Genomic DNA, 115,343 nt, shown 5'->3' with positions numbered 1-115,343 from the left:
AAGCGGAGGAGGTCCTGTGACCCAGTCCAACACCCCCTCCGCCCTGCTGGAAGCACGGGATCTCGAGATTGCCTTTGGCGGCGTCAAAGCCGCCGACGGGGTCAGCCTGACCGTGAACGAGGGCGAATTCGTCGCAATCATCGGCCCCAATGGCTCGGGCAAGACAACGTTCCTGAACATCTGCACCGGCTATCTGAAGCCGACCCGTGGCACAGTGCGGCTGGCGGGGCGCGACATTGCCCGCCTGCAACCGCGCGCCATTGCCCGGCAGGGCATTGCCCGGGCGTTCCAGATCCCGCAGCTGTTCACCGACCATACGTTGATCGACAACCTGATGCTGTCCATTGCTGCGCGGCGTGGGATCTGGCAGGCGCTGACGCCGCTTGACCGCCCGGCCTACCGCGACGAAGCGATGGACCTGCTGCAGCTGCTTGGGCTGGAAAAGCACGCCCATACGCTGACTGGCACGCTTCCCGAAGGGCAACGCAAACTGGCCGACATCACGCTGGCCTTTGCGCTCAATCCCAAGCTTCTGGTGCTGGACGAGCCGACCTCGGGCGTGTCGTCCATCGAGCGGTTCGAGATCATGGAAACCCTGATGCACGCTGCGCGCCAACGTGGGTTGTCGGCGCTTTTTGTTGAGCATGATATGGATATCGTTGAGAAATACGCCGACCGCGTGGTGGTCTGGAGTTCCGGCACCATCATGGCCGAGGGAAGCCCGGCCGAGGTTCTCAAAGACCCGCGGGTTCTGGAAAGCGTGGTGGGGGTGGCGTGATGCTGAGTGTCAAAAACCTGAAAGTCGAGATCGCCGGCATCGAGGTGTTGCGCAACGTTTCGTTCACACTGGAGGCAGGCAAGGCGACGGTCCTGATCGGGCGCAACGGCGCGGGCAAGACCACAACCCTGCGCGCGATCATGGGGCTGTTGCCCAGCAAGGGCGGCTCGGTGCAGATCGACGGGTCCGAACTGATGACGCAGCCCGCCTATGCCCGCGCCGGTCTGGGCATCGGCTACGCGCCCGAGGATCGTCGTTTGATCAGCGATTTCTCGGTCGAGGAGAACATCCTCGTCCCCGCTCTGGCGCTGAAAATGCCCATGGCCGAACGCCGCCGCAAGCTGGACGAGATCTTCACGCTCCTGCCCCAGTTGACCACCCTGCGCAGTCGCCCCGGCGGCGGTGTTTCGGGCGGGCAGGGCAAGATCGTGGCTCTGGGGCGCGCGCTGATGGTGGCCGAGAAAGTGCTCTTGCTCGACGAACCGTTTCAGGGCCTCGCCCCGGCGCTGGCGCTGGAATACGCCCGCACACTGGCGACGCTGCACGACAAAAAGCGCGATATCGCGATCCTTGTGACCGAATCCAGCCCGAACCTGCTCAAGGCCATCGCTGAGCAGACGCTGCATATCGAGCGCGGCGCGTTGCACGACGTCGTGGTCTGACGGTGCGCGGTGGCCAAGGCTTTCGGGAACCGATCCGACACAAGCGGTGAAGGACTGCTCGCTCTGGCAGTCCTTGCCCTCTCTCGCGCCCGGTCGGCTTTCGTACCGCCGACCGGGCGGATAGGAAAGGGCGAGGGGCCCTTTCCGCCGGATTGCCAGTGCCGCCACACGCCTGGGCGGTTGATCGTTATTGGGCGCAGGCGCCGTCACCGATCAGCGAGTACACGACTTCGACGCGCGCGGCCAAACTCGCTTCACCCGCCTGGATGGGGACTGACCCTGCCGAATCGGCCTGCATGCGCATCATCGGGCTGGGATCACTGACACCAGAAGGCAGGTCGCGAACCGTGATGACAGCACCCAACGAGAGACCAGACGACTCGGCCAGCACCTCGGCCTTGCGCCGCGCATCGGCTACGGCTGCGCGAAGGGCGTCGTCCATAGCGTCCGCGGCGTTCTCAAGAGTAAAGGAGATGCCGTTGATCTCGTTGGCACCGGCGGCCACGATGGTGTCGAGAACCTCGCCCACGCGGGTCAGGTCCGACATGCGGACGCTGACCATATTTCTGGCCTGATACCCGGTGACGGTGGGCGGCTGGCCCTCGTTATAGGCCATTTGCGGGGACAGGGTCACACCCGAGGTCTGCAGGTTCTCGCTGGCAATCCCGGCAGCATTAAGGGCCTCAATCACCGCCGTCTGCTGTTGCGCGTTCAGGCGCATTGCTTCCGCTGCGCTGTCGGCTTGGGTGGTCACGCCGACCTGCACCGTCGCCAGATCCGGGGCAGTGCGCGACTGTCCTTCGCCCACGACACTGAGCCGCGAAGGACCGGCAGTGCCACATGATTGCAGGTCGGGCATTGGCTGCGCCGTAGCCGAGGCCGCCATCAGAGTTGCCAGAGCCGTGGAGAAGGCAAGGTGACGTCCGCCAAGTCGTTGAAAGTTCAGTCGCATGGGTAAGCCCTTCTGATCGTACGTAGATACCGATAGTGATGCTCTCTCACGATGCGCATTCCAAGGCACCGCGCGGTCAACGGCGATCACATTCACAGCAGCGCCAGATCGCGGCAGGGATCACGCGCTCTAGTTGTGAGCAAGGGAGGATACGACCTTGCCCACTCAGCACAACAGCGACCCCCGCTTGCACAGCATCGCTAAGTAGCTGGACCAGTGCGCTAGCGGGCGGGGGATGGTTTGCTCATCCCTCTCCTCTGGCCGCAGGGATTCAGGGTGCGAAACCTTCTCAGGCTGCGTTGCGCCACAACGCGAAAACACAGTGAAACCTCTTCGCAGAGGGGCGGAGTTTTCGCTTCCTGCAAAGGCTGATCGCGCGCTTTGACGGCTGCTCGATGCGCCGCCGCACCATAGACTCTGTGCAAACCAGGGGGGCTTATGATGGATGAGGAATTGACGACGCTGCTGAGCAGACATGCCGGGTTCGGAAACAAGCACGCCGGTAGCGCAGGGGACATGGCAACAGCGGGTTGGATCAGCTCGGAACTGGCGGCAGCCGGGTTTCAGGTTACCCAACAGCCCGTGACCATCCCCGTGAACCGGGTCGAGCATTTGTCGCTGACTGGCGGCAATTTTACGCTCTATGCGCAACCCAACATGATCCCGGGAATGGTAACGGCGCCGCTTGTTGTGATCCATGCCGCGGTGCAGGCGTCGCAGGCAAGCGGGGCAATCGCCGTTCTGGTTCTTCCTTATGCGCGTCATTCGACACTCTGGCTGCCGCCTGTGGCACCGCTGATCGAGTCGGTGATGACAGCCGGCGCAAAGGCGTTGATCGTGCTGGCGACCGGCCCGTCGGGGGATATTCTGGGTCTCAACACATATGCTGACCGGGCCTATGTGCCGGTGCCCTTGGTCATGGGCAAACCCGACGAGTTGCCGCAGTACCTTGCGATGGCCGGGCGCACGGTGACGCTGACCCTGCAGGGCGGTGTTGATCAGATGACGTCGCCCAACCTTATTGCGCAGCGCCATGCGGGCCCGCGCTGGATTGCGGTGTCTACGCCGCGCACGGGGTTTTTCAGCTGCCTTACCGAACGCGGTTCGGGTACGGCGGCCTTCATTGCGATGGCGCGGCGGTTGCCTGCCTTGTACCCCGACCATTCCCTATTTCTGATCAACACCACGGGTCATGAACTGGCTTTCTCAGGGACACATGAAGCCCTGAAGCTTGCGCCGCCCCCAAGGCAGACCGATGTCTGGGTTCATATCGGCGCCACGCTTGCCGCGAACGACAAGCAGGAAGTCCGGAACGGCCGGATGACCGGCAGCGCAGACCCCAATCGGGTCGTGATGGCGACACCGGCGATGATGCCGTCATGTGCGATTGCGTTCCGCGGGTTGTCAGGCCTTGACGATACCCGCGACATCGTCAGGGGCGCTGGTGAACTCTCGGCGATCGCCGATCTGGGATACACGCATGCATTTGCCGTGTTGGGCCAGTCGCGGTGGTTTCACACCCCGCAGGACACGCTGGACAAACTTGATCCGGCGCTACTGGCCCCGGTCGTCGATGCGCATCTGGCAGCCCTTGATGCAGGCGTACGCGCTCACCACAGGTGAGCGCGCAGGAAGCGGACGTTGAGAACTTCGGCGTAAAGGCCATACAGCACGCAGAAAACACCCAGCGAATACAGCGCCACGCCCCACAGCGGACGGACCCGGCCGACGACCAGCAGATAGATCAGCACGAACGCGGTCATCGCAACCATCTGACCGACCCACCACGCGCCCAATACCATCGCCAGCAAGAGCCCGAAGAACACCACCGTTTTCATCGGCGCTTCGATCAGCGGACCTTGTGCGGCCCTGAGGCCGCGGCGGAAATCCGTCGTGATGGTGAACAGGAAAATGGCAATCCCCGAGATGGTGATGATCATCGGCATGGTTCTGGCGAACAACGTCCAGTCCAGTGCTTCGGACAAGGCCCAGCCAAAGATCGCCAGCATCGCCAAGCCAAAGCCGACCGACAGCCACGCATTCCTGACCGCGCCTTCTTGCGCCGGGTTGTCGCCAAGAGCCTTGGCGGTACGCAAGGCGCTCCATGCTGAATAACCGAGGAAAAGCACCACGCAGGCGATCAGGATCAGAGTTTGCGGTCGCGTCATGAAGTCGGCCAGCGCGTAGGATTGCAACGCGAGGATCGCCGATTGCTCCATGATCTTGCCCAGAACGAAGCCAAGCACCAGCGGCGGACGGGGCCATCCCGCCTCACCCATCAGCCAGCCCAAAACCCCGAAGGCGAGCAGAAGATACCAGCTGGACAGATCGGCGGCGAAAAGCCATGCGCCCATGAACAGGAACATCAGCACCGCCGGTACGATGTAGTGACCGGAAATGAAGGCCGCCCGCGCGAACTGCCGTCCCCAGATCATCAGCAGACCGGCTGCCAAGACATTGGCGATGACGATCGTCCATATCATGCTGATTGTCAGATCCAAATGCTCGGTCAGCATCATCCGACCCGGGGTCAGCCCGTGGATCAGCATAGCGCCCAGCAGGATCGCCATTGCACCCGTTCCGGGGATGCCCAACGTGAGGGTCGGGATCAGCGCGGCGCCGATCACGGCATTATTGGTGGATTCCGGTGCAATCACCCCGCGAATGTCACCTTTGCCAAACTGAGACTTGTCCTTGGCCGACTGAACGGCATGGCCATAGGCGATCCAGTCGGCCACTGCGTTGCCGATCCCAGGCAGCATGCCCAGATAGGTTCCCAGCATCGCGCAGCGAAATGCCAGCCAGCGGTGATGAAAGGCGTCGCGGATCCCGTCTATCAGCCGTCCGCCCTCTGCCTGCTCACGCGGCACCGCCGAGATCGAGGAATCGCGCAGTGACAGCCGCAGCATTTCGGCGACGCCGAACAGGCCCAGAACGACCGGCACCAGCGGCAGCCCGTCCATCAGCGAGATCTCACCGAACCAGTAGCGCGGGGCAGGGCTGGAGACCGGGAATCCGACCTGTGACATGAGCAGCCCGATCGCCGCAGCGCCCATCCCCTTGGCCAGCGACGGCCCCGAGACCGAGCCGACCATCAACAGACCCAGCAAGGCCAGAAGAAAGAAATCGGGCGTCCCCAGAAGCATGATCAGCGGCATGGCGATAGGCAGGAACAGCAAAAGCATGAGCGCACCGAACACACCGCCAAAAGCGGAAACCGTGTAAGCCGCGCCAAGGGCGCGCTCGGCCTGCCCCTTCTTCGCCAAAGGATAGCCGTCCAGGACCGTCGCTTGCGATCCTGCGGTGCCCGGTGTGCCCAGCAACACCGATGACAGTGTATCGGCGGTGGTAATCGGTGCAAACATGCCCAGCATGAGCGCAAAAGCGGGTGCCGGTTCCATGCTGAAAGTGAAGGGCAAGACCAGCACAAGGCCTGTGACGCCGCCAAGGCCGGGCACGGCACCCAGCCAGATGCCAATCAGAACGCCGGCAACAAGATAGAGCGGCGTCGGCCACTGAGCAATCAGAGCGAACCCTGCAAGGATGCTGTCGATCAAGATGAACTTCCTCTTATGATGGTTCGGGGGCCAATGCCCGCCGAACCGTCGTCCCTTCAGCGGGAATGCCGCTCGATATAGGACCGCATCGTGTCGAGGATGTCAGGAGTCACATTCTGCACGTCTGCGATGATCTCGATAGCGGTTTCACGGGATACGACCTCAGGCGACGTCCCCAGCACGCGGGCCGCGCCTTCTGTAAAGGCCGGGTCCGTGACCATCTGCGCATAAGCGTCGGCAAAGACGTCCTGCATGTCTTGAGCAGCGCCCGGTGGCAGCGCAAAGAGCCAGGCCAGTCCGTCTGCGGTGCGGGTCAGATAGCGGATCACGTCATAGGACGGCCCGTCGGGCGAGGCACCGGTCTGCTCGGTGACAAAGGCATGGAACGTGGGGATGCCGTCCAGCGCAGGCGTCGCTTCCTCGCCGCCTTCAGTCGGGAGGCCCCAGTAGAACAGCGGAATGCTTTCGCCCGTTTCGACCAGTTCGGGAACCACAGTGGTGAGGTAGTTCGAAATCGTCCCCGATCGCAGATCCACCTCGCCCCGCCGCAATGCAGCAAGGACGTCGGCGCCGCCGGTGTGACCACCGACATACGTGTTCCCGATCCCGAGAATATCGAGAGCCGCTGCAGTGCGGATATCGGTAGAGGTATTGGGTGCGATGCCCCCGGCCCGGACAGCGGACAGGGCCATGAAGGCCTCGGGCGTCGTGACTTCGGTGCCGTCAATTTCGGTGCGCACATGCGTCACCCATTGCGTTGCCAGCCCGCCAAGAATGCCCATCTCGTGATAGGGAACCTGCAGCGCCGGGTCGTCGAGTACCCGTGTCGATCCGCCCCAGGCCAGCCACCCCAGCGTCAGCCCGTCCGGCTCGCTGTTGTAGACGTGCTGAATTCCCCTGAGCAGCGCGCCGCCCGGCATCGGAACGGCGATGACTTCTGGCGTGCCGGGCAGATAACGACCCAGATTTTGCGCCACCAGTTGCGCGGTCAGGGCCACAGCCCCGCCTGGTCCGGTGTTGTAGACGATCTCAATGGTTTCGCCGCTGAAATCCACCTGAGCCGACGCCGGCAGCGTGCCAAGGCCCAGCGTCAAGGTGGGCATAAAGGCCGCGACGCGAATGAATTCTCGTGCGTTCATCATCGTTCCTCCCTTGTGACGACACTACGGCGGCCCCTCTCCCCAGGGGAAACCGTTGCTCGTGATCGTCAGATCCAAGCGCGAAATCCGATGTGAAGGAAGCTGGCAAGTCACGAACTTGCCTGTCGTGAAAAACGAAAGGCGGTCAGAGCTGAGCGCCAGAGGTATCTGGCGCTGTGGCCGCAACGAATGCGTCAAGCAGCAGGCGAACCGCTGCGTTGCGCAGCCGTCGTTCTGGTACCATCGCTTTCAGTTGCAGATCGGGCACGCGCCATCCCGGAAGGATCTCGACCAGACTGCCCTGTTCGATGCCTTCGCGCGCCAGTGTTTCGCTCATCACCGCAACGCCAAGACCCTTGATTGCAGCGCGTTGCAGGATCCGGCTGTCAGACGATGTGAAAACCGCGTTCACCTCGACCGTCAACTCGCCTGACGGGCCTGCGAAGGTCCAGATATTGCCCGCAGCGCGGTAGACCAGCGCGTCCAGCCGGGAGAGATCGCGCGGATGTTCGGGCTTGGGGTGGGTTTCGAGATAGCCCGGCGCCGCCACCGCACAGCGCCGAAGCGGGCAAAGCATGACATCATGCACATGCGGGTAGGTTGCCGGAAGCGCGCCCAGAGCGATGTCATAGCCCTCTTCAACCGGGTTCACCGAACGATCGATGATGTCCAGATCAATGCGGACACCGGGGTGCGCGGTTTGGAAATCGCACAGAATCTCGGTAAACAGCGGCAGGATCGGGGCCGTCGGGCATTTGACCCGAATATGCTCGAACAGCAGGCCCTTTTGCGGTCCGGCATGAACCATCGCTTCGATTTCAGACAGCAACTCGGCAAATTTCTGCTGGCAGCTTCGCCCGACCGGGGTCAGCTCCAGACCCCGGGTCGAGCGCACGAACAACGGCGCGCGGCACATGTGTTCTAGCTGGGAAACCCGTTTCGACACCACGGAGGGTACAGTGCCGATCTCGCGAGCGGCGGCCGAGAAGCTGCCCAGCCGACCGACCGCCAGAAAGGTGCGCACGTTTACGATGAAATCCATAGCGTCAAGACGTGACGCCGACGGCTGGTCCTGTCAACTGGCTGCCGGTGCAAGTGGGGACGCTTCGCTCGGGTCGCGTACCAGCGCGCCCTGCGCGCGAAGTGTCGCCTGAAGCTCAGCGATATCAACGTCGCGCGGCTGCACGCCCCTGTTCGCGGCCACCCCGGCTGCGGCTCCTGCCGCCTGTCCTGTCAGCCAGCATTGCGGGATTTCGCGCATGAAACCGTGGCTGTTGGCATCGCACGACACGTGCCGCCCCGCTGCCAGCAACCCGTCCAGCCGGGCAGGGACCAGAGCCCGATACGGAACGGAGATTACCGGAAACTTTGGTGACACCGACGGGGAAACGCCAACTTCGTCGGCATGAATCATGCCCGTGCCCCATTGCGACCGCTCGATCCGTCCGACGCCGCCGAGCCTGCGGGTGTGGCGCACCCCCAGTTGCGGGGCGCTGAGCAGCATGTAGGCATCTTTGAAACCGGGCGCATGCTGGCGGAAGAACTCGCAATGCTTCTGCATGAAGCGGTGCGAGCGAATTTCCACCTCGGTCATCTCGTCGACGTTCAACGCGCTGAGCCCCGATTGGCGCGGGCCCAGGAAAAGGGCGATGTCCTGCCGCCACGAAACATAGGGCGCTTGAAAGAAGCCAAGCGTCTCACGGCCCAGTTGGTTGAACTCCGAGAATCCGGCCTCGTCTTTCAGGCGGAAATCGAGCCATGTATCCATATCGACGCCACCCAGCATAAAGCCTGTGTTCATCGAGTGGTGGACGTCGCCTTCTTCGATATCCGAGTCGAACTCGGCACCTGCGCGCGAAAAGATATCACCGTCGCCGGTGCAATCCACGACCACGCGTGCCATCAGGGCCTGGCGTCCCTCTTTGGATTCGAAGATCACGCCCTGCACCGCGCCATCCTCGACAACCGGGACCGCTGCCCATGAGTGATAGACGATCCGCACACCCGCCTCGATCAGCAATTCCTGCGAGGTCAGCTTCAGGCGCTCAGGATCGATGGTTGGCGCCCAGGTGACAATGCCGTGGAAGGCCGACGTTCTCAGCCGCCAGTATTTCGCCAGATCCGGGTCTTGTGCGCCCCAGAGGTTGCGTCCGGGTCCGGCCTTGCCCTCGGCTGGCAGGCGGTCCAGCACTTCCTCGGCAAAGCCGCGGATCACCAGATTGCCCGACCAGTCGGTCATCCGGTCGATCCAGATAACCACGCCCCCGGTCGACAGCCCCCCAAGGTGATTGTAGCGCTCCATCACCACCACGTCCGCGCCAGTCCGCGCCGCGGCCAGCGCCGCCGCTGTTCCCGCCGGGCCGCCCCCGACCACCAAGACATCGCAGCGATGATAGACCGGCACGTCGCGGGCAAGTTCGCTGACATGACCCGAGCCATTCCGCGGCGGGAAGACCATGCGCCCGGTTTCGAAGATATCCGACGACAGGAACCTGTCTTTGCTCTGGCGGATTTCGCGAACTTTCGGCGTGTCGTCGGTCATTGGGCAGTCCCCTCCTGTGCGGACCCGCGTCGGCGGGTCGTCTCGCCTGACCCTAAGATGACCGACCCCGGGCCCGGAAGCCGTGCAAGCGGCAAGGCAGCTTTTCCAATTCGCGGCAGGTAAATCGCAGCGACGCTTTCGCAAAAGGCGAAAGAGGCTTTTCCGAACCTGCGTCTTCCTTTCCTTGGGCGAACATCGGAACGTGACGGCAGGGAGCGGCCGATGGGCCGAAACAAAGGGAGAAAACCATGCTGAATGCTGATCGTCGCCGCATTCTACTGGCCGGGGCTTGTGCGCTGGCGCTAACCCCGGTTTTGCCGGGTACAGCAATGGCCGAAGCAGATTTCGCCGGTGAGACTGTGCGTATCGTCTATAACGCCGGTCCCGGTGGCGCGACGGGGCTGTTTGCCCAGATCCTTGCGCAGCATATCGGACGCCATCTCCCCGGCCAACCCGAGGTGATCGCCGAACCGATGCCAGGCGGTGCGTTGCTGCGCGGCATCCAGCATGTCTATCATTCCGAGCCCGATGGTTTGACTCTGGGCTGGCTGGCCTGGGGCGGTGCCACGCGCGTGCTGGACCCCGAGGCCCTGCGCGTGCCGTTCGGCGAGTTCGGACTTGCCGGTGGTCTGGGGAATACGTGGGTCGTTCACGCCGCGACCGAACTGGGGATCGAGAACGCAGCGGATTTCGCCGGGCTTGAGAGCGTGCGCTATGGCGGCTTCACGCCAGGTGCCAGCGAGATCCGCGTCGCGGCCTCGCTGGACCTGCTGGACATCGACATGCAATTCGTCGGTGGATTTCAGGGCGGGGCTGAAACCATGGCTGCCATGCAACGCGGCGAGATCGACCTGCGCAACGGGACGGTTTCCAACTGGCTGACCAGTGTGGTTCCCGAAATGATCGAAACCGGGCAAAGCCTTGGATTGTTCTATTGGGGCCGCCCGAACGCCGATGGCACCGAAGCCACCAACGCCGAACTGCCCAGCTTGCCGACCTTCTACGATTACTTTGTCAACGTGCGGGGCGAGGCGCCTTCTGGCCCAAGCTACGATCTGGTGCGCTACCTTTCGACGGCTGCGGATGGCATGACCTGGATCCTTGTGACGCCGCCCGAAACCTCTGACGAGATCACCGACGCCGTTGCCCGTGCCTATGAGGCGGTGATGCAGGATCCCGAGATGCTGGCTGCGGCGCAGAATGTGCTTGGCTCGCAACCCGATGTGGTTCTTGCCGACGATGCGGCGCAGATCATGGGTGTGGTTGAAACCGTCTCGCCCGAGGTGCTGGCGCTGATGCAATCCTACATCGACCAGTTGACCCGCTGATATGCTGCGCGCGCAACGCCTTCTGGATGGGCCGATCATCGCGCAGGGAATGCACGCGCGGATCGGCACCAACATTAACGGCCCGTCACTGATCCGGGCGCCCGACTGGGTGCCCGGTGCGCTCGGGCGCTATTACCTCTATTTCGCGCATCATCGCGGCGACCATATTCGGCTGGCCTATGCCGATGATCTGTCAGGCCCGTGGCGGATCCACGGGCCCGGCGTTCTGCCACTGGCTGAGTCGGGCTTCAGCCACCACCTCGCTTCGCCCGAGGTCGTGGTGGATCACGAGGCCCGGCGCATCCGCATGTTCTATCACGGCGGCGATGTCGTGAAGTTTCAGTATACCCGGCTGGCCGATTCCGCCGACGGGCTGCATTTTACCGGTGGCCAAGAGAACCTGATGAACCCGTATGCGCGGATCTTCAGGCATGGCGGCTGGACCTATGCCATCGCGATGCCCGGGCAGTTCTATCGCTCGCGCGATGGCTGGACCGGATGGGAGAAAGGTCCCTCCCTGTTTACCCCGGATATGCGGCATTCTGCGGTCAGGGTTACGGGCGACATTCTGACGGTGATCTGGTCCAATCGCGGTGACGCGCCAGAAAGCCTGTGGCAATGCGAGATTGATCTGGCGGGCGACTGGCTTCAGTGGGCTGCTGGACCGCGCTCCCTTTTGTTGCAGCCAGAGACGGCGTGGGAAGGTGCGGACTTGCCGGTCGTCCCGTCTGTTATCGGTCCGGTGGACGAACCGGTAAACCAGTTGCGCGACCCGGCGATCTATGAGGAAGACGGGCGCGTTTACATGGTCTACGCGGTCGCGGGCGAATGGGGTCTTGCACTGGCCGAACTTGAGCAGAGCTGAGGGAATGAGCCGGGTTTCAAGCCCTTCCCGCCGTCTACATGGACAGGCGCCGCCATCCCGTCGTCCCCGATACCACAGATCTGAGCGGCTGGCCCGAAATCGTGTTCAGGCCTGGTCTCTCATGCCGTGACGGCAGCGCCGCTCGGCTCCAGCTCCTGGATTGTCACTTTCATCTCGGACGTGGGGGACAGCACAAGCTTGTTGGCCATGCCCATGTCCTCGGGCGCGTGTGTCACCCACTCAAACCGGTCCAGCATCGTCGCAAGGACGGCGGTCATTTCGTACATGACGCTGCGAGCTGCCGCACAGGTGTGGCGGCCCGCCGCGAAGGGAAGAAAGGCCATGGGATGTTTGATCGGGCGCAGGAACCGCTCGGCGTCGAAGGTGTCAGGATCGTCCCAGAGATCCCGGTGCCGGTGGATTGCATAGATGGGAACCACGATGACACTGTTTGCGGGAATCTCCTCACCACACAGGGTCTCGTCTTGTGTCGTGCATCGCACGGTGGTCGACGACGGAGTCAGGAGGCGCAGGGTTTCCCGAAAGACTGCCATCAGCCGGGGCATCTTTCCGACAGCCTCAGGAGACAGGCACCCTGTGGCGGCCATCGCTTCGCGGCATTCGGTGCGCAATCTGCTTTGCAGCTCCTTGTCCTGCCCCAGGATCCAGAAGCACCAACTCATGGTCAACGCCGTGGTCTCCTGACCCGCATAAAGCAGGCCAAGACGGTTGTCGGCCAGGAAGGGCTCTTCCATCGGACGCGGGCGGGGTGGAAGTTCGCCTGCCATGTCAACGCCGCTGATCGCAGCATCGCCGGGACCGCGTGCGCTGCATATGTTTGCAAGCGCTCGAATTTGCTGCATCGCCCCGCCCAGATCACCGGCGTGCTGCCTGTCGACCAGACCTTGGGCGATGGCCGCAAGCTGGTAATCCGCTGTTGCGTCCGCGTCATCGCCGACGAGCGTGCGCACGATCACATCAACTGAGATGGCGGTGAAAAATGCCTCGACCTTCGTGGGGTTGCCCGTGGTGATGGCGTCAAGCGTCGCATGTCTGGCGACATCGACAAGCAACGACCACCGGCTGCTGTGGAACAGTGGTTTGATGGCGCGACGCAGCGGCACCCAGTCCGCTTCTGTGGAAGCGAAGATCGTGCCGCTTCCCGTCTCCCGCGCTGCCGAATGGCGATAGATGGGCAACCATTTCGGAAATCGCTTTTCGCTTTCGACGAGGACACGCGATACCTCGGCGGGATCGGCCAGAAGGACAACCGTTCTGCTACCGCGCTGCGAAACACAGAGCCGACGATGCAGGATTTCTTCGGGCCATGTCTCCTCTGGGAGACGACATGCCTTGACCGCCGAGCGCAGCGTCACCTCGGAACCGCGCAGCTTCAGTTGGGGGACATGGATCATGCGGTGCTCTCAAACGGAAAGGGATACAGAAAAATCTGGCCGATGGTTTCGATCATGCTCAACCAACCCTCGAATGACCCCTGATCAGCGAGGTGCTTTTGCGTCGGCTTGAAAAGCTTCGACCAGCTTCCGCTATACAGACGGCAATGATTGCAATCCACATCGGGGGTGCAGCACTTCACCTGTTTCTGCGTGCCCGCCGTGTCGAAATAGCGCAGCGGATCGCGGATGCGTGAGCCGCAATCAAGCGGCAAACCGGTCTCTGGATCCATGTCGTACAAAGGACCGGGCCGGGTGATCAGATCCGCATATTCTGCTGAAAAGATGACCGTGTCGGGATAGCGTTGCATGGCATCGAGCATCGCCTCATGCGCCTTGGCGAGATCGGCATCCGTAAAGACGGCTCGGGCCAACGAGGGGCCAAGGCGGAAATACTTGCTGTCCGCCGCCGTACCGGCAGTGAGTTTGGCAAGATAGGATGTGGTCGCCGAGTACATCGAGAACGTGAGTTTCACGTCGTGATCTTCAGCTGCCTTCAAGACGTCCCCGACACTGTCGAGGTTCCACGGAGACAGCGTGAACAGCATCACGGCACGGGGGTCGCCGGTATAATTCCGCATGGCCTTGCGCAGCACCGACCCTCCCCGAAGCACGGCGTCGTCCGTTTCGTTGCCCCAGACCGATATGCCGATGCGAAAGCTGATGTCGCGGGGGATGACGACAGTTCCGTTGGTCCCGATCTTGCCGTACCGGATATTCTTTGTCGCCGCACGCAGCCTGTGGGGATAAAGCGACGGTTCGGCCCCCACGAGATAGGCCATCGAGACACCTCTGTCGTCCTCGGCAGCAAAAAAGGCATCCCATCCGTCATCGGACATTTCGTTTCCGACAACCTGCCGTTTGTCGTTTTCGAAGTAATAGCAGCCCTCGCACCAAAGATTGCACTTTTGGCTGACCTCGTAAAAACTGGGCCGCCGGAAGGCGCGAATGATCTTTCGCGCCGTTTCGTAGCGGGCTTGAAGATCCGGCGCCTGTGCGATCAATCCCTGAATGCGCGCGTTGGTTTGGCGCGCCAGTTTGACTGTCGTGTCGGCCAGCAGATTTTGGCCTGTCCCGGGCATGGATGCGGATATTGTCACAGAGTCTTCCCGTCTGCCATTGCGGCGCTACCACCGTGCCTGTGAATGCTCTTGGCAATCGCTTCGAACAGCGCGTTGGGCAGGTTCAAGTTCTCTGGACCCTCTTGCAAATACCGCTCAAGATGCCCTGTGTAATGTGACATCCAGAGCCGGGCCCATTCAGCCCAACCGGTTTCTTCGGTCGCATCCGGCATGCGCTCAAGGTCGAAGCGGATCTTCCCTGCGTCCAGACGCGTTACCATCCAGTAACTCGGCAAACGGTGTTTCCAGGCCAGTCGGGGGATCAGGTTGGACACTTTGATCGGCGGCAAATCGAAAAGTGACAGCTCCAGGGTGAAACGATCATTTTCGTATATCTTGTCAACGATGATGGGTTGATCGATCGATCCTGCGATTGCCGTGCCCTTCTTGAGCAGCGAAAGAAGTTCACGCCCGCCCGCCGGGGATCCGTCGATCAGCAGCGACGCGCCGCTGATCGGAGAGTCCGATCGTATGGCAGGCTGGCTGGACAAGATACGTAGATTTGGAATGGATTTGGCAAGCCACCACGCGGCCAGGTGCGGTCCCTGATGCGTGCTGGCAATAAGAAAAGCTTCGCCGCGCGCCGCGTGGTTCAGGAGAATATGAGCATCCGGAAATTCCACGCTTTGGTCCAATCCCGTGAAGCTCTCGGGATGCTCCTTGAAGCAGTGGTTCAATGTCTTGGAGATGAAGGCGGCCTTCATGACCTGCTTCAGCCACGTCTCATAGTTGCCGATGCTCGGCTTGGCGATCCGCTTCACAACGGCGAGCTGCTCGGAGGGCAGCGTCAGGGGCGCGTATGTTTCGCCGAATAGAATTTCGGGAAGAGGGGGAGCGCCCTTGGTTGGTCTCGGCTGTTCATTTCCGGCGTGATGCCCGTCTGCCAGGGTGACATAGTGTCTGACGTTCTGCCGCAGATACGGAACGGACCCGAGGCGATCAGCGATCTTGAGAGCAGCGTCGTCGCCCATCCTGTCGTAGGCTCTGTGAATGCGCATCAGGAAACTTGATCTCACGCTTGGATTTGCGAGGCCCTGTACCGCATTTTCCAGACGGACCAGATGGGTTCGCGCCTGATTCCAGGATCGTATCTCGATAAGAAGGTTAATCAGTCGGAACGCCGCTTCATGCTGATCGTCGGGCTGGTCATTCAATGCGGCCTTGAAGCGCTCAAGGTCGCCCATGGTCCACAAAAGATCCAGCAGCCGTTCGCGAACCCGCTTGGATTTCGGGTAAGTGGCAAGGAAGTTTTCGCAAACGCGTAACGCCCCCTCGAAATCCCAGACCGCGGTACGCAGGGAAGTCATGGATGCGACAAGTTCCTCCGAAGCCGGAATGGCCTTCAGCAACGTCTCTTCAAGCGCACCCAGATCATCAAGTTGCAGCGCTGCAATCCGGACCTGATAAAAGCAGAGCAGAGCGTCAGGGCTGTCCGGAAGCTCGGAAAGCCACGCCTGCACCAGATCGCGGGCTTTCGCAATCTGCCCCGTTTCAAGACAAAACCTGATTTTCTGCTTGCGCATTTCACGCGCGTCACCGGGCGCTTCGACATAGGTACGCAAGACGGTATCGGCTTCGTCGAACCTGAAATCCTCGATCAAAGCAGCGTGCAGCGCCCGGGCAACATGAGGCAACCCGGGCGTGATGGAATGAACCCTCTGCAACTGCTCGACCCTTGCGCTGTCCTTGCCCATATGGGTGAGGACTTCAGCGCGCTTGACACTAAGTGCGATGTTCTTGGGATCGGCTGCGAGGGCCTGATCGATCAATGTCAGGGCCGTATCCAGCTGAAGGTCTTGCTGCAAAGCGTCTATATGCCCCATCAAGGCACCCTGATGACCCGGTGCCTCGGCAAGAATGGAGCGAAAGATCGCGTCGCTTTCCAGTTTCTCGCCAGTTGCCCGCAGCGACAAGGCGAGGCTGTGGCGTAGGTCTGAGTCCCGTGGGTTGAGCGCGAGCGCCTTGCGCAGGTCAGCGATGCTCTCATCGGTCCGCCCAAGCTGCTGCAGCGTGGCACTGCGTCTGCTCAAGACCATCACATTGTCCGGAAGGCGACGGAGGGCCCGGTCTGCTGCCGCTAGAGCGGCTTCGAAATCCTGCGCAAGCGTATTCGTGTCTATGCAAGCCACCAGAGACGGCCAATGCGCCGGGTGGTTCTTCAGGATCCTTTCGCTCCGTTTCAGGCTGTTGGCATAGTCTCCCATTTGCCGCAGCGTGACTGCCAGCTCGTGGGCTTCCCCTGACGCATCGGGATAGGCGTCGACCACGGCTGAAAGCACGGATTTGCTTTCGCTCAGGCGCTTCAACTGGCGAAGGACTATGCCACGCTTCGTCAGCAATTGGCGATCGTTGGGGATACTCTCAAGTGCCTTGTCTACCGCTACGAGGGCGGCTTCGACATTCCCAGACTGGACGTTGGCGTCGACAGAGGCCAGCAGCGACGGCCGATGATCCGGATGACGTGTCAGGATGCTTTGCGTCATCTCCAGACTGCGGTCATGTTCGCCCAAAAGCCGAAGGGTGATGGCCAGTTCATGCCTTGCGGCCACGTCCTCGGGGAAGGTATCCACGACCGTCGAAAGGATCGCGCGGCTTTCGTCAAGCCGGTTCAGATGCCGCAGCATCACACCGCGTCTCGTCAGGAGCTGCGCGTCGTCCGGCAGGCGCTCAACAGCGCGTTCCGCTGCTGCCAGTGCCCCGTCAAAATTCCGCGCATGCGCGTTGGTATCGATACAAGCCAGCAAGGATGGTCGATGATTGGGGCGGTCGGAGAGGATCTTTTCACTCAACTCCAAGCTGTTTACGTAGTCACCAAGCAGCCGCAGCGTTACGGCGAGTTCATGCTGCGCGGCCAGATTTTCAGGATGAGCCGCGACCACCGACGTGAGCAGGGATTTGCTCTCTGCCAGTTGTCTGGACTGGCGCAACATCACACCGCGCTTGATGAAAAGTGGCGCATTCTCAGGGCTCTGAATACTTTCCTTATCCAGTTCCGGGTCTGCGCCCAGCACCAGCGGTTTGCGCGAAGCCTCTGCCGCCAATGGCTTTAAGTCACTTCTCATCGGTCCGGATCTCGCCTTGAATATGCAGACTGATCAATGGCCGATCGACCCCGTCTCTGCAACCAAAGAGTGTCCGACCATAGTGCAATGAAGGGGATGACTTGAACCCGGTCGCGCCCCGAGCGGCTACAGATGGGGATGAATCCCCCCCGCCACTGCAAGGATCTCGCCGGTGACAAAGGCCGCCTCGTCGCGCAGGAAAAAGGCGATGGCAGCGGCGGTTTCTTCAGGTTCGGCGAGGCGGGGTATGAAGTTGCCGGCCACCAGCCGCGCGGTCTCGGCGGCGGTCATGTTGCGCGTGACCGACGTGTTGGTCAGGCCGGGGGCTACGCAGTTCACCGTCACATGCGGGGCAAATTCCGCTGCCAGCGACCGGGTGAGCGAGGCGACGGCGGCCTTGGCGGCGGCGTAGTCGGCTTGTCCCTTTTCACCGGCAAAGACGATAGACGCCACGTTGACGATGCGCCCGAATTCGCGGTCGATCATCCCCGGCACCAGCGCCTGCATCAGATGGAAACCACCCATCAGGTTCAGATCAAACGTCTGCCGCCAGCGGGTTTCGTCCATCGACAGGAACGGGGAATAGAGCGCGCTCGACCGCAGCCCGCCCACCAGATTAACCAGCACATCCACCCGATCGAACGCGGCCAGCGCCGCCTCGGCCACGGCCCGCGCCTCGGCGGCGAGGGTCACATCTGCGCGCTGCACCACAAGGCGCGGCGCGCTGGGGAGGTCGCGCAGGGACGCTGCGGCTTCCTCGAGCCGACGGGCGGAAATATCGGTCAGGACCAGTCCCGCGACCCCCTCGGCCACAAGCCGCGCCGCGACCGCGCGGCCCATGGGGCCGCCCGCGCCGGTGACCAGTGCGATCCGTCCCTTGCTCACAGCCCCATTGCCTCGCGCAGCTGGCGGCGAAGCTCGAATTTCTGGATCTTGCCCGAGGCCGTTGCAGGCAAGGCCTCGCGTAGTTCCAGCCGTTCAGGCCAGTACTGGATGGCGAAATCATGCGACTTCAGGTGTGCGGTCATAGCGTCGAAACTCAGGCTCTGGCCCGGTTTCGGCACCACGAAAGCACAGGCGCGTTCGCCCAGCCGGTCATCGGGATAGCCGACGATGGCAACGGTCTGCACGGCCGGGTGCTTGAACAGCGCGGCTTCGACCTCGACCACCGGGATATTCTCGGCACCGCGGATGATGATGTCCTTGGAGCGTCCGCAGATGCGGATATAGCCCTCGGCGTCCCTGCGCGCGATGTCGCCGGTGTCGAACCAGCCGTCAGCATCGACGTTGTTCCAGTGCGGGCGCTTCAGGTAACCGCCGAAATTCGAGCATCCGCGCACGTAGAGCTCGCCCTCAAAGCCGGGCTCGTCGACAGCTTGTCCGTCACGGTCGCGGATCTGCAGCTCGATACCGGGCAGCGGCACGCCGTCGGTCTGGGCCGCACGCTGCGATGGATCCGAGGGCAGAACCGTTGTCACAGCCCCGTTCTCGGTCATACCCCAGGCTGAAATCACCCGCGCGCCCAGCACGTGCTGCGCGCGTTCGACGACCGGGCCGGGAATGACCGTGCCAGCGCACAGGAAAATGCGCAGCGACTGCGGATCGGTCCCCAGCTCTTCCACCGCGCCGGTCAGGTCCAGCAGGAACGGGGTCGAGGCCATCGTCCACGTCACACCGTCCCCTTCGATGGTGCGCGCGGCCAAGGCATTGTCCCACGTATCCATCAGCACGAAGCGAGCCTTGAGCATCAAGGGCAGCAACAGCCCGTACATAAAGCCGGTCTGATGGGCCATCGGTGAGAACATGAGGATCACATCATCTGTACCCATGCCCAGCCGCTCGGCGAAAGGGGCAAGGTTGGCGTACATCGTGTTTGCGGTGTGCATCACGCCCTTGGGCTCACCCGTGGTGCCCGAGGTGTAGATCAGCTGGCACACATCATCGGGGCCAAGCCGTGTCTCAGGCGTGATCGTGGCAAGATCCGCGTCAAAGGCGGGATTGTTCATCAGCGCGTCAAAGCTGTTCGCCCCGGCACCCCCCGCCACAACGATGTGCTGCAGATCGGGCAGGTCTGGCTGCATCGCCTCGGCCATCGCCTCGTGGTCGAAGGCGCGAAAGAGCTTGGGCACAAGAAAGACCTTGCTCTCGCCATGGCGCAGCATGAAGCGCAGCTCATGCTCGCGGAATATCGGCATGACCGGGTTGAACACAGCGCCAATGCGCGAGCAGCCCAGATAGGTGGCGACAAATTCCCAACCGTTGGGCAGCTGGCAGGTCACCACATCGTTGCGCCCGACGCCAAGCTTGCGCAGACCCAGCGCGGCCCGGTTCGCCAACAGATCCAGCTGCGCCCAGGTCAGGTCACGCCGCGCGCCGTTGGCAACCGTGATCGACGACAGCGCCGTGGCGTCCGGGTGCGCAGCAAGGCAGGCGTCGAAATAGTCGTCGGCAGTCTTGTCCAGCCACAAGCCCGCAGCGACCATTGCGGCGCGGCGAGGCTCAATGAGAATGGCGTCGAAATCCATGGTATCCTCCCAAGGCGTTAGGGTTTCCCCGTTTTGATCCGCGCGCCCTCCCCGACGCCCGGAAAGGCGGGCTGTAAGCCCGCCACGGCCTGACGGCCCGCCCGCTCGCGGGCGATGATGTTCTTCATGATGTGCGCGGTGCCGTCACCGATCTGCAGCCCCAGCACATCGCGCAGGCGTTGCTGAAAGGGCAGCGTGTCTGAATAGCCCGCGTGGCCGTGGATCAGCAGGCAGGCATGGATCGCCTCATAAGCCAGAAGCGGCGGCCACCATTTGGTCATCGCGGCCTCGGCCGTGTGGGGCAGTCCCTGATCCTTGAGCCAGAGCGCGTTGTAGGACATGAGCCGTGCCGCCTCGACCCGCGTGTCGAAATCGGCCAGCTGATGGGTAATGCCCTGATAGGCGGCCAAAGGTTTGCCGAAGGTTTGCCGTTCACCAATGTAAGCCCAGGTCTCGTCCAGACTGGCGCGTGCGGTGCCGACGCATTGCAACCCGATCAGGCTGCGCGAAAAGTCGAAACCCTGCATTACCTGCGCAAAGCCCTTGCCCTCAGTGCCCAGCAGGTGATCGGCGGGCACTTTCACGTTGTCGAACCAGATCGAGCCGTGACCGATCGAGTTCTGCCCCATGTTGGAAAATTTGGACGTGGTGATGCCGGGCAAATCCAGCGGGATCAGGACCGCCGAAACGCCATGGGCGCGGTCCTCGGGGCGGCCGGTCCGGGCGAAGGTGATCACCCCTTTAGCGATCTGGTTGGCCGAGATCGATGTCTTCTCGCCGTTGATCACGTAGTGATCGCCGACCCGCTCCATTTTCAGCCCAAGATTGGCCGCGTCCGAGCCACCCTTGGGCTCGGTCAGCGCAATGGCCAGCAGGTGCTCGCCCGCTACCAGCCCCGGCAGCCAGTCGGCGGCGATATGGGGCTGGGCAAAGCTGGACAGGATATGCCCGTTCAGCGACGCCAGCAGCGATACATAGCCGAAGGTGAAGTCGGCCTTGCCCAGTTCTTCAATGATCGCCCCCGAATAGAGGTACGGAGCGCCCATCCCGCCATAGGATTCGGACAGTTCGGGTGCGATCAGACCCAGCGCGCCCATTTCGCGCATCAAAGCGGTGTCAAACCGTCCCTCGCGTTCACGCTGAAGATAGCCGGGAGCGACCCGATCCTGCGCAAACTTGCGGGCGAGGTCGCGGATCTGGTCCAGTTCCTCGGTGTCGAAAATGGTTTTCATGAAGTCCTCCCAAACCCACAACCAGAAAACGGCGGGCACCCGAGCGCGCCCGCCGCCGTCGCATCAGCGGTTGAACTTGCGGAAATCCGGCTTGCGCTTTTCCTTGAAGGCGATGCCGCCCTCTTTGGACTCGTCGGTGTCGTAATACAGCGACAACCCGAGCATCCCCAGTCCCGCGATACCGCGCTGATGCTCGGTGTCCATGTTGAAACTGCGCTTGGCCAGAGCAATCGCGGTCGGCGACTTCTCCATGATTTCGGCGCACCATCTCTCGACTTCGGCGTCGAGCTGGTCATCGGGTACAACCGTGTTCACCAGCCCCATGGCCAGTGCTTCGTGTGCCTTGTAGCGGCGGCACAGATACCAGATCTCGCGCGCTTTCTTCTCACCGACGACGCGGGCCAGAAACGCCGTGCCATAGCCCGGATCGACCGACCCCACCTTGGGACCGACTTGCCCGAACTGCGCGCTTTCCCCGGCGATGGTGAAATCGCAGATCGTGCACAGCACATTGCCGCCGCCAATGGCAAAGCCGCGGACCTTGGCGATCACCGGTTTGGGCACGTCGCGGATAATCGTGTGCAGGTCTTCCATCGGCAGGCCGATGGTGCCGCGCCCGTCATACTGGCCTTCGTGCGCCGATTGATCGCCGCCGGTGCAAAAGGCCTTCTCGCCTGCGCCGGTGAGCACGATCACACCAATCGACTTGTCCCAGCCCGCCTTGTTGAACGCGTGGATCAGCTCTTCGCAGGTCTGGCCGCGAAAGGCGTTGTATTTGTCGGCGCGGTTGATGGTGATCGTGGCCGTGCCATCCTTCACCGAATACAGAATGTCCTGATAGTCCATGAAGTTACCCGTGCATGGTCAGGCCGCCGGAGACCGAAATCACCTGACCCGTAATGAAGGAAGCCTCGTCCGAGGCGAAGAAGGCGATGATACCGGGCAGATCCTCGGGCTTGCCCAGACGCCCCAGAGGCACGGCGCGGGTAAAGGCCTCGCGCAGCTTTTCCTTGTTGCCGGCGCTGTCCATGAAGTTTTCCAGCATGCCGGTTTCGGTCACGCCGGGACAGACGCAGTTGAAGGTGATGCCATGGCGCGAATGCTCGCGCGCTAACGTCTTGGAAAAGGCGACAACGCCGGCCTTGCAGGCGGCGTAAACGCTTTCACCCGACGACCCCACGCGCGCAGCATCCGATGCGATGGACACGACCCGGCCGGCTTTGCGCTCGACCATTCTGGACAGCACGGGATGGGTGATGTTCAGCACGCCCCGCAGGTTGATGTCGATGATCTTGGACCAGAAATCCGGGCCGGATTTCAGGAACGGGACGAAGATATCCCAACCCGCGTTGTTGACCAGCACCTCAATCGGGCCGAAATCGGCTTCGATCTGGTCGACGGCAGTCTGGCACGCGGCCGGATCGGTGAGATCAAAGCCCAGTGCCAGAGCTTCGCCGCCTGCGGCCCGGATCTGGTCGGCAACACCCTCGGCACCGGCGGCGTTGATATCGGCGACCACAACCTTCGCGCCCTCTTCGGCGAAGCGCAGGCAGGTGGCCGAACCGATGCCCCCACCACCACCGGTTACGACAACCACTTTACCTTTCAGACCCTTCACGGCGATCTCTCCTTCTGCTGTGGGAATGAACGCGCAGGACCGTATCCACGCCTCTTGCGCGGAAAGCCGGCCGCACCAACGCGAATCCCTCCCAGTCTTCAAGTGCAATGGTTAGGGGCGCTCTAATTTTGTGTCAACTACTTTACATATATTCCACCCTATGATCTCGCGGGGCCACTGCTTGACGGGGCTATGTAACGGGGCGATAGTAAGCAAATGAAGCAAGACATTGACCAATCCGGAACATTGACGGCGGATCTGTCGAACCGGCTGGCGTTTCGCCTGTATCAATGCGCCAACCAGCTCAACAAGACCGGCACCCGGTGGCTGGATCGCCACGATGTCACCACCCAGCAGTGGGCCGTGCTGGGCGCGCTGGTGCGTGAGCGATGGGTCAACGGAATTGCGGTGCGCGATCTGGCCAAGCTGCTGATGGTCAGCCGTCAAAACCTGACTGGCGTGCTGTCCCGGCTCGACGCGCGGGGGTGGATCGAGCGGGTGGTGGATGTGAACGACAACCGCTCACGCCTGATCAAGCTGACGCCGGTCGGCTGGCAGCGGTGGGCCGATATGCAAGACGACATTGCCGCCTTTTATGCGGAATCGATGGGCAATCTGTCGAACAACGACATGATCCACATGCTGCACTATCTGGACATCCTGCGCGAAAATTTCCGCGCCATAGATGACGCGCAGGGCGGCGAGGATTAACCGCCGCCCGCGGTCGCGCCCTGGCGCGCGTAACCGGGGCGCGGCACCAGCCCCATCAGGGCCTGTGACAACCCGCCATCCACCACGATTTCCTGTCCAGTGACATACCCCGCGCGCGGAGAGGCGAGGAAGAGCACCGCCTCAGCCATATCCGCGGGCGTGCCGATGCGGCGCAGCGGCACCACGGATTCGCGGCGCGTTTTCACCTCGGGATCGTCGTAAAACCGCTGCGACAGTGGGGTCAGCACCAATCCCGGGCTGACCACATTCGAGCGGATCGCCTCGGGGCCCAATTCGACGGCCAGTTGCCGCGACAGCATCGCCATCGCCGCCTTGCCGGGACTGTAAGCGCCGGAGAAAGGCTGCGGATTGCTGGCCGAGATCGAGGCGACATGCACCAGTGCACCACCGCCCCGCGCCCGCATCTGCGGGACCAATGCCTGCACCATCCGCAGTGCGCCGGTCAGGTTGATGTCCAGCATCGCCGACCAGTCTGCGATACTGACGTCCTCCAACCCGCCGGGCTTCAGGATGCCCGCGTTGTTGACAAGGATGTCGGCCCCGCCCCGCTGCGCGATGATCTCGGCGGCGGCCAGAACGGCGGCGGGATCGCCCAGATCGCAGGCGATGCTCTCAGGGCCGTCCGCGCTGCGATCCACCGGGATGGCGACAGCGCCCGCTGCCCGGAATGCCTGCACACAAGCCCGCCCGATCCCGCCAGAGCCGCCGGTGATTACCGCGACCTTGCCCGCAAGTCCCAACCAGTCCATCTCAGACCACCCCCGCCAGATGCCGCCCGGTGACATAGCCAAAGGTCATCGCTGGTCCCAGCGTGATCCCCGCGCCGGGATAATTGCCGCCCATCACCGACGCACGGTCATTACCCACCGCGAAAAGACCGGGGATAGGCTGGCCCGCGGTGTCGAGCACCTGACCTTTTGGCGTGCATTCCAACCCGTCGAAGGTTCCAAGATCCCCCATCAACAGCTTCACCGCGTAGAACGGCCCCTGCCGGATCGGAGCGACACAGGGGTTCGGGCCATGCTCAGGGTCGGCAAGATAGCGGTTGAATGCCGTCGAGCCGCGCTGGAACTCAGGGTCTTCGCCCCGTTCGGCCCCGGCGTTGAAGCGGCGGATGGTTGCTTCGAACTCCTCGCCCTTGATGCCGCAGGCGCGCGCCAGCTCAGCCAGCGTACGTCCCGATTTCAGATAGCCATTGCGCAGGAAGCGCCCGATCGGCATCGGCGCGGGTTTTACAAAGCCCAGCCCGTATTTACGCAGCGCGTCGCGGTCGGCAATCAGCCAGCAGGCGGTCTCGGGCTCGCCGTTGCAGGCAGCGATCATCGCCGCGCCGACGTCGTGGTAGCTGTTGCTTTCATTGGTAAACCGCTTGCCGTTCGACAACACGGCAATCACGCCGGGTTTGTAGCGGTCGATGAGATGCGGGAAGGGTACGACCTTGCCACAGCCAACAGGCACCGCCGACACCGGTATCCAGGCTGAGGTCGCGGGCAGGCGCGTGTCGAACCGAGCGCCGATCTGCTGTGCCAGCGTGATGCCATCGCCGGTGTTCGCCTCGGGCACGGGGGACAGATGCTCGCCGCCCTGCCGCAGATGCGGATAGGCCTGCCGGATGCGCGCCACATCCTGCGCGAAACCGCCCGCCGCCAGCACCACGCCGCGCCGCGCGGTCACACTCACCGGACCTTGCGGCGTGCCGATCTCGGCTCCGGTCACGCCCTCGGGGCCATGCAGCAGGCGCAGCGCCGGGGTGTCGGTGTGGATCTCGATCCCCAGATCGAAGCAGCTTTTCGCCAGCCGCGCGGCCAGCGCATTGCCCGACGTCACGTTGACCCCGCGCCCATAGCGCGCCAGCTCGATCATATGCGCGGCAAGGCGTTTTGCGACGTAAAAGAAGGACTTGGCGGATTTCGTCGCGTTGAAGAAATGTTTGATATCCGCGTTAGAGGAATTGAACATCATCCCCATGAAGGTAATCGTTTTCAGCGGTGGTCTCAGCCGCTTGAGATTGTCACCCAGCTCTGAAGCATTGAAGGCCGCGGCCAGCACCGACCGCCCGACATCAACCCCGCCGGGCGCGTCGGGGTGGTAATCGGGGTACAGGGTGGGGACGAATTTCATTGCCGTTTCGCGCTCGAAAAACGCCATCATCCGGGGGCCTTCGTCGAGGAAAAGCTCGACCGCTTCCTCGTCATAGAAATTGCCGGTTTCGGACTTCATATAGGTCCGCGCGGCCTCGCGTCCGCTAGCATCCGCCGGGTTTCCCGGGATCCACAGCACGCCGCCCGAAAATGCCGTGGTCCCGCCAAAGACCGGGGCCTTTTCGATCACCATGACCTTCAGCCCCAGCTTGGCCGCCGTGATGGCTGTCGCCATTCCCCCGGCGCCCGCGCCCACCACCAGAACATCGCAATCGCGCTGCATATCCTCTCCCTCCGAAGCCATCTTCGGTCAAGGAACACCACGATCTGTCCAACGACAGAATGGACGCTGATCTGCATTTATTGCACGATACGCAGGCGACGTGAGGGAGGCGACAAAACGATGGACTGGACTGGCACTGGCATACCGAGTTGTTTTCTCTACGGAGAATCCGGGCCTGACGTCGAAATGGATTTCCTGCATATCGAGCGGATCCCCGAGCGCAGTGGCCGCCACGATTGGACGATTCCGCCGCATGTGCATCCTGACCACATCCAGATTCTGCTGGTCGACAACGGCGGCGGCACCCTGCGGGTCGAGGGCGAGGAATACGCCGTTCCCCCCGGTTCGCTGGTCGTGGTTCCGGCCGGGCTGGTGCATGAATTTCTGTTCGTACCGCGCACCGATGGGGCGGTGATCAATGCCGCCGTGCCCTTCATCGCCCGGCTCACCCAAGACGTGGCCGATTTGGCCGCCGCGCTGACTCAGCCCGCCGTCTACGCGCTGGATACGCCGCCCGGTGCCATGGATCACGCCGCGTCGCTGTTCCATGGCTTGCAAGAGGAATACGTCCAGTCCGTGCCGGGCCGTGTCCGCGCGATCGAGGGGTATCTGCACCTGATCCTGATCACCGCCATGCGCCGTTACCGCGCCGCGCAGCCAGATATGCGCCCCCTCGCGCAGGACCGCGAGTATGTCTTGCTCTGTCGCTACCGCAATGCGCTTGAGCAGAACTTCCGGCACCAGAAATCCATGGAGTTTTACGCCGCCGATCTGGGCGTCACCGTCCAGCGGCTGACGCAAGCGTGCCGCGCGCGGACCGGGCGGACGGCGTCAGAACTGCTATACGAGCGGCTGGTTGTCGAGGCCAAGCGCCACCTTGTCTATATGGCGCGTACCGTGGCCGAAGTGGGATATGAGCTGGGGTTTGAAGACCCGGCCTATTTCAGCCGCTTCTTCTCGCGCCGGGTTGGCATGGCGCCAGGCGAGTACCGGCGCAGCCGGCACGCGGAAAAAGCACAAGAGTTTACCGCTTGAATCCATGTCCCTGCCGACTGCGCTGCGCAGTATGGCGCGACAGGAGGGGCCGATGATTTTCGAATGGCGCAGCTATGATCTGAGTGTGGGCAAGGCGTTGGACTACCTCGCCCTGTTCAGCCGCGAGGGCGTGCAACACGCCACCCGCCATCTGCCCTTGGGCGGCTATTGGCTGGCGGAAAGCGGACCGCTGAACCGCATCCATCATCTGTGGATCTATGGGTCTTTGGCCGAACGGGACACCTGCCGGGCAGGCCTTGCCGGTGAAGCGGGTTGGACGCAGGGCTTCATGCCGCGCGGCTTTCCCCTTATCGAACGGCAGGAAAACCGGCTGATGCGCTTGCAGCGGGGGTCGGCGGCTCTGGAGTCCGTCGTCGGTGCCCGCCGCGCACCGCATGCGGCGCTGGAGCCGGGTGCAGCGCTTTTTGCGCCGGGGTTCATGACCCTGACCTTTGGTGCTGCGCCCGATGAAGCGCTGGCGGTCTGGAGCGTCGAGCATGGCGACACGCCCGGCGCGCTTGTCGCCCTCAGCCGCGGGACGCCCGCCGCACCGTCGGGCGCAACCGCGCATCACCTGCTCCGCTCGCTGAGTGTTTCACCTCTCAGCTAGCGTCCCCCGGTGCGCCAAACGCCATCCACCCGGCATCGACCGACAGCGTGGCCCCGGTGATAGCCGAGGCCGCAGGCGAGCACAGAAACGCCACCGCCGAGGCGATCTCGGACGGCTCGATCAGTCTGCCCATCGGGCAACGCCGCTCAATCGCCGAGACGTCCAGCAACCCGTCGTCAATCAGCTTTGCAACCAGTTCGGTGCGTACATAGCCCGGTGCCACCGCGTTGACGCGGATGCCCTGCGCCGCCCATTCGCATGCCAGCGACCGGGTCAGCGCCACGATCCCGGCCTTGGCCGCGCCATAGCCATTTCGCCGTGCCAGCCCGGTGAGCGCGGCGATTGACGCCATGTTGACCATTGCGCCGCCCTGACCGTGATCCGCCATCGCCCGCGCGACCTCGCGCGCGACCAGAAAGGCGCTGGTCAGGTTGACGTCCAGCATCTTGCGGAAATGCGCGCCGGTCTGGTCCAGCGTCGGCAGGTTCACGTCGCCGATCCCGGCGTTGTTCACCAGCACGCGGATCGGTCCCAGCGCTGCGCTAACCTGCAGCACCGCCGCCGCAACCGCCTCTTCATTGGTGACATCGCAGGCCAGTCCGAGGTGCTCTGGCCCCAGCGTCACGGCTCGTTCAATCGCCTTGCCGCCGTTGAGATCCAGCAGCGCAACGCGGTGTCCGGCGGTGGCGAGGGCCTGCGCGCAGGCCCAGCCGATCCCGTCCGCTCCGCCGGTGATAATCGCACAATGGGTCATGTCAGTTCATCAGATTGGGAAGCAGCAGGATCAGGTCAGGGAAGGCGACGATCACGCCGATGATGACGATCTCGCCCAGCAGGAAGGGTGCAACGCCCTTGAACACGCTTTCCAGCGGGATATCGGGCCGGATGCCGTTCACCACGTAGCAGTTAAGCCCCACCGGCGGCGTCACCACACCGACCTCGATCAGTTTGACCAGCAGGATGCCGAACCAGACCGGATCATACCCCAGTGCGACGATGGACGGGAACACCACGGGAAGGGTGAGCAGCATCATGCCCAGCCCGTCCAGAATCATCCCCAGCAGCAGGTACATCACGATGATCCCACCCAAAATCACCCAGCGCGGCACGTCCAGATCGGTGATCCCTTCGGAAACCGACGCGGGCAGGCCGGTGAAGGCGAGGAACCGCACGAAGACCATGACGCCCCAGATCACCATGAAGATCATGGCGGTGGTCTGTACCGTGTCCAGCAGGCCGTGCCCGAACTCGCGCAGCTTCATCCGTTTGCGCATCGCCATCAGCAGGATGATCGCCGTCGCCACGCCTGCCGATTCCGTGGGGGTCATCCAGCCCATGTAGATGCCCACAAGGATCACGCCAACGACCGAGAACACACCAACCACCTGCGGCAGCGCGCGGATCTTTTCCATCATCGGCACGGCCGGTTCGATCGGGGCCAGACCGGGGCGCAATTTGACGACGATGGTGATCACCGCAAGGTAAACCACGATCGACAGAACACCCGGCAGGAAGCCCGCCAGCAGCAGTTGCGCGACCGAGGTTTCGACGATGATGCCGTAGATCACCAGCAAGGCCGAGGGTGGGATCAGGGCGGCCAGCGTGCCGCCGACAGCCACCACCCCGGCTGAAAAGGCCAGATCGTAGCCGCGCTTTTCCATCTCGGGCAGGGCAAGGCGGGTGAAGACCGCGGTCGAGGCGGTCGAGGCGCCAGAGACCGCCGCGAATCCGGCGCTGGCGAAAATTGTCGCCGTGGCCAGCCCGCCCGGTGCGCGACCGACCCATTTGCGGGCGGCGTCATAGGCCGACGTGGTGATGCCCGCATGCATGGCCAGAAAACCGATGGCCACGAACAGCGGCAGAACGCTGAGCGAATAACTGGCCGAATTGGCAAAGGGGATCATCCCGGCCAGCCCTTCGCCAACGGCGGGGTTGCGGATATAGCTGATACCTATGATCCCGACAAAGGCCGACGCAAAGGCGACAGGAACGCCCAGCAGCACCAACAGCACCAGCGCGCCGATGCCCAGGTAGCCGATCGTAACAGGGTCCATGGCGTCAGCCCTTTCCAGTTGCGGCGGCTGCGGGCCGCTCGATGCCGAACACCCGCGAGGCTGAGCGCGGCAGCGCCAGCAGCCGCAGGGCCTCGATTAATTGCAAAAGCAGCCGGGCCAGCAACAGCGCCAGCGAAACGGTGACAAAGCTGATGCCGATCCAGGTGGGGATGTGGATCTCGGCGGTGTCGGCACCGCTGCGCCAGGCGCGTTGCAGGAAGCCGTTCGAGCCTTGCATCAATACCCAGACAGACCACGAGGCGATGGTGTAGGTCAGCGCTTCGAGCAGCCAGCGCGGCCGGTCGGACAGACGCCCCGTCAGGATCGTCATGCGCACATTGCCCAGCTTGGATTGCGTGTAGGGGATGCCCCCTGCCGCAGCGATGGCCATCATCTGTGACACGATGTCGATGCTGCCCCGGATCGGATGATGCAGCGCCGAGCGCCCCACAACCTCGGCGCAGACGACGACCATCAGGCCCATCACCACCAGCCCGGCTGCCAGCGCGAAGACGCGCTCGACCTGCCCAAGGGCTTTGTGAATTACCTCGATCAGTCCTTGCATGCTTTCCCCCTTGGATGAGCCCGGCGGGCGGCGTCCGCCCGCCGGCAAGAGTGCCGCTTATTGCGCCGTGGCCGCCGCGGCAGAGGTCAGGATGAGGTCCAGCAGCTCTTGCCCCGGATAGCCGCGGCTATCCATGTCGGCGACCCATGCCTGCCAGCTGGGGGTGACCGCCGCTTCGAGCGCGCTGCGCACGTCATCCGGCATCGGCACCCGCACAAGGCCGCGCGCTTCGAAGTCGGCCTCGTTGGTGGCGTCCACCTCGGAATAAGCCTCGATCTGGTGGGCATAGGCGGCAGGAATCGCCTCGTCGATCAGGTCGCGGTACTGCTGTGGCAGCGAGGCATAGGCGTCAGCATTCGCCGCCAGCGCGCAATGCACCGTACCCAGGTTCCAGCTGTCGGTGACCCACGTGGACAGTTCCTGCAGCGAATAGGCGGTGAAGGCGTAGGTGTAGGGATAGACGATCGCATCCAGCGCGCCACGCTCCATCGAGCTGTAAAGATCCGGGGCCGGAATCGTCGTCGACACCGCGCCAAGCGCCTGCATCAGCGCCGCATGCCCGCCCGAGGCGTTGATGCGCAGACCCTGCCACGCCGCCAGATCCATCGGCGGCTCGCCGCGGCCCATGACTTCGTAGTTGGGCATCAGAACCGACATCACTGGCACTGCGTTCCACGTCGCCCATTCCGCCGCCACTGCCGGGTGACGCAGGTATTCGGCATAGGTGCGGTACTGACTTTCCAGCGTCGGCAGCGGCAGCAGGGCAAGGTTCAGCCCGGTCGAGACCGGAAGCTTGCCGGGATGATAGAACGAGCAGACCGTCGCCATCTCGAAGGCTCCGATCTGGATGCCGTCGATGTTCTCGGTGGGGTCCGACAGCACGCCGCCATATTGCAGCGACAGCTGGAAGTTACCGTCAGTCTTTTCGGCCAGATAGGCCGCCAGAGCCTCGACACCTTCGGTAAATCCGCGGCGGTTGCCCCAGAGCGAGACCTCCCAGGTGATCGCCGGGCCGTCGACTTCGGCGGCCATGGCGGGTGCCGCGACAGCAAGCGGCAGGCTGCTCAGGATCAGCGATCCCAGCGCAAGCGGTGTGGTCATTAAACGCATCGTCATGTTTCTCCTCCCAGGACGTTGTTGTTTTCGTGCGGTTCGCAGGGCCCGTTCGCCTCAGCGGTGGGTGAAAACGGGCGGGCGCTTTTCGGTAAAGGCGGTCATGCCTTCGCGCCGGTCGTCGGTGGCGAAGGTCGCGTAAAGCAGGCGGCGCTCCAGATAGATGCCTTCGGACAGATGCGTCTCATGCGCGTGGTTCACGGCCTCTTTGGCCAGCATCATGATTGGGCGCGACCGGGCGGCAAGCTGGCGTGCAAGCGCCAGCGCCTCGTCGAAATAGCTGTCGGCTGGCGCCACGCGGCTGACGACTCCCCGCGCCAGTGCTTCGGGCGCGTGCATCACGCGGCCCGACAGGATCATATCCATCGCCACGGCCTTGCCGACGATCCGCGTCAGCCGTTGCGTGCCCCCTGCGCCGGGGATCACCCCGACGGCAGATTCCGGCAGGCTTAAGCGCGCGGTTTCCGAGGCAATAACAATGTCGCACATCAGCGCGATCTCGCAGCCACCGCCCGCCGCATGACCCGACACTGCGGCGATGATCGGCTTGCGACAGGAGGCCGGTCGCTCCCAGCTGCGGGTGATGAGCTGTTCGGCGTAGACGTCGGAAAACGACTTGTCCTTCAGCTCCTTGATGTCCGCCCCGGCGGCAAAGGCACGCTCATTGCCGGTCAGCACAATCGCCCCGATCGCGTCGTCTTCCTCAAACGCGGTCAGCGCGGCGGACATCTCGGTCGTCATCACCAGATTGAGAGCGTTTAGCGACTGAGGGCGGTTGAGCCGGACAATGCCGACCGGACCGTCCGTCTCGGTCACGATGGAGGTCCAGCTCATCAGCCCTTACCCCTTGATGCCGGTACGCGAGCGCTGCGCGCGTATCGTGCCGGAAACGGGCGCAATGCGGTCAGCGATGGACAAGCCATCGGCAGCGCGGGCCGCCAAAACGGTCGCCTTCATGAGTGTCTCCTCCTACCTCGAAACTATGTAAACATATTAACATAGTTTCGGCAAGCTCTGTGTGAATGACACTTCACTGAGCCAACCTAACCCAGCTACCTTACTGCATAATATAGGAATAATCTGTGCATCTAGCGTGTCTTCTCTTGCACTCTGAGTGCAAAATGCGGTGCGGCACATTATGGACTAACGACAATATATTGCCCTTTAGTCACGGCGGATGGCATTGCAGAGAAGTGACGAAATTCCAGCCCCAGGGCTCAAATGGGAGCGACATCGCGCGGGGGAAGATCTGTCGCCACAGGCATCAGGGGCGCTGGTGGCAAGCGCCTGCGGCACGGCACGGTGCGGGCGCCATCAATGACCCGGTCGGCTGTACTTCTCGCACTGGGGGAGCGTTGCTTTGCAGGCGCTTGATCGGTTTCGAGTCACTTCCCGAAAGCCCCATTCACGCAAGACCCCCTCAGTAAGGCGGTCGGCGGCTGTGGCCGTACGCGATCAGACCCTCCGCGCCGTCAGATCAAGGGGCCGCGACCTGCGCCGCGGCCCGTTCGTGAGGCCCCTGCGCGATGGTGTCGGCCAGTGCTGCAGGGTTGGCGGGCTGTTGATCAGCCTTCATCCATCACGAAATGTCCCGGCGCGACGGTTCGCCATTGCCGCGTCGGGGGTGTGTAGTCCAGTTGCCGGACAGGGCTGCGGATCTCTTCGGCCGGGATCTGGCGGGTCTGGTGGCGGCGGGCGGGGTCGACCACTGGCACTGCCTCGATCAGACGGCGCGTGTAGCTGTGCTGCGGATTGTCGAATATCGCCTGGCGCGGCCCTATTTCGACGATTTCGCCCAGATACATCACAGCCACCCGGTGACTGACGCGTTCGACCACGGCCATGTCATGACTGATGAACAGATACGAGACCTTGAAGCTTTCCTGCAGGTCCAGCAGCAGGTTGATCACCTGTGCCTTGACCGACACATCCAGCGCCGAGACGGATTCGTCTGCCACGATGATCTGCGGGTCCAGCATCAAGGCCCGGGCGATCGAGATCCGTTGGCGCTGCCCGCCGGAAAACTCATGCGGAAACCGCGAGGCCATGTCCGCATCCAGCCCGACCTTTTGCAGCAGTGCCGCCGCCTTGTCGCGCGCAGCGCGGCGCGAGCCGAGACGGTGCACGACAAACGGCTCGGTCAGGGCATCGCCCACAGTCATGCGCGCGTTCAGGCTGGAGACTGGATCCTGAAAGATCATCTGCACCTTGCGTCGCATGGCACGCAGATCGCGGTGGCCGAGCCCCGCCATATCGCGGCCGCCGACCATGATCCGGCCTGACACCGGATTGACCAACCGCATGATCGAGCGCCCAGTCGTGGACTTTCCGCAGCCCGATTCACCGACAAGCGACAGCGTTTCACCGGCGTGGATGTCGAAGCTTACATCCTCGACCGCATGAACGCGGGCAGTGACCCCGCCCAACGTGCCGCCGCGCACATCGAAGCGCGTGGTCAGGTTCTGCACCGACAACACCGGCGCTGCGGCGTGATCGACAGTGTCGACAACCGGACGCGGCGCGGTGCTGTTGCCGGTTGCCATATCGACTTCGGCAAACCGTGCGGGCAAGGGGCTGTCAGACATCTCGCCCAGCCGTGGCACGGCGGCCAGCAGTTTGCGGGTATAGGCTTCGTGCGGGGACAGAAGGACCCGGCTGGTCGGCCCCTCTTCAACCTTGCGGCCGTGATAGAGCACCACGGTCCGGTCCGAGGTTTCCGCCACAACCCCCATGTCATGGGTGATGAACATCACCGACATGCCCTCATCCGCCTGCAGTTCTTTGATCAGCTGCAGGATTTGCGCCTGAATGGTCACATCCAGCGCCGTCGTCGGCTCGTCGGCAATCAGCAGTTTGGGCTGACAGGCCAACGCGATGGCGATCATGATGCGTTGGCGCATCCCGCCAGAGAACTGGTGCGCGTATTCGTCGATGCGCCGCCCTGCCGAGGGAATGCGCACCCGGTCCATGAGACGCAGCGCCTCGGCACGCGCCTGCGTCTCGTTCAGGCCGCGATGCTGGCGCAGGGTTTCGATGATGTGAAACCCGATGGTATAGACCGGGTTCAGACTGGTTTCCTGAAAGATCATCGCGATCTCGTTGCCGCGAATGCGCCGCATCGCGTCGTCGGGCAGGGTCAGCAGGTCTTGCCCCTGCAACAGCACCTGTCCCTCGACCCGGCTGGTCTTTGGCGGCAACAGGCGCATGATCGACATCGCCGTGACACTCTTGCCCGAGCCGGACTCTCCGACGACAGCCAGCGTTTCGCCGGCAGCGATGTCAAAGGACACATCATCCAGCACCGATGTCCAGCGTCCGCGTTGCACGAAAGAGGTGCGCAGATTGCGCACGGCCAGCAGCGGCGCGGGGGCGGTTTGCGCGGGGGTTTCGCCTTGGCGGGTGCGGTCAAGCGTTTGGATCGTCATCATGCCTGCCCCTTGGGATTGAAGACATCGCGCAGGCGGTCGCCCACAAGGTTGATCGCCACGATGGTCACCAGCAACGCGATACCGGGGAAGAAACTGAGCCAGTACTGGCCTGCGAACATGTATTGATAGCCGTTGGCGATCAGCAGCCCCAGACTGGGTTCGGTGACCGGCACGCCGATGCCCAGAAAGGACAGCGTCGCCTCAAGCGTGATCGCGCGGGCAATCTGCACGGTGCCGATGACGATCAGCGGCGTCATGCAATTGGGCAGCAGGTGGCGAAAGATGATCCGGTACAGCGGCACGCCAAGGCAATGCGCCGCCTCGATGTATTCACGCCGGGACTCGACCAGCGCCGTACCCCGCGCCGTCCGGGCATAGGTGGCCCATTCGACGATGATCAGCGCCAATATGACATTGCTGATCCCCTTGCCCAGAAAAGCGAGGATCATCAGCGCGACCAGAATGGTCGGAAACGACAGCTGCAGATCGACAAGCCGCATGATCACGCTTTCGGTCCGACCACCGCGATAGGCCGCGAACAGACCCAGCGTGGCACCGACCAGCACCGCACAGACCGCCGAAACCACGCCGACAAACAGCGAGATCCGCAGCCCGTGCAGGATCGCCGACAGCATGTCGCGGCCCTGATCATCGGTGCCCAGATGATAAATCATGTCGCCGGACGACGCCTCGGTTCCCGGCGGCAACAGGCCTTCCATGATGTCCAGCTGCATCAGGTCATAGGGGTTCTGTGGCGAGATCAGCGGCGCGAGCAGTGCCAGCACGAGGATCACGCCCAGCAGCGCCAGCATGACGACGGCGACGGGCGAGCCGCGATAATCGCGCCAGACGCGACGCCAGGCGGCCTCGGGCCGATCGGTGGCAGCGTTGTGAATCGAGGGGGTTTCGGGCAGGTTGACCATCAACTTTTCCCTCTGGCAGCAAGCCGGACGCGCGGGTCCAGCAGGGTGTAGGCAAGATCCACCAGCAGATTGATGACCACGAAGATCACGACGATCATCATCAGGTAGGCCACCATCACTGGCCGATCGAGCACATTGATACTGTCGATGATCAGCTTGCCCATGCCGGGCCAGGCGAAGATCGTCTCGGTGACAATCGAGAAGGCAATGACCGAGCCAAACTCAAGTCCGATGATCGTCACTACCGGAATCAGGATGTTCTTGAGGACATGCACCCAGATCACGCGTCCTTCTCTCAGGCCGCGCGCCCGGGCATATCGGATATAGTCCTGCGGCAGCACCTCGCGCACACCGGCGCGCACTAGCCGCATGACCAGCGCGATCTTGAACAGCGCCAGATTGAGCGCGGGCAAGGCCAGATGCGACAGTCCGTCCAGCGTGAGAAACGACCAGCGCATGCCGAACAGTTCGACCGTTTCACCGCGTCCTGATGCGGGCAGCCAGCCAAGATTGACGGAAAAGATCATGATGAGCATCAGCCCGACCCAGAAGGTCGGCAGCGAAAATCCAAGGACCGAGCCCGCCATGAACAGCTTGGCCAGCGGGCTGTCAGGCCGCAGCCCGGCATACAGTCCAAGCGGAATACCAATCACGATGGCCACCAGCATTGCCGAGGCGGCCAGCTCCATCGTTGCGGGCAGGCGCTGCAGGATCACCTGCAAGGCGGGTTGGTTGTAGACGTAGCTGCGGCCCAGATCGCCGTGCAGTACGCCGTTGAGAAAGCTAAAATACTGTTCCCACAAAGGCCGGTCGAGCCCGAAGGCCTGAACCACGCGAAGCCTCTCGGCGGCCGTCGCGTCGGGGGGAATCAGGATCGCGACCGGGTCGCCAACGACATTGACGCCGATGAATACGATCACCGTCATCGCCAGCATGACCAGCAGGGCCTGAATCAGTCTGCTGCCAAACCAAGAAATCATCGTAAGGCTTCCTTTCTTCGGGTCATTCCGCCGGATTCGGCTGGTCTTCGGCGGCACAAAGCCAGGGCCGTGGAACTCGAACGGGGCCGGCAAACGGCCCCGTTCGTTTCAGGATCACTGGGCCGGGTGAATGTCGATGGCCAGCGTTCGCTCATCGCGCCGGGCGTCAATCGTCACCGTGCTGCGCGTTGCCCAGTTGTTGATCAGCATGAACAACGGGATCATCGCGGTGTCGGCATCGACCATCTCGACCGCCTGGATCAACAGTGCCTCACGCTCGGCATCGTCAAGCGTTGCCATGGCGGTATCGACCAGCGCATCCAGTTCGGGGTTCGAATAACGCCCGGTGTTGAAGATGCCGGTCCCGGCATCCGCGTCGCGGGTATGGAGCACGTTGGTCAGCAGGTAACCCGCTTCACCCGTGGGGCTGCCCCAACCCAGCAGGCCGACCGACAGCTCACCGGTGCCGGTGATGCCCGAATAGGTCGACCACGGCTGAGAATCGACCGAGGTGCGCAGACCCAGACGCGCCCACATCTGCGCCAGCGCCTGTGTGGTTGCGGCATCGCCCGGATAGCGGTCATTGGGACCGAAAACCGGCAAGGTGAAGCCGTCCGGGTAGCCCGCTTCGGCCAGAAGCGCTTGCGCGGCTGCGACGTCATAGGGCGGCACTTCGACCGACGGCGCATAGGAGAACTGGCCCTCGGACAGCCATTGCCCGGTCGGTACGGCAGCGCCTTGCATCAGACGGGTGGCCAGACCTTCGCGGTTGATCGCCAGCGACAGGGCACGGCGCACGCGCGGATCCTGCAGCGGGTTGGTGTCGAGCGCTTCGCCGTTCGGACCACTGACGCCCGGCGCGCTGTCCGTCTGGTTGAGGCCGACATACATCACGCGCATGCCCGGCGTCGAATAGACCGCGAGGTTGTCGTCGCTGCGCAGGCGCTCCAGATCGCCCGAGGGCGGCGTGTCGATCACATCGACATCGCCCGACAGCAGCGCCGCAACGCGCGCCCCGGCGCTGGGGATCATGCGCAGCGTGACGGTGTCCCACGGCTGCGCCTCGCCCCACCAGTCGTCGTTGCGTGCATACTCGACCCTGTCGCTGGGCGCGTAGCTGACAAAGCGGTACGGCCCGGTGCCGATTACGGCGGTGCCGGCGTTGTAGTCTTCGGTCGTCGCGGTTTCACCGACATGGCGCGAGATGATGGGTACAAAGGCCAGATTGCGTGGCAGGTTGGGGGCCGGAACCGGCGTGGTGATTTTCAACGTCAGATCGTCGATGACCTCAACCGATTCCACTTCGCGCAGGAAACCGCCAAAGCCGCCGGGGCTGTTGGGCACATCGCGCGCCCGCGTGTAGGTAAAGGCGACATCATCGGCGGTGAAAGGTTCGCCATCATGCCACGTCACGCCGTCACGCAGGTGGAACAGCCATTCGGTGTCCGACACAGCCTCCCAGCTCAGGGCCAGCGCCGGGGCGAGCGAGGTGTCGGGGCGGCGGTCGATGAGCCGGTCGAAGATATGCATCGCAACGGTGTGGTTCGGGGTCGCGTTGTAGAAATGCGGATCCATCGAGGTAAACGCGCCGCCGATGGCGATGCGCAGCGGATCGGCACTGACCGCGGGCGCAAAGGCAGCAACGCTGATGGCAGATGCCATCAGAAGGCGGGTCAGCCGGTTCAATCGTTTCATGGTCGGTCTCCTGTTGAAGTTTTTGATTTCAGGTTCTGGCTGGATCAGCCGCGCATCCACGTGCCGTCGCGTTGCGGATCTGCGGCGGCTGATAGGTGCCCGCCCGCATCACGATGCACTGCGTGAAGCGCGGCAAAGGCGTAACTCATGGTCGAGCGGGCGACGGTATAGCCCTGCGCCTTGAGCCCGGATTCGGTCGCGCGTGAAACGCGGTTCGAGATGTCGATGATGTCGCTGGTAACGCAGATCCGGGGTGCGGCGACGGCGTCGAGCACCGGCATTCCGAAATCGACGATGTTGCTGATCCCCTGCATCATTGCAGGCAGGATCGCCGTCCCGCCGGGCGCACCGATGACGATGCGCGGTTTGTCGCCCTGAAACACCATCGTCGGCATCTGCGAGCTGGGCCGGCATTTGCCCGGCCCCAGCGACCCCGGACGACCCGGGCGCGGGTCAAACGCGCTCATCAGGCACGAATACATCACGCCCAGCCCCGGCGTCATCGCCCCGCTGGGAGTCCCCAGCGTATGCGTCAGCGTCACAGCATTGCCGACGCTGTCAACGACACAGACCTGCGTGGTGTTGGGCGATTCCTTTCCGGCCTGCAGGCGCTCGACATGGGCGATGCGGCCCGAGCGGATATCAGCGGCGTGTTCCTCGGCGCGGTCCTGCGACAACAGCCAGTCCTGCGGCACATCGCTGAACCGGGGGTCACCGATATGGGCGTCCTTGTCGGTGGTCACACGCTTGAGGATCTCGGCCAGCAGCGCGACGTGCCGGGGCGAGTTATGCTCGGTCCCCATCAGGTCGAAGCGATCCAGCACCTGCAGCGCCTGAATAAGGCTGATCCCACCGCCCGAGGGCGGCTGCGAGGCAACATCCAGCCCGCGAAAACGACCCCAGACCGGCGCGGTCCAGTCCACGCTGATCGCTGCCAGATCCGCCATTGTCATCAGCCCGCCATTCGCGGCGAAGTCACCGATCATCTCCTCGGCAATCTCGCCGCTGTAGAAGATCCCAGGTCCGGCTTTGGCGATGCGCTCCAGCGTGCGGGCGAGTGCCGGGTTTGCGATGCGATCCCCGGGACGCTTGAGGGCCCCGTCAGCGCGGAAGTAAAGTGCGCGGCCGGTCGCGCTGAACGCCAGCAGATCGCGGATCGCGCAGCGCCCCAGCGTCCGGTCGTCGAGGTTCCAGAAGTGGCTCATGTACGGTCGCACGGTGAACCCGTCGCGGGCATAGGCGATGGCGGGTTCCAGCGCCTGCGCCAGATCCATCGTGCCGTGACGTTCCAGCGCCGAGGCGAAACCGGCAAGGTTGGTGGGCGTTCCGGCGGCCAGATAGCCCATCTCGTTGACCGCGCCCTTCACGGCAAAGGAAAACCCGTCGCGCGCCTCGCCGATCAGGGAGTCCTGCCACATATCGGGCCTCGTCGCCGCAGGAGAGCGGGCGAAGAAGTCGGCCACTTCATGCACCCCGCGCCCCGGCAGAAACACCTGCATCGAGCCGTAGCCGGTCAGCCCCGTCATCTGCGGATCGACCACGCATTGCACAAAGGCCGCCGTGATCGCGGCATCGACGGCATTTCCGCCGCGACGCAGCGCGTCTGCACCGGCCTCGGCGGCCTCGGGTTGCGCGGCAACGACGATCCCGCTCATGACGCGCTGCCGTCGGTCGCGGTGCGGAAATCGGCGGGTGAATAGGCGGCGAGTTCTTCCAGCAGCGCTGGCCACAACCTGAGTCCCAGCGGGATCGAGTCGAGGTGGAAGAACTCGTTGGGCGCGTGGACGTCTTCGTCGGGCAGGTTCATGCCGAACATCAGCGTGTCCATGTCCAGCTTCTGCGAGAACACCGCAGTGATCGGCACCGTGGCCCCCAGCCGCACCAACACCGGCTCTTCACCGGTTTCCGCCAGCAGTACGGTGCGCGCGGCTTTGACCAGCGGGTGATCGGCCTCGATGTTGGACGCGGGCGCGCCATGGCCCCCTGCAAAGCTCAGCTCGACACCCTCGGCGCAAGCGGCGCTCAGATGGTCGCGCAGGACCTGTTGGGCGGCGTCCGGGTCGATGCCGGGCGACAAGCGGGCAGTGATCTTGGCATGGGCGACGTCGGGGATGACGGTCTTGCCGCCCTCGCCGGTGTAACCGCCCCACATGCCGTTCACGTCAATCGCCGGGAACAGGGTCAGCCGCTCGCGGATCGTCAGCCCCGGCTCGCCCGCGGCAATCGCACCGACATCGGCGACAAAGGCAGCTTCGTCGAAGGGCAGTGCGGCGGCATTGGCCCGCTGGGCGTTGGTGATCGGCCGGGCGAGCGCGCGCAGGCCTTCGACAGCGACCGAGCCATCCGCGTTGTGCAGGCTGGTCACCAGACGCGCCATCTCATGCAACGCATTGCGGATCGAACCGCCGTAGCGGCCGGAATGGGTTTCCTTGTCGGCGGTCCGCAGCGTGATTTCGAGCGCGGTCAGCCCGCGAGCACCCACGTTGATCGTGGGTGTCACTGGCGACGCACGCCCGCCGTCAGCCGAGATCATCGCGTCAGCCTTGAGCAGCGGGCGGAACTTTTCGATGATCGCGCCCAGGCTAGGGCTGCCGCTTTCCTCTTCGCCTTCGAGGAACAGCTTGACGTTGATCGGCAGGCGGCCATGCACTTGCAGATATCCCGCCAGCGTCTCAATGGCGATGACGGTCGAGCCTTTCACGTCCGACGCGCCGCGCGCATAGAGCCGGTCGCCCACCACCGTCGGCTCGAACGCCGGGGTGCGCCAGAGCGCATCGGGACCGGCAGGCTGCACGTCGTAATGGCCGTACACCACCACCGTGGGCACGTCCGGCCCGGCCTCTTCCCACGCTGCATAGATTGCCGGGTGGCCGCCGCCATCGAGCAGTTGCACGTCCTTCATGCCGATCTCGCGCAACCAGTCGCACAGGAAATCGCGGGTGCGGGCCATTTCGGGATTGAACGCGCTGTCGGTGCTCACGCTCTTGAAGCGCAGCAGCGTGTCCAGACGCGCCATCACGCTGTCCTGACGGGCGAGAAGGGCGTCAATAACGGGCTGGGCGGTGATGCGCTGGGTCATGCGGAAAGATCCTCGGGAACGGGGGAGACGGGCGATGGTGCTGCGACAGCGGCAAGCACCGCCTGCGCCTCGGCGTCAAGCTCGAGCCGGAGGCCGAGCAGATGGAAAGACAGGGTCTTGCCATGGCCGTCGAGACCAAGCGACGCGTTGACCCCGCCTTCAAGCAGGTCATCGAGCACAAAGTTGAACGCCGCCAGCTTGGGCAGGTCATAGCGCATGACGGCGGTCGGGCGCCGGTGCGCGAAGTGCTTTTCCACCCGCTCGACGGTCAGCAGGCGGGCGAGCAGCGGATAGAATTCTGGACGTCGGGCTATCACCGACAGGTTCGAACGGTTTCCCTTGTCGCCCGAGCGCGAATGCGCAAGCTCGTACAGGGAGACGCTGGCAAAAGGGCTCATACCTCGGCTCCGATCAGACTGACTTTCGGCTCGGCCAGCGAGCGTGGCAAAAGACAGGCGGTGTTTTTCAGACGTGGGGTCAGGCTGCCCCGCACGCCGCCGCCACCCGCGGGGCCCGCGACATAAAGCGCTTCGACCTCTTCCAGCAACAGGCGCCCTGCTTCGGCCGTGGCCACCTCGGCGGCGAACATGACGCGCAGGTCGGGGCTGGGATCGACGGCATGACGCCCCGCCAGTGCCTCACCTGCGGTATCGCCGAAGACAGACACCAGCCCCACGATATCGGCCCTGAGCAACAGCCCCGGCGCAAGTCGCGCCATGCGGTCGCGGATCGTCTGCACTGCCAGCCGGGCGCGGGCCTCGGCGTTGATCCCGGCATAGGAAATGCCAGCCTCGGCGAGCAGACCGCCATCGATGCAGACCGTGGCTTTCAGCTGGTCAGGACGTGGCTTGCCGCGCGCCTTGGCGACGCGCACCCGGTTGGGACCAATCTGCGCAAGCTCGACATCTGTCATGTCGAGCACGACATCCGGGGTCACATAGGCAGCGGGATCGTGGATCTCATAGAGGATCTGCTCTTTGACGCTGCGCAGATCGACCAGACCGCCGGTCCCGGCAGGTTTGGTCAGCTCGAAGCTGCCATTGGGTGCGACGCGCACCAGCGGATACCCAAGGCTTTCCATCCCCGGCACATCCTTGACGCCGGGATCGGCGAAGTAGCCGCCGGTCACCTGCGGTCCGCATTCCAGCAGATGCCCGGCCAGCACACCGGCGGCCAGCCGGTCCCAGTCGTCATCGGCCCAGCCGAACGCATGGATCAGCGGCCCCAGCGCCAGCGCCGGATCGGCGATGCGCCCGGTGATCACCACATCCGCGCCCTGATCGAGTGCTGCAGCTATCGGCCCGGCGCCCAGATACACGTTGACCGACAGCACCTCGGGGTGGCTGGCAAGGATCGGTGTTCCCGTTTCGGTCGCGGCAAGCGTGGCGGCATCAACGCGGCCGAGCAGATCGTCACCCTCAACGCAGGCGATGCGTAACCCGTCGAGCCCGTCCTCGGCCGCCCACTGGGCCACCAGTCGGGCCGCCGCGCGCGGGTTCGCCGCGCCGAAGTTGCCGATCACCCGCACACCCACCGCCACGCAAGCCTTGAGATACGGGCGCAACATCGGCTCGAAGGTTGCGATATAGCCGGCTTCCGGCGTGCGGCGGCGTTCATTCTGGGCGTTGGCGAGCGTGCGCTCGGCGAGCATTTCATAGACCAGAAAACGTGGGCCATCATGCTCTGCGAGCGCAGCAATCAGGGCCGGGGCGGAATCCTTGCGGTCGCGGGCAAACCCCGCCGCGCAGCCAATCATCACATCTTTCCCGGCCATTCACGCACTCCTTGTCTTCGGAGGCGACTTAACCAAGGCCGCATATATATTGTCAAATAATGCAAATTCATTTATACATAGTACAAACCTATGAATGAAAGTCCGCTTTCCCGATGAATATTACGCTGCGGCAGTTCGAGGTTCTGGTCACGGTCGCCGATACAGGCAGTTTTACCGTTGCCGCAGAACAGCTTGGCGTGTCGCAACCCTCGGTCAGCGAAACGATCCGGCGGATTGAAACCGAGCTGGGATTTCCCGTTTTCCACCGGACAACACGGCGGCTGACAGCATCGCATGACGGCACGCATGTCATCGCCAGCGCCCGCGAACTGATCCGCACCATGCAGTTCACCTACGACACCATCCTGGCCCGGATGGGCGGCGAGACGAGCCGGATTTCGCTGGCCGCCCTGCCGTCGCTGATCAGCAGCATCCTTGCCCCGGCACTAAGCACGTTTGGCAAGAGCCACGCGAAGGTCGCGGTCGAGGTACACGATTCCAATCAGGAGCGGGCGTTGGCGCTGGTGTCCGATGGCATCGCCGACATGGCCTTTGTCAGCCAGGGCTCGTTGCGCCATGATCTGACCTTCGAGACCCTTGCTGCCGACCGCTTCTTTCTGCTCTGCCCGGCGGATCATCCGTTGGCCGGTCGATCGCAGGTCTGCTGGGCGGATCTGGCCAAAGAGCGTTTCATCGCGCTAACCCCGACGTCCTCGGTCCGCAAGGTGACGGATGCGGCATTTTTGCAGGCCAACGCGTTGTGTGTGCCGCATTACGAGCTCGAGCAGGTGCCCTCGGTTGCGGCGATGGTGCAGGCTCGGTTGGGCGTTGCCGCGCTGCCTGAGTATTCGTTTTCAATGTTTCCCCGCGACCATATGGTCGCTGTGCCGCTGGTCGCCCCGGAAATGGTGCGCCGTATCGGCGTGGTCACGCGGCGCAACCGACCGCTGGCACCATCGGCGCTGGCGTTTATCGACCAATGCCGCAAGGGGGTGGCAAGGGCCGGGCTGCAAGAGCCCCGGCGCTGAACCGAATTGGGTTCAGTGAAGCAGAAGCGCGCCGTTCTGACGCCGCAACCCCCTTGCGCGTGCTGACCCCGGCAAGGCATCCGTCTCCGCTTCGCTCAGTGGATCTGCACGATCTGATCCTGCGAGGCCGTCGCCCAGACATCGTCGCCCAGCTGATAGATCTGGTGCGGGCGCGCGACGATGCGCAGTTCGAGCCCGCTGTCGGTGCGAAACACATAATCCCAGGTCTCGCCCAGAAACGCCCGCGCGCTGATCTTGCCGCGCAGCTTGAACAGATCGTCGGTGACAGGCTCTGCCGCGCTCAGATGCAGCGATTGCGGGCGGATCGAGACGAAGACTTCCGGCTCGGTCCCGGTAAACAGCGACAGAGGCAGCGCAAAGCCGGTGAAGTTGACCTGTCCCGCCCGCCGCGTGCCGGTGATCTGGTTGGTCCGCCCGATGAACCCGGCGACAAAGCGCGTCGTGGGACGGGTGTAGATCTCATAGGGCGTGTCGATCTGCTCGACCTTGCCGTGATTGATCACCGCGATCCGGTCCGAGGTGACCATCGCTTCACTCTGATCATGCGTGACATAGACCGAGGTGATGCGGAATTCGTCGTGGATGCGCTTGATTTCAAAGCGCATATCCTCACGCAGTGAGGCATCGAGGTTGGACAGCGGCTCGTCCAGCAGCAACAGTTTCGGCCGGATCACCAACGCCCGCGCCAGCGCCACGCGCTGCTGCTGGCCGCCTGACAGTTCGGACGGATAGCGGTCAGCGAGATGGCTCAGGCGCACGGCTTCGAGCATTTCACCGGCGCGGCGGCGCACATCGGCCTTGTCCATCTTGCGCAGTTTCAGACCAAAGGCGACGTTCTCCAGCACCGTCATGTTCGGCCAGATCGCATAGCTTTGAAAGATCATCGACATGCCGCGCTTTTCCGGCGGGATCGAGCCGCGCGGCGAGGATACCTCGACCCCATCCAGCAGGATCGAGCCCGAGGTCGGCGCGAGGAACCCGGCGATCATCCGCAATGTCGTGGTCTTGCCACAGCCGGACGGCCCCAGCAGCGACAGAAACTCGCCCGGTTGCAGGGTGATGTTGACATCCTTGACCGCGTCGACGGTACCAAAACGGCGACCGAGATCCTTCAGGACCAGACCTTGCATCAGGTTCTCCTCAGCATGAAATCACGTCCGAGCAGCTTGACGCCGATCAGCACGATGGCGGCAATGATCAGCAGCAACACGCTGCCAAGCGCCGCAAGACGTTCGAAAGTGCCCTCCTCGCTCATATCCAGCAGCACCACGGAAACGACGCGGGTATGCGGACCGACAAGGAACACGGCGGTGGACAGCTCTTGCGCGGCGGGGACGAACATCAGGATCCAGCCCGAAGCCAGCGTGCGCTTGAGCAGCGGCGCGACGACCTTGCGGATCGCCGTGAACTGCCCGCCGCCAAGGATGCGCACGGCCTCTTCCATTTCAGGGTTGATGGCGCGCACGCCATTGGTGCTGGTGGTATAGGCGATGGGCAGAAACCGGGTGGTAAAGGCCAGCACCAGAATGATGTAAGTGCCATACAGCCCCACCGGCGGCAGCGCGTAGACGGCATAGAAACCGATTGCCAGCACGATGCCCGGAATGACGAAGGGCGACATGCACAAAAAGGCCAGCACGCCGCCGTAAGGCAGCAATCTGCGCTGCACGATATACGAGATCGACAGTGCCAGCGAGATCGCCAGCGTCGCCGCAGCGGCACCCGTGCCCACGCTGGTCAGCAGTGCCTTTTGCGAGCTGGAATGCTCGAACAGGACATAGTGAAAATGCTCGAGCGTGAAGTTGTCGATGCTGAATCCGTCAACCCAAGTATGGCTGAACGCGGCCATCAGCAGCACCAGCAACGGCATCGCCACAGAGAGCAGTACCACCAGCATCGCATAGGCAAAGACCGCCCATTTCCAGCGGCCCAGATCAATGATCCGGCGCTCACCCCCTTTGCCGCCAACGGCGGTGTATCCCTTGCGGCCCAGTACCCGGCGCTGCAGCAGCAAAAGCCCGATGGTGATGCCCAGCAGCGGAATGGAATAGGCCGCGGCGACCTCGATCCGGATGGGAAAGGAAAAGAACTCGGCCAGCTGGATCACCACCACCGGGTAGCGCGCCGGGATCGAGATCAGCGCAGGCACACCGTAAAGCGCAATCGACACCAGAAAGGTCAGCAGCGCGCTGCCCAGAATCGTCGGCATCGCCATCGGCAGGGTGATCTTGAAGGCGGTGGTGAACGGTCCGGCACCAAGGATATTGGCGGCGTCCTCCATCTCCGAGGACAGCAGCTCGAACGCGGCGCTGACCAGAATGAAGATGGTGAAGAATGTGCTGACCCCCATCACCAGCACCAGCCCGCTGAACGAGAAGATGTTGACCAGCGGGTCATCCAGCCCGGTCAGCGCGGTCCAGGCCTGATTGATGAACCCGGCGTTCGGGCCTGCCAGCAGGATCCAGCCCACCCCGGTCAAATAGGGCGGCATCAGGAACGCACCGAACAGCGCAATACGCACGAGGGTGCGGCCGGGCATGTTTGTGCGCGTGCAGGCCCAGGCGGTCGGCACAGCCAGCAGAACGGCCAGCACCGTGGTGCCAAGCCCCATGATCAGCGTGTTCCACAGCGCCTGAACGTGGCGCGCGCGCCCGTAAGCGGCGATGTAATTGTCGAAGGTAAAGCCGCCGCCGCCCGCAGCGGTGAAGCTTTTGATCACCAGCATGGCGATGGGGGCGACAACCAGCAGGGCCAGCGCCAGCGCAAGGCCCAGCCAGACCAGCCGGACGGGTTGCAGCACCGAAAGCCGGGTCCTGAAGGACCGCGCGTGCGTCGCGATTTGGGGGTCGGTCGTCATGGGGACTCCGCTGTGCTGATGGTGTCGGCCGACCCCGGCAGGGCCGGCCGAGAGCGGGTTCAGATGCCGAAAATGTCGCGGAACATCTCGACGACGTCTTGCTGGTTGGCCAACGATTCAGCTACCGACACGGTCAGCACGCTGACCTGATTCAGGTCTGGTGTGCCCTCAGGGGTGGCGACATCGGTGCGCAGCGGGTTGCGGCCCTTGGAGGCCAGCCACTCCGAGAACTCGGTCGAGGCGAGGAACTCGGCGAACAGCCGCGCGCTGTTGGGGTTGGGCGATCCGGCCAGCACTCCGGCAGCGCTTGGCGGCAGGAACATGCCTTCGTCCGGCACGACCAGATCGACGGGCTTGCCATCGCGCATCGCATCACGCCCCAGCGCCAGCGAGGTCACAGTCAGCGAACGCTCGCCCGTCGTCACCATCGTGTAGCCATCGGCAATCGAGCGGCCGATCTGCGGCTCGTTCGCCGCCAGCCCCTCAAAGAACGCGCGGCCATAAAGGCGGTCCATCGCAATCGCCCATTGCCCGGCGCTGCCCGAGAAACCGGGGTGAGCGATGGCAATCTGGTTCATCCAGCGCGGGTCGGTCAGGTCGTTCCAGCTGCGCGGCACCTCGTCGGGGCTAACCAGATCGGTGTTATAGACGAAGCCGAAAGGCGACACGCCGGAGACGAAATAGTAGCCGTCCGAGTCGTTGAGCGCGGCCAGCGACGGCTGCATGCCTGACAGGTTGTCGGGCATGTATTGCGCCAGCCCGCTCAATGCCTTGAACTCTTCAAAGTCGGACACGCTGTTGGTGCTGACGATGTCGCCCTGCACCGCGCCCGCCTGAATTTCCTGCACCACGCGCTGAAGCGTGCTGCTGCCATTGGCGCGGACCGGATAGCAGGCGATGCCCTCGAACCGGGTCGAGAACAGCGCGCAGACCTCTTCGGCCTGCTCGGTCGTCAGCTGCGATGTGTACCAGGTCACGCCATTCTCGGACTGCGCCGCGGTATAGAGCGTGCGTTCTGTTCCCGTCATTTCCGTTGCCTGCGCCAGCGACGCGGGCAGGATCATGGTGGTGATCACCAGAGCCTTGAGAGTCTTCATGGGTGTTCTCCTCCTCTTGGGTGCGGCGCGTGTCCGCGATCTGCTGCCGGCACGAAACCGGGCAGCACGGCTGGGGCCCGTACGTGTTTCTCCTACCCCGCCGTTTTCCTCTGTTGCAGCCCGTCCACTGCCGAACGGGCCGCGCGCTGGCCGTCGGTGACGGCCTCGCTTAGCATGCCGATGCTGCCAACCCGCAGATCGCCCGCGGCATAGAGCGCGGGTGCTGTCGTCTGCAGTGTCGGCGTGACCAACAGCCGCCCGTCTGCATCCCGGTCGGCGATCCCCTCCAGAAACGCCGCGTTCGGTTGCAGGCCGGTGTAGACAAAGAGCCCGCTGGCGCTTTGCGTCTGTTCGGTGCCTTGGGCGGCGTTGTGCAGGGCGACGCCGGTCATCCCGGTCTCGTCGCCCGACACCGCCGTGACGGTGGTGTTCCAGAGCACCTCGATCGTGTCGCTGGCCATGATCTGTTCGGCCTGACCCTGCGTTGCGTCAAAACGGGTGCCGCGATGGACCAGCAGCACCCGGCCCACGACGCCGGCCAGCACCAGCGCCTCATCCAGCGCTGAGTCGCCGCCCCCCGCGACGATCACTGTTTGACCGCGAAAGAACCCGCCATCGCATGAGGCACAATGCGACACGCCGCGCCCGGTGTAAGACTCTTCACCCGGCACGCCCAAGGCGCGGCGCGTCGAGCCGCACGCGACGATTACGGCCTGCGCGGTGTGATCTCCCTCGCCGGTGGCCACGCGCCAGAACGCGCCCTCGCGCGTCAGGCCGGTCACTTCGGCCAGCGCAAGGGCTGCACCAGCGTCCTCGGCCTCATCCTGCAACATAGGGCCCAGCTCGAACCCGCCGATCTCATCCTGACCGGGGAAATTCACGATGCGGTCGATGGTGGACACCTGTCCGCCTGCGCTCAACCGCTCGATCACCAGCACCCGCGCACCGGCCTCGGCGGCGGCCCGCGCCGCGCTCAAGCCGGCGGTTCCGGCCCCGATGACGATGATGTCGTGATCCGCCTGCGTCATGGGATCAGCGCCAGTCGTCGATGCTGAGCGTGTCGTGCCGCGTGACGCTCATGATCTGCCAATAGCCGTTCGATTCGCCCCCGGTGACCACGACATTGATCCGCTCTTTCAGGAACTTGTGGATCAGCTCATCGGGCGCGGCCTTGAGCCGTGTCGCCAGTGGTTCTTCACCGAATGTCGCGCGCGGGTAGACATAATTCTGCACCAGTTGCAGATCCCAGTATTCCCCGGCAGGCACCTTGGCGAGATCATGGATAAAGTCGATGAGCGCCGCCTTCTCGGTAAACCCGCCCCGGTCAACGAATTGCTGCGCGCAGATCGGGTCCAGCACCAGACAAGGCGCGGTGATCGCTTCGGTGCCGCGCAGCATGTCGGCAACGTGCTCGCGCCAGTGCTTTTCACGCAGGCCGAGGCTATGCGTCACGGCGCGCAGGCCCGAGAAAATGCTCACGGTGCTGTCGTCCAGCTTGAAGCCGTGCTGCACATGCAGCGGCTCCCACGGGCTCCGCTCTTCGTTTTCGGCGAAGGTCATACCGGAATAGGAATAGGCGCTGCCCATCGTGCCCATATAGGTCTGATCGGGGACCGAACCGCCCTGCAGGTTTTGCGACAGCAAGCTGTAGGCGCGGCCGATGGTGGCGTTCGCGTGGTTATATGGCCCCATCGCGCCGATGCCGAAATTCATGCCGATCTCGTGGCGGATCGGGCCGTTGACCACAACCATCGTCGCGACCGAGGACGAGGACGAGCGCCGCGAGGAAAACTCGGACGCAGCCAGCGCCAGGATCACCGGGAAATACTCGGGCCGTGCGCCCGCCATCACGGCGTTGATCGCGACCTTCTCGACGGTGTAGCTCCAAGCGCCCCGATTCGGGGTTGGCTGCATGCGTCCGATTACCTCGTCACGCTTGCGGCTGGTGCCCGCCAGCATCTGCTCGACGCGCGCCTCGGTCGGCAGCACGATGGGCAGGAAATCGGTCCACAGGTTTTGCTGAAAGAGCGCGTGCAGATCGTCCTCGCTGTCCGCCCAGACCAGCCGCTCGCGCAGGGTCGCGGGGTCGCTGTCGCGGGTGACCGGGGGCAGGCTGGTGGTCAGCGCCTCGACGATCTCCTGCATCACCGGGCCGCCGCGTACCGGGTCGGTGCCATGGACATAGGCGCGCAGCTCGGCCTCGGTCTTGCCCATCACGGGTTGCGGCACAAAGACCAGCGGGGCCTGCGGCAAACCGGCCATCTTGGTGACCGAGCGCACGACGCGGTCGAACTTCTCGGTATGCACCGCCACAGTCGGCACGCCGTATTGCGTCTCAAGCGTGATCGCATGGGTCGAGACGGCGGGCGCGCAGGTGCTGCAATGACCGACGCCGATGATCGCGGCATCCCCTTTGTCGCGGATCTCTTCCCACAGAGCGGGGTCGTCCTTGGCATAGGTGCTGGCCAGCTGGCGGATCTCGACGGTGACGCCGGGCATGACCTCGGAGAACCAGACCTTGATTTGCTTGAGCAATTCGAGGGAATCGTCGAACCGGCTGTCCACCAGATAGACGGTCTTGCCCTCTAGCGTGGAAAGCCGCGGCGCGGCTGTCTTGCCGACGACAACCGGGGGAAAGCCTGTTGGGTCCAGCGCCGCAACGCGGGTTTTTGTCTGGGCACTCTGCAGATCGCGGGTCATGGCTGACGGTCTCCCCCTAACAGTCAGCAGACCCTAGCCTTGCCTGAGAGGGATAAAAATTACATAGTTTCGACAGGATATGTCTAAAATTTAGAAAGCTTGCGCCCGATGGACATCAGACAGTTGCGCTACTTTCAGGCAATCTATGACAACGGCTCGCTGCTGGCGGCCTCGGCGCGGGTGAATATCGCCACGACCGCGCTGAGCTATCACCTGACGCGTCTTGAGACCGAGCTGGCCACACCGCTTTTCATCCGCAAACCCCGGGGCATGAGCCCCACCGCCGCCGGAGAGCGGCTTTACCAGCACGCCACGTCCATCTTGCGATCCATCGACGTTGCGGTGGCCGATATCCGCGAAGGGGGCAAGGAAATCTCAGGCACGGTGCGCGTCGGCATGGCCTATTCGGCGGTCAAGGCGATCGGGGTGCAATTGGCAAAACGGATGATGGCCGACCACCCCCGTGTCCAGCTCAGCCTGAATGAGAGCCTGTCTGGTGCGACGCTGGCCTTCCTCATGCGCTCTGAGGTGGACATGGCGCTGGTCTATAACCCGCCCACCGACGCAAGGCTCAAGTCCAGCCCCTTGCTTAGTGAGCGGATGGGCTGCGTCGGCGCGCCGGAGCTGCTGGGCAAAGCCGAGGTGCCGATCTCTGTCGAGGAAATGATGTCCCTTCCGATCATCATGATGCAGCAGGGCGTCTCGTCAGGGCCGATCCTGGACGAAGTCGCGTTGCTCAAGCGCATTGAGAGCAGCGCAGTGCTGAAGATGAACTCGGTTCAGGCCATATCCGGCGCGTTGCGTGAGCGGCTGGGCTGTACCATCGGCACCAAGCTTTCGGTCAGTGAAGCGATCGCAAACGGAACCCTGACCTACAGGCCCATCATCGAGCCGTCGCTGTCGCGCACGCTCTATCTTTGCGAGCTCGCGGATCGACCGCAGACCTATGTGCAGGAGGTGGTTCGCGCGTTGCTGACCGAGCTGGTCAGCAACGGCGTGACCTCGGGCCGCTGGAATGCGACGCTGATCGGTGCTTGAGCGCGACGGTCAATTTCACCCGAATGAGGGGTTTTCCGGGTGCGTCAGCCCGGCAGCATCGGCAAGCCGTAGACAGCACAGGCCAGATCGGGGGCAGGGGGCATTGCTGTCGGACCCGTTTCTTGCGGAAGCAGAACGCGCGCGCCGGTGAAACCAAGGTCATCAAGCTGCGCGGGCGTGCCGCCGCGGTATTCAAGATGACCGCGCCCGATGATCCCGACGACCAGCGCATCCGGCCAGCGCTGCGCAGCCGCGACAATGCGACAGGCAAAGGCCCGGTCCCAAGTCTGCTGCGCCCTCACGAAGCGGTCAAATGCCGGGTCGTCGGGCCCTTGCGCCGCCCGGTCAGGTCGCGCGCCGCCCGTGATCTCGAACAGGTAGCGCCGATAGGCAGGGCTTGCCGGCGCTGAGGGGGTGATCCCCTCGCGGGCATCGACGGGAATGCTGTCCCAGCCCCCGGCACCCACGTCGCTTACCAGCGCGCGGCGGCAGTTCAGGCCGACCATCGGGACGCGATGCAGGCGGCAGAAGTGGAAGAGCGGCAGGTAAAGCTCGGCCGGGAACCCCCAGACCTTGCCCCATTCCGCGCGTTCGAGAAACTGTGCCTCGTCGAGATTGCCTGCGACCCAGTCGGCCAGCACGGGATCCAGCCGCTGCGGGAACATCTCGAACCCCATCACCATCTTGGAACGGTGCGCCAGCAATCCGGCCGCGATCTGCATCTGCCAGCGGTGGTGGTCGGCGCGGTCATGCCGCTCGCCGAGCAGAACCGCTGGGGCGCGGGCCATCTCGGCCATCACCTGCGTGTGGTCGGGCGTTGTGCCCTCAGCGGGATAGAGCCATTTTCCGGGCGCAGGTATCATGCGCTTATCCTTTCATCAAAGGGACCGATAGCCAGTTCGCCATCGGGATCCAGCCCGACAGGAGGGCGGTGCGCGACGCAAAGAATCGTCGTCTGTGGCAGCTCGCGGCGCAGCAAGGCCAGAAGCCGGGTTTCCGACGCGGGATCGAGCGCGCTTGTCGCTTCGTCCAGCAACAGCCAGCCCGGACGCAAGAGCAGCGCGCGGGCCAGCGCCAGCCGCTGACGTTCGCCCATCGACAGCCCCTGCAGGGTGCCGGGCCCGTCTGAGGCCACAAGCCGCGCTTCCAGTCCGACTTTGCGCAGCATCGCGTCCAGCACTGCGCGGTCATAGCTTGCCGGATCCTGCGGATAGGACAACGTTGCCAACAGCCCGTCCGAGAACGCGACGGGAACCTGCGGCAACGCCATCAGCGGGGCATCGGGCAGGGTGATACTGCCTGTGCCATATGGCCAGACGCCACGCAGCGCGGAAAGGAGTGTCGTTTTCCCGCGCCCTGAAGCGCCCCGGATCCAGATCCTTTGCCCCGCCGTGATGGTACAGTCGGGCACCGGGTCCAGCGCCCGCCCAGACGGGGTAAACAGCCGCAAGCCCGACAGGCGCAGGCGGTCGCCGCCGCCGGTCACCCGCAGCAAGCTGCGCGGCGCATCGGGTGCGGGACGGGGGGCGGCGGTCGCAAGGAACAGCCCTTCCAGCCGCTCGGACACGGCGACGAAGCGGGCGATCCGGGCGTAGTAGAACACGAAATAGCTCAGCGTCGTCGTGACGTTGGAAAACGCGCTGGCCGTTTGCATCAACCCGCCCAGCGTCACCGCCCCGCCGAAATAGGCGGGCAATGCCAGAAAGGTCGGAATGCGCAGGACGGTGTACCGGTAGGGCTGGGTATAGAGACCCAGAATGAATTCGCGCCCGATCAGCTGTTTCCAGTTGTCCCTGAGGCGGGCAAAGCGCGCCGCCAGCCGCCGCCGCTCGGCGTCTTCTCCGCCGGCCAGAGCGATGGCGTCGGCGTTGTCGCGCACCTGAACCAAGCCGTGCCGGAAATCGGCCTCGACGCGCTCTTGTCGAAAGGCGAGGTTCTTGAGCGGCTTGCCCAGCAGATGGGTGATCAGCGTCGAAAGTGCGACATAGAGGAAGGCCGCCCAGATCATGTAGCGCGGAACGGTGATGTCGAGTCCGACAAAGGAAAGCGACAGCGGAAAGCCCGAAAGGTTCCACAACACGGCAAGATAAGTGACCAGCGCGACCGAGCGGGCGATCAGGTCAACAGAGAATTCGAGCAGGTATTCGATGAACAGGTTGCAATCCTGCGCGATACGCTGATCGGGGTTGTCGATCGGATCGGGGCTGAGGCCGGGGCGCAGATGCCAGTAAGCACCATCGGTCAGCCATTGATTGAGCGCCCTCTCGGTCAGTCGCTGGCGCCACGCAATCTGCAACTGCTTGGTCAGCCAGGTGCCGATCAGGGACGCGCCGGCAGTCGCGGCGATCAGGATCGCGAAGACGCCGATCTGGCGCAGCGCTTCGACCGCATCGAGTTGCTCCAGCGCGTCGTAAAAGACCTTGGACCAGTTGATCATCTGAACCGAAAGCCAGACGCCACAGAACTCGAAACCGAGGATGAGCACGAAAAGGCCGAGGCCGGACCAGGCGCCCATGAGCCCCCGGTCCGGTCCCGAGGCGGCGAGCCAGGCCAGTCGCCCCAGACGTTTGAGCACAACGCCCATCGCGTCAGAACCGCGCCTGAAGCGCGACGGTGATCTCGCGACCTGAACCGAGGCGCAGGTCGAGAGGGTTCTGCCGCGCAACCGCCTCGGTGGGAGAGGTCGTGACGCCGATTGCAGAATCGGTGAAATAGGCCCGATCAAAGAGGTTGGTCACGCCGATGCTGAGCACGGCTGTCTCGGTCAGTTCGTAGCGGGCAAAGAGATCAACCAACCCGTAGCCTGCCGGTCGGAACCCGGTATCGGAGGCGGTTTCCGTGACCCCATCCGCGAAGCGCAGGTAGCTGTCCATCGACCAGCGGCTTCCCGCGGGCTGCCAGTTGAGGCCAACGACGCCGCTGAGTTCACGCAGATCGGCACGGGTTTCGGCGCTGGCGGGTGTCACGCGATCCACGCCGCGCTGCCAGTTCAGCGAGCCGTTCAGCGTCCATTCAGTGTTCAGCCGGTACTCGCCCGCAAACTCGATACCCCAGACTTCGCGTTCGGAAATGTTGCGATAGGTGTAATCATTCGTGCCGGGCGGGTTGTAGAATGACTGAATGAAGTCCGAATAATCCGCATGGTACGCGCTGACCGACAGGTAGCCCCAGCCAGCCTCGGCCCGCGCGCCGATTTCGACGTTGAGCACGTGCTCGGGCAGCAGGTCCGGTGCCGGGACAAGGTCAAAGAACGTCCCCGGCAGCGAGGTATAGAGTTGCTGCGCGGTTGGCATCTTGAAGCCCTGGCCGATGTTGCTCCACAGTGTCCATGTTGGCGAAATCTCCCAGCGCGCGCCCAGACTTCCCAGCAGTTCAGCACTGCGACGGGCCACGGGTTCGGACCCGGGCACCACGGCGTAATCGGCATTCGGGCGCGGGCTGATCCGGTAGGTTGCATAGCGCAGGCCCGGCGTCAGTTCGAACCGGCCACCGGCAAGGCTGATGCGGTCCTGCACATAGATATCGGCACGCGTCGTCGTGGAGTTGGCAAAGTTGAAGCCGCCCGCAAAGGTGGTTACGTCCGACCCGGTGGTCCGGTTCCAGACGCGGCTGGCGCGGTAGTAATCGGTTTCGGTCACGTCGCCATCAAAGCCGAACGTCAGCTCGTGCTCGGCCCCGCCCAGGCTGAAGCTGCGCACGCCCTGTATGTCGAGCTCGGTGAAGGCCTCGTCATAATCGAGCCAGTCCTCGGTCTGGACAAGCTCGCCCGTCCCCGTGACATGGCGCCGGGCACGATAGGTGGAATATCCGCCCGGCGCATACGACAGGGTTGTGGTCAATGAATCGACGACGCCGCTTTCGGGCGTCCATTCATGGCTCAACGCATAGCGCTGACGGCGCAGGTCCTGCTGACGTTCGTCGACCTGAACAGTGTCGGTTGAGCCCGTGACAAGGCCGAGGTTCTGGTTGAAGGCAACCGTGGTCACCCTGCGCATCAGATCAGCGGTGAAATCGAAACTGTGCTCGGTGGTAGGCGTCCAGTGCAACCGGACGAGGCCGCGCTGGGTTTCGATATCGGTCGGGTCGAACTGGTTGCAGGGGGTAGCACCGGCGGCGAGATCGCGCGGACAGCCGCCCCAGATGTCGCTGTAAAGTCCGCCATTGGCCGAAGCCGTCGATGTTTCAGGTTCGTTTGCGGCCAGAGTCGACGCGCCAACCAACAGCGTCAGCGAGTCGGACAGGCGTTGCGCGAAGGTGATCGAGGCGGTGCGCGTATGGGTATGGCTGTCGTAGCCCGTTCGGGTTTCACCACCACGGTCCCGGCCGTTCAACACGTCCTCGGCGGTGATGGTTTGCAGCGCAACAACGCCGCCAAGCGCATCTGACCCCCAGACCACCGAGGCGGGGCCACGCACCACTTCGGCCTGCCGGATAAAGCTGAAATCGAGGTAGTCGCGCGTACCGTCGGCGATGCGTTCCGGCAGGCGTGAGCCATCAATCAGCGTCAACACCCTGTTGCCGCCGACCCCGCGCATGTTGAAGCCATCGAAATCGTTGAAAGGCTGCGCCGCGTTGATCTGGCGGTTGACCGTGAGCCCCGGCACGTAGCGCGTCAGCTGCTGCATGTCGGTCACACCCTGTTCGTGAAGATCCTCACCCTCAATCACCGTTACGGTTGCGGGGACTTCCAACACAGGACGCGGCAGGCGGCTGGTGAAATAGGTGATCCGACCAAGCCATTGCGGCGCTGTGGTCGATGCGTTCTGTTGCGCCTGAACCGGGGCGGGTGCCAGCGCCGCGCACAGCGCCAGGCCTCCGACGGTGGCCAACAAGCGCGCACACTGTTGGGATGACCGCGCACCGGGCGCGGTCGGATGGTGAGATGTCATAAGTGTTATCCTGCCGCGACGGGCGGTTTCTGAGACGCTGGCAGGTCGCTGGCGAGGTGAACAACGAGGTGCGCGGACCCTGAAAATGCGGGCGCATTACCGGGCGGGCCGCGAGAGCCTCGAAACGGGTCTATGTTGGTCGGGGATCTGGCCGCTGGGGGATGCGATGGTCCCCGCCCGCTGGATGCGCTTTACCTGACAATTATAGTCACCTTTAGCAAGCGGTATTCCGCCCGCCAGCGCCCGACCCCCGCACTTGTTGCCGATCAGCAACGGATAAGCGGCATCGGTCTGGTCGGACGCTCGCCTGTTCGGCAATAGAGATCGCAGATGTCAGCGCCCCGTTGTCCGGGCGCTAACATCTGCAGCGCATTGAAAATCAAGGCACCGTGACGCTAGCGCTTTAGCGCTTTTTGCGGAGTCTGACGTAGAGTTCCAGTTTGTGGCTGACGATCTCGAACCCGTATTTCTGCGCGATTTCTTCCTGCAGCCGCTCGATCTCGTCCGAGCGGAATTCGATGACTTCGCCGGTGTCCACATTGATCAGATGGTCATGATGCTCGTCGGGCGCAGGCTCGTAGCGCAGGCGTCCGTCGTCGAAGATATGGCGCTCGATCAGGCCCAGGTCAGCGAGTTTGTTCATCGTGCGGTAGACCGTCGCGATATTTACACCGGGTTCGCGCTCGCCAACCCTGCGGTGCAGTTCCTCGACGTTCGGGTGGTCATCGGCGGCGTCCAGAACTTGCAGAATGACCCGCCGTTGCCCGGTAATGCGCAGCCCGCGTTGCCGGCAAAGGTCGATCAGGGGCTCGTGCTTTGGCTTGGTCATCGGGCGTCCGCTCTGGCTGAAGTCGCGTCAGCCAGAGATCGGAGCGGGCCGATCTGGCTGAAGGAACCCTGTAGCACGAAGATTTTCCGCGGTCATCCGTCTTGGGCCCCGAGATGCCGATGCCTCTTGCAGTTGCAATGCACTTGCAAGAAACGGCGGACCTGCTATTCATACTTGCGACTCATTTGCATCTGGATGCTGAAAAGGACGCTTCATGACATTGACGATAGCACGCCTGATGGCGGCGGCAGGGGCCAGCACGTTCATGGTGAGTGCTGCGATGGCCGACGAGCACCGGATGAAGGTTGTCACGACCTTCACCGTTCTGGCCGACATGGCGCGGCAAGTGGCGGGTGATGCAGCCGATGTGGTGTCGATCACCAAGCCCGGCGCAGAGATCCACGGCTACGAACCGACCCCGCAGGATATCGTGCGCGCGCATGGCGCTGATCTGATCTTGTGGAACGGGTTGAATCTTGAGCTGTGGTTCGAGCAGTTCCTGACCAATCTGGGAGATGTGCCGTCGGTGACGCTGACCGAGGGGATAGATCCGATCCCGATCGCCGCAGGTTCCTACACCGGTATGCCCAACCCCCATGCGTGGATGGGTCTGGATAATTCGCTGATCTACATCGACAATATTGCCACTGCCTTCATCGAACACGACCCCGGAAACGCCGAGATCTACCGAGCAAATGCGGCGGCCTATCAGGCTGAGCTGCGCGCCACGCTTGAACCGCTGCGCCAGCAGATCGCGGCGATTGCACCGGAACAGCGCTGGCTGGTGACCTGCGAAGGGGCGTTCAGCTATCTGGCGCGGGATTTCGGCCTGCAAGAGCTGTACCTGTGGCCGATGAATGCCGATCAGATGGGCACCCCGCAGCAGGTGCGTGCCGTGATCGATGGTGTCCGCACGCATGACATTCCCGTGGTGTTCTGCGAGAGCACGGTCAACACGGCCCCGGCCGAGCAGGTCGCGCGCGAAACCGGCGCGCAGTACGGTGGGGTGCTCTATGTCGACAGCCTGTCGGAACCCGATGGCCCGGTGCCCACCTATCTCGACCTGCTCCGCGTCACCGCGCAGACCGTCGCGAACGGGCTGGTGCCATGACAGATGGTACCCAGCCGGAAGAATTGGCAGCGTCCGATGGCATGTCAGGCAGTGGTGGGATCACCGCCCAGGACGTGACGGTGACCTACCGCAACGGCCACACCGCCTTGCGGGACGCCTCGTTCGCCATCCCACGCGGCACCGTGACCGCTTTGGTCGGCGTGAATGGCGCGGGGAAATCCACGCTTTTCAAGGCGATCATGGGGTTTGTGCCCGTGGCACGCGGAGAGATCCGGCTGCTGGGGCTTGGCGTGAAGCAGGCGCTGAAACAGAACCTCGTCGCCTATGTGCCGCAGTCCGAGGAGGTCGACTGGTCCTTCCCGGTCCTGGTCGAGGACGTGGTGATGATGGGGCGCTTTGGCCATATGGGCTTTCTGCGCCGGCCCTCTCAGGTGGACCGCGACGCGGTCGAGGCTGCGCTGGGGCGGGTCAGCATGCTGGACTATCGGCACCGTCAGATCGGCGAATTGTCCGGCGGCCAGAAGAAGCGCGTGTTCCTTGCACGGGCGCTGGCGCAGGACGGGCAGGTGATCCTGCTGGACGAGCCGTTTACCGGCGTGGATGTAAAGACCGAGGAGCAGATCATCGCCCTGCTGCGTGCGATGCGCGACGAAGGGCGGGTGATGCTGGTCTCGACGCATAATTTGGGCACAGTGCCGGAATTCTGCGACCGTACTATTCTGGTCAAAGGCACGGTCTTGGCCTCGGGCCTCACCGAGACGACCTTTACCCGCAAGAACCTTGAAGCGACCTTCGGCGGTGTGCTGCGTCATTTCACCCTCGGCGGGACCGATCTGCATGACGATGCGGACACGCGCAAACTTTCGATCCTGACCGACGATGAGCGGCCCTTCGTCGCGTACGGGGACAAGATGATGATCGCCGAGGCGTCGAAATGAGCGCGCTACTCGAGCCCTTCAGCTATGGTTTCATGACCAATGCCATGGGTGTATCCGCGTTGGTCGGCGGGGTCTGTGCGTTTCTCTCGGCGTTTTTGATGCTCAAGGGCTGGTCGCTGATCGGCGACGCGCTGTCGCATGCTGTCGTGCCCGGCGTGGCCGGGGCTTACCTTCTGGGACTGCCGTTTGCGCTGGGGGCCTTTTTGTCGGGCGGGCTGGCGGCGGCGGCGATGCTGTTTCTGTCGGATCGCTCGGGGCTGAAGGTCGATGTGATCATCGGCATCATCTTCACCTCATTCTTCGGGTTGGGGTTGTTCATTGTATCGATCAATCCGATGTCGGTTTCGATCCAGACCATCACCATGGGCAATATTCTGGCGATCACCCCGACTGACACGGCGCAGCTGCTCCTCATCGGCGTCGTCTCGCTGGCGATCTTGCTGGCGAAATGGAAAGATCTGATGGTGGTCTTCTTCGACGAAAGCCACGCGCGGTCGATCGGCCTGCGACCCGGCTTGCTGAAGGCCGTGTTCTTCATGCTGCTTGCGGCCTGCGTGGTCGCGGCGATGCAGACGGTGGGGGCCTTTCTGGTCATCGCCATGGTGGTGACGCCCGGCGCGACGGCCTATCTGCTGTGCGACCGGTTCCCGCGACTGATCGCGACCTCGGTCGCCATCGGCACCGTGACCAGCTTTGTCGGTGCCTATGGCAGCTATTTCCTCAATGGCGCGACCGGCGGGATCATTGTCGTGTTACAGACGCTGATCTTCCTTGCGACATTCCTTTGGGCGCCCAAACACGGGCTTTTTGCCGCCCGGCGCAAGGCGGTGCAGGCCCTGCGGGCCGAGGTAGCGCCATGATCGACACGCTGCTCCTACCCTTTCAGTTCGGCTTCATGCAAAACGCCTTCTGGATCTCGCTGATCGTGTCGGTCCCCACCGCGCTGTTGTCATGCTTTCTGGTGCTCAAGGGATGGGCGCTGATGGGCGATGCCGTCAGCCATGCTGTCCTGCCGGGGATCGTGCTGGCCTATGTGCTGGGTTTTCCGCTGATCCTTGGCGCTTTCGGGGCAGGAATGATCACAGCCCTCGCCACGGGGTATCTGGCCGAGAACTCGCGCGTGAAGCAGGATACTGTCATGGGCGTGGTGTTCTCGGGCATGTTCGCACTGGGGGTCGTGCTGTATGTGTCGATCCACACCAATGTGCACCTCGACCACATCCTGTTCGGCAACATGCTGGGCGTCGGGGCCGAGGACCTGTGGACCGCAGGGATCCTGTCGGCCTGTGTCGCGGTGGCGCTGCTGCTCAAGTGGAAGGATCTGATGCTGCATGCCTTCGATCCGGCGCAGGCAAGGGCGTCGGGCCTGCCGGTCGGGCTGTTGCATTACGGCCTGCTGACCATCCTGTCACTCACCATTGTCGCGACGCTGTCAGCGACCGGGTTGGTGCTGGCAGTCGGGTTGCTGATCGCGCCGGGGGCCATAGCCTTTCTGCTGGTGCGCAGTTTCGGGCGGATGTTGGCAGTGTCGGTCGTCGTGTGTACCAGTTCGATGCTGATGGGCGCCTATGCGAGCTTTTTCCTCGACAGTGCTCCGGCGCCGACAATCATCCTGATCCTGACCGCGCTCTTCGTGATCGCGTTCTGTCGCCGGATTCTGCAGGTCAGGCGACGCTCGGCCCTTGGCTGACGTCAGGCCGCGGTGGCAAGCGCATGAGGGAAGGCGCCCTGTCACCCGTCGGATGAGCGACCCGTGGCAGATCGACCGGGTCACCCGCGCTGCATTGGCATCACAGATCGACGCCATGCGTCACTGTCAGCTGTTCTTCGCTGTGTCATGACCGAAGTCTACCGCCAGATTGACCATGGCTTTTAGCGCGGTCAGCAAGCCCTTTTCGTTGACCTGAAAGCTGGGCTCGTGGTGAAAGCCCGACACGGCGCTGTCGCCCTCATCCAGCCCGACGCCGACGGTAAAGAACATCAAGGGCGCGATCTGCGAGAAGTTCGAGACGTCATCGAGAAAGCAGTTCTCGACCGCGACCACCGGCTTGTCTGCCGGTGCCGCGCGGTCCAGCGACGGGCGCATGCGGCGGGTCAGGTCGGGGTCGTTGTGAACCAACGGCACACGCATGTACCAGTCCACCTCGGCGCTGCCACCGGCGGCTTCGGCGATGCCCTTGGCGATGGCTTCGACGCGTTGTTCCAGATAGGGGCCGGTCGTCGTGTCGGTGAAGCGCAGCGCGCCCTCCATCTCGGCCTCATCCGGGATCACGTTGAACTTGGTGCCGCCCTTGAAGATGCCGATCGAGAGAGTGACGGCATTCTCGTTCACATCCACATTCTTCGCCGGGATGCTTTGCAGCGCGGTCAGCACCTGCGCGCCGATCAACAGCGGATCGACCGTGCGCCACGGATAGGCACCGTGACCCCCGCGCCCGCGGATCTTGATGCGCATCAGGTTCATCGCATAGGTGCCGTCGCCCTCGTGCACGCGGATCTCGCCCGCGGTGCCGGGGCGTTCGTCCTGCAGGACGTGGAAGCAGAAGAACGCGTCGGGCTTGGGGTCGTCAAAGACGCCGTCGGCGACCAGCCGGGCAGCGCCGGACAGGCCCTGCCAATCCGGCGCGGGGCCTTCCTCGGCCGGTTGAAAGACCAGCATGACGCGGCCCTTGATCGCCGCCCGCTCGGCGACCAGAATTTCCGCCACCGCCATCTGCACCGCCGTATGCGCATCATGCCCGCAGGCGTGCATCACCGGCATGGTTTCCCCACCCCAGAGCGCAGTGGTGGTTGAGGCAAACTCAAGCCCCGTCGCCTCACGCACCGGGAGCGCGTCCATGTCGGCGCGCAGCGCGACGCAGGGACCGGGCTGCCCGCCCTCCAGAATACCGACCACCCCGGTCGAGCCCCCCAGCCCCCGGCGCACCTGATCAAAGCCGAGGTTCTCCAGATGATCCGCCACAATCCCGGCGGTGCGATGTTCCTGATTGCCCAGTTCGGGATTGGCGTGAAAATCCCGCCGCCATGCGATCATGCGCTCGAAGATCTCTTCGCTGCGCTGTGCAAGGCGCGCTTGAAGGGAAAGGTCGGTCTCGATTGTCATGGCGGCATTCCTTGCTTAACGGACCAGATAAAGGGCGATGGACGGGAAGATTATCAACAAGAGCAGGCGCACCAGATCCACCGCGATGAACGGCATCACGGCCCGGTAAATCCGCCCCAGAGAGATATGCCGGGCAATCGAGTTGATCACGAAGACATTCATCCCGATGGGCGGCGTGTTGACGCCCAGAGTCACCGTCATCACGAAGATCACCCCGAACCAGATCGGATCAAAGCCCAGCGACTGGATCACCGGAAACACGATGGGCAGCGTCAGCAGGGTGATCGCCAGCTCGTCCATAACCGCACCCAGCACCAGATAGCCCAGCAGGATCAGCGTCAGCACGCCGTAGGGGCCGACGGGTTGGTTGGCGAGCCAGCCGATCAGCGCGGTGGTGGTGCCGGTGACTGTCAGGAAATAGCCAAAGGTCAGCGCGCCGATCACGATGGTGAAGATCGCCGCACTCATCGCGAGCGCCTCGCCCAGACACTCAAGCGTGGCTTTCACCCCCAGCCGACCGCGCAGCGTGCCGATCAGCCACGCACCGAACGCGCCGATGCCGGCGGCTTCGGTGACGGTGAAGACCCCGCCATAAATGCCGCCGATGATCAGGCCGAACAGCAACGCGATGGCCCAGACGCGGCTCAGGCTGATCAGCTTTTCGCTCCAGCTGCTGGACCCGGCAACGGGCATGCTGGCGGGGCGGAAAAAGCCGATGATCAGAATGGCCGAGGCATAGCAGGCCAGCCCCAGCAGGCCCGGCAGGATGCCTGCAATGAACAGATCGGCGACGTTCTGCTGGGTGATGAAGCCATAAAGCGCCAGCACCGCCGAGGGCGGGATCATGATCCCCAGCGTCCCGCCTGCCGCGATCACCCCCGCCGAGAGCGCGCCGTCATAGCCGTTGCGCTCCATCTCGGGCAGGGCGACGCGGGTCATGGTGGCCGCCGTCGCCATGGACGAGCCGTTCACCGCCGCAAATCCGGCCGAGGCCACCAGCGCCGAGAACGCCATGCCCCCGCGGAACCGGCCCAGCCACGCCTGACTGGCGCGGAACATCTCAAGGCTGAGATCGCTCTTCGCCGCGAAAGTGCCCATCAGGATGAACATCGGGATGATCGAGAATTCATAGGCCGTCAGCGCGTTGAAAGCGACCTGACTGACCATGCTGATGGCAGGGTCGATGCCGACCACCATCGAGAAACCCGTGATCCCGGCGATCGCCATGGCGATGCCGACCGGCACACGGATCAGCAGCAGGACCACCAGAAGGGCGAACCCTATGAGGGCAATAACTGTAAGAGACATCGTCCATTCCTTGGCGAGGCTGCCCGGCCGCCCAGTCGGGCGGCGCGGTTGATCGCAGGGGGTGTCAGGCGGCGCCGCGCGTGTAACCGCCATTCCGCACAAGGCGGATGCTGGCGAAGACCACGAAGCAGGCCAGCGCGATCCCCAGTGTCATGGCCGCGTGAAAGCCCCAGATCGGGATGCTCAGCTCGGCCGTGGACAGGTTCGACAGCATGTTGCGATAGGCGCGCTGTGCCATGGCGAGGGTGAGCACCAACAAAAACCCCCCGGTGATCACCCGCGCCACGATATCCATCACCCGGCGGCCGCGTGGACCCATCAGGGTCCACAGGCCGTCGATGGTGATGTGTTCGCTGCGGTGGGTGGTCACGGCGATCCCCCAGGCCAGCGCCAGTCCCTGCGCCATGCGCGTCAGGTCGAACGAGTCCATTAACGCACTGTTAAAGCCGAAGCGCATGACCACATTGGCAAAGGTGATCAGCGTCACGACCCCGAGCATCAGGCTTGCCGCCAGCTCGATGGCGCGCAGGAACCGGTCCATCACTGCGCCGCTGCTGCCGCGTCGACCGCCGCGTCAAGGCTGGCGCGGATCTCTTGCGGGTCAAGGCCTTGGGCGACCATGGCGGCAGCCCAGCGGTCATACGAAGGTTGCGCCGCCTCGTGCCATGCGGCCAGCTCTTCGGGCGTCGATTCGTGGATCGTGTGGCCCATATCGGCGAGCACCTGACGGCCGTTGTTCTCGAACTCGACCCAGCTTGCGCCGACGCCAACCGCCCATTCCGAGGTACAGACGCTGTCCACGGCGGCGCGCATTTCGGGTGACAGGCCCTCGTACCGCGCCTTGTTCATCACGATACCCGCGCCGACGTAATAGAGCGTATCGGCGATGTGATAGGGCACCGCGTCCGAGATGCCGAAGAAATCGATCGAGCCCCAGGGGAAGGTGATCGCATTCGCCACGCCGCGCTCGATGGCCTGACGGGCCTCGGTCGCGGGCACCTGCACCGCCGAGCCGCCGAGATCGGCGATGAAGCGGGCCATGGACCCGCTGGCCGGACGAACCTGCAGCCCGGCAACGTCCGACGGCAGGGTGATCGGCTGGGCCGAATGCAGCGCGCCGGGCGCACCGACATGGGCCAGACAGAAATGCACGTCCGACATTTCCTGACCGGCATAGGCGGCATACCAGGTGTTCACTGCGACCGAGGCCACATCGCGCGGCACTTCCAGCGAGAACGGCAGGTCGATCAGATCGGCAATCGGAAACGCGCCGGGCGTGTAGCCGAAGTTGACCCAGGCGAGGTCGACGATCCCGTCGCGCACCATCGCGTAATGGTCGGCGGGCGCGCCCATCTGACCGGCAGGGAACACCTGAAGCGTCAGTTCGCCGCCCGAAGCCTCATCCAGCGCCGCACCCCAAGCGTTGACGTCATTGTCGAAATAGTGGCCCGGCGGCAGAAAGTGCGAGAAGCGCAGGGTATCGGCGAGCGCGGGCGCGGCGGCGCTGACAATCATGCCAGCGGCGGCCAGCGCGGTGAACGAGACGGACAGTTGCATTTCTTGTTCCCTTGTTGGTTCGTTGTTGTGGTTTTTTAGCCAGTTCAGCCGAGGGCCTCGGCCTTGAAAGCCGCCAGAACCTCGGTCAGAAGGTCCATCATTTCATCGAGTTGTGCTTCGCTCATGATCAGGGGCGGGGTGATCATCAGCCATTCGCCATAGCGCCCCCCCGCCGTGCTGCGCGAATAAAGCAAGAGCCCGCGCTCAAGCCCCAGCTCGACAATCCGCGAGATCGCCTTGGCTGTCGGCGGGAAGGAGGTCTTGCTTGCCTTGTCCGCCACGATCTCGATGGCGCGCAGCAGGCCGATCCCGCGCACGTCGCCAACGATGGGTGAAGACTCCATCAGCGTGGCCAGCCGGTCGCCCAGCAGCACGCCCAGGCGCTCGGCATTGCCGATCAGATCCTGCTCGACCACTTCGCGCAGCACCGCGTCACCGACCGCGCAAGAGAGCGGGTTTGCGCTGTAGGTATGACCGTGCAGAAAGCCGCCGTTCTCGACCACCGTCTGCACCATCTCACGCGACGCAAGCACCATGCCCATCGGTGTGTAGCCAGCGGCCACACCTTTGGCCAAGGTCACCATATCGGAGCGCGCGTCGGGCCAGTGCTCGGCGGCCAGAAAGCGCCCGGTGCGGCCCGCGCCGCTCATCACCTCGTCAAAGATCAGCAAGACGCCGTGGCGGGTGCAGATGTCGCGCACGGCGGTGTAATAGGCGTCCGGGGCGACCAGCGCGCCGGTTGCCAGCCCGCCGACCGGCTCCATGATGAAGGCGAGCACGCTGTCAGGGCCTTCGTCCAGGATCGCATCCTCAAGCGCCTGCGCGCAGTCGCGGGCATGGGCGTCGGCGTCGATATTGCCGGGGGTGCGATAGGTGAAGGGCGCGGGAACGCGGGGCATGATCCGCATGACCGGCTCATACAGCGCGTCGGTTTCGGGGTCGCCGGTGACCGACACCGCGCCCAGTGTTGCGCCATGATAGCCGGGGTTGCGCGCCAGCACCTTCCAGCGGCTTTTTTCACCGCGCGCCACGGCGTATTGCCGCGCCAGTTTCATCGCGGCTTCCGTGGCCTCGGACCCGCCCGAGACCACAAAGACCCGCTCGAACCCCGGCCCGGCCAGCCCCGCCACCCGCTCGGCCAGCGCGATATTCGCCGTGTTCTCGAACAGCGCGCGCGAGGCGTAGCAGACCTTCGCGGCCTGCGCGTTCATCGCCGCCAGAACCTTCGCGTTGCCGTGGCCAATGTTGCTGACCACCGGCCCCGAGGTCGCGTCGAGATAGCGTTTGCCGTCGGTGTCCCACATGTAGATCCCCTCGGCATGCGAGATCGTCGGGCGGCGGGGCGCGTCCAGCGGCGTGTAGAACACCTGAATCGGGCCGCCGCGCTCGGCGAAGGGGCTCTCGGTCGCGATCGTGGGTTTATCCGGCGCGGTCATATCGTCTTCCTTGATGGTCTTGAGAGTGGTGCCCGGCAGGCGGGAATCACTTCTTGCTGTTCACCGTACAAGTACTCTTGTTCACCGATCAAGAGATTTATTGTACGGCGAACAAGAAAGGGCCGCGCCTCTTTTCAGAGGTGCGGCCCGGACGCGCGCCATGCCTGGAAAATAATCAGATTTGGGACGGATCCGGTGCCAAGGCAGCCTCAAGCCCGGTCACGAAAGCCTCGACATACATCGCAAACGCACCGTCCATCGGCTGCGCCGCGCCGTTCTGCCAGCGCAGGATAAAGGCCGACCCCAGCATCCGCGGTGCCATTTGCGCCAGATGCGGCTGCAGGTCGCGGTCAATGCGCTGCGGGACGTCTTTCAGATTGGCTTCAAAGTCTTCGGCATCGGGCGGCAGCATCGCGAATTCCTGCGTGGTGAAACCGACCATGCCCCCGATCACGGCGTTGTAGGCATTGATCAGCGCCTCATCGCGAAAACCTGCCTCGTGCAGCTTGGCCAGCGTCCCCTCGATCATATCCAGATCAATCGCGGCATTTGACACCAGATTGACCCCGATCAGCGGCGCAACATTCGGGTGCTTCGAGATTGCCGCGCGATACCGCCGGAACAATGCGCGCAGCCACTCCTGCCAGCCCAGCGAGAGATCCGGCACGACGTCTGCCAGCACGATGGTGATGATCTCGGCAATCAGGAAATGGCGGCTCGGCGTGTACCAGTAGATCGCAGTCGGATAGCATTCGAGCGTCTTGGCCAGATTGCGGATCGAGAAAGACTGCAATCCCTTGTCATCAATCAGCCGCAGCGCGGTTTCGACGATCTGCGCCTTGGAAAGCTCTGGCGCCGATTGCCCCGTCCCCTTGCCGCGCCGCTGCCCGGATGTGGTTTTCTTGGCCATGAGGACCCTTCATTTCAGCGGCCCTTCGGATCACGACGAACGGGAAAGAGCCAAAGACTTCATAAGACACATCGTGTTCTGACAGCAATCATGCATCTGCGCCGCTGTCCCAAGGGTATCGGCGCGCCTTGATGTGGACAGGCCGGCGCGATAATTGTACGATGTACAATAAAAGATCGCAGGCCATAGCGAAGGCTGGCCTTTTGGGCTATTGCCCGCTTAGTTTCTGACACGGCAGCACCATTCATGGGGGTTTTATGATGGTCTCGGAAGGGGATATTCTCTGGCAAGCTTCACCGGAACGGCGGGCGGCGTCGATGGTCGGGCAATTCATGCGCTTTGTCGGACAGGACGGCCCCGAGCTGACCGATTTCGCGGCGCTGCATCGCTGGTCGGTGAGCGAGCCTGCCGCCTTCTGGAAGGCGGTGAGCGACTTTTTCGAGGTCGAGATGGAAGGCCAGCTCGATCAGGTAATGACCGACGACCCCATGCCGCGCACCCGCTGGTTCACCGGCACCCGGCTGAACTATGCCGAGCAGATCCTGCGCAACGAGATGCGTGGCGATCCAGCCCGCGTCATGCTCCACCATTGCAGCGAAACGCGTCCGCTGGCCGCGATGTCCTGGACCGAGGTCGGCGCGGCGGTACGCAAACTGGCCACCCGCCTGCGCGCGATGGGCGTGCAAAAGGGCGACCGCGTCGTCGCCTATATGCCCAACATCCCCGAAACCGTGATCGCCATGCTCGCCTCGACCGCAATCGGCGCGACATGGGCCACCGCCGCGCCCGAATTCGGCCCGCAGACAGTGATCGACCGCTTCAGCCAGATCGAACCCAAGCTGGTCTTCGCGGTGAACGGCTATCGTTATGGCGGCAAGAATTTCGATCGCACCGGCGATCTGACCCGCATTCTGGCCGAGCTTCCGACCGCGACCTCGCTGGTCATGCTCGACTACCTGCCCGACGCGCCAAAAGCCCCGGCTTTCCACGGCGAAACGCTGATGTGGGACGATCTGTTCACCGGCGATGACGTGCCCGCCGATGCGTTCAAGTATGAGCGCGTCGCCTCGGATCATCCGCTGTGGACGTTGTTCTCGTCAGGCACCACAGGCCTGCCGAAACCCATCGTTCAGGGCCACCACGGCATCGTGCTGGAGCATCTCAAGAACGGCGCGTTCGGCTTTGATATGGCACCGGGGGATACGTATTTTTGCTATTCCACCACCGGCTGGATGGTCTGGAACACGCTGATGACCGGCCCGTTGCTGAACGGCAAGGTCACGCTCTATGACGGCCATCCGACCTACCCGGATGCCGGTGCGCTGTGGCAGATCATGCAGGACACGGGCGTCAGCCATTTCGGCGTCTCGCCCACGTTCATGCAACTGGTGCGCCAGCAGGGGATTGTCCCGGGCAAGGATTATGACCTGTCCAAGCTGACGACGATGTTCCTGACCGGCTCGCCCGCAACGCCCGAAATTCTGGCCTGGGTGCATGAGGCGGTGAAGCAGGATCTCTTCGCCACCTCGCAATCGGGCGGCACCGAGCTGTGTTCAGGCATTCTGGCCGGCTGTGTCCTGTTGCCTGTGCGCGCCGGCGAGATACAGGCACCCGCTCTGGGTTGCGATGCCTGTGCCTTTGACGAGGACGGGCGGCAGATCGTCGGTGAGGTCGGCGAGCTGGTGATCCGCAAACCGATGCCTTCGATGCCGCTGTGCTTCTGGGGCGATGTGGATTTCGCGCGCTATACCGACAGTTATTTCGACATGTATCCGGGGATCTGGCGGCATGGCGACCGCGTGCGGTTCAACGACCACGGCGGCAGCTATGTGTTAGGCCGGTCGGACGCGACGCTCAACCGCTTCGGCGTGCGCATCGGCTCGGCCGAGATTTATCGCACGATGGAGGGCATCAACGGTGTGGCCGACAGCCTGATCCTCTGCATCGAGGATGGTCAGGGCGGCTATTACATGCCACTCTTCGTGCAGATGCAGCCGGGTTTGGCGCTGGATGATGCCAAGAAAGCCGAGATCGTCAAGCGCCTGCGCTCGGAACGCAGCCCGCGTCACGTCCCCGACGAGATCGTCGCCGCCCCTGAGATCCCGACCACGCTGACCGGCAAGAAGATGGAAGTGCCGGTGCGCAAACTGCTGTTGGGCCAGCCGGTCGACAAGGTCGCAAGCCGCGACGCCACGAAGAACCCGGCAGCGCTGGACTGGTTTGCAGACTTCGCGGCGCGGCGGAGCTGACGGCGCGCAGCACTTTCTTGACGCCCAGTGATCCGGCCTCCCTTTCAAACAGGCGGGGCCGGTCAGACGCTCATTGTCAGGCGACGGCACCTGTCCGGGGGCAGGCGCGCAGTGCTTTGGTTGCGGCCGCAACGCGCAACGCGGTGCGGTCTACGGTATCGACGCTTGATCACGCGCGCGGACCTTCCGAGTCGGGGTCGATGCCGACCATCCAGACCGGCTCGATCCAGTGCGAGCGCTACATCGTCATCAACAGATCGGTTAGGACGTTTCCCGGCCCGGTAATGACTGCGCGTAGTTTCGACGCCGTGAGTGCCCCTTTTGGTGAACGGCGGATGGCAGGAGCGGATGCCCAGCACCCGCCCAACTCGGGGCGATGCAAGCAAGTGGGAACGCGATACTCTCATTATGTGAAAGTATGAAATGAACGTACACCGGACAAATCTTGCATTTGATCCTTGGGCTGGACAGGTTGGCAGCACGCTGACAACAGCGACGCTTCCGGGCGCTTTGCCCCGCGCCCGGGGCTGGACAGAAGGGAGAGCCGTGACCAAAGCGCCGAAAGACAAAGCGGTTAAGGCCCAGACCCTTTTGCGGGGGCTGGAAGTCGGCGAAACACTGGCGCGCTGTGTGCAATGTCGCCAACGACATCGGCGCAGCGATGGGCTTTGCCGCGTATGACTGACGATGAAGACGATCTGTGGTTTTTGCCCGGCCCCATGGCCGATGACGTCCCTCCCGGCGCGCCGCCGTTGCCGCGGGCAGACCGCCGCGCGCTGATCGATCCCGTTGCATGGCGCGCGGCGCAGGCTGCGCAGTCTGATGGATTGGCCCGGCTGGCCCTGACCTTTGGCGAGATGGACGCCCGTTTGCGCGCCGCCAGCGCTGGCCTGCGCCAACGGCTTGCACTGGCCGAAGCGGCGGATATGGCGTGGTGGGCGGGCGAGCGTTTCCCGGCCGAGCGTCTGGGTCTGTGGGTCGGGCTGCGGGTCGGCTCGACCGAGGATAGCGAAGGTGCGTTGGCGCGCGCGGGCTGGGCCGCACGCCGGTTGATGCAGGGGAATGCCCCGGTCATGGGGATGGGCGACTTTCTCAACCGCCCGTCTGAGGCTGTTTACGACCTGGCGGCCCTCTTGCCGGACATTGAAGACCTCCACCCGGTCACGCAATCGGCGATCCTGTTTCACGCCTGGCAACTGACCGGACCAGACCGGGGCCGCGATCTGGAAGCGGCGGTGCTGGCCGCGCGCCACGCGGCGGGGATGAGCCGACTGCCGGGGCAGGGGGCTTTGTTCGTCCCCTTGGCGATGAATGGTCCCGACAGTTTGCGCGCCCGGGGTACGCCCGAACAGCGACTGGCCCAATGGATCGCCGGGGCTGAACGCGCCACGCTGGCGGCGCTGTTGATGCTGGACCGGCTGGGGAACTGGCGTACGCGGGCCGATGGGGCGATTGCGGATCTGTCGGGGCGCGTACCGGGTTTGCTGGTGGAGGTGATGCAAAACTGGCCGCTGGTGCCAGCGCCGCTGGCCGAAGCTCAGACCGGGGCCTCGCGCGCTGCCGTACAGCGCAATCTTGACCGGCTATCAGAGCGGGGATTGATCCGCGAGGTAACCGGGCAAGGCCGGTTCAGGGTCTGGGCGGCGCGGATTTAGCGGCGGAGCAGCCATCTCCGGGCCTGTCGCTGAATAGGTTTTTCGCCCCGTGAGGGGCGAAAAAGAGGCGTTGGTCAGGTCAGGAAAACCAGCAAAAGCACGATCCAGAGCGGGACGCCAATCAGCCAGAGTAATAGAGCACCCATTGTTCGATCTCCTCCTCAGGTCCAGCGACCAAAGCGCGCAAAGACACGCTGGTCGTCACGGTGTTGCCCGCCCATTCCTGCGGCCCAATAGGCTCCGGCCCCGGCGATCAGCTGCGCGGCGGCAAGGATAAAGGCGGAAAGGATCGCGTATTTGCGGGCGGTTTCGGCGCGGGCGGCTGCGTCGGCGTCAAGCGTGGTGGCATCTACACCAGCCACAGTGGCGGTGCCTGCTGCCTCTTGGCCTGTGATCGTCTCGCCGACAGCGGCGACACTGGCTGACATATCCGATGCGGCATCAATCGTCGAACTGACCGAGCCGCTGAGAACCATCGCGCCCAGAAGAAGTGCGACGCCCCAGACGGCCAGTCCGTGCACGCCGTCGCGCACGCCGGTTTCGTCCGGGCTGGTGCCTTCGATCCGGCGACGCATCCGGCCGGCGATATAGCTGCCTGCCATCACGCTGGAAACCGTGGTCCAAACGATCCACGAACCGACAGCGATCAGCTTAGCCATGGCCGACCCGTCACCCTCATAAGGCGAGATCATCGTCAGTCCCAGGGCCAGTCCGAAGGTCGTGAAGACAAAGGCAACCCCCGACGCGACCACACCGCCGATCAGGATGGCTGGCCAGTCCACATAGCTGCGGTCCTGCGCAAGGCCGACCGGTGCTGCCGGGACAGATGTTACAGGTTGTTGTGTCATTGTTTCATCCTTTCAAGGGTTTGGGCTGTGCGTTTTTCAGCCCAGACCCAGAAACGACAGAATCGCCATCACGACGACCACAAGGCCCACGAGGTAAATGATACCGTGCATCTAAGCTCTCCTAGATAGGTTCTGATCCGAGCACCGGAGACGTAAGCGGTGGCGCTGGCTTGCTCCAAGGTAACGTCGCCGCGAGCAATAGGTTCCCGCTATAGATGTGCAGCCGTCGGAAATAGCGCGCCTCAACCAGCAAAATTCTGCGCCAAGAAAATGCTTGCGGGATCAGAAACGCCAAGTTAAACGTTTAACGTAAATCGTTTAACCGACGTCGAATCAGGACCTCATGCAAAAGAAACGCGCGACGATCAAAGATGTAGCCTCGCTGGCCGGGGTCTCGACGGCGACCGTTTCGCATGTCGTCAATGGCTCGAAACCGGTCAAGCAAACGGTGCATGACCGGGTTATCGCTGCGGCCCGGCAGCTGGACTATCAGGCTGACCGGGCGGCGTCGCAGTTGCGCTCGGGGCAGACCCGGGTGGTGGCCATTCTGGTTCCGGATCTTGACGATGCGTTCTTTACCTCGCTCGTGTCGCGGCTTGAGGTGATGGCAGGCAAGGACGGGTTTGACGTCATTGTTGCCAGTTCACGCGATGATCCAGCGGTCGAGCAATCGCGCCTGCGCGCGCTTCTGGGCTGGCGTCCGGCGGGGATGGTGGTTGTCCCGTGCACCGACAGCTTGCCGACCGTGCTGATCGAGGAATGCGGGCGCACGCCGGTAGTGCTGGCTGACCGCGTGGTGCCGGCAGGCGCACCGGCAGACACGGTGACCATTGATAACGCCGAAGCGGGTGAGATCGCGGCCCGTCATCTGGTGGCGATGGGGCATCGCGATGTCGTCATCGCTGCGTCCAATCTGGCGATAGCGCCGATCCGCGAACGCGAACGCGGCGCGCATGACTTCTTGCGGGGCGCGACCGGACGGGCTCCGGTCACGATTGAACTGGGCTCAAACAGCATCACCGGTGCCGAGCGTTTCGCCCATTGGCAAGAGCGACACGCGCGCCCGACCGCCGTTCTGGCCCTGACCAACGTGACCACGCTGGCGGTTTTGTCCGCGTTGGCGCAGGCGCGGGTGGATATTCCCGAGCAGGTCTCGGTCATCGGCTTCGATGACTATGCCTGGATGAGCGCGCGCAAGACCGCTTTGACTGCGATCCGCCAGCCGCTGGATCTGATGGCGCAATCGGTCTGGGACCGGTTGACGGCGCGCATGGGCGGCGAAACCGGCGCGCCGGTTGCGATCAGCCTGACCGCGTCCTTGCAGGTGCGTGATTCCGTTTTGGGATTGCCCGCTATCGGGGGCGGCGATGTGGCGACCCCCGGCTCTGATCCCCTCAACCCCGGCGAGAGCAAATCTGCCATTCACTGACGCCTTGTCGGGCGTCGCAGTCACACAGCGTTGGGAGGCGTGGGTGCGAACAAGAAAATTAACCGAACTGTTGCCGTTTGTCGCACCAGTTCACGTCCTGATCCTCAGTGTTATCGTGTTGCCGGCGCTTTATGTCGCGTGGCTGAGCCTGATGGAATCCAGCTTTGGGCAAGCGCCCAGCTTTGTCGGCTTCGATAATTTCATCCGGGTGTTGAGCGATCCCTCATTCCGCAGCGCGCTGTGGAATACCGTGGTGCTGGTGGTGGTTGCAGTGCATGTCGAGCTGTTGCTGGGCCTGTTGCTGGCGCTGCTGTTTGCCAGCGGCCTGCCGTTTCGCCGTGTGCTTCTGGTCTGCACGCTGGCACCCTACGCCGTCAGTGAAGTGATCGCCGTGGTCAGCTGGCGCTATCTGTTCGATCCACAGGCCGGGCCGGTCACGCAGCTCTTGCTGTCGCTGGGCCTGCCGGTGCTGGACTGGTCGTTCGAGCCCGTGCACGCAATGATCCTGATCGCCATGCTGACGATCTGGCTGCATCTGCCCTTTACCTTCATCATCCTTTACGCCGCACGGCTGGCCATTCCGGGCGATCTGTACGAAGCCGCGCGCATCGACGGCGCGCGACCGTGGCAGGCGTTCCGCCGGGTGACGCTGCCGATGCTGGGACCGGCGATCGTCGTCGCCCTGCTGTTTCGCTACATCTTTGCCTTCCGCATCTTTTCCGAGGTCTGGCTGCTGACCGGCGGTGGACCGGCGCGCACGACCGAGGTGGTCGCGGTCTATCTGTACCGCGAAGCCTTTACCTACAACGCCTTTGGCACGGCTGCGGCGACGGCGTGGATCATGGTGTTGGCGTCGCTGCTTCTGGCTCTTGGCTATGTTCTGGTGCTGCGCAAACAGGTGACCGGCAATGCGCATTGATCGTCTGTTTATCGGTCTGGGCAAGGCTGTGGCTGTGTGCATGCTGCTGCTGTGGTCGCTGGTGCCGATCGCCTTCGTGGTGATCTCGTCCTTCAAGCCGGGCAGAGAGATCTTTGCCGTCCCGCCACGCCACATCTTCACCCCGACGCTGGAGCATTACGCGGCGCTCTGGTCACGCTGGGGGGTGTTCTTTGACGGGCTCTTGAACAGCGCGATCATCACCGTCGGCGCGACCGTGCTGGCCGTCGTCGCCAGCACCTGCGCGGGGTATATCTATTCGCGCAATTCCAGCCGGTTCCTGAACGGCAGCGTGCTGTTCCTGATCGTCGTCCGCCTGATCCCGCCGATCGTCATTACGCTGCCGCTGTTCCCGATCGTCAACTTTCTGGGGATCAACGACACGCATGGCGTGCTGATGGTGCTCTACGCCACGTTCTTTGTCTCGCTGGGCACGGTGCTGATGCGCACCTTCATCGACCAGATCCCGCGGGAACTGGACGAGGCCGCACAGATCGACGGAGCAGGAAGGCTGACGATCCTGCGCCGGGTGATCGTGCCGCTGGCCTCGCCCGGAATCCTTGCGGTGGCGGTTTTCGTAGTCGTCTTCGCGTGGAACGAATTTCTGTTCGCCTTCATTTTTACCGGCACCAACGCCAAGACCGCGCCGCTGGTCATTTCGGAAATGATCGGCTCGATCGACGGGGTCGACTGGGGAATTCTGTTCGCCGCCTCAACCGTCCAGCTGGCGCCGGTGTTGCTGTTCGTCGTGTTCATGAACCGATTTCTGGTGGCCGGGCTTACCGCCGGCGCCACCAAGGGATGACTGATCGTCTGAAAGGGAGGAAACCATGAAAGACCTGAGAACCGGACTAACCCGTCGCCGTCTTCTGGGCACGGCTATCGGAGGGGCGGCGGCCATGGCCGCGTTCCCAAGCTGGGCGCAAGCGCGCACGCTCAATATCCTCAGCCACGCGGTGCATGAGCGCGTGCTGGGCACCGCCGAGGGCGATCTGCTGGCTGACTGGAAGGCTGCGAATGACGCCAGCCTCAGCTTCACCACCTTCGATTCGAACCCGTTGCAGGACCGGCTCTTCCGTGAGGCCAGCCTGCCCGAAACCGAGTATTCGGTGGGGTATCTGATCGACAACCGCCCGACCTCGGACATTGCGGCGCTGTTCGAGCCGCTCGGCCCGCTGAATGACGCCAATCCGATCGAGGATTTCGGTGACATCGCCCCCGGCTTGATTCAGGGCATGACGGTGGATGGCAATCTGATCGGCATCCCTGTGCGCCACGCCACGCAGGCCCTGTTCTACAACGAGGCGTTGCTGGAAGAAGCGGGCATTTCGGCCCCGCCGCAAACGCTGGAAGAGCTGGTAGAGCAAGCCAACCAACTGACCTTCACCTCTTCTGCCGGTACGCCGGTGACCGGCATGGTGCTGGCCAGCGACCTGGCGGTTTTCCCGGTGATGTTCGCCCGCGCCTTCGGCGGCGATTTCATCACGCATGACTTCCAGCTGGTGCCTGACCGCGCCGCGATGGAGCAGGGCCTGTCCGTCCTGCGCGGCCTGTTCGAGGCGGGCGCGCTGCCGCGCAGCTATGCCGCCACGCGCAACGACGACATGGTTACGTGGATGCAGCAGGGCCGCGCGGCCTTCACCGTGCTGCCCTTCGCCCGGTTCGCGCAGCTCAACAACCCCGAGCAGAGCAACTTCGCCGGTCGTATCAAGGCGATTCCCTTCCCCGGATCGTCAACGCTGCCCGCTGGCACGCCGATGTCGGCGGTGGTCGAAGCCTGGGCAATGGTCATTCCGCGCAACGCGACCGACAAGGAACTGGCGTGGTCCTATATCCGCGAAGTTTCCAGCAAGCGCGTGACGCTGGGCATGGCGCTGAACGGAAACGGCCCGGTGCGGGTGTCCAGCTATGCCGATCCTGCGCTGATGCAGGCCAATCCCGTGGCCGAGATCGAAGCCGGTGTGCTGGCCAATGCGCGCGGGGCCTTCCCGCCCTTCCCCGAAGCGGCGCGCGCGCAGGCAACGATGCTGGAAGAAGTTCAGCTTGCCGTGCTGGGTCGCAAGAGCGTGACCGACGCCGTCGGCGCGATCATCGACCGCGTTGGCCCGATGATGCCCGCCTGATCCTGCGGCGCCGGGCCTCAGCAGGTCCGGCGCACCCCCCCCACTTTTCCCCACTGATCCCAACAAGGACTGACCGATGACCGCTCCTCAGGTCCGCAGCATCGAAGAACCTGCCCGCAAGATCCCCGTCGCCGCCGAGTATGATGTGCTGGTTGTCGGGGGTGGCCCATCAGGCCTGACCGCCGCTCTTGCCGCATCCGAGGACGGGCTGCGCGTGGGTCTGGTCGAAAGCCGCAGCTTTGTTGGCGGCAACATGACCATTGGCCTGCCCGTGCTGGGCTTTCTGGGTCAGAAGGGCAATCGCATCATCGACGGGCTGCCCGAGGCCTTCATCCAACGCCTGCGCGATGAGCGCGACGGTGCCAGCGAACACCGGCCCTGCCCGCTGCACATGGGCATCACGCTGGTCGAGCCCGAGGCGGTCAAGACTGTCGCACTGGATATGCTGACCGAGGCCGGGGTGGACGTGCTGTTCTACACCTTCTTTGCGGGCGTGGTGATGGACGGTGACACGATCCGTGGCATCATTACCGAAAGCAAAAGCGGCCGCAGTGCGTTGCTGGCGCGGGTGGTTATCGACTGTACCGGGGACGCGGATGTGGCGTACCGCGCGGGGGTGCCCTGCGAGAAGGGCAACGAGCAAGGCGGCATGCAGCCGCCGACGCTGATGTTCTGTCTGGGCGGCGTGGACACCGATGCGCTGCGGATGTCGATTGCCAATTCCCCACCCGAGGCGCGCACCTATCTGACCGATTTCATTCCAGCCGAATACTTCGGCCAGAACAATCAGTTCATCGTGGTTGGCCTGCGCGAACTGATGGCCAAGGCCAAGGCCGAGATGAACCTGACCATTCCCAACGAGCGGACGATCATCATCACCGGCCTGAAGAAGGGCGAGGTCTGGATCAACATGACGCGGGTGGCCGGAACCGATGGCACCGACGCCCGCAGCCTGACCAAGGGCGAGATCGAAGGGCGGGGCCAGATCGACGATATCGTCACCTATCTGACCAACTACGTGCCCGGTTTCGAGCAGGCCTATTTCACCAAGACCGCGCCGTTTCTGGGCATCCGCGAGACCAGGCGTATCAAGGGGCAATACGTCATGACGCAGGATGATGTCCTGTCGTGCCGTCACTTCGACGATGCCATCGCTGTCGCCAGCTATCCCATCGACATTCACCGCCCCGAGGATAACGGCTGCACGCTGATCTGGTGCGGCGATTGTTACGATATTCCCTACCGTTCGCTGGTGCCGCAGAAAGTGGAGAACCTGCTGGTCGCCGGACGCAGCATCTCGTGCACGCATGAGGCCATGGGCGCGATCCGCGTCATGGCGACCTGCATGGCGATGGGCGAGGCCGCCGGGCGCGCCGCGCGGATCTCGGCACGCGGAAACCGTCCGCCCTCCGAGATCGACGTGGCCGAACTGCGCCGTCAGCAGCTGGAGCGCGGGGTCTATCTGCGCAATCCCGATGGCACCCGCGCCGCTGCGGGCGCGCTGCACCCTGCCTCGTGATCCTGCGTGGATAAGGAGCAAGCGATGACGGCCAGGTATCTTCTGGGCTGCGATGTCGGCACCGGCAGCGTTCGGGCGGGGATCTTTGACGCGGCGGGGACGCTGGTCGCGGCCACCAGCGCACCGATCCGCACCTGGCGCGAGCCGGGCGATATCGCCGAGCAATCCTCGGACGATATCTGGCACGCTGTCGCCACCTGCACTCGCGCGGCACTGGCCAAGGCCGCGCTGACGGGGGCAGATATCGCGGGGATCGGCTTTGACGCGACCTGTTCGCTGGTCGTGCTGGGCAAGGGCGGTCAGCCCTTGCCCGTGGGCACCCACGGCGACGCGGCGCGCAATGTCGTTCTGTGGATGGACCACCGCGCCACCGGACAGGCCGAGCGGATCAACGCCACCGGCCACCGCGTGCTCGATTACGTGGGCGGTGCGCTGTCGCCGGAAATGGAAACGCCCAAGCTTTTATGGCTCAAGGAAAACCTGCCGCAGACATGGCAGGCGGCCCATCAGTTCATGGATCTGGCGGATTTCCTGACATGGCGGGCGACCGGCAGTCTGGACCGTTCGGTGTGCACGGTGACGTGCAAATGGACCTATCTGGCCCATGAAGACCGCTGGGATCCCGGCTATTTCGACACTATCGGCCTGGGCGATCTGGCGCAGGAAGGCTTCGCGCGGATCGGTACGACCGTTGTTCCTGCCGGAACCGCGCAGGGACGCGGGCTGACGCAGCAGGCGGCGGACGATCTGGGTCTGTTGGCGGGCACGCCGGTCGGTGCCGGGCTGATCGACGCCCATGCCGGTGGCATCGGCTCGCTGGGTGGCGGGGCCGAAAACCGCATGGCCTATGTCATGGGCACCTCGGCCTGCACCATGGCCTCAAGCGCGCAGCCGCGGTTCATTCCCGGCGTCTGGGGGCCGTATCTTTCGGCGATGGTGCCGGGTCTTTGGCTGTCCGAAGGCGGACAATCCACCGCCGGTGCGGCAATCGAGCGGGTTCTGGCGCTGCACCCCGCCGCACCAGCGCTTCAGGCCGAGGCGCAGGCACTGGGGCAATCGCTGCCCGATCTTCTGGCCGACCGCGCGGCAGCCAGCGCCGCGTCGCTGTCCGAGGCCGTTCGGCTTGCTGCCGGACTCATCGTGATCCCCGACTTTCTGGGCAACCGCGCACCACACGCCGACCCGCAGGCGCGCGGGCTGATTGCCGGGCTGGATATGTCCGGGGATGCCGACAGCCTGCGGGCGCTCTATGTCGCTGCCGTCACCGGGCTGGGCTATGGCCTGCGGCAGATCATCGCCGCCAGCCGCGCACAAGGCGCGCAGATCGACGCGCTGGTAATCAGCGGCGGTGCCGGGCGTCACCCGGTTGTGCGCCAGTTGCTGGCCGATGCCACCGGGCTGCCCGTCGAGATCCCGCGCAGCCCCGAGCCGGTTCTGCTGGGCGCCGCCATCCTGGGCGCGACAGCGGCGGGTGTCTTTGCGGATATTGGCGCTGCCATGACGGCGATGTCGCCCGTCGACACCACCGTTGCCCCCGCCACAAGGGCGGTAGCAACGCTGCATGCGGCCCGGTTTGCGGCCTATGAAACCCTTCAACGCGCCGAGGCTCAGGCCCGCGCCCATCTCGCTGCAACGGGCGAGGGAGACAGCTGATGACCGATCTGACCCTGCACAATCTCACCAAGAACTATGGCGCCGTCGACGTGATCCGCGGTGTCGATCTGGACATCAAGAGCGGTGAATTCGTGGTGTTCGTCGGCCCTTCGGGGTGCGGAAAGTCGACCCTGCTGCGGATGATTGCCGGGCTTGAAGATATCTCGGGCGGCGATCTGACCATTGGCGGGCGGCGCTGCAATGATCTGGAACCGCGTGATCGCGGCATTGCGATGGTGTTTCAGTCCTACGCGCTCTACCCGCATATGAGCGTGCGTCAGAACATGAGCTTTGGCCTCAGTCTGGCAGGAACCCCCAAGGCCAAGATCAACGAAGACGTCATGGCGGCGGCGCGCATCCTGAAGCTGGAACCCCTCTTGGATCGCAAACCCAGCCAGCTGTCCGGCGGCCAGCGCCAGCGCGTGGCCATTGGGCGTGCCATCGTGCGCCAACCCTCGGTCTTTCTGTTCGACGAGCCGCTTTCGAACCTTGATGCCGCGTTGCGCATGGACATGCGGATGGAGATCGCCCGCCTGCACAAGGAGCTGGGCGCGACGATGATCTATGTGACGCATGATCAGGTCGAGGCGATGACGCTGGCCGACCGGATCGTCGTGCTTGAAGGCGGGCGCGTGCAACAGATCGGCGCGCCGATTGATGTCTATAAATCTCCCGCCAACCGCTTTGTCGCGGGGTTCATCGGCTCACCGCGCATGAATTTCCTGCCGGTCAGCGTCACCGCTGCCACCGCCGACACCGCGACCGTATCGGCCCCGTCGCTGGCGCCGATCACGCTGCCGGCAAAGGGCTTTGCCGCCGGTCAGAGCGCCGTTCTGGGACTGCGACCGCAGTATCTTCACCGCCAGCCCGCGCCCGGCATGTCCGCGCGGGTGTCGGGGCAGGTGGTGCTGGTTGAACGTCTGGGGGCCGAAACCGTGGTCAATCTGCGTACCAGCGACGACCAGCAGGTGCTCGCGGTCTTGCCGCAGGATGCCGCCTTTGGTGCGGGCGAGACGGTTGATTTTCACTTCGAACCCGCCGCCGCGCATCTGTTCGCGGCGGAGGCATGACATGAGTCACAAGGAGAACGCGGCGATGCAGGGGCTTTCGGACAAGGTAGCGGCGGTGACCGGCGCGGCATCGGGGATCGGACTGGAATGCGCGCGCGCGATGGTCGAGGCCGGCGCGCGGGTGGTGCTGATCGACCGCGCGCGGGACGCCCTGCACGCCTGCTGTGCCGAGTTGGGCGATCAGGCGATTCCGCTGGTGGTGGACCTGTCCGACAGCGCCGCCGTTGCCGGAATGATGCCCGCCATCCTTGCCCAGACCGGCCATCTGGACATTCTGCACGCCAATGCCGGGGCCTATGTCGGGGGCCCGGTGATCGACGGCGACCCAGACGCGTGGGACCGGATGCTGACCCTGAACATCAACGCGGTGTTTCGCTGTGTGCATGCGGTGTTGCCCCATATGATCGAGCGCAAGACGGGCGACATTCTGGTGACCAGCTCGATCGCCGGTGTTGTGCCGGTCGTGGGAGAGCCGATCTATACCGCGTCAAAACACGCCGTGCAGGCTTTCGTGCATACCCTGCGTCGTCAGGTGGCAAGCGCGGGTCTGCGCGTCGGTGCCGTGCTGCCCGGCCCGGTGGTCACGGCGCTGCTGGACGACTGGCCGCGCGACAAGCTGGAAGCCGAGCTGGCATCCGGCGGGTTGCTGGAACCGCGCGAAGTGGCCGAAGCGGTCTTGTTCATGCTGACCCGTCCGCGCAGCGTGACGATCCGGGATCTGGTGATCCTGCCACAGCGCAACGACCTGTAACGGGCGCTGAAGGGTGTGGCCGCGCCACGCCCGCACCAGCAAAATTTCGGCCGCGCTCTAACGGGAATGCGCGGCCGAAACTAGTACATAACATCGCTTATCAGATTCTACGCTAGGCCGAACCGGCGCTCAGGGTTGCTGCGCGCCTGCGCCGATAGCGATCTGTAGCGCGGCCCATTCCAGCGCGCTGGCGTGGCGGGCGTTGGCAAGCGTTAGACGGGTGCTTGCCCGTGCGCGGTCGACCTCGAGCAGGTCAGGCAAGGGCAACGCCCCGCCTTCGTAGTTTTGCATCGCCAGATCATACGCCCGGTCATACGCCGACAGCGCGGCGTTCAGTGTCGCGACCTGCTGGCGATAGCGCCGCAAGTTGGATTGCGCGGTCTGTACCCCGCCAACCGCTGCCGTGACCGACGCCCGCCAGGCGATCTCGGCCTGACGTGCCTCGGAAATCCGGCGATCACGGGCGGCGCGCAAGCCGCCCTGATTGAAGATTGGCAGTGACACCTGCGGGCCAAAGCCCCAGGCATTGCTGGCCCCAACATCGCTGATCCGCCCGACCAGACTGACCGAGGGCAACAGATCCGCCGTCGCCACACCCACCCGCGCCACGGCGGCGGTCAGGTCTTGCTCGGCGGCGCGGATATCGGGGCGGGCGCGCAGCAGATCCGCCGGAACGCCAGTGCCGGGGGTGGCCGGCGTCCGCAACTGCGGCGCGCCGCGCTGCATTTGGCGCATCAAGCCGTCGGCGGGTTCGTTCAGCAGAACCGACAGCTGATAGACCTGCGCATCAAACCGCGCCGCCAACGTCGGCAGCTCAGAGCGCGTCAGCTCCAGCAATGCCTGCACCTGCGCCAGCTCGAACTGGGTCGCCGTGCCTGCGTTGATGCGCGAGCGGGTGATATCGACCGTGCGCTCGCGGGAAGCGACGGTAGCGCGGGTCAAAGCCAGCGATTCCTGTGCTACCCGTGCGCTGCTATAGGCTGCGATCACCTCGGCGACATAGGCCTGCCGTGTCACTTCGGCGCGGGCTTCGGCGGCGTGCAGATCGGCTTCGGCCCCCTGTCGGGCCCGCAGCGCGCCGCCAAAGATGTCCAGCACGAACCCGGCGTTCAGCGACGAACGGTTGGCCGCCGCCGAGGGCGTACCCTCGGCCCCGACCCGTTCGCGCGCCACCGTCGTCTCGCCGCCCAGCTGTCCGCTCAACGGTGCCGTGCTACGAACCCCGGCCTCAGCCGCACGGATGCGCTCATTCGCCGCGAGGATCGACAGGCTTTGCCCCAACCCGCGCGACAGCAGCGCCGACAGCATCGGATCGCGGTACTCTGCCCAGAACGCCGGGGCCACTGCGGCCCGTGTCGCCACACCCGCCTGACCGTCAAAGCTGGTCGGCAAGTCGATCTGCGGCGCTGTGAACGGGTCCGGCCCGACAGCGGCGCATGCGCTCAGCGCCAGCAGCGACACCAGACCCAGCGCGCGGGTGCTGCGATGATAAAGGCGGATCATGCGTTGCTTCCTTTCCGGCTGACCTTGCGGGCCAAGCCGACCACAGCCACGTAAAACACCGGGATCACGAAGATACCGAACAGCGCCGACGTGGCGATACCGCCCAGAACCCCGATGCCGATCGAGTTCTGTGCCCCCGCCCCTGCGCCGGTGGCCAGCGCCAGCGGCAGAACGCCGAGCGCGAAGGCGAAGGTGGTCATCAGGATCGGACGCAGACGCAGACGCGCGGCGGTGACAGCGGCATCCCACAGGCTGGCCCCCTGATGCAGCTGTGCCTGCGCAAATTCGACGATCAGGATCGCGTTTCGAGACGCAAGGCCAATTGTCGTGAGCAAGCCCACCTTGAGGTAAACGTCATTCGACTGCCCGAAATACATCGCCGCCGCGATGGCACCCAGAATACCGATGGGCACCGTCATCAGCACCGCGATGGGCACCGACCAGCTTTCATAGAGCGCGGCCAGGGACAGGAACACCACCAGTGCCGACAGGGCGAACAGGATCGGGGCCTGATTACCCGACAGCCGTTCCTGGAACGACAGACCGGTCCAGGCGACGCCGAAGTTCCCTTCAAGCCCGGCAACCATCTCTTCCATCGCCAGCATCGCATCGCCCGAAGACAGGCCCGGCGTCGCCGAACCGCTGAGTTCCAGCGCGCGGGTGCCGTCAAAGCGCGACAGGCTTTGCGCCTGCTGCTGCCACGACGGCGAAGAGAACGCGCCAAACGAGACCATCTCACCGCTGCTGTTGCGGGCGAACCAGCGACTGATGTCGTCGGGTTGCGAGCGGGCCTCGGGGTCGCCTTGCACGATCACCGGGCGCAGGTCGTTGCCCAACGCGAAATCGTTGACGTTGGCACCTGAGAAGATCACCGCCAGCATCGCGTTGATCTCGCGCAGGGACAGGCCATAGGCCGCCGCGCGCTGCTGGTCGATGTCCAGCCGCAGCGCGGTTTGCGGCGGCGCGGACGAGCCGCGCACACCGGTCACACGACCATCGGTCTGCGCTTGCGCCATCAGTTGGCCGACAGCGGCGCTCAGCGCCTCCTGGCCCTGCCCGCTCTGGTCGACCAGATACATGTTGAAGCCCGACGACACACCCAGCGACGGAATCGCCGGCGGTTGCAGCACGTAAACCGTGCCAGCACGGTTGGTCATGTAGAAGTAACCATTGGCGCGCTGGGTCAGATCGTTCAACGAGATGCCTTCGCGATCCGCATAGTCGCGCAGGCGAACGAAGGTCATCGCATAGCTCTGACCCATGCCCGAGAAGCCAAAGCCGATCACCGAGAACACCGCCTCGACGCTCTCGCTTTCGTTTTCCAGCATGTAGCTTTCGACCTGCTCGACCAGCGTACGCGTCTGCTGGATGGTCGAGCCCGTCGGGGTTTCGATCATCACCATGAGCACGCCCTGATCCTCAGGCGGCAGGAAAGAGCCCGGCAGATCCTGAAACAGGATAAAGACCCCATAGCATACCGCACCCAGCATCAGCACGATCCGCAAGGGCCTGCGCACCAGCCAGCCAACCGACCCGCCGAAGCCGTTGGTCAGCTTGTCCATCCCTCTGTTGAACCAGCGCGCCGGCGCAATCTTGCGATGCGAGGGGCGCAGCAGACTGGCGCACATCGCGGGCGTCAGGATCAGCGCGACGCCCAGCGACAGCACCATCGCGGTGATGATCGTGACCGAGAACTGCCGGTAGATCACCCCGGTAGAGCCACCCATGAACGCCATGGGCACAAAGACCGCCGACAGAACCAGCACGATGCCGACCAGCGCCGAGGAAATCTCGCGCATGCTCTTCTCGGTGGCTTCGACCGGACCGAGGTTATCCTCGTGCATCACGCGTTCGACGTTTTCGACCACGACGATGGCGTCATCGACCAGCAAGCCGATCGCCAGCACCATTGCAAACATCGTCAGGGTGTTGATCGAATAACCCGCGACCGCCAGCACGCCGAAGGTGCCCAGCAGAACCACAGGGATCGCCAACACCGGAATGATCGTTGCCCGCCAGCTTTGAAGAAAGATCAGGATGACGATGAACACCAGCACCACGGCTTCGCCGAGCGTCACATAGACCTGATGGATCGACTCGGCGACAAAGGGTGAGGTGTCAAAGGGATAGACCACCTCAACCCCGTCGGGCAGCGCCGCTTCCAGTTGGGCCATCGTGCCGCGTACGGCCTCGGCGACGGCGACCGCGTTGGCGCCTGTCGCCAGATTGACGGCAAAGCCGGTGGACGGATAGCCGTTATAGCGGGATTCGAACTCGTAGCTTTCCTGCCCGATCTCGATGCGGGCCACATCTCCCAGAAACACCGCCGAGCCATCGGTGGCCACGCGCAGCAAAATCCGCTCGAACTCTTCAACCGTCGACAACTGCGACTGCGCCGAAACCGGGATGGTGATCTGCTGGCCATAGGTTGCAGGCGCAGCGCCCAGCGTGCCAACGACGACGTTGGTGTTCTGTTCAGCTACGGCGGCGGTCACGTCAGAGGGCGTGACCTGAAACTGCGCCATGCGCATCGGGTCCAGCCAGATCCGCATCGCATAATTCGCCGCAAAGCTCTGGATCGAGCCGACGCCATCGGTGCGCAGGATGCGATCCTCGACCAGACGGGCGGAAAAATCGCTCAGCTCATGCGCGGTGTAGCGCCCGTCCGGCGAGGTGAGCGACACGACCATAAGAATGGATGAGGTCGAGCGCGAGACTGAGACGCCGTTCTGCTGCACCACATCGGGGAGCTGCTGGCTGACCAGTTGCAACTGGTTCTGAACCTGAACCTGCGCGATGTCGGGATTGACTGAATCGTCGAAGGTCAGCGTCACCGAGGCACGGCTCGGGGCCGAACTGGCAGTCATGTATTGCAGACCATCGAGGCCGGTCATGCCATCCTCGATCACCGTGGTGACCGAGGCTTCGACGATCTCCGCCGAAGCCCCCGGATAACTGCCCGAGATCCGAACGGTGGTGGGGGCGATCTCAGGATATTGCGCGGTGGGCAGCGTGGACAGGCCAAGGCCGCCTGCCAGCATGGTGACAAGCGCCAGAACCCAGGCAAACACCGGGCGATGAATGAAAAACTGTGCCATGACTGTTAGTTCCCGCTCGGCGCTTCTTGGGGTGTTGGCCGGACAACACCATCCTCGCCAACCGTGGCGGGAACCGGGACGACCTCCATCCCCGGTGCAATCCGGGACAGGGCGTCGACGATAAGCAGCGTGCCGGGCTCCAGCCCCTCAGGCACGATCCAGTGATGGTCCTGCGAGCCGGTCGCGGTCAGGGCGCGTTGCACAACATGGCCGTCTTCGACCACCATGACGGTGATCGCACCCGTCTGATCCCGCCGCGCGGCGGTTTGCGGCACCAGAAACACGTCACTTTCGCCAAAGACGATGCGTCCGCGCAGGAACATGCCCGGAATGATCAGCCCTTCGGGGTTTTCAAAGCGAAAGCGCATCTCGATGGCGCCGGTGGACATCGACACGCTGGTGCCGGGCGCGACCAGTTCGCCGCGCGCCTCGTATTGCCGCCCGCTTTCCAGCGTCAGGGTTGCGGTCAGCTCGTCTGCCTGACGAAGCTGCCCGGTGCGCGATTCTTCAAGGACGCGCTGCAACCGGACCGCCGGTTCCAGCAGATCGACCTCGATCGGGTCAAGCCGCGTCACCGTCGCCAGCGCGGCTTGCTGATTGGCCGCGACCAGATCACCAACCGTGACGCTGGCCAGACTGGCGATGCCGGAGATCGGGCTGGAAACGGTGGTCCAGCTCAGCTCCAGCTCGGACATCTGAAAGCGCGATTGCGCCCCGGCCAGCGCGGCCTCGGCCTGATCCAGCGTGGCGCGCAGGTTGTCGACTTCGGCCTGCGTTGCGCCCGAACCGACCAGTCTTTCGGCGCGCTCAAAGGAGGTACGCGCCTGACGCACGACGGCCTCGGCCGACACGACATCGGACTGGGCCTGCGTCACCGCCGCCTGTTGCACCAGCGGATCAATGCGGAACATGGGCGTACCAGCGTCAATCGGCGTGCCCGGTCGATACAGGATCTCGCTGATGATCCCGCCAACCCGCGGGCGAATCGCGACTTCTTCCGACGCGACAGCCCGACCGGGCACGTCCAGAACCCGCGCCACGGGCTGCGGCTGCAATTCGATCACGCCGACGTTCTGCGGCGGCGGCGTCTGCGCCAGAACGGGTCCGGCCACGACCATGAACACCGCTGCCACCATCGTGGCAGATCTTGACCTATTCCCGCACTTCATCCGCGACTCCTGTAAGATAGTCTTGCTTGCATGTCCTGCATCACATGCATAACTTGCAGTCAATGCAAAAAGGTGAGTTTCACATAACCAAATGGCTGACAGATGAAAAAATGTACGCTCAGTCTGCGCGAACGTCGCCGCAACCAGACCGCGGAAGAGATTCAGCGGACAACGCTGCATCTGGCAGAATCCATCGGGTACGAGCACGTCACCGCCGAACTGATCGCGACCGAGGCCGGAATCAGCGTACGCACCTTTTTTAACTATTATCCCAACAAGTTGGCCGCTGCTGTCGGCCCCGAGGCCCTGTTTCCCGACGAGGCCATTGCGCATTTTGCGACGGGCAAGGGCACGCTGCTGGACGACGCAGCGCAGCTGATGGTCGACCATATGTCCAGCCGCAGCCCTGAGAAATCGACGATCGAAATCATCATTCGGCTGGCCGATAAAGTCCCCGAACTGGCCAGGGCCTTCATGGATTGCTCCACCGCTTTGATTCGTCAGCTCTCGTCTGCGATCATCGAACGGAACCAAACGATTGATCCCGTCACCGCCGATTTGATCGCCCGCGTCATCATGTTGGGTTTCAGCGCAGCAATCGGGGCATGGTCCACCGACAAGGACATGACCATCGACGCCGCCATGGAAATCTTCGTTAACCAGCTGCGCTCGGTGGCGACAGCCATTGGCTAGAGCAGCGCACCAAACCTAGGCTTTGGCGTCAGCGGCGCACAGCGCAGCGCGCCGCTGAAATATCGGTTGCCTTAGCGGCGTTTACGATTCCGTCCAGCCGCGCGTCAGCGCAGCGCGTCCAGCTCGGGCATCGCGGCTGCCAGCGCGCGCGCGTAGCGCTTGCCAGCCTCGACGATCTCGGCTTCGGTCACGCAGAGCGGTGGCGAGAACGAAGTGACCGGGCGATACGGCAGGCCACGGGTCAGAACGCCCTGTTGCATCGCGTGTTTCGAGACGATCTTGTGCGGCGTACCGCCGGCCCGGAAGCCCGCGAACTCGACACCTGCCATCAGACCGACACCGCGCACATCGCCGACATGGGGGTTGCCTTTCGTCGCCTCTCGCAGCGACTCCATCAGCACCGGGGCCAGACGGGCGGCGTTTTCCACCATGCCCTCACGCTCGATCACGTCGAGATTGGCCAGTGCCACCGCCGCGCCGACCGGGTGGCCGGAATAGGTAAAGCCGTGCATGATCGCGCCGCGTTCCACGGACGCGCCCGCGAACACCTCCCACATGCGGTTCGAGATGATTGAGGCCGACATCGGGAAATAGGCGCTGGTCAGCCCCTTGGCGAGCGAGACAATATCCGGCCGCAGCCCATAGGTGCCGCAACCGAACCACTGTCCGGTGCGCCCGAAGCCGGTGATGACCTCATCCGCGATCAGCAGAATGTCATGCCGGTCAAGCACTTGCTGGACGCGGGCAAAGTAGCCCTCAGGCGGCAGCAGCACGCCGCCGGTGCCCATCACCGGCTCGGCGATGAAGGCGGCGATGGTGTCGGCGCCTTCCCGCGCGATCATCTCTTCGAGCTCGACGATCAGGCGATCGGTGAACGCTGCTTCGCTTTCTCCCGGATGCGCGAAGGCAAAATGATGCGGGCAGCTGGTGTGCAGCACGCCCTTGATCGGCAGATCAAAGGCGGTGTGATAGCCTTCAATCCCGGTCAGACTGCCCGACGCCAGCGTTAGCCCGTGATACGCACCTTGCCGCGCGATGATCTTCTTCTTGGCAGGTTTGCCGCGCAGGTTGTTGTAATAGATCACCAATTTCATCGCGGTGTCATTGGCATCGGACCCCGAGTTGCCAAAGAACACCCGCGCCATATCGGACCCCGGCACGGTATCGCGGAACAGGCCCAGCAGGCGGTCGGCCAGCCGGATTGTCGGCTCGGCCGAAGCCCCGCCAAAGAAGTGCTGGAAGCTGAGCTTCTGCATCGCCTCGGCCCCGGCCTGTACCAGTTCCGAGCGGCCATAGCCGATATTCACGCACCACAGCCCTGCGCCCATATCGAGCAGGGTCTGCCCGGTGTCGCGGGTCACTTCGACGCCCTGCGCCGAGGTATAGATCTGCGGGCCGTTAACCTCGATATCGTGGATCGAGGTGACGGGATGGAACAGGCTCGCCTGATCCATCTGGGTGAGTGACATGTTGGACAGTTCGTTCATCGGGAATGCCTTTCAGGAGAGAGCGAGAAGACGGCGCAGGGCCAAAACCGCGCTGTCAGGTGTGGTGATGACGGGACAGTTCAGCTGCGGGCGCAGGCGGGACGCGGCACGCGCAAGACTGAATTGCCCCAAAAGAACAACGTCCTGAGGGCCGATCTTCGCGCAGGCGTCGAGCACGGCTGTGTCATGCCCGTCCCCGTCGCCTGCCTTGAGCGCGTCAAGCGCACCTTGGGCAAGCACGGGTGTGATCTGGATGGACTGACCGCGTGCTGCGGCCATGTCCTGCAGCTCTTGCGTCAGCGCGGGCAGCGAGGGCGCGAAGGTGACCACCAGCGCGATGCGCGGGCCAATGGCCAGCGCTTCGGCAAAGGCCGCTTCATTCGGGCGCATGACCGGCAGGGATTGGTCATCCTTGACCGCCTCGATCGCCGGACCGAAGGCCGAGCAGGTGAACAGAATGGCCTTTGTATCATGCGTCCCGGTTCCCCGGGCAGCGTAGCGTCCCAGCGTCAGGAACCGCTGGGTCATTGCGCTGTCCAGCCGTCCGGCTTCCGCAAGATCGGCCGAGAGCGAAGCGTCCAGCAGATCCGCTGTCCTCGCCTCGGGCCAGTGCTGTGCAAAAGCCGCGCGAATGGGCGCAACGGATTCCTCCAGCGCATGGATCAGCGCGATGCGCGGGGCTTTGGGGTCAGACATGCGGCGCTTCCCTGCGCGCGCGCAACGCGGCGATCAGCGCCTTGTCACGGGCGGTTTCCAGCGCGGCGATGCTGCGTCCCGCCGCTTCACGCTCCACCCCCGCGGCCAGCTCGGCCTGCACAGCCGCGTCCAGAGTTGGCGTACCCAGTGCCGCCCAGCGGCGTTCCTGACTGGGACCAAGATGCGCCAGATACCCGGCCATGCCACCCGCCCCGCCGCCCAGATGATAGGCCATATGCGCGCCCAGAACCGACCAGCGCAGCCCCGGCCCGTTCACCAGCGCCGCGTCGATGGCCTCAACATCGGCGATGCCGTCCTGAACCATGAACACCGCCTCGCGCCAAAGGGCCGAGGCCAGACGGTTGGCGATGTGCCCGGTCGCGTCCTTTTTCAGCCGCACCGGCACCCGATCCGCGCGGCGATAGAGCGCCTCGGCCCGTGCAAGCCGGGCGGGGTCGATGCCGTAGATCTCGACCAGCGGCACCAGATGCGGCGGGTTGAACGGATGCGCGGTGATCAGGCGCGCAGGATCGCGCAGACCGGGGCTGAGATCGGACCATGTGAGTGCCGAGGTGGACGAAGCAAGCACGGCGTCCGCGCCCATCAGCGGCTCGACCTGCGCATACAGTGCGTGCTTCATCGACAAGGATTCGGGCGCGTTTTCCTGAATCAGGTCCGCCCCTGCGACCGCTTGCTCCAGCGTATCACACGAGATCAACGTGCCCCGAGGCCCGGCCTCAGGCGCAACCTCGGCCAGCTGCGCGAGCGGCCCTGCCATGCGGGCTGACAGCGCTGACAACGCCCCCTCCACCGGATCCCAAACCCGAACCTCGGCGCCGTGATGCACGAACAGCGCCGCCCAAGCGGCCCCGATCAGGCCAGCGCCGAGGATGGCGATCGTCGGCGTTGAGGGGAGTTCTTTCATGCGCCACCGTGATTTTGTGATCGCAGTTTACACGGGCGAAGACGCGGCGCAAGTGGGTCTCGTGACCGAATTTTTCTTTATATTATTTGGCTAAATGGCACGCGCGAAGCGCACCCATTGACAAGATTGACTTCTGCGATCGCAAATCTTAGAGACGGATCCAACAAAGGGACAAGCACCCCATGACCCCCGACAGCACGCGCTGCGCAATTGTGACTGGTGCCACCTCGGGCATTGGCGAGGCGATTGCCGAGGAACTGGCCGCGCAGGGCTTTGCCCTGCTTCTGGTTGGACGGCGGCACGCCGAGGGCGCGGCGTTCGCGACCCGTTTGTCCCAAGGCGGCGCAACCGCGCACTTCCTGCGCGCCGATGTGACTGATCGCAACGCACCCGAAGCCATCGTTCAGGCAGCACTGGAGTCCTTTGGCCGTGTCGATGCGCTGATTAACAACGCAGGGCTGTTGAGCCATGGAACGGCCGAGGAAACCTCGGATGCGGAATGGGACCAAATAATGGATGTGAACCTTGGTGCGGTGTTCCGCCTGTCGCGCGCCGCCCTTCCTGCCCTGCGCCAGCGCGGCGGGTCCATCGTGAACATCGCGTCAGACTGGGCGCTGACCGGGGCGCGTGGGGCCGTGGCCTACGCGGTGTCCAAGGCGGCGGTCGCACAGCTGACACGCTGCATGGCGCTGGATCACGCCGCCGAGGGAATTCGCATCAACGCCGTGTGCCCGGGCGACACCGACACACCGATGATCGCCGCCGGGCTGACAGGGGACGACAGAGCCGCCAAGATTGCCAGCTACGGCGCTCAGGTTCCCATGGGACGGGTCGGCACGCCGCAGGATGTCGCACGGGTTGTGGCGTTTCTGCTGTCCGAGGCTGCAGGCTATATGACCGGCACCCTGATCCCGGTCGACGGCGGCATGACTGCCGGATAAGGCCTTTGCACTGGCCTCGCCGGCCAGCCCCCACCCCATTGACCAACAGAGTGCCGACCATGACCCACACCCTCCGCGCACCGCTGTCCGAAGCGACCGCCTTTCTGGCCGCCTATCCCGATGTGGAGGCCATCGACATCGTGCTCAGCGATCTGCACGGTGTGGGCCGGGGCAAGATCATTCGCCGACACGAGCTGGAAAGCCTGTTCACCACCGGCCGCGGCATGCCTGCCTCGCTGTTCGCACAGGACGTATCGGGCGATGATATCGAGGCGGCAATTGCGCTGATACAGGACGGCGGCGGGGACAGCCGTTGCTGGCCGGTGCCGCAGACGCTGGGCTATCATCAGGCCACCGGGCGCGGCGTCGTTCTGTTGCAGATGGAGGGGGCCGACGGCGCGCCCTGCCCGCTTGACCCGCGCGCCGCGCTGTTGGCGCAGATCGACAGGGCGCAGGGCATGGGCTTTACCCCGATGGGCGCGCTGGAGCTGGAGTTTTACCTGCTCGACAAGGACCGTGACGGCGCCGGACGCCCGCAACCCGCCCGCGCCCCGATGACCGGGCGCCGCCTGTCGCACACCAACTGCATGTCGGTGGATGAGCTGGACGAGATGTCGCCGTTCTTTGACGCCGTTTACGCGGGCGCGGCGGCGCTGGGTCTGCCGATGGAGAGCCTGATCTCGGAATACGCCGCCGGGCAGTTCGAGCTGACCCTGCGCTACCGCGACCTGGCGCAGGCGACGGATGATATTGTCCGCGCCAAACGCCTGCTGCGCGCCACCGCGCGGCGCTTTGGCATGGAGGCGTGCTTCATGGCCAAGCCGTTCTCGCGCAGCTCGGGCTCGGGGATGCATCTGCACCTGTCGCTGACCGATGCGGCAGGGGTGAACCTGTTTGCGGACCCGTCCGAGGGGACGCTGTCGCCGCTGATGCTGCACGCCCTTGGTGGCATTCGCGCCAGCATGGCCGCGTCGATGCTGGTGCTGGCGCCTGTGCTCAACAGCTGGCGGCGCTTTGCCGGGACGGTGTATTCCCCCGCCGCGAACACATGGGGAAATGAGGATCGCAACGTTGCCCTGCGCATCCCGGCGGGCAGCGCCAAGTCCCGGCACTTTGAGCACCGGGTGGCAGGGGTCGACGCCAACCCCTATCTGGTCGCCGCGATCACCTTGGGGGCGGCGCTGGACGGGATCGACATCGGCACCAACCCCGGCATCGAAGGTGCCGAGGGTGCAGCAGCCTATCCGCCCATGCCGCGCAGCTGGCTGGACGCGATCGACGCATTCGAGGCTTCGGACAGCATGAAATCCCTCCTTGGCGCACCCCTGCATGCGCTCTTCGCCGCGCTCAAGCGCGGTGAACACGACGCGCTGGCGGTCAGTGTTACCGATCTGGAATGGCAGCTCTACGGCACAACCCTGTGAGGCCCCGGTGACACCGCAACCGCCCATCGGCCTGAGCGCCATCGAAACCCAACCGCTGCACGAGCAGGTTTACGAGCGCCTGCGACTGGCGTTGATGGCGGGTCAGATCGAACCGGGCCGCAAGCTAACCTCGCGCAAGCTGGCGCGCGAGCTGGGCACCAGTGACATGCCCGTGCGCTCGGCGCTGCTGCGGCTGCAAGCGCTGCGCGCGCTGGATCAGCTGGCGAATGGTTCGATGATCCTGCCGGCGATGACCCGCGACCGCTTTGCCGATCTGATGTCGACACGGCTGGTCTGCGAGCCTGCGGCGACACGGCTGGCCGTTGCAGGCATGACCCGCGCGCATTTGCTGCGCCTGCGCCAGATCGCTGTCGCGCTCACCGCCGCAGCCGAGGATCAGGACATCGACGCCTATCTGCGCGCCAACCACGATTTCAAATTCGGCATCTATGCGGCCTGCGGATCGCCGTCGCTGCTGTTCCTGATCGAGACGCTCTGGCTACAGGTCGGCCCTTTCCTGCGCCAGTTCGGCGGACAGTTCGACAACGACCTGCGCGGCATTCTGGCGCTGGATTACCACGATGAGATCGTCAAACGTCTGGAAGACAACGACGGCGAGGCCGCCGCAGATCTGCTGGCCCGCGATATCCGGGAGGGGTTTGCGTTCCTGATGGAGAACGGCTCGTTTGAAGAGGGCGCAAACCCCGCTCGGTGAGGCTTAAACCGGGGCCGTCAGCGGATGATGGCACGCGACAGACTGACCGGGCGCGATCTGGCGAAACACCGGCACCTTTGCCGCGCATTTTTCACTGGCGCTGGGGCAGCGGGTGCGAAACCGGCAGCCGGACGGCGGGTTCATCGGCGATGGCAATTCTCCGGGCACCATCTGAAGCGGCGCGGGTGCAATATCGGGATTGGGCTGCGGCACCGCGCTGATCAGCGCCCGTGTGTAGGGATGCGCGGGCCGGGCGTAGATTGCGTCGGTATCGGCCAGTTCACACAACGCGCCCAGATACATCACCGCCACCCGGTCCGACACATGACGCACAACGGACAGATCGTGGCTGATGAACAGCATGGTCAGGCCGAACTCTTGTCGGATCTCTTGCAGCAGGTTCAGGATTTGCGCCTGCACCGACACATCCAGTGCCGAGACGGATTCGTCGCAGACCAGCAGGTCAGGCCGCAGGATCAACGCACGGGCAATCGAGATGCGCTGGCATTGCCCGCCCGAGAATTCATAGGGCTTGCGGTCGATGGACTGCGCACCGTTCAGCCCGACACGGTCCAGAATGTCGATGATGCGCTGTTCGCGCGCCGCACGGGTTTCGCGCAGGCCTGCGATCTCAAGCGGGGCGGACAGGATCTGCCGCACGCTGTGGCGCGGGTTGAGCGAGGCCATGGGATCCTGAAACACCATCTGGAACTGACGGCGCGCCCGCTGAAGCTGGCTGCCGCGCAGGGCGGTCAGGTCCGTCCCGGCCAACCGCACATGGCCGCCGCTGGGGCGGGGCAATTGCATGATCGCCCGCGCGGCCGAGGATTTCCCGCAGCCGGATTCGCCGACCAGACCCAAGGTTTCGCCCCGCGCGACGGTGAACGACAGATCCGTCACCGCCTTGACCGACAGCCCTCTGCCCATCGGGTAGCTGACGGTCAGGTTCCGGACGTCCAGAAAGCTGTCGGTGATCGGGGTGTGGGCGTTCATAGAGCCTCCTGAAGGGCGGAGTTCGGCAGCGGATACCAACAGGCGGCACGGTGGCCGCCCTGATCGTCAAGCGGGGGTGCCTTGAGCGCGCAGTCAGGCCTTGCATGGCGGCACCGCGGTTGAAAGCTGCACCCGGTGGGCCGGTTCACCATGTCTGGCGGTCGTCCGGGGATGGTTTCAAGCGGCACACGCGCGCCGTCCATCCGCGGGATCGACGCCAGCAGCGCAGCGGTATAGGGCACGCGCGTCTGGTGAAACAGCGCGCGCACCGATGCCTGCTCGACAATGCGACCGGCATACATGACCGCCACGTCATCGGCCCGCCCGGCGACGATCCCCATATCGTGGGTGATCAGGATCATCGACATGTGGCGCTCGCGGACCTGACGTTTCAACAGGTCCAGAATCTCGGACTGCACGGTGACATCCAGCGCGGTTGTCGGCTCGTCGGCAATGATCAGCGACGGCTCGCACGACAGGGCAATCGCAATCGCCACGCGCTGCCGCATCCCGCCCGAAAGTTGATGGGGATAGTTGTCAATGCGCACCGCCGGTTGCGGCATGCCGACCGAGGCCAGCAAAGCCAACGCCCTTTCGCGCGCGGCGGATTTGGACAGGCCCCTGTGTTTCACAAGGGTTTCGATGATCTGCTTGCCGATGGTCATCGTCGGCGTGAGCGAGGTCATCGGATCCTGCAACACCATGGCAATGTCGCGTCCGCGAACCTTGCGCAGCTCGCGCTCGGGCAATGCGCGCAGATTGCGCCCGTGCAGGCAGACCTGCCCCGACGCTTCGGCGTTGCGCGGCAAAAGGCCCATGATCGACCGGGACAGCACCGATTTGCCCGAACCGGATTCGCCGACAATCGCCAGTGTCCTGCCCGGCATAAGGTCAAACGACACGTCATCGACCGCCTGCACCAGGCCCCGCGCCGTTGCGAATGCCGTGCGCAGGTTGCGGACTGTCAGAAGAGGTTGGCTCATCAGTGTGCCCCCTGGCGACCGCCCGAGACGCGCTTGCGCAGTGCGTCTCCGGCAAGGTTGAAGCTGAGCACCGTCAGGAACATGACCGCCGCCGGCACAAAGGTCAGATGCGGGGCCACTTCCAGATAGTCGCGCCCCTCGGAAATCATCCCGCCCCAGCTGGGTGTCGGGGCCTGCACCGACAGCCCCAGAAAGCTGAGCGAGCCTTCGGCGACGATGGCAATGGGGATGTCGATCATCACGAAAGCCATCAAGGGCCAGATGATGTTGGGCAGGATCTCGCGTAGCAGAATACGCAGATCCGTGGCCCCCATGGCGCGTGCGGCCATAACATAGTCGCGCTGCGCCGCACCGATGGTCGCGGCGCGTGTGATCCGCGCAGCCGAGGGGATGAACAACAGGCCCAGCGAGACGCAGACCATCAGCAGGCTGCCGCCGTAGATGACCGAAAAGAGCAGCAGAACGACAAGACCGGGAATGGCCAGCCAACTGTCGATGGCGATGCCGATCGCCTCGTCCACCCAGCCGCGGTAGTATCCGGCCAGCATCCCCAGCACGAGCCCGATGCCCACACCGATTGCCGGTGCGGCAAAGCCGACGGTCAGTGACACGCGCCCGCCCCAGACAACCCGGCTGAGCAGATCGCGACCCATCGGGTCGGTGCCAAGCAGGTGGCCTTCGGTGCCGATCGGGGCGCGCAGGTTCATGAAATTGGGCGCGTTTGGCGCGGCCAAGCCCAGCACGGGCCCCAATACCGGCACCAGCGCCGAGGCGAGGATCACAAACAAAAGCCAACCGACCGGCAGCCAGAAGGCCAGACCGAGCGCAATGGACTTGCGATGCCGGGCAACGGCCCGCGCATTGCCGATCCGTATGGACTCGCTGGTGGCCGTGTCCTTTCCGGCCGGCGGCTGGACAGCGGAAAGATCAACCATGAGCGCGGCGCTCCCTTACGCGCGGGTCGAGCCAGGCATAGGCAAGGTCGACGATAAAGTTCATCAGGACATAGACCAGCGCAAAGAAGGTCACGCAGCCCTGAATGACGATGAAGTCCCGCGTGTAGACGGCATGGATCAGCATCCGGCCCAGACCCGGTATCCCGAAGATCTGCTCCAGAATGATCGCCCCGCTCAGCAGTCTGGCGACCTGAAGGCCCAGAATGGTGACCGTTGAAAAGCTGGACGGCCGCAGGGCGTGGGCAAAGAGGATGCGCAGGTTGCTCATCCCTTTGGCGCGGGCGAGTGAGATGTAGTTTTCTTGCAGCGTGCCGATCATCTCGGCCCGCAGGGTGCGCATCAGGACCGTCCATTCAACCAGCGCCAGACTGGCCGCTGGCAGGATCATCGGCCGCATATTGGCCCAGAGCCCCTCGCTCATCGGCTCGTAGCCCGTCGCAGGCAGCCAGCCCAGATGCAGCGAAAAGAGATAGATCAGCAGGATCGCGATCAGGAAAGTGGGCATCGACACGGTGGCGAACCCGATGGACGTGACCACTTTATCCAGCCAGCCACCGGCCAGCCACGCCGTGGCCAGACCGGCAGGAATGGCAACGGCCAGCGCCATGACCTGCGCCATGAGCATCAGCTGCATCGAGACAGGGAAGCGGTGCGCGATCATCTCCCAAACGGATTCGCCGGTCAGCAGCGAGTGCCCCCAGTCGCCGCGCAGCAGATCACTTACCCAGCTGACATAGCGCAGCAGCACCGGCTGATCGAGCCCGAGGCCTTGTCGGATACGCGCGATCTGTTCCTCGGATGCTTCGATCCCGCCCAGTTGATAGGCGACGTCACCCGGCAGGACGTTAACAAGAATAAATGTCGTAAACGTCACGATCACCAACACGATGATCAGTCGCTGTATCCGCCCGATGACGTATCTCACCGCAATCCCCTCTCTTGATCCGGCGCTTTATCAGTCGGTGACGCTGACGCGCGTGACGTCGATGATCCCGCGCCATGGGGTCGGCATGTTCTGTACCCGCTGGCTGGTGATCACATGATACCGACCGCCGCCCCGCCACAGCATCGACACCTGCTCGTTGATGTGGCGCGAGACCTCGCATTGCAGGGCCACCGACTCGTCCCGCGAAGTGGCGAGGCGCATCGCATCCGCTGCGGCGTCCATTTCCGGCGTCGAAACGCCCGAGTTGTTGGTTTGCGAGGTCGAATGAACCGCCGAATACAGCTGCGGTTCCAGATCCGGTGAATCCGGGATGCGCCATCCGGTCATCGCAAAATCGCGCGTGGCAACACGGCGCATGAGCGTGGACTGGTCCACCGGCACCAGCGTGACGGCAATGCCGACGTCTTGCAGCATGAACTGCAACAGCTCACCCAGTTCGCGGCCACGCGCGGTCGCGGTGTGCACGAACTCGAACGCGACCGGCTGTCCGTAGTCTGCCAGCAATTCGCGCGCACGCTCGGGGTTATACGCACGATAGCCAACGTTGCCGCATTCGACAGTGCCGCCCAGCGGATGGTCGATGACCGGCTTGGTGTCCTGCCAAGAGATGCGAACCAGCGCCTCCTGGTTCCAGGCATGCGCGATGGCAGCGCGGACGCGCTGATCCGACAGATGCGGCATGCGGGCGTTGATCAGGATGTTCTCTGCCCCGCCGCCGTCGACAGAGACCGCAACCAGCGCCGGATTTCCGGTTGCTTCGTTGATGATCTGCCCGCGGTCGGTCCACATCACGTCGATCTCGCCCGATTGAAGCGACGCATAGCGTGTCTGCGTATCGGGCAGCACCCGAAAGACCACCCGGTCAAGCTGGATTTCATCAGCGGCCCAATAGTCAGCGAAGCGTTCGACCACCAGACGATCGCCCGACGACCATTGCGTCAGACGGAACGGCCCCGTGCCCACCGGCTGACGGTTCTGGTTACCGGCATCCACATTGGCGGCAGATGGGATCGGACCGCTGATACCGGTCGATCCGATCATCACCAAAAACGCGGGCCAAGGATGCCTGAGATGAAACCGGACGACCAACGGCTCGACCGCCTCGACACTTTCGATCACCGACAGGGTCGAGCGCCCGGCGGCGTTTTGCTCGGGGTCCAGAATCCGGCCGTAATGCGCCGCCACATCCTGCGCCGTAAAGGGGCTGCCGTCATGGAACAGCACACCGTCGCGCAGACGCAGGGTCCACACCGTCTGATCCTCGCTGGCGTTCCACTCGACGGCCAGCAGCGGCAGGGTTTGGCCCGTTTCGTAATCATAGCGTACCAGAGGTTCCTGCACGGCGCGCATGGTGATCTCACCCGAGGGATCGAGCGATCCGCCTTGCACGACATCGAAGCCCAGAAGTTCCGATTCCAACCCGACGGTCAGTGTTCCGCCCCGGCGGGCTTCGGTCGCACCTGCCGAAAGACTGAAGCTTACAGCAACCAGACTTACCGAGCAGAGCTGCAGAATTCTTCGCACGGCACCCGGCCGGGCCCGGCCATACCGGTGTTTCATATTGCATCCTCCCATACTGGCCACTCTCCCAACGGCCTTGAGCGAGCCTAACAAACCCAGCAACGAAAAACTATACTCAATATTCTAAAAGCATATTTTCTTACTGTCATTTCTGGATTTTGCCGCGTACCGGAAAGCCGCCCTTGCGCGCTTGCGCAGGGCGGTATCCCGGTTCGCATCGTGCTGGGCGCTCAGCCGAAATCGCGTTTCTGGCTTTCACCAATTCCCGGCGCGAACGGTCTGCCGCGCCACAAAAGCCTGACGCCGATGATGGCGAACATGATTCGTAACAGGTGGTGGCAAGACACGAAAATCGCGTTCTGGTTCATCGCCACGGCGATCAATGACATCTCGGCTATCCCGCCGGGCGCATAGGCAAGGAAGATCTCATAGGGCGAAATCCCGCTGATCTTGCCCAACACAAAGGAAGTCACCGCCGCAAACGCATAGATCGCCGCTGCGGTGAACAGCGTGCTTTGCAAGGCGATGCCCAGCTTGGCGCGCGGCATGCCCGCGAAGCGAACGCCCAGCCCGGCGCCGAGAACAACCTGCGCGAAGATGATCACCCATCCCGGCATCACGAAGGTGCTCCAGCCCGCGCCATGCGCGATGACACTGACCATCAGCGGGCCAAAGAAATAGCCGGCGGGCAGACGCAGAATACGACCCGCCAGCAGACCGATGCCGATCACGGCCAGCAGCTCGGGGATGTGGTGCAGCAGGAACTCGCCCGCAGGGCGCGTCGCCACCGTGCCCGAAACGCCCTGACCCGCCATCACCCCCATACCCAGCGGAATGAAGACGACGCAGGCAATCAGCCGCAGCAGGTGAAGCAGCGTCATCATCTGCACATCACCGCCCGCAGCTTCGCCCATCTGTACCGACTCGACCAACCCGCCGGGCACTGCGGAATAGAATGCGGTCGGGGCCGAAATATGGGGTGAGAGCAAAAAGATGCGGTAGCACAGCCAGTGGACCAGCGGCAGATAGAGCAACAGCCCCAGAATCGTCGGCCACCACGACGGCATCTGCTCCACGATCTGCGGCGTGAAACCGCTGCCGATGGCGACCCCGAGCAAGGGGATCGCCACCGCTTTCGACACGCCCGGCACGCTGGGCAGCGTCCCTGCGATCCGCCAGCCACAGGCAGACCACAAGCCAGTTGCCAGCACCGCACCCAGCAGCCAAGCCAACGGCAGGTGCAGCAGTTTGGCGATTATGCCGCCGACAAGGGCCAAAGCCAGCGTACCCGCCGCCCCGAGGACCGAACCGACGCCGACGGCGGGAATCTTTCCGTTGAACACCTGACTTCTCCTGTGCGCCTGCGCGGGACTCAGCCCGCCGCGTGCTGTTCCGTCATCCGCGCGCGCAGATCGTCGATCAACGCCAGCTTCTGCTTGTCGGCCATCTCGCTATAGGGATGCGACGAGGCCAGGCCGCCATCGACAACCAGCGCCTCGCCGTTGACGAAACTGCTCATGTCCGAAAACAGAAACAGCGCCGCACTGGCGATCTCTTCGGGGGCGCTGCCGCGCCGCAACGGGTTGCGGATGCCCAGATTCGCCTCTTGTCCCGCAGCGCGGGCCATGGCGTAGAGCCGGCTGGTCATCCCGGTTTCGGACAGGCCCGGGCAGATGCCGTTCACGCGAATACCGGTCCCTGCCACGGCCTGCGCGGCTGTCTGGACAAGGTTGATTGCCGCCGCTTTCGAGGCCGAATAGGGCGCCGGGCCCGCACCGGCGCGCAAGCCCGCGACCGAGGCCGTCACAACGATACTGCCGCCGCCGCGCTTCAGAAAAGCGGGGACCGCATGCTTGACCGCCAGCGCCGGGCCGATGACGTTGATGCGCAGCACCTCCGCCCACAGCTCGGTCGTGGCATCGAAATAGCCGCCGCTGGGTCCGCCCGAAATGCCAGCGTTGGCAAAATAGCCGTCCAACCCGCCGAACCCGGCAACCGCCGCATCGACCGCTGCGATGACGTCGGCCTCGCTACCGGCGTCCATTGTCATCGACACTGCCTGTCCGCCGTTGCCGGTGATCGCGTCAGCGACCGCGCTGACGGCCGCATCGCGGTCACAGGCAACAATCGCCGCGCCCTGACGCGCGAACATCAGCGCCGAGGCGCGCCCGATCCCCGACGCTGCGCCCGTGATCACGATGACCTTGCCGTGCAAAATGCCTTGTGTGGCGTCCATTGACGTATCCCCTCCTGGATAACTGGTTTAAAACCGGGTGACGTAATCGGCCCGATGGCCGCAGCCGATCCGGTGCCTCGCTTGAAAAACGGAGAGCCCTTGCAGAGTCTCAGCCCCGACCAGCCCCGCACATCGGACCGGTTTCAGAAGACGCGCGCGCGGATTCTGGATGCGGCGGCGCGGCTGATTAACGACTTTGGCGTCCGCGGTCTGACCTTTGTCGCCGTCGGTGAGGCGGTGGGCATGAACACCACCTCGATCACCTACTATTTTCGCCGCAAGGAGCAGCTGGCTGTTGCGGCACTGGAACAGGCCATCGACACGCTGGACCAGATGATCCTGAGCGCCGCCGAAGAGCCGACGCCGGATGCCCGCGTCAGCCGCCTGATTCGCTTGCGGCTGGACCATTCCGCCGCCGTCCGGCTCGGAACACAGCCGATGATTGCCGTGCTTGGCGACCTGCGCGCTATCGAGGAACCCGAGCGCGAGCGCCTGCTGAAGCGCTATCAGGTGATGATCTGGCGCGTTGGCCGGTTCTTTGGCCCGATGGACGATCCGCTGACCTCGGCGCGGCGCGTGGCCGCCGGTCAGGTGCTTCTGGATGTGATCCACTGGATGCGCGCCTGGTTGCCGCAATACGATCTGGGCGATTTCGACCGCATCCATGACCGCCTGATGGATCTGCTGCGACACGGCTTCGCCACACCGGGCGCGCTCTGGCAGAGCGGGCCGATTGCCCCCTGGGGTCCGCTCGACCTGACCGCGAATGCCGATGAGGACAGCCAGACCGCCTATTTGCGCGCGGCCACCGTCCTGATCAACGATCGCGGTTATCGCGGTGCCTCGGTCGATGAGATCGCCGGCCTGCTCAAGCTGTCGAAGGGCAGCTTCTATCACCACATGGACAGCAAGGATGAGCTGGTGCTCAACTGCTTCCGCACCAGCTATGCGCGCCTGTTGCAGCACCAGCGCGATGCGCTCGGCCTGACGGAAACCTATTGGGGCAGGCTGACCGCCTGCCTTGCCAGCCTGCTGACCATTCAGTTCGACGGCCAGTTCCCGTTCTTGCGCACGACCGCCACGCAGGCACTGCCGGCAGAGCTGCGCGACGAGGTATTCCGCCACTCGGCGCATGTCGCTCATCGCTTTGCGGGGATGCTGTCGGACGGCATCGCCGAAGGATCGGTCCGCGCGGTGGACCCGGTGATCACCAGCCAGTGCCTGCTTGCGTTGATCAACTCGTCCTATGACCTGCAGCACTGGGCGCGACGCCTGCCGTCGGCCGATCTGGCGGTCGAGATCTATGCGGCGACGCTGGCCTTTGGGTTGTTCGACGAGCGCGGCTGCTAAACCGCGTCCCCCCGCAGCTTTTGCGCAGAGGGAAGGCGTCATTCCGCTGCGAGTGTTTTTTCGGCCGTGGCGATCTGGCCTGCGGGCAACGAGATTGGCTCTCCCGTTGAGAACCGGAGCGAGCCGTCATCAACCTTGCCGCGCTTGAGCACCTTACGGTCCCAGAAGTAATCCTGCTCATGCACCCAGGGAAAGCTCTTGCCGTGCTTGGGCAGCCGGGCGGCGGCGCGCACCACATAGCCTGAGATGAATTTCAGCGCGCTGCTGACATTCTGCAGATCGCTCTCGCTGGCCGGTGGGTAGACTTGGGTGAAACCCTTGCGGTCCATAAACCGCAGCAGACGGCAGGCAAACGCCGCAACCAGATCGACTTTCAGCGTCCATGACGCGTTGGTATATCCGGTAAAATACACAAGGTTCGGCAGGTTCGAATACATGAACCCCTTGTAGATCAGCAGCGAGGCGCGATCGACGGGCTGGCCATCAACCGTGACCTCCATCCCGCCCAGCGATTCCATCACCAGCCCGGTCGCGGTGACGATGACGTCGGCATCGACGCGCGTCCCGTCCTCCATTTCCAGCCCGGTTTCGGTGAAGCGCTTGATCACGCCGGTCACCATCGAAGCGCGGCCATCGGCCAGCACCTTGAACATATCGCCATCAGGCACCGCACAGATGCGCTGCTGGCCCGGCATGTAGCTGGGGGCGAAATGGGTTTTCCAATCGTAGCCCTCGGGCAGGGCCTTGGCGACCTGACCGATCAGCATCTTGCGGGTGCCGGTGATGTTCTCCGCCATCCGCTGCCGACGACGGCGTCCACCGATGATCGTCCGCCAGCGCGCCGCCGCATAGGCCAGCTTCGCCGGCAGATAGCGGCGCAGGCTGTTGGCCAGACGATCCTCGGACGGGCGGTTGATGATATAGGTCGGCGAGCGCTGCACCTGATAGACATGCGCCGCCGTTTGCGCCAGCGAGGGGGTCAGCGTTACCGCCGTCGCGCCCGACCCGATGACAGCGATCGTTTTGCCCGCGTGATCGAAATCTTCGGGCCAGAACTGCGGATGGATCAGCGTGCCGCGATAATCCTCGTACCCCGGCCATTCCGGCAGATAGCCTTCATGATGCCGATAATAGCCCGCCGCCGAGAACACGAACCGGCAGGTTTGCGTCACGATGGCACCGTCGCGTTCGACCTCGAGCGTCCACATCTGCTGCGCCGATGACCACGCGATCGACCGCACCCGGCGCGAGAACCGGATGTGGCGCGTCAGGTCGTTTTCCTCGGCCGTCTCGCGGATGTAATTCAGGATGGCGTCGCCGTCAGCGATGGCCTTGCGGTCCATCCATGGCTTGAAGGCATAGCCCATCGTCGTCATGTCGCTGTCCGAGCGGATGCCGGGATAGCGAAACAGATCCCACGTCCCGCCGATCCGCGGCTTGCTTTCGAGAATCTCGAAGCGCTTTGCGGGGCACTGCTTCTTGAGATAGCGCGCAACGCCGATCCCCGACAGTCCGGCGCCGATGATAATCACGTCGAGATCGGGCTTGGCCACGACACATCCTCCCTCTGGCTGTTGGCCGACCTATAGCAATGCCATACCCAAAATTCAAATGAAGATTGATCCGCAAGACGTTTCCGTCATAGATTCATCCTGGCAAGGACGTGGCGCAGCCGTAGCGCCCGGCGAAAATGGTCCGGATTATCAGAAGGAAAAGCAAATGCCGCAGGCAATATCCAACGGAATTACCCTCTATTTTGAAGAGGATGGACGCAAAGAGGCCCCCGCCCTGCTGCTCTTGAGCGGCATTGGCACGCAACTGACCTATTGGAGCGACAGCTTCGTCGCAGCGCTTGTTGCCCGGGACTTGAGGGTTATCAGACCCGATCACCGGGATACCGGAAAATCGGAAAACTTCGACTCGCATGGCATACCCGATATTCAATCCATGATAGCGGCCAAGTCTCAGGGCAAAGCTCTGAACCCGCCGTACCGCCTTGACGACATGGCCGCAGACATGGCCGGGCTGCTGGACACACTCGGCATTGAGACCGCACATGTGGCGGGCGCCTCGATGGGGGGAATGATTGCCCAGCTGATCGCCATCAACCATCCGCACAAGGTGGCCTCGCTGACCTCGATCATGTCAACGACCGGTAATCCCGCCTTGCCACGCCCCGCACCCGAGGCGCAGGGCCTGCTGACGCGCCGCCGCCCGTCGCCGCTGAGTGATCGCGAAGCCTATCTGGATGAGGCGGTGACATCCGCGCAGGCGCTTGGCAGCCCGGCCTATCCCGAAGATCCGGCCTATCTGCGCGCGCGCAGCGCGGCGTCGCTGGACCGCGCGTTTCGCCCGGCCGGGATGATGCGGCATTATGCGGCAATTCTGGCAGCGCCCGACCGGCGCGCAGGGCTGGCCCGGTTGTCAGTCCCGTGCACCGTAATCCACGGGCTAAGCGATCCGCTTGTCCTGCCCGAAGGCGGTCGCGACACTGCCGCCAACATACCGGGCGCGCATCTGGTCGAGATCGAGGGCATGGGCCATAACATCCCCACCGCGCTTGAAGGGCGGATCGCCGATCTCATCGCGCAGACCGTGGCCCGCAGTGCCGCAGCCCCGGCGGGGAAATAGCCTGCGTCACGCAGGTGCGCGGCGGGCCATCTCCTCGTCGCGCAGCTCGCGGCGCGATGTCTTGCCAACCGCCGTGCGCGGCAACGCAGCGCGCAACTCCAGCTCGGCAGGCATTTCATGCCGTCCCAGCCGCCCGTTCAGGAAGTCGAGCAACACCGGCAGCGTCAGCGGCTGCGCGCCGGGTCGCATGACCACGAACGCTTTGGCGGCCTCACCGCGATACGGATGAGGAATGCCGATCACCGCGACGTCGGCAACATCGGGGTGCTCGTGGATCGCATTCTCAAGCGTCAGAGGGTAGATGTTGAACCCTGAGGACACGATCAGCTCCTTCTTGCGGTCGGTCAGAAAGAAGAAGCCGTCGGCGTCGCGGTGCCCTACGTCCCCGGTCAGCAACCAGCCATCCACGAAAGCCTCGCGCGTTTCGTCAGGGCAGTTGTGATACCCGGCGGTCACGTTGGGGCCGCGCACGCGCAGTTCGCCGGTCTCATTGGCACCCAACACGCGGCGCGGATCGTCCAGCGCGACAATCTGCACCTCGACCCCGGGCAGGGGAATGCCGATGGTGCCCGCCTTGCCCTCGGGCATCTGCATCGGAATATTGGTGCCTGACGGGGCGGTTTCCGTCATGCCCCAGCCGCCGCGCAGCTCAAGCCCGGTCAACTGGCGCACGCGGCGCTCCACCTCGACCGGCAGCGGCGCGCCGCCGGACCCGGCATAGGACAGGCTGGTCAGATCGCGCCGGTCAATGTCCGGCAACTGGGTTACGGCAATCCACGTCGTCGGCACCCCGCCGAACGAGCCGATGCGGTGGCGCTCGATCAGATCCACCGCCTCGGCAGCATCAAAGCGTTGACGCAGGTAGACCAGACCGCCCTCGGCCACCCGGCGCAGCAGGTTCGTCGTCAGCCCCAGAATGTGGAACAACGGCGAATATGTCAGGACCGCCTGGCCCGGCCCCGAGTGCGCCTCGTTGCGGAACCATTCGGAATAAATCAGCGTCGCGGCGGAGAGGTTGCGATGCGTCAGAATCGCGGCGCGCGCCTTGCCGGTCGTGCCGCCGGTATATTGCAGCAACGCGACATCCTGCGGCTGGACGGGTGCCGCAGGGGCGGCAGGGGCTGGAACGGCGATGAACGCCGCGTGATCCTGCGCCGGGGCTGATACGATGTGGGGCGCTCCGGCCAATGCGACGGGATCTTCGCACAACACAAGCTCAAGATCGGGCCTTGCCTGCACCACCGCTGCGGCATTGGCGCAAAACGGTTCGGCGGACAGCGTGACCAGCAGGCGGGCACCACTGTCGGCGATCTTGTGGATCAGCGCGGGGGGCGGGTCCAGCGGGCTCAGATGGGTGACGGCAGCCCCGGCAGCCCAGACGCCGAACAGCCAGGCAGGGTGCCACGGACAATTGGGCAGATACAGCGCCACGACGTCGCCGCGCCCGATCCCCCGCGCCGTCAGCGCCGCCGCGATCCGAGACACCTGCAGCGCCATCTGATCATAGCGGGTAATCTCGCCGTAATATTCCAGCAGCGGCAGGTCGGCATGGGCGCGGGTTGCCTGCGCGAAGATCGCCGGCATCGTCGTGACGGGGGGGACGTAATCAGGTGTCACGCCCTCGGGCAGAAAGCGACGCCATGGGTAACGCGTATCGAGGTCCATCAGCCGCATCTCCGATCGTTAAAGGGCACTTCGCAAAGGAAAGGGAACGCCGTCACTTCAGACGCCCTTCGTCCATTTTTGACTTTTGGGTATGCTCTTTCTGAACTGACAACATCCCATCTCCCGCGCAGATCCCACGGGCCCGCGCACTGGTGTTCTGTGCTATTCAATGCGAAATGCGTTGTCAATCTTCCTATCTCCAGCCGCTTTCGTTGAGCGCTGCGCGTAACCGCTCGCGCGATCTCAACGGACAACAGCAGCACCAAAATGCCTTTTCGTATATCCGGTCTGTTCGAACCTTTGAAAACCCGAGGCCCCACAGGCGCGCGGCCCACGCCTTGCCCGAGGCACAGCACCCCGCTATCCTTGACCCGTGACCCGCGCCGCAGATCCGGCGCGCCTCTTCCTTGCTCACAGGACTTTCCATGCCCGAGGCAAAGACTCTTTGCTATCAATCCATCGCCCGCTCCGTGTTGGACCATGGTGTCGACACTATGTTCGGACTGATGGGCGATGCCAATCTGTTCATGGTCGACGATTTCGTCCGCGACGGGGGCGGTACATTTGTGCCCGCCGCCTATGAAGGCAGCAGCGTCCTGATGGCGCTGGCCTACAGCCATGTTTCCGGCTCGGTTGGCGTGGCCACGGTCACCCATGGCCCGGCGTTGACCAATTGCGTCACAGCCCTGACCGAAGGCGCGCGCGGACATATCCCGATGGTGCTGCTGGCGGGCGATACCGCCGTGATGAACCCGCAGAACCTGCAAAGCATCGACCAGCGGGAAGTGGTCAAAGTCACCGGCGCGGGATTCGAGCAGGTGCGCGCACCGCAGACCGCCGCCTATGACGTCGCGCACGCCTTTTACCGCGCGCGGGTAGAGAAGCGGCCCATCGTGGTGAACATGCCCGCCGATTTCATGTGGCAAGAGGTCGAGCACACCAAGACCGTCTTCCCGACCTTTACCGCCCCGGCGATGGTCCCGGCTGGCGATGATCTGGACGAGGCCGTGGGGATGATCGCCTCGGCCCGGCGCCCGGTGATCCTGGCCGGCGGCGGCGCAGTCGACGCACGGGATGCGCTGATCCGGCTTGCGGACCGGCTTGAGGCCCCGCTGGCCACGTCGCTCAAGGCCAAGGGCCTGTTCAACGACCATCCCTATAACATGGACATCTTCGGCACGCTCTCGACCCCCGCTGCCTATGACTTGATCGCCAAGGCCGATTGCATCGTGTGCTTCGGCACCTCGCTGCACCATTTCACCACCGACAGGGGCAAGCTGCTCAAAGGCAAGCGCGTGGTGCAGGTCAACGACTCGCTGACCGAAGTTGCCAAGAACTTCCACCCCGATGTCGCGCTGGTCGCCGATGCCGCACTGACAGCCGACAATATCCTGTACTGGCTGGACGAGGCCGAGATCCCGCCGTCGGGCTTCACGCGCGAGCTGGACCGCGCGACGCTGACGGCCCACACCCCGCCCCGCAGCAGCACCAAACCGGGCTTTGCCAATTACATCGCCGCGCTGGAGCAACTGGAAGCGGCACTACCCAAACAGCGTATCCTGACCACCGACGGCGGGCGCTTCATGACCGAAGTCTGGTGCCGGATCTCAGCCCCCGATCCGCGCAGTTTTCTGGTTACGGCGAATTTCGGCTCGATCGGGCTGGGTTTGCAGGAAGCCATCGGCGCAGGGCTGGCCGACCGCTCGCGTCCGGTGGTGCTGTTTACCGGCGACGGCGGGTTCATGATGGGCGGGATCAACGAGTTCAACACGGCGGTGCGGCTCAAGCAGGATCTGATCGTCATCGTCGCCAACGACAGTGCTTATGGGGCCGAGCACATCCAGTTCATCGACCGCAACATGGACCCGGCACTGACAGAATTCGAATGGCCCTCGTTCGCGGCGGTGGCCACGGCGCTGGGGGGACAGGGGCTGCGTGTCGACTCGGATGAGACACTCGCGGCTGCGCTCGCAGCGATCCCGAAACGTGACCGACCGCTGCTGATCGAGCTCAAGCTCGATCCCACAGATGTGCCACGGATGCGGATCTGAGTGCGGCTTATCGCGGGGCGGACCGGTCCGGCCCGCGCAGGCTGCGCGCCGCGCGGCGCAGGATGTCGAGCATCCGCGCCCTTTCGGCGTCATCCTCCAGCGTCGCACCGGCAACCGAGGTGCCGATGACCGCCGTCGTATGCGCATGGTTTCCGACAGCAACCGCCAGCGCCGTGACGCCCGCTTCGAATTCGCCGCGCACGACGGCGTAACCCTGATCCGCAGCGGCGCTGATCTTGGCATCAAGGGACGCGGGGTCGGTGTCGGTTGCATCGGTGTAGCGGATGTGGGGTAGCCTGCGCAAAGCCCGCTCACGATCCGCGTGCGGGCTGGACGCCAGCAGCATGCGACCGATTGCAGTGGGCAAAAGCGGGATCGAACTGCCAACGACAAACCCGATGGACAACCGTGCGCCCGGCGTGACCGATTGCGCAACATAAAGCGCCCGGTCGCGGTCGCGCACCGCCATTGAAATCTCGCCGCCCAGTTCCTGTGCGAAGGCGGTCAGCACGGGCTGGATCGCGCGGCCAAAATCATTGGCCATCAGGTATCCCCCCGCCGGGGCCAGAATGCGCGGCGTCAGGTGCAATTCATGCCCGCTCTGGGCCAGATACCCGGATTCAACCAACGTCAGGCACAGCCGGCGCACCGTGGCGCGGTCCATGCCGGTGGTTTTGCTGATGCCCGCCATGGTCAGGCCCCGCGCACCGCCCTCGAAGCATTCGAGCACGCGCAGACCTTTCGCAAAGGTCGAAGCGCCCTTCTTTTCGTCGGTATCGCTCATAGCAAAAAGCTCCGCGCGGGGTCGAACAGGTTGGCCCTCGCATTCTTGTTGACGCAAGGCACGGCGCGCGCGTAGTTTATATAACGCACGAATGTTCAAATAACGCACAAACCTGGCAGCGTCCAGCGCTTTCTAACCCAGACAGGAGAATCACATGTCCCACGCCGCCGACCTAGCCCCCACCGATTGGGTTGTCGTCGCACAAGCGCAGGACATGGCCGTCAAGCGCCCGGTGGTGCCCGTGGAGGCCTTTGGCCAGCGGCTGGTACTGTTTCGCGACAACGACGGCGAGCTGGGCCTGATCGGGCGCCATTGCCCGCATCGCGGCGCGGATCTGTGTTTTGGCCGGCGCGAGGATAACGGCCTGCGCTGTCCCTTCCATGGCTGGCACTTCGACCGCACGGGACAATGCACCGAACAACCGGCCGAGCCCGCGGATTCCACCATGTTCAAGACCATCCGCCTGCCCAGTTTCCCGGTGATCGAAGCGGGCGGCGCGATCTATGCGTGGTTCGGTGACGGCGCGCCGCCGCCCCTGCCCGCTACCGCCGCCTCTGACGCCTGACCGCCCCGAAAGGACGCCACAATGATCTCGCAAAAGCTGAACGACCAGATCACCCGCATCGGCCCCGACACCCCGGCGGGCGCGGTTCACCGGATGTACTGGCAACCCGCCGCGCTGGTGGACGAGCTGACCGACGACGAGCCGCGCCTCCCGGTCAACCTGCTGGGCGAGCGGCTGGTGCTGTTGCGCCAGGGGGAGGGCTATATCCTCGCCACCCGGCAAAGCACGCCCGATGAGCCCCCGGCGCACCACCCGGCGCGCGACGATATCCGCGTGGTCGAGGGCGGCCCGGTCTATCCCGTCGTCGAGAAGAAGGGCGTGTTCTTCGCCTATCTGGGCACCGGCGAGCCGCCCGCCTTCCCCAATTTCGACTGTTTCCGCGCCCCCGACAGCCATGTCTTTGCCTTCAAGGGCCTGTGGGAATGCAACTGGCTGCAGGCGCTTGAGATCGGCATCGACCCCTCGCATGCCTCGTTCCTGCACCGCTTCCTCGAAGACGAAGACCCCGCCGACAGCTACGGCAAGCAGTTCCGCGACAAGGCGGCGCATACCGACATGCCGATGACCCAGCTTCTGCGCGAATACCCGCGGCCGGATCTTGAGGTCGAGGAAACCGATTATGGGCTGAAGATCACCGCCCTGCGCCATATGGCGCATGACCTGACGCATGTCCGTGTGACCAACCAGATCTTCCCCTCGGCCATCTGCATCCCGATGTCGCGCGAAATGATCATCACCCAGTGGCATGTGCCGGTCGATGATGAGACCTGCTATTGGTTCACCATGTTCACCAGCTTCCGCCAGCCAGTGAACAAAGAGCTGATGCGCGCGCAGCGGCTCAAAGAGCACCGGCTGCCGGATTACGCGCCGCTCAAGAATCGCACGAACGCCTATCACTTTGACCCCGACGAGCAGGAGACCCAGACCTATACGGGCATGGGACCGGACATCAACGTGCATGACCAATGGGCGGTTGAGGGGCTGGGCGCGATTCAGGACCGCACGCGCGAGCATCTGGGCAGGGGGGACGCTGCCATCGTGCGCTACCGCCTGATGCTGCGCCGCGCGATCAAGGCGCTGGAGACGGGTCAGCCAGAGAAGCTGCCGATGCAGGACCGCGCCCTGACGCCGCAGATCATCGGCCCCTTGTCGAATGACGCCATCGGCGACACCGGCAATTGGGTGGCAGCCAGCAAGCAGATGGATACTGAACGCCGCGCGGGCTGCCCGTGGGATGCCACGGTTTGACAGCGGCCCCGCCCGGCGATGCGCGGCCGTTTCAGGACATTCTGGACGGCTATTTCACCCTGCGCGAGTCCCTCCGGCAAATGGCCGCACGGCAGGGGTTCGACGGCGTGACCCTGACGCTGACCCATGCGCCGGTGATGGACGTACGGGGTCTGGCTGCGGATGAACCCGTCCCGCTGCACCTGCGCGACGGCCACGCGGGGCTGATCGACACGCTGGTAGTGACCGCGCTGTTTGGGGCTGAAAGCGTGCTTTTGTTAGGCGCAGGCGCGTGGCGCTGGTTTGACGACCGCGCCGATCCCGCGCTGCCCGCCGATGTCCGGCTGGGCGAACCGGCGTTCGTGCGGGGTGTGGGCTGGTCGGGGGTTACGCAGACTGAGCCGACCACTCCCCAAGTCCGGCCCTTCTTTGCGTAACCAGTCCTCGACCCACAGGCCCGTTGCATGGGTCCGTTCCTCGTTTATCAATATCACGGGCACCCACGCGGGGCCTTCTCGTTGCCCGCCACCGACCGAACCCAAGAGAGCGCTGCATGACTGATCCTACCGCCCTGGCCGACGGAACGCTTGCCCGGCAGGGGTTTCTGAGCCCCGACGCGCTGGACCGCGCCGCCGAGATCCTCGCCCGCGTCAAGGCCGCTGGGATCGAGACGGTTCGCGTGTTGTTTTCCGACGCCCACGGCATTTTGCGCGGCAAGACGGTGGTGGCAGACATGCTGCCCTCGGTCTTCCGCTCTGGCCTGCGCGCGCCGTCGACGCTGCTGCTCAAGGACACCTCGGGCCGGACGGTGTTTCCGGTCTGGTCCGGTGAGGGCGGGCAAGGCGCGGGTGCGGGGGATATGTGGCTGATCCCGGTCCCGGCCACCTTCCGCGAATTGTCGTGGTCGCCCGGCTCGGCGTGGCTGTTTTGCGATCTGGCGCGGGTTGATGGCACGCCGATTTCCTACGCGCCCCGGCAAGTGCTGAAAGGCGCGCTCACCCGGCTGGCAGCGCACGGTTGGGGGCTGACGGTGGGGTTGGAGGTTGAATTCAACCTGTTCGAAGTGACCAATCCGCATCTTGAGCACAGCGATAGCGGCCTGCCGGGCACCCCGCCCGACACCCGCCTGCTCGCCCCCGGCTATCAGTTTCTGGCGGACACCACCTATGACCGGATGGAGCCGGTTCTGGACGACCTGCGCCGCGCTGCGCAATCGCTTGGCATGCCGCTGACCTCGGTCGAGATCGAGATGGGGCCGGGGCAGGTGGAGTTCGTTTTCGGCCCCGCCGACGCGATGACCCACGCTGATAACATGATCATGCTGCGCGCGATGGCCAAACAGGTCGCCGCCCGGCGCGGGTTGCACGCCAGCTTCATGTGCCGCCCGAAGATCGAAGGCGGGGCCTCGGCAGGTTGGCATCTGCACCAGTCGCTGACCAACCTGTCAGACGGGCGCAACCTGTTCATGCCCGCCGAAGGGCACGACATCACCCCCGAGGCGTCAGGCTGGATCGCCGGGCTGCTGGCGCATGCCGAGGCATCCTGCATCCTGACCACCCCCACGGTGAACGGCTATAAACGCTACCAGCCGTTCCAGATGGCCCCCGACCGCATCCAGTGGGGCCGCGATAACCGGGGCGCGATGGTGCGCGCGCTGATGGTGGCCGAAGACCGCGCCAGCCGGATCGAGAACCGCGTCGCCGAGCCGGGCGCGAACCCGTATTACGTGTTTGCGTCGCAGATCATCTCGGGGCTGGCGGGGATCGAGGGGAATCTGACCCCTCCGCCCCCGTCCGACACGCCCTATGCGGCAGATGTGCGTGCCCTGCCCCGCTCGATGGACGCAGCATTAAGCGCGTTTGAGGGCAGCACGCTCTACCGCGACGCCATCGGGCCTGAATTCGTCGACTACATCGCGACCCTCAAGCGCGCGGAATGGGCACGCTATGCCGCCACGGTCTCGGAGTGGGAACAGCGCGAGTATTTCGGGCTGCTCTGACGCTGCCATCCAGTCGGGCAGCGCGGCTCAATGGACGACGATCTGCCCGGCCTCGGCCTGCCGGATGAGCAGCTCAAGCCGGTTGCGGGCATGTTCCAGAATCGGGCCGCTGACCCGTTCGGGGAAACCGGCGGGCAGCGCATTCGCCACGCGCTCAACGGCGGGCAATCCGGCCGCAACGATCCGGGCAAAGGCCTGACGCCGCGTGTCGGGTGCAACGCGGGCGCGCAGGGCCGACTGGTCAAAATGGCGGGGCTGGATCTGGTCCAGTCGGTAGTGGTTGCGCCGTCCCACGGACATCGCCAGACGCAGGTCCTTATGACGGAACCCGTTGCTGGCCATCGCCGGGGCCGCGCTCAGAATGTCGTAGAGCGGGGTCATCCGAAAACCCCCCGGCCCCAGAAAAACCGAGTAATTCTTGGCGTGACCGTCAATCGCACCCAGAATCCAGTTCACGATCTGCGCCGTGAAGAACAGTTGCTGATCCGCCGCCCGGTCAACCGACCCTTCAAGCAGACGCA

The 115,343-nt window shown here is 64.0% G+C and carries 97 protein-coding genes (1 of these 97 running past the window's edge); 36 read left to right on the top strand and 61 right to left on the bottom strand.

The window, feature by feature from the left end; translation table 11 throughout:
- The 3 genes in view from EAE28_RS16910 to EAE28_RS16900 are tightly spaced (each overlapping or abutting the next) and all read left to right on the top strand, a layout consistent with a single transcriptional unit that may run on beyond the window.
- Nucleotides 1–20, top strand: the end of a protein-coding gene (locus EAE28_RS16910; RefSeq protein ID WP_220443959.1) for a branched-chain amino acid ABC transporter permease. The gene continues 928 nt to the left of window position 1, outside the view; 20 of the gene's 948 nt are visible here — the last part of the coding sequence; its start codon lies off the left edge, out of view; the stop codon is at nt 18–20.
- On the top strand, nt 17–778 hold the full coding sequence (locus tag EAE28_RS16905) for an ABC transporter ATP-binding protein (protein ID WP_246022412.1): 762 nt from the start codon (nt 17–19) through the stop codon (nt 776–778). Before EAE28_RS16910 ends, EAE28_RS16905 begins: the two co-directional genes overlap by 4 nt.
- Entirely contained in the window at nt 778–1,440 is a 663-nt protein-coding gene (locus EAE28_RS16900) for an ATP-binding cassette domain-containing protein (RefSeq protein WP_127108415.1), read from the top strand. Before EAE28_RS16905 ends, EAE28_RS16900 begins: the two co-directional genes overlap by 1 nt.
- Nucleotides 1,441–1,627: 187 nt before the next feature.
- Here the strand turns inward: EAE28_RS16900 and EAE28_RS16895 are convergent, their stop codons facing one another.
- Nucleotides 1,628–2,392 (bottom strand): SIMPL domain-containing protein, encoded by a 765-nt coding sequence (locus tag EAE28_RS16895; protein ID WP_127108413.1) that lies wholly within the window; start codon nt 2,390–2,392, stop codon nt 1,628–1,630.
- A 516-nt stretch (nt 2,393–2,908) separates the two neighbouring features.
- Here EAE28_RS16895 and EAE28_RS16890 point away from each other — a divergent pair.
- Entirely contained in the window at nt 2,909–4,015 is a 1,107-nt protein-coding gene (locus tag EAE28_RS16890; protein WP_164736683.1) for a hypothetical protein, read from the top strand.
- Here the strand turns inward: EAE28_RS16890 and EAE28_RS16885 are convergent.
- The 4 genes from EAE28_RS16885 to EAE28_RS16870 form a co-directional block, all read right to left on the bottom strand.
- Entirely contained in the window at nt 4,003–5,949 is a 1,947-nt protein-coding gene (locus tag EAE28_RS16885) for a tripartite tricarboxylate transporter permease (protein ID WP_164736682.1), read from the bottom strand. The genes EAE28_RS16890 and EAE28_RS16885 overlap by 13 nt on opposite strands.
- Nucleotides 5,950–6,005: 56 nt before the next feature.
- On the bottom strand, nt 6,006–7,091 hold the full coding sequence (locus EAE28_RS16880) for a hypothetical protein (RefSeq protein ID WP_127108407.1): 1,086 nt from the start codon (nt 7,089–7,091) through the stop codon (nt 6,006–6,008).
- Nucleotides 7,092–7,233: 142 nt separating this feature from the next.
- Nucleotides 7,234–8,130, bottom strand: a complete 897-nt coding sequence (locus tag EAE28_RS16875) for a LysR family transcriptional regulator (protein ID WP_127108405.1) — start codon at nt 8,128–8,130, stop codon at nt 7,234–7,236.
- Between the two features lie 33 nt (nt 8,131–8,163).
- The gene (locus tag EAE28_RS16870; RefSeq protein ID WP_127108403.1) at nt 8,164–9,630 is read right to left on the bottom strand and encodes an FAD-dependent oxidoreductase; all 1,467 of its coding nucleotides are present in this window, start codon (nt 9,628–9,630) and stop codon (nt 8,164–8,166) included.
- Nucleotides 9,631–9,878: 248 nt separating this feature from the next.
- Between EAE28_RS16870 and EAE28_RS16865 the strand changes: the two genes are divergently transcribed.
- Together EAE28_RS16865 and EAE28_RS16860 are read left to right on the top strand one after the other, a co-directional pair.
- The gene (locus EAE28_RS16865; RefSeq protein WP_127108401.1) at nt 9,879–10,958 is read left to right on the top strand and encodes a type 2 periplasmic-binding domain-containing protein; all 1,080 of its coding nucleotides are present in this window, start codon (nt 9,879–9,881) and stop codon (nt 10,956–10,958) included.
- A gap of 1 nt (nt 10,959) precedes the next feature.
- A complete protein-coding gene (locus EAE28_RS16860; RefSeq protein ID WP_127108399.1) occupies nt 10,960–11,823 on the top strand; it encodes a glycoside hydrolase family protein in 864 nt (287 codons plus the stop codon).
- Nucleotides 11,824–11,942: 119 nt separating this feature from the next.
- On the opposite strand, the gene EAE28_RS16855 is transcribed toward EAE28_RS16860, so the two are convergent.
- The 8 genes from EAE28_RS16855 to EAE28_RS16820 form a co-directional block, all read right to left on the bottom strand.
- Nucleotides 11,943–13,238 (bottom strand): cytochrome P450, encoded by a 1,296-nt coding sequence (locus EAE28_RS16855; RefSeq protein ID WP_127108397.1) that lies wholly within the window; start codon nt 13,236–13,238, stop codon nt 11,943–11,945.
- Nucleotides 13,235–14,377 carry a hypothetical protein gene (locus tag EAE28_RS16850; RefSeq protein WP_164736681.1) on the bottom strand — a complete coding sequence of 381 codons (1,143 nt, stop codon included), beginning with the start codon at nt 14,375–14,377 and terminating at the stop codon, nt 13,235–13,237. The genes EAE28_RS16855 and EAE28_RS16850 overlap by 4 nt, the downstream gene beginning before the upstream one ends.
- Entirely contained in the window at nt 14,374–17,460 is a 3,087-nt protein-coding gene (locus EAE28_RS16845) for a tetratricopeptide repeat protein (RefSeq protein WP_127108393.1), read from the bottom strand. The genes EAE28_RS16850 and EAE28_RS16845 overlap by 4 nt, the downstream gene beginning before the upstream one ends.
- 126 nt (nt 17,461–17,586) lie before the next feature.
- Nucleotides 17,587–18,345 (bottom strand): SDR family NAD(P)-dependent oxidoreductase, encoded by a 759-nt coding sequence (locus tag EAE28_RS16840; protein ID WP_127108391.1) that lies wholly within the window; start codon nt 18,343–18,345, stop codon nt 17,587–17,589.
- Nucleotides 18,342–19,985, bottom strand: coding sequence for a cyclohexanecarboxylate-CoA ligase (aliA, locus tag EAE28_RS16835; protein WP_127108389.1), 1,644 nt, complete (start codon nt 19,983–19,985; stop codon nt 18,342–18,344). The genes EAE28_RS16840 and aliA overlap by 4 nt, the downstream gene beginning before the upstream one ends.
- Before the next feature lie 17 nt (nt 19,986–20,002).
- The gene (locus EAE28_RS16830; RefSeq protein ID WP_127108387.1) at nt 20,003–21,217 is read right to left on the bottom strand and encodes an acyl-CoA dehydrogenase family protein; all 1,215 of its coding nucleotides are present in this window, start codon (nt 21,215–21,217) and stop codon (nt 20,003–20,005) included.
- A gap of 63 nt (nt 21,218–21,280) precedes the next feature.
- A complete protein-coding gene (badI, locus tag EAE28_RS16825; RefSeq protein WP_127108384.1) occupies nt 21,281–22,063 on the bottom strand; it encodes a 2-ketocyclohexanecarboxyl-CoA hydrolase in 783 nt (260 codons plus the stop codon).
- A gap of 4 nt (nt 22,064–22,067) precedes the next feature.
- On the bottom strand, nt 22,068–22,835 hold the full coding sequence (locus EAE28_RS16820; RefSeq protein WP_181954502.1) for an SDR family NAD(P)-dependent oxidoreductase: 768 nt from the start codon (nt 22,833–22,835) through the stop codon (nt 22,068–22,070).
- 216 nt (nt 22,836–23,051) lie between these two features.
- Between EAE28_RS16820 and EAE28_RS16815 the strand changes: the two genes are divergently transcribed.
- Entirely contained in the window at nt 23,052–23,546 is a 495-nt protein-coding gene (locus EAE28_RS16815) for a MarR family winged helix-turn-helix transcriptional regulator (protein WP_127108382.1), read from the top strand.
- On the opposite strand, the gene EAE28_RS16810 is transcribed toward EAE28_RS16815, so the two are convergent.
- Both EAE28_RS16810 and EAE28_RS16805 read right to left on the bottom strand, forming a co-directional pair.
- Nucleotides 23,543–24,316, bottom strand: a complete 774-nt coding sequence (locus tag EAE28_RS16810; RefSeq protein ID WP_127108380.1) for an SDR family NAD(P)-dependent oxidoreductase — start codon at nt 24,314–24,316, stop codon at nt 23,543–23,545. The two genes, EAE28_RS16815 and EAE28_RS16810, sit on opposite strands and share 4 nt — an antisense overlap.
- Nucleotide 24,317: 1 nt before the next feature.
- Complete coding sequence (locus EAE28_RS16805; protein ID WP_220443958.1) at nt 24,318–25,991, bottom strand: FAD-dependent oxidoreductase; 1,674 nt, start codon at nt 25,989–25,991, stop codon at nt 24,318–24,320.
- A gap of 186 nt (nt 25,992–26,177) precedes the next feature.
- Here EAE28_RS16805 and EAE28_RS16800 point away from each other — a divergent pair, with 186 nt between their 5' ends.
- Nucleotides 26,178–27,026 (top strand): helix-turn-helix domain-containing protein, encoded by an 849-nt coding sequence (locus tag EAE28_RS16800; protein ID WP_246022410.1) that lies wholly within the window; start codon nt 26,178–26,180, stop codon nt 27,024–27,026.
- Between the two features lie 52 nt (nt 27,027–27,078).
- A complete protein-coding gene (locus tag EAE28_RS16795; protein WP_164736680.1) occupies nt 27,079–27,636 on the top strand; it encodes an NIPSNAP family protein in 558 nt (185 codons plus the stop codon).
- Here the strand turns inward: EAE28_RS16795 and EAE28_RS16790 are convergent.
- The 13 genes from EAE28_RS16790 to EAE28_RS16730 all read right to left on the bottom strand — a co-directional run bounded on the left by EAE28_RS16790 (nt 27,629) and on the right by EAE28_RS16730 (nt 43,247).
- Nucleotides 27,629–28,390 (bottom strand): SDR family oxidoreductase, encoded by a 762-nt coding sequence (locus EAE28_RS16790; protein WP_127108371.1) that lies wholly within the window; start codon nt 28,388–28,390, stop codon nt 27,629–27,631. The two genes, EAE28_RS16795 and EAE28_RS16790, sit on opposite strands and share 8 nt — an antisense overlap.
- A 1-nt stretch (nt 28,391) precedes the next feature.
- Nucleotides 28,392–29,690 (bottom strand): TRAP transporter large permease, encoded by a 1,299-nt coding sequence (locus EAE28_RS16785; protein ID WP_127108369.1) that lies wholly within the window; start codon nt 29,688–29,690, stop codon nt 28,392–28,394.
- Between the two features lie 4 nt (nt 29,691–29,694).
- A complete protein-coding gene (locus EAE28_RS16780; RefSeq protein ID WP_127108367.1) occupies nt 29,695–30,255 on the bottom strand; it encodes a TRAP transporter small permease in 561 nt (186 codons plus the stop codon).
- A 57-nt stretch (nt 30,256–30,312) separates the two neighbouring features.
- The gene (locus tag EAE28_RS16775; RefSeq protein ID WP_127108365.1) at nt 30,313–31,371 is read right to left on the bottom strand and encodes a type 2 periplasmic-binding domain-containing protein; all 1,059 of its coding nucleotides are present in this window, start codon (nt 31,369–31,371) and stop codon (nt 30,313–30,315) included.
- A 54-nt stretch (nt 31,372–31,425) separates the two neighbouring features.
- Nucleotides 31,426–32,202: an enoyl-CoA hydratase-related protein gene (locus EAE28_RS16770; protein WP_127108363.1), complete on the bottom strand. Its 777-nt coding sequence runs from the start codon at nt 32,200–32,202 to the stop codon at nt 31,426–31,428.
- A 731-nt stretch (nt 32,203–32,933) separates the two neighbouring features.
- A complete protein-coding gene (locus tag EAE28_RS16765; RefSeq protein ID WP_246022408.1) occupies nt 32,934–34,796 on the bottom strand; it encodes an ABC transporter ATP-binding protein in 1,863 nt (620 codons plus the stop codon).
- Complete coding sequence (locus tag EAE28_RS16760; RefSeq protein ID WP_127108361.1) at nt 34,793–35,719, bottom strand: ABC transporter permease; 927 nt, start codon at nt 35,717–35,719, stop codon at nt 34,793–34,795. Before EAE28_RS16760 ends, EAE28_RS16765 begins: the two co-directional genes overlap by 4 nt.
- Nucleotides 35,719–36,699 carry an ABC transporter permease gene (locus tag EAE28_RS16755; protein ID WP_127108359.1) on the bottom strand — a complete coding sequence of 327 codons (981 nt, stop codon included), beginning with the start codon at nt 36,697–36,699 and terminating at the stop codon, nt 35,719–35,721. Before EAE28_RS16755 ends, EAE28_RS16760 begins: the two co-directional genes overlap by 1 nt.
- 114 nt (nt 36,700–36,813) lie before the next feature.
- On the bottom strand, nt 36,814–38,394 hold the full coding sequence (locus EAE28_RS16750) for an ABC transporter substrate-binding protein (protein WP_127108357.1): 1,581 nt from the start codon (nt 38,392–38,394) through the stop codon (nt 36,814–36,816).
- Nucleotides 38,395–38,438: 44 nt separating this feature from the next.
- The gene (ggt, locus tag EAE28_RS16745; RefSeq protein WP_127108355.1) at nt 38,439–40,049 is read right to left on the bottom strand and encodes a gamma-glutamyltransferase; all 1,611 of its coding nucleotides are present in this window, start codon (nt 40,047–40,049) and stop codon (nt 38,439–38,441) included.
- Complete coding sequence (locus tag EAE28_RS16740; protein ID WP_127108353.1) at nt 40,046–41,473, bottom strand: M20/M25/M40 family metallo-hydrolase; 1,428 nt, start codon at nt 41,471–41,473, stop codon at nt 40,046–40,048. The genes ggt and EAE28_RS16740 overlap by 4 nt, the downstream gene beginning before the upstream one ends.
- Nucleotides 41,470–41,871: an AtuA-related protein gene (locus tag EAE28_RS16735; protein WP_127108351.1), complete on the bottom strand. Its 402-nt coding sequence runs from the start codon at nt 41,869–41,871 to the stop codon at nt 41,470–41,472. Before EAE28_RS16735 ends, EAE28_RS16740 begins: the two co-directional genes overlap by 4 nt.
- Nucleotides 41,868–43,247, bottom strand: a complete 1,380-nt coding sequence (locus tag EAE28_RS16730) for an acyclic terpene utilization AtuA family protein (RefSeq protein ID WP_127108349.1) — start codon at nt 43,245–43,247, stop codon at nt 41,868–41,870. The genes EAE28_RS16735 and EAE28_RS16730 overlap by 4 nt, the downstream gene beginning before the upstream one ends.
- A 113-nt stretch (nt 43,248–43,360) precedes the next feature.
- Here EAE28_RS16730 and EAE28_RS16725 point away from each other — a divergent pair, with 113 nt between their 5' ends.
- On the top strand, nt 43,361–44,275 hold the full coding sequence (locus EAE28_RS16725) for a LysR family transcriptional regulator (RefSeq protein ID WP_127108347.1): 915 nt from the start codon (nt 43,361–43,363) through the stop codon (nt 44,273–44,275).
- Nucleotides 44,276–44,370: 95 nt separating this feature from the next.
- Here EAE28_RS16725 and EAE28_RS16720 read toward each other — a convergent pair whose 3' ends face one another.
- The 5 genes from EAE28_RS16720 to EAE28_RS16700 form a co-directional block, all read right to left on the bottom strand.
- Entirely contained in the window at nt 44,371–45,426 is a 1,056-nt protein-coding gene (locus EAE28_RS16720; RefSeq protein ID WP_127108345.1) for an ABC transporter ATP-binding protein, read from the bottom strand.
- The gene (locus tag EAE28_RS16715; protein WP_127108343.1) at nt 45,426–47,153 is read right to left on the bottom strand and encodes an ABC transporter permease; all 1,728 of its coding nucleotides are present in this window, start codon (nt 47,151–47,153) and stop codon (nt 45,426–45,428) included. Before EAE28_RS16715 ends, EAE28_RS16720 begins: the two co-directional genes overlap by 1 nt.
- Before the next feature lie 59 nt (nt 47,154–47,212).
- Nucleotides 47,213–48,250 (bottom strand): ABC transporter substrate-binding protein, encoded by a 1,038-nt coding sequence (locus tag EAE28_RS16710; RefSeq protein WP_127108341.1) that lies wholly within the window; start codon nt 48,248–48,250, stop codon nt 47,213–47,215.
- Between the two features lie 92 nt (nt 48,251–48,342).
- Nucleotides 48,343–49,278: an NAD(P)/FAD-dependent oxidoreductase gene (locus tag EAE28_RS16705; RefSeq protein WP_127108339.1), complete on the bottom strand. Its 936-nt coding sequence runs from the start codon at nt 49,276–49,278 to the stop codon at nt 48,343–48,345.
- 4 nt (nt 49,279–49,282) lie between these two features.
- The gene (locus EAE28_RS16700; RefSeq protein WP_127108337.1) at nt 49,283–50,950 is read right to left on the bottom strand and encodes a UGSC family (seleno)protein; all 1,668 of its coding nucleotides are present in this window, start codon (nt 50,948–50,950) and stop codon (nt 49,283–49,285) included.
- A 108-nt stretch (nt 50,951–51,058) separates the two neighbouring features.
- Here EAE28_RS16700 and EAE28_RS16695 point away from each other — a divergent pair, with 108 nt between their 5' ends.
- Nucleotides 51,059–51,988, top strand: coding sequence for a LysR family transcriptional regulator (locus tag EAE28_RS16695; protein WP_127108335.1), 930 nt, complete (start codon nt 51,059–51,061; stop codon nt 51,986–51,988).
- A gap of 44 nt (nt 51,989–52,032) precedes the next feature.
- On the opposite strand, the gene EAE28_RS16690 is transcribed toward EAE28_RS16695, so the two are convergent.
- The 4 genes from EAE28_RS16690 to EAE28_RS16675 form a co-directional block, all read right to left on the bottom strand.
- Entirely contained in the window at nt 52,033–52,851 is an 819-nt protein-coding gene (locus tag EAE28_RS16690) for a ChaN family lipoprotein (RefSeq protein WP_127108333.1), read from the bottom strand.
- Nucleotides 52,848–54,572 carry an ABC transporter ATP-binding protein/permease gene (locus tag EAE28_RS16685; RefSeq protein ID WP_127108331.1) on the bottom strand — a complete coding sequence of 575 codons (1,725 nt, stop codon included), beginning with the start codon at nt 54,570–54,572 and terminating at the stop codon, nt 52,848–52,850. The genes EAE28_RS16690 and EAE28_RS16685 overlap by 4 nt, the downstream gene beginning before the upstream one ends.
- Nucleotides 54,573–54,576: 4 nt before the next feature.
- Nucleotides 54,577–56,817 carry a TonB-dependent hemoglobin/transferrin/lactoferrin family receptor gene (locus EAE28_RS16680; protein WP_164736679.1) on the bottom strand — a complete coding sequence of 747 codons (2,241 nt, stop codon included), beginning with the start codon at nt 56,815–56,817 and terminating at the stop codon, nt 54,577–54,579.
- A gap of 463 nt (nt 56,818–57,280) precedes the next feature.
- Entirely contained in the window at nt 57,281–57,706 is a 426-nt protein-coding gene (locus EAE28_RS16675; RefSeq protein WP_127108327.1) for a Fur family transcriptional regulator, read from the bottom strand.
- A 214-nt stretch (nt 57,707–57,920) separates the two neighbouring features.
- Between EAE28_RS16675 and EAE28_RS16670 the strand changes: the two genes are divergently transcribed.
- The 4 genes from EAE28_RS16670 to EAE28_RS16655 are packed head-to-tail and all read left to right on the top strand — an operon-like array spanning nt 57,921 to nt 61,406.
- Nucleotides 57,921–58,817, top strand: coding sequence for a metal ABC transporter substrate-binding protein (locus tag EAE28_RS16670; RefSeq protein ID WP_127108325.1), 897 nt, complete (start codon nt 57,921–57,923; stop codon nt 58,815–58,817).
- The gene (locus EAE28_RS16665; protein ID WP_281279606.1) at nt 58,814–59,716 is read left to right on the top strand and encodes a manganese/iron ABC transporter ATP-binding protein; all 903 of its coding nucleotides are present in this window, start codon (nt 58,814–58,816) and stop codon (nt 59,714–59,716) included. Before EAE28_RS16670 ends, EAE28_RS16665 begins: the two co-directional genes overlap by 4 nt.
- Nucleotides 59,713–60,576 carry a metal ABC transporter permease gene (locus tag EAE28_RS16660; RefSeq protein WP_127108323.1) on the top strand — a complete coding sequence of 288 codons (864 nt, stop codon included), beginning with the start codon at nt 59,713–59,715 and terminating at the stop codon, nt 60,574–60,576. The genes EAE28_RS16665 and EAE28_RS16660 overlap by 4 nt, the downstream gene beginning before the upstream one ends.
- Nucleotides 60,573–61,406, top strand: a complete 834-nt coding sequence (locus EAE28_RS16655) for a metal ABC transporter permease (RefSeq protein ID WP_127108321.1) — start codon at nt 60,573–60,575, stop codon at nt 61,404–61,406. Before EAE28_RS16660 ends, EAE28_RS16655 begins: the two co-directional genes overlap by 4 nt.
- A gap of 126 nt (nt 61,407–61,532) precedes the next feature.
- On the opposite strand, the gene EAE28_RS16650 is transcribed toward EAE28_RS16655, so the two are convergent.
- From EAE28_RS16650 to EAE28_RS16625, 6 genes are all read right to left on the bottom strand, one after another.
- A complete protein-coding gene (locus EAE28_RS16650; RefSeq protein WP_127108319.1) occupies nt 61,533–62,819 on the bottom strand; it encodes a M20 metallopeptidase family protein in 1,287 nt (428 codons plus the stop codon).
- A 15-nt stretch (nt 62,820–62,834) separates the two neighbouring features.
- Nucleotides 62,835–64,127 (bottom strand): TRAP transporter large permease, encoded by a 1,293-nt coding sequence (locus EAE28_RS16645; protein WP_127108317.1) that lies wholly within the window; start codon nt 64,125–64,127, stop codon nt 62,835–62,837.
- A gap of 64 nt (nt 64,128–64,191) precedes the next feature.
- Nucleotides 64,192–64,668, bottom strand: coding sequence for a TRAP transporter small permease (locus tag EAE28_RS16640; protein ID WP_127108315.1), 477 nt, complete (start codon nt 64,666–64,668; stop codon nt 64,192–64,194).
- Entirely contained in the window at nt 64,668–65,684 is a 1,017-nt protein-coding gene (locus tag EAE28_RS16635) for a TRAP transporter substrate-binding protein (protein ID WP_127108313.1), read from the bottom strand. Before EAE28_RS16635 ends, EAE28_RS16640 begins: the two co-directional genes overlap by 1 nt.
- 44 nt (nt 65,685–65,728) lie before the next feature.
- Nucleotides 65,729–67,120, bottom strand: coding sequence for an aminotransferase family protein (locus tag EAE28_RS16630; RefSeq protein WP_127108311.1), 1,392 nt, complete (start codon nt 67,118–67,120; stop codon nt 65,729–65,731).
- 175 nt (nt 67,121–67,295) lie between these two features.
- On the bottom strand, nt 67,296–68,030 hold the full coding sequence (locus tag EAE28_RS16625) for a TetR/AcrR family transcriptional regulator (RefSeq protein WP_127108309.1): 735 nt from the start codon (nt 68,028–68,030) through the stop codon (nt 67,296–67,298).
- A gap of 257 nt (nt 68,031–68,287) precedes the next feature.
- Between EAE28_RS16625 and EAE28_RS16620 the strand changes: the two genes are divergently transcribed.
- On the top strand, nt 68,288–70,279 hold the full coding sequence (locus EAE28_RS16620) for an acetoacetate--CoA ligase (RefSeq protein WP_220443957.1): 1,992 nt from the start codon (nt 68,288–68,290) through the stop codon (nt 70,277–70,279).
- Between the two features lie 677 nt (nt 70,280–70,956).
- Nucleotides 70,957–71,934, top strand: coding sequence for a hypothetical protein (locus tag EAE28_RS16615; RefSeq protein WP_246022406.1), 978 nt, complete (start codon nt 70,957–70,959; stop codon nt 71,932–71,934).
- Between the two features lie 161 nt (nt 71,935–72,095).
- Here EAE28_RS16615 and EAE28_RS16610 read toward each other — a convergent pair whose 3' ends face one another.
- Nucleotides 72,096–72,782, bottom strand: a complete 687-nt coding sequence (locus EAE28_RS16610) for a hypothetical protein (RefSeq protein ID WP_127108305.1) — start codon at nt 72,780–72,782, stop codon at nt 72,096–72,098.
- Nucleotides 72,783–73,125: 343 nt separating this feature from the next.
- Between EAE28_RS16610 and EAE28_RS16605 the strand changes: the two genes are divergently transcribed.
- From EAE28_RS16605 to EAE28_RS16570, 8 genes are all read left to right on the top strand, one after another.
- Nucleotides 73,126–74,211 carry a LacI family DNA-binding transcriptional regulator gene (locus tag EAE28_RS16605; protein ID WP_127108303.1) on the top strand — a complete coding sequence of 362 codons (1,086 nt, stop codon included), beginning with the start codon at nt 73,126–73,128 and terminating at the stop codon, nt 74,209–74,211.
- A 43-nt stretch (nt 74,212–74,254) separates the two neighbouring features.
- The gene (locus EAE28_RS16600; RefSeq protein WP_127108301.1) at nt 74,255–75,130 is read left to right on the top strand and encodes a carbohydrate ABC transporter permease; all 876 of its coding nucleotides are present in this window, start codon (nt 74,255–74,257) and stop codon (nt 75,128–75,130) included.
- Nucleotides 75,120–75,953, top strand: coding sequence for a carbohydrate ABC transporter permease (locus tag EAE28_RS16595; RefSeq protein ID WP_127108299.1), 834 nt, complete (start codon nt 75,120–75,122; stop codon nt 75,951–75,953). Before EAE28_RS16600 ends, EAE28_RS16595 begins: the two co-directional genes overlap by 11 nt.
- A gap of 25 nt (nt 75,954–75,978) precedes the next feature.
- Nucleotides 75,979–77,271, top strand: coding sequence for an ABC transporter substrate-binding protein (locus EAE28_RS16590; protein ID WP_127108297.1), 1,293 nt, complete (start codon nt 75,979–75,981; stop codon nt 77,269–77,271).
- Between the two features lie 76 nt (nt 77,272–77,347).
- Nucleotides 77,348–78,790 (top strand): FAD-dependent oxidoreductase, encoded by a 1,443-nt coding sequence (locus EAE28_RS16585; RefSeq protein ID WP_127108295.1) that lies wholly within the window; start codon nt 77,348–77,350, stop codon nt 78,788–78,790.
- A 24-nt stretch (nt 78,791–78,814) separates the two neighbouring features.
- Nucleotides 78,815–80,443, top strand: coding sequence for an FGGY-family carbohydrate kinase (locus EAE28_RS16580; protein ID WP_127108293.1), 1,629 nt, complete (start codon nt 78,815–78,817; stop codon nt 80,441–80,443).
- Nucleotides 80,443–81,513, top strand: coding sequence for an ABC transporter ATP-binding protein (locus EAE28_RS16575; RefSeq protein ID WP_127108291.1), 1,071 nt, complete (start codon nt 80,443–80,445; stop codon nt 81,511–81,513). Before EAE28_RS16580 ends, EAE28_RS16575 begins: the two co-directional genes overlap by 1 nt.
- Nucleotide 81,514: 1 nt before the next feature.
- Nucleotides 81,515–82,264 (top strand): SDR family oxidoreductase, encoded by a 750-nt coding sequence (locus EAE28_RS16570; RefSeq protein ID WP_246022404.1) that lies wholly within the window; start codon nt 81,515–81,517, stop codon nt 82,262–82,264.
- Nucleotides 82,265–82,393: 129 nt separating this feature from the next.
- Here EAE28_RS16570 and EAE28_RS16565 read toward each other — a convergent pair whose 3' ends face one another.
- Genes EAE28_RS16565 through EAE28_RS16555 form a run of 3 tightly spaced genes read right to left on the bottom strand, consistent with a single transcriptional unit; the run spans nt 82,394 to nt 88,001 of the window.
- Nucleotides 82,394–83,767 carry an efflux transporter outer membrane subunit gene (locus tag EAE28_RS16565; protein WP_127108289.1) on the bottom strand — a complete coding sequence of 458 codons (1,374 nt, stop codon included), beginning with the start codon at nt 83,765–83,767 and terminating at the stop codon, nt 82,394–82,396.
- Nucleotides 83,764–86,865, bottom strand: a complete 3,102-nt coding sequence (locus tag EAE28_RS16560) for an efflux RND transporter permease subunit (RefSeq protein ID WP_127108288.1) — start codon at nt 86,863–86,865, stop codon at nt 83,764–83,766. The genes EAE28_RS16565 and EAE28_RS16560 overlap by 4 nt, the downstream gene beginning before the upstream one ends.
- Before the next feature lie 5 nt (nt 86,866–86,870).
- A complete protein-coding gene (locus tag EAE28_RS16555; protein ID WP_246022402.1) occupies nt 86,871–88,001 on the bottom strand; it encodes an efflux RND transporter periplasmic adaptor subunit in 1,131 nt (376 codons plus the stop codon).
- 135 nt (nt 88,002–88,136) lie between these two features.
- Between EAE28_RS16555 and EAE28_RS16550 the strand changes: the two genes are divergently transcribed.
- A complete protein-coding gene (locus EAE28_RS16550) occupies nt 88,137–88,727 on the top strand; it encodes a TetR/AcrR family transcriptional regulator (protein ID WP_127108284.1) in 591 nt (196 codons plus the stop codon).
- Nucleotides 88,728–88,831: 104 nt separating this feature from the next.
- On the opposite strand, the gene EAE28_RS16545 is transcribed toward EAE28_RS16550, so the two are convergent.
- From EAE28_RS16545 to EAE28_RS16535, 3 genes are read right to left on the bottom strand one after another with little or no spacing between them, the layout of a single operon-like run.
- Nucleotides 88,832–90,214 carry an aminotransferase gene (locus EAE28_RS16545; RefSeq protein ID WP_220443956.1) on the bottom strand — a complete coding sequence of 461 codons (1,383 nt, stop codon included), beginning with the start codon at nt 90,212–90,214 and terminating at the stop codon, nt 88,832–88,834.
- A 12-nt stretch (nt 90,215–90,226) separates the two neighbouring features.
- Nucleotides 90,227–90,910, bottom strand: a complete 684-nt coding sequence (locus EAE28_RS16540; protein WP_127108282.1) for an aspartate/glutamate racemase family protein — start codon at nt 90,908–90,910, stop codon at nt 90,227–90,229.
- The gene (locus EAE28_RS16535) at nt 90,903–91,835 is read right to left on the bottom strand and encodes a 3-hydroxyacyl-CoA dehydrogenase NAD-binding domain-containing protein (RefSeq protein WP_127108280.1); all 933 of its coding nucleotides are present in this window, start codon (nt 91,833–91,835) and stop codon (nt 90,903–90,905) included. Before EAE28_RS16535 ends, EAE28_RS16540 begins: the two co-directional genes overlap by 8 nt.
- A gap of 182 nt (nt 91,836–92,017) precedes the next feature.
- On the opposite strand from EAE28_RS16535, the gene EAE28_RS16530 reads away from it, so the two are divergent.
- The 3 genes from EAE28_RS16530 to EAE28_RS16520 are packed head-to-tail and all read left to right on the top strand — an operon-like array spanning nt 92,018 to nt 94,915.
- Nucleotides 92,018–92,776, top strand: coding sequence for an SDR family NAD(P)-dependent oxidoreductase (locus EAE28_RS16530; RefSeq protein WP_127108278.1), 759 nt, complete (start codon nt 92,018–92,020; stop codon nt 92,774–92,776).
- A 59-nt stretch (nt 92,777–92,835) separates the two neighbouring features.
- The gene (locus EAE28_RS16525; RefSeq protein ID WP_127108276.1) at nt 92,836–94,200 is read left to right on the top strand and encodes a glutamine synthetase family protein; all 1,365 of its coding nucleotides are present in this window, start codon (nt 92,836–92,838) and stop codon (nt 94,198–94,200) included.
- A 7-nt stretch (nt 94,201–94,207) separates the two neighbouring features.
- Nucleotides 94,208–94,915, top strand: a complete 708-nt coding sequence (locus EAE28_RS16520) for a GntR family transcriptional regulator (RefSeq protein WP_220443955.1) — start codon at nt 94,208–94,210, stop codon at nt 94,913–94,915.
- Between the two features lie 3 nt (nt 94,916–94,918).
- On the opposite strand, the gene EAE28_RS16515 is transcribed toward EAE28_RS16520, so the two are convergent.
- From EAE28_RS16515 to EAE28_RS16485, 7 genes are all read right to left on the bottom strand, one after another.
- Nucleotides 94,919–95,908: an ABC transporter ATP-binding protein gene (locus EAE28_RS16515; protein WP_127108272.1), complete on the bottom strand. Its 990-nt coding sequence runs from the start codon at nt 95,906–95,908 to the stop codon at nt 94,919–94,921.
- Nucleotides 95,905–96,891, bottom strand: coding sequence for an ABC transporter ATP-binding protein (locus EAE28_RS16510; RefSeq protein ID WP_127108270.1), 987 nt, complete (start codon nt 96,889–96,891; stop codon nt 95,905–95,907). The genes EAE28_RS16515 and EAE28_RS16510 overlap by 4 nt, the downstream gene beginning before the upstream one ends.
- Entirely contained in the window at nt 96,891–97,826 is a 936-nt protein-coding gene (locus tag EAE28_RS16505; RefSeq protein WP_127108268.1) for an ABC transporter permease, read from the bottom strand. The genes EAE28_RS16510 and EAE28_RS16505 overlap by 1 nt, the downstream gene beginning before the upstream one ends.
- The gene (locus EAE28_RS16500) at nt 97,819–98,772 is read right to left on the bottom strand and encodes an ABC transporter permease (RefSeq protein ID WP_127108266.1); all 954 of its coding nucleotides are present in this window, start codon (nt 98,770–98,772) and stop codon (nt 97,819–97,821) included. Before EAE28_RS16500 ends, EAE28_RS16505 begins: the two co-directional genes overlap by 8 nt.
- Nucleotides 98,773–98,802: 30 nt before the next feature.
- Nucleotides 98,803–100,353: an ABC transporter substrate-binding protein gene (locus EAE28_RS16495; RefSeq protein ID WP_164736677.1), complete on the bottom strand. Its 1,551-nt coding sequence runs from the start codon at nt 100,351–100,353 to the stop codon at nt 98,803–98,805.
- Nucleotides 100,354–100,544: 191 nt separating this feature from the next.
- Nucleotides 100,545–101,657 carry an AbrB family transcriptional regulator gene (locus tag EAE28_RS16490; RefSeq protein ID WP_164736676.1) on the bottom strand — a complete coding sequence of 371 codons (1,113 nt, stop codon included), beginning with the start codon at nt 101,655–101,657 and terminating at the stop codon, nt 100,545–100,547.
- Nucleotides 101,658–101,686: 29 nt separating this feature from the next.
- Nucleotides 101,687–102,550, bottom strand: coding sequence for an SDR family NAD(P)-dependent oxidoreductase (locus tag EAE28_RS16485; protein WP_127108260.1), 864 nt, complete (start codon nt 102,548–102,550; stop codon nt 101,687–101,689).
- A 99-nt stretch (nt 102,551–102,649) separates the two neighbouring features.
- On the opposite strand from EAE28_RS16485, the gene EAE28_RS16480 reads away from it, so the two are divergent.
- Entirely contained in the window at nt 102,650–103,900 is a 1,251-nt protein-coding gene (locus EAE28_RS16480) for a TetR/AcrR family transcriptional regulator (RefSeq protein WP_164736675.1), read from the top strand.
- A 38-nt stretch (nt 103,901–103,938) separates the two neighbouring features.
- On the opposite strand, the gene EAE28_RS16475 is transcribed toward EAE28_RS16480, so the two are convergent.
- Nucleotides 103,939–105,453: a flavin-containing monooxygenase gene (locus tag EAE28_RS16475; RefSeq protein ID WP_127108257.1), complete on the bottom strand. Its 1,515-nt coding sequence runs from the start codon at nt 105,451–105,453 to the stop codon at nt 103,939–103,941.
- A gap of 166 nt (nt 105,454–105,619) precedes the next feature.
- Between EAE28_RS16475 and EAE28_RS16470 the strand changes: the two genes are divergently transcribed.
- A complete protein-coding gene (locus EAE28_RS16470; protein ID WP_127108255.1) occupies nt 105,620–106,531 on the top strand; it encodes an alpha/beta hydrolase in 912 nt (303 codons plus the stop codon).
- A 6-nt stretch (nt 106,532–106,537) separates the two neighbouring features.
- Here the strand turns inward: EAE28_RS16470 and EAE28_RS16465 are convergent, their stop codons facing one another.
- On the bottom strand, nt 106,538–108,196 hold the full coding sequence (locus tag EAE28_RS16465) for an AMP-binding protein (RefSeq protein ID WP_164736674.1): 1,659 nt from the start codon (nt 108,194–108,196) through the stop codon (nt 106,538–106,540).
- A 425-nt stretch (nt 108,197–108,621) separates the two neighbouring features.
- On the opposite strand from EAE28_RS16465, the gene EAE28_RS16460 reads away from it, so the two are divergent.
- Nucleotides 108,622–110,247, top strand: a complete 1,626-nt coding sequence (locus EAE28_RS16460) for a thiamine pyrophosphate-binding protein (RefSeq protein WP_127108251.1) — start codon at nt 108,622–108,624, stop codon at nt 110,245–110,247.
- A gap of 7 nt (nt 110,248–110,254) precedes the next feature.
- On the opposite strand, the gene EAE28_RS16455 is transcribed toward EAE28_RS16460, so the two are convergent.
- On the bottom strand, nt 110,255–111,031 hold the full coding sequence (locus tag EAE28_RS16455) for an IclR family transcriptional regulator (protein WP_127108249.1): 777 nt from the start codon (nt 111,029–111,031) through the stop codon (nt 110,255–110,257).
- A 154-nt stretch (nt 111,032–111,185) separates the two neighbouring features.
- On the opposite strand from EAE28_RS16455, the gene EAE28_RS16450 reads away from it, so the two are divergent.
- The 4 genes from EAE28_RS16450 to EAE28_RS16435 all read left to right on the top strand — a co-directional run bounded on the left by EAE28_RS16450 (nt 111,186) and on the right by EAE28_RS16435 (nt 114,822).
- Entirely contained in the window at nt 111,186–111,596 is a 411-nt protein-coding gene (locus EAE28_RS16450; RefSeq protein ID WP_127108247.1) for a Rieske 2Fe-2S domain-containing protein, read from the top strand.
- A gap of 21 nt (nt 111,597–111,617) precedes the next feature.
- Nucleotides 111,618–112,844, top strand: coding sequence for an aromatic ring-hydroxylating oxygenase subunit alpha (locus EAE28_RS16445; RefSeq protein WP_127108245.1), 1,227 nt, complete (start codon nt 111,618–111,620; stop codon nt 112,842–112,844).
- Nucleotides 112,841–113,260 (top strand): hypothetical protein, encoded by a 420-nt coding sequence (locus EAE28_RS16440; protein ID WP_127108243.1) that lies wholly within the window; start codon nt 112,841–112,843, stop codon nt 113,258–113,260. Before EAE28_RS16445 ends, EAE28_RS16440 begins: the two co-directional genes overlap by 4 nt.
- A 116-nt stretch (nt 113,261–113,376) precedes the next feature.
- Nucleotides 113,377–114,822: a glutamine synthetase family protein gene (locus EAE28_RS16435; RefSeq protein WP_127108241.1), complete on the top strand. Its 1,446-nt coding sequence runs from the start codon at nt 113,377–113,379 to the stop codon at nt 114,820–114,822.
- Nucleotides 114,823–114,849: 27 nt separating this feature from the next.
- On the opposite strand, the gene EAE28_RS16430 is transcribed toward EAE28_RS16435, so the two are convergent.
- The coding region (locus tag EAE28_RS16430) for a HipA domain-containing protein (RefSeq protein ID WP_164736673.1) at nt 114,850–115,343 on the bottom strand (494 nt) is incomplete at its 5' end.

The sequence above is a fragment of the Pararhodobacter zhoushanensis genome (assembly GCF_003990445.1).
Classification (GTDB): Bacteria; Pseudomonadota; Alphaproteobacteria; order Rhodobacterales; family Rhodobacteraceae; genus Pararhodobacter; species Pararhodobacter zhoushanensis.
The sequence above is the reverse complement of the archived record's forward strand: the minus strand, read 5'-3'. Positions and strand labels throughout refer to the sequence as shown.

Excerpts from the sequence above, each read along its gene's own strand:
- EAE28_RS16900 (WP_127108415.1), top strand. The coding sequence starts at position 778 with ATGCTGAGTGTCAAAAACCTGAAAGTCGAGATCGCCGGCATCGAGGTG.
- EAE28_RS16895 (WP_127108413.1), bottom strand. The coding sequence starts at position 2,392 with ATGCGACTGAACTTTCAACGACTTGGCGGACGTCACCTTGCCTTCTCC.
- EAE28_RS16890 (WP_164736683.1), top strand. The coding sequence starts at position 2,909 with ATGGCAACAGCGGGTTGGATCAGCTCGGAACTGGCGGCAGCCGGGTTT.
- EAE28_RS16880 (WP_127108407.1), bottom strand. The coding sequence starts at position 7,091 with ATGATGAACGCACGAGAATTCATTCGCGTCGCGGCCTTTATGCCCACC.
- EAE28_RS16875 (WP_127108405.1), bottom strand. The coding sequence starts at position 8,130 with ATGGATTTCATCGTAAACGTGCGCACCTTTCTGGCGGTCGGTCGGCTG.
- EAE28_RS16870 (WP_127108403.1), bottom strand. The coding sequence starts at position 9,630 with ATGACCGACGACACGCCGAAAGTTCGCGAAATCCGCCAGAGCAAAGAC.
- EAE28_RS16865 (WP_127108401.1), top strand. The coding sequence starts at position 9,879 with ATGCTGAATGCTGATCGTCGCCGCATTCTACTGGCCGGGGCTTGTGCG.
- EAE28_RS16860 (WP_127108399.1), top strand. The coding sequence starts at position 10,960 with ATGCTGCGCGCGCAACGCCTTCTGGATGGGCCGATCATCGCGCAGGGA.
- EAE28_RS16855 (WP_127108397.1), bottom strand. The coding sequence starts at position 13,238 with ATGATCCATGTCCCCCAACTGAAGCTGCGCGGTTCCGAGGTGACGCTG.
- EAE28_RS16845 (WP_127108393.1), bottom strand. The coding sequence starts at position 17,460 with ATGAGAAGTGACTTAAAGCCATTGGCGGCAGAGGCTTCGCGCAAACCG.
- aliA (WP_127108389.1), bottom strand. The coding sequence starts at position 19,985 with ATGGATTTCGACGCCATTCTCATTGAGCCTCGCCGCGCCGCAATGGTC.
- EAE28_RS16830 (WP_127108387.1), bottom strand. The coding sequence starts at position 21,217 with ATGAAAACCATTTTCGACACCGAGGAACTGGACCAGATCCGCGACCTC.
- badI (WP_127108384.1), bottom strand. The coding sequence starts at position 22,063 with ATGGACTATCAGGACATTCTGTATTCGGTGAAGGATGGCACGGCCACG.
- EAE28_RS16815 (WP_127108382.1), top strand. The coding sequence starts at position 23,052 with ATGAAGCAAGACATTGACCAATCCGGAACATTGACGGCGGATCTGTCG.
- EAE28_RS16810 (WP_127108380.1), bottom strand. The coding sequence starts at position 24,316 with ATGGACTGGTTGGGACTTGCGGGCAAGGTCGCGGTAATCACCGGCGGC.
- EAE28_RS16805 (WP_220443958.1), bottom strand. The coding sequence starts at position 25,991 with ATGCAGCGCGATTGCGATGTTCTGGTGGTGGGCGCGGGCGCCGGGGGA.
- EAE28_RS16800 (WP_246022410.1), top strand. The coding sequence starts at position 26,178 with ATGGATTTCCTGCATATCGAGCGGATCCCCGAGCGCAGTGGCCGCCAC.
- EAE28_RS16795 (WP_164736680.1), top strand. The coding sequence starts at position 27,079 with ATGATTTTCGAATGGCGCAGCTATGATCTGAGTGTGGGCAAGGCGTTG.
- EAE28_RS16790 (WP_127108371.1), bottom strand. The coding sequence starts at position 28,390 with ATGACCCATTGTGCGATTATCACCGGCGGAGCGGACGGGATCGGCTGG.
- EAE28_RS16785 (WP_127108369.1), bottom strand. The coding sequence starts at position 29,690 with ATGGACCCTGTTACGATCGGCTACCTGGGCATCGGCGCGCTGGTGCTG.
- EAE28_RS16780 (WP_127108367.1), bottom strand. The coding sequence starts at position 30,255 with ATGCAAGGACTGATCGAGGTAATTCACAAAGCCCTTGGGCAGGTCGAG.
- EAE28_RS16775 (WP_127108365.1), bottom strand. The coding sequence starts at position 31,371 with ATGACGATGCGTTTAATGACCACACCGCTTGCGCTGGGATCGCTGATC.
- EAE28_RS16770 (WP_127108363.1), bottom strand. The coding sequence starts at position 32,202 with ATGAGCTGGACCTCCATCGTGACCGAGACGGACGGTCCGGTCGGCATT.
- EAE28_RS16765 (WP_246022408.1), bottom strand. The coding sequence starts at position 34,796 with ATGATGACGATCCAAACGCTTGACCGCACCCGCCAAGGCGAAACCCCC.
- EAE28_RS16760 (WP_127108361.1), bottom strand. The coding sequence starts at position 35,719 with ATGGTCAACCTGCCCGAAACCCCCTCGATTCACAACGCTGCCACCGAT.
- EAE28_RS16755 (WP_127108359.1), bottom strand. The coding sequence starts at position 36,699 with ATGATTTCTTGGTTTGGCAGCAGACTGATTCAGGCCCTGCTGGTCATG.
- EAE28_RS16750 (WP_127108357.1), bottom strand. The coding sequence starts at position 38,394 with ATGAAACGATTGAACCGGCTGACCCGCCTTCTGATGGCATCTGCCATC.
- ggt (WP_127108355.1), bottom strand. The coding sequence starts at position 40,049 with ATGAGCGGGATCGTCGTTGCCGCGCAACCCGAGGCCGCCGAGGCCGGT.
- EAE28_RS16740 (WP_127108353.1), bottom strand. The coding sequence starts at position 41,473 with ATGACCCAGCGCATCACCGCCCAGCCCGTTATTGACGCCCTTCTCGCC.
- EAE28_RS16735 (WP_127108351.1), bottom strand. The coding sequence starts at position 41,871 with ATGAGCCCTTTTGCCAGCGTCTCCCTGTACGAGCTTGCGCATTCGCGC.
- EAE28_RS16730 (WP_127108349.1), bottom strand. The coding sequence starts at position 43,247 with ATGGCCGGGAAAGATGTGATGATTGGCTGCGCGGCGGGGTTTGCCCGC.
- EAE28_RS16725 (WP_127108347.1), top strand. The coding sequence starts at position 43,361 with ATGAATATTACGCTGCGGCAGTTCGAGGTTCTGGTCACGGTCGCCGAT.
- EAE28_RS16720 (WP_127108345.1), bottom strand. The coding sequence starts at position 45,426 with ATGCAAGGTCTGGTCCTGAAGGATCTCGGTCGCCGTTTTGGTACCGTC.
- EAE28_RS16715 (WP_127108343.1), bottom strand. The coding sequence starts at position 47,153 with ATGACGACCGACCCCCAAATCGCGACGCACGCGCGGTCCTTCAGGACC.
- EAE28_RS16710 (WP_127108341.1), bottom strand. The coding sequence starts at position 48,250 with ATGAAGACTCTCAAGGCTCTGGTGATCACCACCATGATCCTGCCCGCG.
- EAE28_RS16705 (WP_127108339.1), bottom strand. The coding sequence starts at position 49,278 with ATGACGCAGGCGGATCACGACATCATCGTCATCGGGGCCGGAACCGCC.
- EAE28_RS16700 (WP_127108337.1), bottom strand. The coding sequence starts at position 50,950 with ATGACCCGCGATCTGCAGAGTGCCCAGACAAAAACCCGCGTTGCGGCG.
- EAE28_RS16695 (WP_127108335.1), top strand. The coding sequence starts at position 51,059 with ATGGACATCAGACAGTTGCGCTACTTTCAGGCAATCTATGACAACGGC.
- EAE28_RS16690 (WP_127108333.1), bottom strand. The coding sequence starts at position 52,851 with ATGATACCTGCGCCCGGAAAATGGCTCTATCCCGCTGAGGGCACAACG.
- EAE28_RS16685 (WP_127108331.1), bottom strand. The coding sequence starts at position 54,572 with ATGGGCGTTGTGCTCAAACGTCTGGGGCGACTGGCCTGGCTCGCCGCC.
- EAE28_RS16675 (WP_127108327.1), bottom strand. The coding sequence starts at position 57,706 with ATGACCAAGCCAAAGCACGAGCCCCTGATCGACCTTTGCCGGCAACGC.
- EAE28_RS16670 (WP_127108325.1), top strand. The coding sequence starts at position 57,921 with ATGACATTGACGATAGCACGCCTGATGGCGGCGGCAGGGGCCAGCACG.
- EAE28_RS16665 (WP_281279606.1), top strand. The coding sequence starts at position 58,814 with ATGACAGATGGTACCCAGCCGGAAGAATTGGCAGCGTCCGATGGCATG.
- EAE28_RS16660 (WP_127108323.1), top strand. The coding sequence starts at position 59,713 with ATGAGCGCGCTACTCGAGCCCTTCAGCTATGGTTTCATGACCAATGCC.
- EAE28_RS16655 (WP_127108321.1), top strand. The coding sequence starts at position 60,573 with ATGATCGACACGCTGCTCCTACCCTTTCAGTTCGGCTTCATGCAAAAC.
- EAE28_RS16650 (WP_127108319.1), bottom strand. The coding sequence starts at position 62,819 with ATGACAATCGAGACCGACCTTTCCCTTCAAGCGCGCCTTGCACAGCGC.
- EAE28_RS16645 (WP_127108317.1), bottom strand. The coding sequence starts at position 64,127 with ATGTCTCTTACAGTTATTGCCCTCATAGGGTTCGCCCTTCTGGTGGTC.
- EAE28_RS16640 (WP_127108315.1), bottom strand. The coding sequence starts at position 64,668 with ATGGACCGGTTCCTGCGCGCCATCGAGCTGGCGGCAAGCCTGATGCTC.
- EAE28_RS16635 (WP_127108313.1), bottom strand. The coding sequence starts at position 65,684 with ATGCAACTGTCCGTCTCGTTCACCGCGCTGGCCGCCGCTGGCATGATT.
- EAE28_RS16630 (WP_127108311.1), bottom strand. The coding sequence starts at position 67,120 with ATGACCGCGCCGGATAAACCCACGATCGCGACCGAGAGCCCCTTCGCC.
- EAE28_RS16625 (WP_127108309.1), bottom strand. The coding sequence starts at position 68,030 with ATGGCCAAGAAAACCACATCCGGGCAGCGGCGCGGCAAGGGGACGGGG.
- EAE28_RS16620 (WP_220443957.1), top strand. The coding sequence starts at position 68,288 with ATGATGGTCTCGGAAGGGGATATTCTCTGGCAAGCTTCACCGGAACGG.
- EAE28_RS16615 (WP_246022406.1), top strand. The coding sequence starts at position 70,957 with ATGACTGACGATGAAGACGATCTGTGGTTTTTGCCCGGCCCCATGGCC.
- EAE28_RS16610 (WP_127108305.1), bottom strand. The coding sequence starts at position 72,782 with ATGACACAACAACCTGTAACATCTGTCCCGGCAGCACCGGTCGGCCTT.
- EAE28_RS16605 (WP_127108303.1), top strand. The coding sequence starts at position 73,126 with ATGCAAAAGAAACGCGCGACGATCAAAGATGTAGCCTCGCTGGCCGGG.
- EAE28_RS16595 (WP_127108299.1), top strand. The coding sequence starts at position 75,120 with ATGCGCATTGATCGTCTGTTTATCGGTCTGGGCAAGGCTGTGGCTGTG.
- EAE28_RS16590 (WP_127108297.1), top strand. The coding sequence starts at position 75,979 with ATGAAAGACCTGAGAACCGGACTAACCCGTCGCCGTCTTCTGGGCACG.
- EAE28_RS16585 (WP_127108295.1), top strand. The coding sequence starts at position 77,348 with ATGACCGCTCCTCAGGTCCGCAGCATCGAAGAACCTGCCCGCAAGATC.
- EAE28_RS16580 (WP_127108293.1), top strand. The coding sequence starts at position 78,815 with ATGACGGCCAGGTATCTTCTGGGCTGCGATGTCGGCACCGGCAGCGTT.
- EAE28_RS16575 (WP_127108291.1), top strand. The coding sequence starts at position 80,443 with ATGACCGATCTGACCCTGCACAATCTCACCAAGAACTATGGCGCCGTC.
- EAE28_RS16570 (WP_246022404.1), top strand. The coding sequence starts at position 81,515 with ATGAGTCACAAGGAGAACGCGGCGATGCAGGGGCTTTCGGACAAGGTA.
- EAE28_RS16565 (WP_127108289.1), bottom strand. The coding sequence starts at position 83,767 with ATGATCCGCCTTTATCATCGCAGCACCCGCGCGCTGGGTCTGGTGTCG.
- EAE28_RS16560 (WP_127108288.1), bottom strand. The coding sequence starts at position 86,865 with ATGGCACAGTTTTTCATTCATCGCCCGGTGTTTGCCTGGGTTCTGGCG.
- EAE28_RS16555 (WP_246022402.1), bottom strand. The coding sequence starts at position 88,001 with ATGGTGGCAGCGGTGTTCATGGTCGTGGCCGGACCCGTTCTGGCGCAG.
- EAE28_RS16550 (WP_127108284.1), top strand. The coding sequence starts at position 88,137 with ATGAAAAAATGTACGCTCAGTCTGCGCGAACGTCGCCGCAACCAGACC.
- EAE28_RS16545 (WP_220443956.1), bottom strand. The coding sequence starts at position 90,214 with ATGAACGAACTGTCCAACATGTCACTCACCCAGATGGATCAGGCGAGC.
- EAE28_RS16540 (WP_127108282.1), bottom strand. The coding sequence starts at position 90,910 with ATGTCTGACCCCAAAGCCCCGCGCATCGCGCTGATCCATGCGCTGGAG.
- EAE28_RS16535 (WP_127108280.1), bottom strand. The coding sequence starts at position 91,835 with ATGAAAGAACTCCCCTCAACGCCGACGATCGCCATCCTCGGCGCTGGC.
- EAE28_RS16530 (WP_127108278.1), top strand. The coding sequence starts at position 92,018 with ATGACCCCCGACAGCACGCGCTGCGCAATTGTGACTGGTGCCACCTCG.
- EAE28_RS16525 (WP_127108276.1), top strand. The coding sequence starts at position 92,836 with ATGACCCACACCCTCCGCGCACCGCTGTCCGAAGCGACCGCCTTTCTG.
- EAE28_RS16515 (WP_127108272.1), bottom strand. The coding sequence starts at position 95,908 with ATGAACGCCCACACCCCGATCACCGACAGCTTTCTGGACGTCCGGAAC.
- EAE28_RS16510 (WP_127108270.1), bottom strand. The coding sequence starts at position 96,891 with ATGAGCCAACCTCTTCTGACAGTCCGCAACCTGCGCACGGCATTCGCA.
- EAE28_RS16505 (WP_127108268.1), bottom strand. The coding sequence starts at position 97,826 with ATGGTTGATCTTTCCGCTGTCCAGCCGCCGGCCGGAAAGGACACGGCC.
- EAE28_RS16495 (WP_164736677.1), bottom strand. The coding sequence starts at position 100,353 with ATGAAACACCGGTATGGCCGGGCCCGGCCGGGTGCCGTGCGAAGAATT.
- EAE28_RS16485 (WP_127108260.1), bottom strand. The coding sequence starts at position 102,550 with ATGGACGCCACACAAGGCATTTTGCACGGCAAGGTCATCGTGATCACG.
- EAE28_RS16470 (WP_127108255.1), top strand. The coding sequence starts at position 105,620 with ATGCCGCAGGCAATATCCAACGGAATTACCCTCTATTTTGAAGAGGAT.
- EAE28_RS16465 (WP_164736674.1), bottom strand. The coding sequence starts at position 108,196 with ATGGACCTCGATACGCGTTACCCATGGCGTCGCTTTCTGCCCGAGGGC.
- EAE28_RS16460 (WP_127108251.1), top strand. The coding sequence starts at position 108,622 with ATGCCCGAGGCAAAGACTCTTTGCTATCAATCCATCGCCCGCTCCGTG.
- EAE28_RS16455 (WP_127108249.1), bottom strand. The coding sequence starts at position 111,031 with ATGAGCGATACCGACGAAAAGAAGGGCGCTTCGACCTTTGCGAAAGGT.
- EAE28_RS16450 (WP_127108247.1), top strand. The coding sequence starts at position 111,186 with ATGTCCCACGCCGCCGACCTAGCCCCCACCGATTGGGTTGTCGTCGCA.
- EAE28_RS16445 (WP_127108245.1), top strand. The coding sequence starts at position 111,618 with ATGATCTCGCAAAAGCTGAACGACCAGATCACCCGCATCGGCCCCGAC.
- EAE28_RS16435 (WP_127108241.1), top strand. The coding sequence starts at position 113,377 with ATGACTGATCCTACCGCCCTGGCCGACGGAACGCTTGCCCGGCAGGGG.